The organism is Streptomyces sp. NPDC040405 (assembly GCF_055595765.1).
Genome location: NZ_JBVIVI010000017.1, coordinates 20,789 through 133,048 on the forward strand (window position 1 = coordinate 20,789; position 112,260 = coordinate 133,048).

Genomic DNA, 112,260 nt, shown 5'->3' on the forward strand with positions numbered 1-112,260 from the left:
GGGGGGGGGGGGGGGAGAGAGGAGGGGGGGGATGGGGGGGGGGGGGGGGGGGAGAGGGGGGGAAAAAGAGGGTTTGGGGCCCTGTCCCCTTTCTTTTTGCCCCCCCCCCGCGCCATGGAGTGGGGCTGGTCTGCGTATCCTCGTTCCGTGCTTCTCTCAGACAAGGACATCCGGACGGAGATCGACGCCGGACGGGTGCGGATCGATCCGTATGACCCGGCGATGGTGCAGCCGTCGAGCATCGACGTCAGGTTGGACCGGTTCTTCCGGGTGTTCGAGAACCACCGGTATCCGCATATCGATCCGGCGGTGGAGCAGCCGGATCTGACGCGGCTGGTGGAGCCGGAGGGGGACGAGGCGTTCATCCTGCATCCGGGGGAGTTCGTGCTCGCCTCCACGTACGAGGTTGTCACCCTGCCGGATGACCTCGCCTCGCGGCTGGAGGGGAAGTCGAGCCTGGGGCGGCTGGGGCTGCTGACGCATTCGACGGCCGGGTTCATCGACCCGGGGTTCTCGGGGCATGTGACGCTTGAGCTGTCGAACGTCGCGACGCTGCCGATAAAGCTGTGGCCGGGGATGAAGATCGGGCAGCTGTGCATGTTCCGGCTGACCTCGCCCGCCGAGCATCCGTACGGCTCGGTGAAGTACGGCTCCCGCTACCAGGGGCAGCGTGGGCCGACGCCTTCGCGTTCGTTCCAGAACTTCCACCGGACGAAGGTGTGATCAGCCGTGGGTGAGGAACGCGAGAATCTCACGTACGAGCGGTTCGGCGCGGCGGTCCGCGAGCTGGCGCAGGCCATCGCGGACGACAGGTACGAGCCGGACATCGTGCTGTCCATAGCCCGCGGCGGGGTCTTCGTCGCGGGCGGGCTGGCGTACGCGCTGGACTGCAAGAACATCCACCTGGTCAACGTGGAGTTCTACACGGGGGTGGGGACCACTCTCGACATGCCGGTGATGCTCGCGCCCGTGCCCAACGCGATCGACTTCTCCGACAAGAAGGTGCTGATCGCCGACGATGTCGCGGACACCGGCAAGACGCTGAAGCTGGTGCGCGACTTCTGCCTCGAGACCGTCGCCGAGGTGCGCAGTGCCGTGATCTACGAGAAGTCGCAGTCGCTGGTGCGGTGCGAGTACGTGTGGAAGCGCACCGAGCAGTGGATCAACTTCCCCTGGAGCGTCGAGCCGCCCGTCGTACGGCGTGACGGGCAGGTCCTCGACGCGTAGGTAGAAGGGGGTCAGGGGGCCCTTGCGGGCCCCTTGCCTACAGGGTTCCCAGCTTCAGCAGCGACAGCAGCGCGATCAGCTGGATCGCCGACGCCCCCAGCGCCTTCTGCCACGGCAGGTCGTGCGACTTGCTGACCATGGACGTGAACAGCGCGCCCGACGCCAGCCAGGTCGCCCAGCCCAGCACCTGCACCAGGGGGCTGTCGCCGCCCAGGAAGAGCGCGAACAGCAGCCGCGGCGCGTCGGTGATCGACATGATCAGCATCGAGAGGCCGATCGTCGGTCCCCAGGTGCCGTCGCCGCCCAGCTGGCGGGCGAGGGTGTGGGTGACCGCGCCGAGCACCAGGGAGCTGATGACGACCGCGACGCCCGCGCTGAGGATCCACGGGATGCTGTTGCCCAGCGGAGCGTTCAGGACGTCCTGGCGGGCGTCGTCGAAGCCGAAGACCGCCAGCAGGCCGTAGACGAAGGTCACGATGAGGGCGGGGCCCCACACCGTGTAGTCGCGCATCTGCCAGAAGGTGGGCGCCGGGCGCAGCACGATGCCGCTCAGCAGCTGCTTCCAGTGCAGCCGGGGACCGGCGGGCGGGGCGGTGGAGGAGCCGGCGCGGTAGGTGCCGCCGTCGTCGTACGAACCGGGGCCCTGGTCGTACGGGTCGTACGCGTCGGGCGCCTCGCCCACGCTGAACGCCTGCGTATGCCCGGAGTTGTTGTCGGCGTACGCGCCGGGGCCCCCGGGGCCCGGTCTGTACGCGCCGCCCTGCCCGCCCTGGCCATAGCCCGGGTCCGGGCCGGGGCCCGGCCCGCCGCCGGGGCCGTAGTGCGGGTCCTGGCTGCCGAAGTACTCCGGCTCTCCCTGGGTAGCGGGCTGCTGCCACTGCGGCTGCGTCCGGCCGTACGGGTCGTGCTGCCCGTGCGGCGGCTGCTGCGGTCGCTGCTGTTGCTGCCCTTGTTGCGCGGAGTGGGAGTCCCGTCCGCGTCCGATCCTGAATCCAGCCACCATTCGAACGTACCCGGTCGCGGAGGGTGGGGAGCCGGAGCGAGGGGACAGGCCCGGCATTGCTGCCGAGCTGTGACATCCCTTAGGGGGACCCTGGGGGGTCAACCCCCCGCGAGGACTCCGGTTGGCACTAACGGGCCGCCGCGAAGGGCCTGCTGGAGAAGGTGATCTTGTCGGAGGCCCCGTTCGTGATCCACCACCGCTCGGGCCGCTCGCCGTACAGGGAGAACGCGACGCCGGGGCCCCAGGCGAGCACGATCTCGTCCTTGCCGTCGTGATCGAAGTCCGCCGCGCCGTAGAGCCGGGCGGCGCGCTCGTCCTCGCGTACGGCCTTGCCGTCCACCCGGGCCGGGACGGCGCGGGTGAGGGTGTGGCGGACGGTGGCGGTACGGCCGGGGCGGGGGGCCAGCAGCCGGGCGCCGCCGGAGCCGAGCGGGACGGCCAGCTCGTCGGCGCCGTCGCCGTCGGTGTCGGCGGCCACCATCGTCCCGGACATGCCCGGCACCGGGAGGGAGGGGGAGGAGCGGGCGTAGCGGCCCGTGGCGGTGCCGTAGTAGACGCTCACCGTGCGGCCGATGTCCGGCTTCTCGGTCGCGTCGCCGCCCTCGTCGGAGCGGGTGCCGCTGGCGCCGACCGCGACATCGCGGCGGCCGTCCCCGTCGAAGTCGCCGAAGGTGATCGAGTTGCCCTTGCGCAGCGGGCGCCCGGTGTGGCGCAGCCCGTGCGGGCCCGCGGTCAGGAGGGCGGAGCCGGACTGGGCGGCGGCGCTGATGCCGTGCACGATCAGGTCGGTGGGGCGGTCGCCGCGGATCCGGTCGGCGACGAGGTCGCCGATCTCGGCGCCGCCGCCGTGGAACGGGCTGTCGTACGGCACGGTCCTGGCGGCCCGGCCCGCACGGTTGAACGGCCCGTACAGGACGAGGAACGAGTGGCGGTTCGCGCGGACCACCGCCAGGTCGTGGTGGCCGTCGCCGTTGAAGTCGCCGACGGTCGGGCGCTGCGGGTCGACGGAGTCGGCGGGGCCGCGGAGCTGCACGCGGGCGGCGGAGCGGGCGTGCGGCGGGCCGCCCGGGCTGCCCCAGGCGATGTACGGGGCGGTCCGGACCGTGGCATGGGTGCGCTTGGCCTCGGCGGCGCTCAGCCGCTCGCCGCCGGTGGTGGTCACGTCGGCGTAGCCGTCGCCGTCGAGGTCGGCGGTGGCCACCTCGGTCGCGCCCGCGACGGCGACGTCGTCGTCGGGCAGGCCCAGGTCCGCCCGCCGGAGGACGGTGCGGGTGGCGGGGTGGAGGCCGTCCTTCGAGCCGTGCACGAACGCGATCCGGCTGGGCAGGCCCCGCTTGCGGGGCGGGACCGGAAGCTGGAGGTCCGGGTAGCTGTCGCCGTTGACGTCGTCGGGCAGCTTGCTGCCCTTGCCGCGCGGGACGGGGGCGGTCGCGGGGGAACCGGCGCCCGGGGAGGCGCCTCCGCCGGACGCGGACGCTCCGGCGGCGCCCGCTGCCGACGACGACGCGCGCGGGTCCCGCGGCCCGTCGCCGGAGTCACCCGCGCCGCATCCGGTGAGCAGGGCGAGCACACCGGCCCAGACCGCGCAGGTGGTGAGGGCGGTGCGGCCGAGGGGTCTCGTGGGGCGAGGCGCGCGCGTCATCGGTCACCCCTAACCCATGCGGCACGGTGACGGCAACCGAGGGGGTTACGGAGGTTCTGGGAGTGATCAGTCCGCTTGACTGTAAAGATGACCTTTGGAGCACAAGGGCCGTCCAGGACATTTACCTACCCATGGGTGGGGCATGATCCTGTGAGGATCCACAGGGATCCACAACCTTGTTGTGAGAAGGGATACTTCACGGCCAGGATCGGTACATGTTCGAAGCGGGCGAGCGGGGGCAGCCATGTGCGTATCGCACGATGCATCAGTGACGGGTGAGGCACCGAGACCCACGGAGGGTGCGAGCGGGGTGTAGGCGCGATGTCGGACGGGAGTGGCCGGCCGGCAGCGGCGAATGCCGCTCGCCCGCCACAGCGCGAGGGTGCTAGAAATAACGATATGGCCGGACTTTTCGGTCGTTCGCGGGTCCCTTTGTCCCGGACCGTGACCGATTGGCGGAATCAGCGCGGCCATGAGGGCCCCCGCCGTCAGCGGGATGCCCGCGAGCGGATCGGGCACGACCTCACGGTGCACGAGACCGAGGGGCACCAGACGAACCAGGCTCAGCAGGCACACCGGACGCACGGGCGGTACGAGGGGCACGGCCCCGGGAGCCGCCGTGGCGGGGGACCGCGCCGCCGCCCGGGGCGTGGGGTGCGTACGGTCGCGGGCCAGGTGTTCGTTCTCCAGGTCGGCGTCGTGCTGCTGCTCGTCGTCGCCGCCGTGGTGGCGCTCGTCCTGCAGTCCCGGTACGACAGCGAGCGCGAGGCCCGCAACCGCTCGATGGCCGTCGCCGAGAGCTTCGCGAACGCCCCGGGCATCGCCGCCGCGATGCGCGGCGCCGATCCGACCGCCGCGCTGCAGCCGCTCGCCGAGCGGGCCCGCAAGGGCTCGGGCGTCGACTTCGTCGTGGCCATGTCGCCGCACGGGATCCGCTACACCCACCCCAATCCGAACCGGATCGGGAAGCACTTCATGGGCAGCATCGACGGCGCGGTGCGGGGCCGTACGGTCACGGAGACCTTCACCGGCACGCTCGGCCTCTCCGTGCGGTCCGTGGTGCCCGTCTTCGACGACCGGGGGAACGGTCATCGGAAGGTCGTGGGCTTGGTCTCGGCCGGGATCACGATCAAGAAGGTGAGCGGCGCGGCCAACCACCAGCTGCCGCTGCTGGTCGTCGCCGCCGTGGCCGCGCTCGCCCTGGCCACCGGCGGCACCGCCATGGTCAGCAGGCGGCTGCGGCGCCAGACCCACGGTCTCGACCCGGCCGAGATGACCCGGATGTACGAGCACCACGACGCGGTGCTGCACGCCGTGCGGGAGGGCGTGCTGATCGTCAGTGGCGACGGCCGCCTGGTGCTGGCCAACGACGAGGCGCGCCGCCTCTTCGCCCTGCCGCCGGACGCGGAGGGCCGTCTCGTCGCCGAGCTGGGCTTCGACCCGCACACGACCGAGCTGCTGGTCTCGGGGCGCCCGGCCACCGACGAGGTGCACACGGCGGGGGAGCGGCTGCTGTCGGTCAGCCACCGCCCCACCGACCGCAACGGCGGCCCGCCCGGCAGCGTCGCGACCCTGCGCGACACCACCGAGCTACGCGCGCTGACCGGCAAGGTCGATCTGGCGCGCAACCGCCTGAAGCTGCTGTACGACGCGGGCGTGTCCATCGGCACCTCGCTGGACGTGGTGCGCACCGCGCAGGAGCTGGCGGAGTACGCGGTGGCCCGTTTCGCCGACTACGTCTCCGTCGACCTCGCGGACTCGGTCCTGCGCGGCGAGGAGCCGCACGAGGGCCCCGCCGGTACGACGGGCGGCGGGGGGAGCGCGGACGGCCGCCCCACGCCCCTGCGGCGTACGGCGCTCAGCGGCATCCGCGACGACGTGCCGCTCTACCCGCTCGGCCAGCTGATCCGGTTCACTCCGAACGCGCCTCAGGCCCGCGGGTTCCGCACCGGCGCCGTCACGGTCGTACCGGTGCTGAGCGACCACGGGGGCTGGCAGGAGCAGGATCCCGACCAGGCTCAGAAGATCGTCGAATCCGGCATCCACTCGATGATCACGGTCCCGCTGCGGGCCCGGGGCGTGGTGCTTGGCGTGGCCAGTTTCCTGCGCGCGGAGAAGCCCGAGCCGTTCGAGGAGGACGACATCTCGCTGGCGGAGGAGCTGGTCACCCGGGCCGCCGTCAGCATCGACAACGCCCGGCGCTACACCCGCGAGCACACCATGGCGGTGACGCTCCAGCGCAGTCTGCTGCCGCGGGTGCTGCCCGAGCAGAACGCGCTGGATGTGGCGTACCGCTATCTGCCCGCCGAATCCGGGGTCGGCGGCGACTGGTTCGACGTCATCCCGCTGCCGGGCGCCCGGGTGGCGCTGGTGGTGGGCGACGTGGTCGGCCATGGGCTGCACGCGGCGGCCACGATGGGGCGGCTGCGCACCGCGGTGCACAACTTCTCCACCCTCGATCTGCCGCCGGACGAGATCCTGTCCCATCTGGACGATCTGATCGCCCGCATCGACCAGGACGAGGGCCACAGCGCCCTGGCGGACGGCGGCGGCGGCGAGGTGATCATCGGGGCCACCTGTCTGTACGCGATCTACGACCCGGTGACGCGGCGCTGCACCATGGCCCGGGCCGGGCATCCGCCGCCCGCAGTGGTAAGCCCGGACGGCTCGGTGGAGCTGCTGAACGACCTGCCCGTGGGCCCGCCGCTGGGCCTGGGCGGGCTGCCGTTCGAGACGGCCGAGCTGGAGCTGCCCGAGGGCAGCCATCTGGTGCTCTACACGGACGGGCTGATCGAGAAGCGCGACCGGGACATCGAGACGGGCATGGAGATGCTGGGCGACGCCCTGTCCCACCCCGGGCGCACCCCGGAGCAGACCTGTACGGCGGTGCTGGACGCGCTGCTGCCCGAGCGCCCCAGCGATGACATCGCGCTGATCGTCGCCCGTACGAGGGTGCTGGAGCCGGACCGGATCGCCGACTGGAAGGTGCCGTCCGACCCGGCCCAGGTCTCCGAGATGCGGGCGGCGGTGGCGGGGAAGCTCGCGGAGTGGGACCTGGGGGACGTGGCGTTCACGACCGAGCTGATCCTCAGCGAGCTGATCACCAACGCGATCCGCTACGCCACCGGCCCGATCCGGGTGCGGCTGCTGTGCGACCGCAGCCTGATCTGCGAGGTGTCCGACACCAGCAGCACGTCACCGCATCTGCGGTACGCGGCGACGACGGACGAGGGCGGCCGCGGGCTGTTCCTGGTCTCCCAGTTCGCCGACCGGTGGGGGACGCGGTACACGGCGGAGGGCAAGGTCATCTGGACGGAGCAGACGCTGCCGCTGCCCAAGAACGGCAAGCCGAGGCTGTAGGGCGGCTACGACGAGGGCCCGCCCGCGCAGTGCGCGGACGGGCCCTCGTCGTGGTTTCGCGGGTTACTTCACCGGCGCGGGCTCCGGGGCCTCGGCCGACTCGCCGTCGCCCTCCGGCTCGGCGGGGGTCTTCACCGAGTCGAGAAGCAGTTGCGCCACGTCCACGACCTGGAGCGCCTCGCTGACCTTGCCATCGTTCTTCTTGCCGTTGACCGAGTCGGTGAGCATGACCAGGCAGAACGGGCAGGCGGTGGAGACGATGTCGGGGTTGAGCGACAGGGCCTCGTCCACGCGCTCGTTGTTGATGCGCTTGCCGATCCGCTCCTCCATCCACATGCGGGCGCCACCGGCGCCGCAGCAGAAGCCGCGCTCCTTGTGGCGGTGCATCTCCTCGTTCCGCAGGCCCGGCACCTTGGCGATGATCTCGCGCGGCGGGGTGTAGACCTTGTTGTGGCGGCCCAGGTAGCAGGGGTCGTGGTAGGTGATCAGACCCTCGACCGGGGTGACGGGGACGAGCTTGCCCTCGTCGATGAGGTGCTGCAGCAGCTGCGTGTGGTGGATGACCTCGAAGTGGCCGCCCAGCTGCGGGTATTCGTTGGCGATGGTGTTGAAGCAGTGGGGGCAGGTCGCGACGATCTTCTTCTTCGCCTTCTCGACCACGACGCCCTCGTCAGCATCCTCGCCGAAGGCCATGTTCAGCATCTCGACGTTCTGCTGACCGAGCTGCTGGAACAGGAACTCGTTGCCGAGGCGGCGGGCCGAGTCACCGGTGCACGCCTCGTCGCCGCCCATGATCGCGAACTTGACGCCCGCGATGTCCAGCAGCTCCGCGAAGGCCTTGGTGGTCTTCTTCGCCCGGTCCTCCAGGGCACCCGCGCAGCCGACCCAGTACAGGTAGTCGACCTCGGTCAGGTCCTCGATGTCCTTGCCGACGACCGGGACCTCGAAGTCGACCTCCTTGGTCCATGCCAGGCGCTGCTTCTTCGCCAGCCCCCAGGGGTTGCCCTTCTTCTCCAGGTTCTTCAGCATCGTCCCGGCCTCGCTGGGGAAGGACGACTCGATCATGACCTGGTAGCGGCGCATGTCGACGATGTGGTCGATGTGCTCGATGTCGACCGGGCACTGCTCGACGCAGGCGCCGCAGGTGGTGCAGGACCACAGCACGTCGGGGTCGATGACCCCGTTCTCTTCGGCCGTACCGATCAGCGGGCGCTCGGCCTCGTCCAGCGCGGACTGCGGGACCCCGGCGAGCTGCTCAGCGGTCGCCTTCTCCTCGCCCTCGGCGTCCTTGCCGCCACCGGCCAGCAGATACGGGGCCTTGGCGTGCGCGTGGTCGCGCAGCGACATGACCAGCAGCTTCGGCGAGAGCGGCTTGCCGGTGTTCCAGGCGGGGCACTGCGACTGGCAGCGGCCGCACTCGGTGCAGGTGGAGAAGTCGAGGATGCCCTTCCAGGAGAAGTGCTCGATCTGCGAGACGCCGAACTGGGCGTCCTCGTCCGGGTCCTCGAAGTCGATGGGCTCGCCCTCGGAGGTCATCGGCTGGAGCGCGCCGAGCGCCACGTCCCCGTCGGCCTCGCGCTTGAACCAGATGTTCGGGAAGGCCAGGAAGCGGTGCCAGGCCACACCCATGTCGGTCTTGAGGGAGACCACGATCATCCAGATGAAGGATGTCGCGATCTTGATCATGGCGACGAGGTAGGTGAGGTTCTGAATGGTGGTGAGGCTCAGCCCCTTGAGGGCGGCGATCAGCGGGTACGAGGCGAAGAAGCCGATCTCGTAGTGGTCGACGCCGTGCTGGACGCCCTCCAGGGCCCGCAGCGTCATGATCGACATGCCGACGATGAGGATGACGGCCTCGACGAAGTACGCCTGGCCGATGTTGGAGCCGCTGAAGCGGGACTTGCGGCCCGCGCCGTCGGGCCGGTTCAGCTGCCGGATGACGATCAGGGTGAGGATGCCGAGCGTCGTCATCAGGCCGATGGCCTCGGTGAAGATCTCCCACGGCAGCCAGTCGCCGATCACCGGCAGCAGCCAGTCGGACTGGAAGAGCTGGCCGATGGCGTTGACGATCGTCAGCAGCAGGGAGAAGAAGCCCACGGCCACGAACCAGTGCGCCACACCGACGATGCCCCAGCGGTTCATCCGGGTGTGTCCGAGGAACTCCTTGACCACCGTGACCGTACGCCCGGCCGGGTCATCCGTACGGGTGCCCGCCGGGACTGGCTGGCCGAGTCGTACGAAGCGGTAGATCTGCAGGATGGCACGGCCGAACAGGGCGACGCCGACCGCGATGAGGACCAGCGACACGATGATCGCGGCGAGTTGCATAAGGGCTCCTCGAACCTGCGAGAGCGGAATTACTAAGCAGTAACTTAATTTGTCTTGACCGAGATTACCCGTCCGGGTGCACACCCATGTAGTCGACCGGCCGGTGATATGCGTCGCTCGACGGTCGCCCGCGGCCCCCTTCGCGCATGCCCTCGGGGGTGTCGGGCACCCTCCTTGGGTGTAAGGCTCATATAAAAGTTGAGTCGCGACGACTCAGGTCTGTTGACAGCGAAAAGTCGATCATGCACGCTTGAGTCTGTTCCACTCAATGCTGTAGCTGGAGGATCCCGAAATGGCACGTGCGGTCGGCATCGACCTGGGTACGACGAACTCCGTCGTCAGTGTTCTCGAAGGCGGTGAGCCCACCGTCATCACCAACGCCGAGGGCGCCAGGACCACGCCTTCCGTCGTCGCCTTCGCGAAGAACGGCGAGGTGTTGGTCGGCGAGGTCGCCAAGCGCCAGGCGGTGACCAACGTGGACCGGACCATCCGGTCGGTCAAGCGCCACATGGGCACCGACTGGAAGGTCAACCTCGACGGGAAAGACTTCAACCCGCAGCAGATGAGCGCCTTCATCCTGCAGAAGCTCAAGCGGGATGCGGAGTCGTACCTCGGCGAGAAGGTCGCGGACGCGGTCATCACCGTCCCGGCGTACTTCAACGACGCCGAGCGCCAGGCGACCAAGGAAGCCGGTGAGATCGCGGGCCTCAACGTCCTGCGTATCGTCAACGAGCCTACTGCTGCCGCGCTCGCCTACGGGCTGGAGAAGGACGACCAGACCATCCTGGTCTTCGACCTCGGTGGCGGCACCTTCGACGTCTCGCTGCTGGAGATCGGCGACGGCGTGGTGGAGGTCAAGGCCACCAACGGTGACAACCACCTCGGTGGTGACGACTGGGACCAGCGCGTCGTCGACTACCTGGTGAAGCAGTTCAACAACGCCAACGGCGTCGACCTGGCCAAGGACAAGATGGCCCTCCAGCGCCTCCGCGAGGCCGCTGAGAAGGCGAAGATCGAGCTGTCCAGCTCGACCGAGACCACCATCAACCTGCCCTACATCACGGCCTCCGCCGAGGGCCCGCTGCACCTCGACGAGAAGCTCAGCCGCTCGCAGTTCCAGCAGCTGACCTCGGACCTGCTGGAGCGCTGCAAGACCCCGTTCCACAACGTCATCAAGGACGCGGGCATCTCGCTGTCCGAGATCGACCACGTGGTCCTGGTCGGCGGCTCGACCCGGATGCCCGCCGTCGCCGAGCTCGTCAAGGAGCTGACCGGCGGCAAGGACGCCAACAAGGGCGTCAACCCGGACGAGGTCGTCGCCATCGGCGCGTCCCTCCAGGCCGGTGTCCTCAAGGGTGAGGTCAAGGACGTCCTCCTGCTGGACGTCACCCCGCTGTCCCTCGGTATCGAGACCAAGGGCGGCATCATGACCAAGCTGATCGAGCGCAACACGACCATTCCGACCAAGCGCTCGGAGATCTTCACGACGGCCGAGGACAACCAGCCGTCCGTGCAGATCCAGGTCTACCAGGGCGAGCGCGAGATCGCCGCGTACAACAAGAAGCTCGGGATGTTCGAGCTGACCGGCCTGCCCCCCGCCCCGCGCGGTGTGCCGCAGATCGAGGTCACCTTCGACATCGACGCCAACGGCATCATGCACGTCGCCGCGAAGGACCTGGGCACGGGCAAGGAGCAGAAGATGACCGTCACCGGCGGCTCCGCGCTGCCGAAGGACGACATCGACCGCATGATGCGCGAGGCCGAGCAGTACGCGGAGGAGGACCACAAGCGCCGCGAGGCCGCCGAGACCCGCAACCAGGCCGAGCAGCTGGTCTACCAGACCGAGAAGTTCCTCAAGGACAACGAGGACAAGGTCCCGGGCGAGGTCAAGACCGAGGTCGAGGAAGCGGTCACCGACCTCAAGGAGAAGCTCAAGGGCGAGGACACCGCCGAGATCCGCACCGCGACCGAGAAGGTCGCCGCGGTCAGCCAGAAGCTCGGCCAGGCGATGTACGCCAACACCGGCGCCGAGGGCGCGGGCGAGGCCGGAGCCGCCGGTGAGGCCGGTGCCGAGGGTGCCCAGGCCAAGGCCGACGACGACGTGGTGGACGCCGAGATCGTCGATGACGAGAAGGCCGAAAAGGGTAAGGGTGGTGCCGCGTGACGGAGGAGACCCCGGGCTTCGAGGAGCAGCCCGACGTCCCCTCCGAAGCCGCGCAGACCCCCGACGACGCGGCGAAGGGCGCCGGGTCCGCCGATAAGGCGGGCCCGGGCGCCCCGGCCGGGGACCTCGAACAGGTAGCCATTCAGGCGCAGCTGGACCAGGTGCGTACCGCCCTCAATGAGCGGACCCTCGACCTCCAGCGACTTCAGGCCGAGTACCAGAACTACCGGCGCCGGGTCGAGCGGGACCGGGTGCAGGTCAAGGAGGTCGCCGTGGCGAACCTCCTGACCGAGCTGCTTCCGGTGCTCGACGACATCGGCCGGGCGCGTGAGCACGGCGAGCTCGTCGGCGGCTTCAAGTCCGTCGCCGAATCGCTGGAGACGGTGGCGGCGAAGCTGGGCCTGCAGCAGTTCGGCAAGGAGGGCGAGCCCTTCGACCCGCTGGTGCACGAGGCGCTCATGCACTCGTACGCGCCGGACGTCACCGAGACGACGTGCGTGCAGATTCTCCAGCCGGGGTATCGAATCGGCGAACGAACGATCCGCCCGGCGCGGGTCGCGGTCGCCGAGCCCCAGCCGGGTGCCTCGCCCAAGGGCCCGGGCGAAGGCGACGGCACGGCGCCGGACGAGGAGAGCGGTGGCCCGGAAGAGGGCTGACGCGACGGTGACGGCAGGCATACGAGGAGAGGAGGGACGTCGGGGATGAGCACCAAGGACTTCGTCGAGAAGGACTACTACAAGGTTCTCGGCGTCCCCAAGGACGCGACCGAGGCGGAGATCAAGAAGGCGTACCGGAAGCTCGCCCGCGAGTTCCACCCGGACGCCAACAAGGGCGACGCCAAGGCCGAGGAGCGCTTCAAGGAGATCTCCGAGGCGAACGACGTCCTCGGCGACCCCAAGCGGCGCAAGGAGTACGACGAGGCCCGCTCCCTGTTCGGCAACGGGGGCTTCCGCCCCGGGCCGGGCGGGACGGGCTCCACCGGAAGCTTCAACTTCGACCTGGGCGACCTCTTCGGCGGCGCCCAGGGCGGCCCCGCCGGTGCGGGCGGCTTCGGTGGCGGGCTCGGCGACGTGTTCGGCGGGCTCTTCAACCGCGGCGGGCCCACCCGTACGCAGCCGCGGCGCGGCCAGGACGTCGAGTCCGAGGTGACGCTCAGCTTCACCGAGGCGGTCGAAGGGGCCACCGTTCCGCTGCGGATGTCCAGCCAGGCCCCGTGCAAGACGTGCTCCGGCACCGGCGACAAGAACGGCACCCCGCGGGTCTGCCCGACCTGCGTCGGTACCGGGCAGGTCAGCCGGGGCGGCGGGGGCGGCTTCTCGCTCACCGACCCGTGCGTGGAGTGCCGGGGCCGCGGTCTGATCGCCCAGGACCCGTGCGAGACCTGCAAGGGCAGCGGACGGGCCCGTTCCGCCCGCACCATGCAGGTCCGTATCCCCGCGGGCGTCAGCGACGGCCAGCGGATCCGGCTGCGCGGCAAGGGCGCCCCGGGCGAGACCGGCGGTCCGGCCGGTGACCTCTACGTCATCGTCCATGTGGATCCGCATCCGGTCTTCGGCCGCCGCGGCGACAACCTGACCGTCACCGTCCCCGTCACCCTTCCGGAGGCGGCGCTCGGCGGCGAGATCAAGGTCCCGACGCTGGGCGGCCCGGCGGTCACCCTGAAGCTGCCGGCCGGCACGCCGGGCGGCCGGACGATGCGCGCCCGCGGCAAGGGCGCGGTGCGCAAGGACGGCACCCGCGGCGACCTGCTGGTCACCGTCGAGGTGACGGTGCCGAAGGACCTCAGCGACTCGGCTCGCGAGGCGCTGGAGTCCTACCGGGAGGCGACCGCGGGCGAGGACCCGCGGGCGGAGCTGTTCCAGGCCGCGAAGGGAGCATGACCCCATGGAGACGCACGGCCGAGGTGGCCTCGGAGGCAGGGGAACCGGCCGATCCCGCAACCCGTACGAGCTGACCGACGAGTCGCCGGTGTACGTCATCTCGGTCGCCGCTCAGCTCTCCGGCCTGCATCCGCAGACCCTGCGTCAGTACGACCGCCTCGGTCTGGTCTCCCCGGACCGCACCCCCGGCCGCGGCCGGCGGTACTCCGCGCGCGACATCGAGCTGCTGCGCCAGGTGCAGCAGCTGTCCCAGGACGAGGGCATCAACCTCGCCGGGATCAAGCGCATCATCGAACTGGAGAACCAGGTGACCGCGCTCCAGCAGCGCGTCGCCGAGCTGCAGTCGGCCGTCGAGGGCGCGGCCGCCGCGATGCAGCAGCGCGAGGCCCAGGTCCACGCCTCGTACCGCCGCGACCTGGTCCCCTACCAGGACGTCCACCAGGGCAGTGCCCTGGTCGTCTGGCGTCCCAAGCCCAAGCGCAGGGACTAGCGTCTCCACCCCTTCGCGTGACAGGCCCGACGACCTCCCAGGTCGCCGGGCCTCGTTCATGTGGCGCGTCCCGGGCGCACCATGGAGGCGGAGCCTCAGCCGCGGCCCATCGCACGGGTGAGCGTGATCTCGATCAGGACGCGGTGCGGGTTGGGGCGGGGGGTGCGCTCGTAGCGTTCGGTGTAGCGGCGCTCGGCGTCGGCGATCAGCTCGGGTTCGGTGCGTACCCTCGCGACGCCCTCCAGCGTGGCCCACCGCTTGCCCGCCAGCTGGCAGACGGCGACCCGCGCGCCGTCCGCCGAGTCGCCCGCCGCCCGGACGTGGGCGACCTTGTGGCTGTGGCCGCTCGCGATGACGCGGGCGAGTCCGGCGTCGGGGTCGTAGGTGACGCCGACCGGGACGACGTGCGGGGTGCCGTCGGGGCGGAGGGTGGTGAGGGTGCAGATGTGGCGTTCGCGCCAGAAGGCGAGGTACGCGGGGTCCGGATTGCGTGGATCGAGGGCCATGGACGGGAACCTATGGCCAGAACGCTGGCGGAGACACAGTTGAGTGGAATAGACTCAACTTTACGCATGTTGTGCAGGGCAGGATTGTGGGCGCCGCCGCGCGACGAGGAGGAGCACAGGACGTGGACGCCGAGCTGACCAACAAGAGCCGGGCGGCGCTGAGCGCGGCCAACGACCGGGCGGTGTCCGTCGGGCACGCCGATCTGACCCCGGCCCATCTGCTGCTCGCCCTTCTGCGGGGGCGGGATGACAGCAATGCGAACGTGATGGATCTGCTGGCCGCCGTCGACACCGACGCGGCCTTCGTGCGGAACGGGGCCGAGCGGCTGCTCGCCGCCCTGCCCAGCGTGCAGGGCTCCACCGTGGCCCCGCCGCAGGCCAGCCGCGAACTGCAGGCCGTCCTCGTGGACGCAGCGCAGCGCGCGAAGGACCTCGGCGACGACTACATCTCCACCGAGCACCTTCTGATCGGCATCGCCGCCAAGGGCGGCCAGGCCGGGGAGCTGCTCGACCAGCAGGGGGCGAGTGCCAAGGTGCTGCTCGCCGCGTTCGAGAAGGCCAGGGGTGGACAGCGGGTGACGACTCCCGATCCGGAGGGCACGTACAAGGCGCTGGAGAAGTTCGGCACCGACTTCACCGCCGCCGCCCGCGAGGGCAAGCTCGACCCGGTCATCGGCCGGGACCAGGAGATCCGGCGCGTGGTGCAGGTGCTCTCGCGCCGTACGAAGAACAACCCGGTGCTGATCGGCGACCCGGGCGTCGGCAAGACCGCCGTGGTGGAGGGGCTGGCCCAGCGCATCGTCAAGGGCGATGTGCCGGAGAGCCTGCGCGACAAGCGGCTGGTCGCCCTCGACCTCGGCGCGATGGTGGCGGGCGCGAAGTACCGCGGCGAGTTCGAGGAGCGGCTGAAGACCGTCCTCGCCGAGATCAAGTCCAGCGACGGCCAGATCATCACCTTCATCGACGAGCTGCACACCGTGGTCGGCGCGGGCGCCGGGGGCGACTCGTCCATGGACGCGGGGAACATGCTGAAGCCCATGCTGGCCCGCGGTGAGCTGCGCATGGTCGGCGCCACCACACTGGACGAGTACCGCGAGCGGATCGAGAAGGACGCCGCGCTGGAGCGCCGCTTCCAGCAGGTGCTGGTGGCCGAGCCGACCGTCGAGGACACCGTGGCGATCCTCCGCGGGCTCAAGGGCCGGTACGAGGCGCACCACAAGGTGCAGATCGCGGACGGCGCGCTGGTGGCCGCCGCGACCCTCTCCGACCGGTACATCACCTCCCGCTTCCTCCCCGACAAGGCCATCGACCTGGTGGACGAGGCGGCCTCCCGGCTCCGCATGGAGATCGACTCCTCACCCGTGGAGATCGACGAGCTCCAGCGCTCCGTCGACCGGATGAAGATGGAGGAGATGGCCCTCGCCAAGGAGACCGACGAGGCCAGCAAGCTGCGGCTGGAGAAGCTGCGCCGCGACCTCGCCGACAAGGAGGAGGAGCTGCGCGGCCTCACCGCCCGCTGGGAGAAGGAGAAGCAGGGCCTCAACCGGGTCGGTGAGCTGAAGGAGAAGCTGGACGAGCTGCGCGGCCAGGCCGAGCGCGCCCAGCGCGACGGCGACTTCGGCACCGCCTCCAAGCTGCTGTACGGGGAGATCCCGGCCCTGGAGCGCGAGCTGGCCGAGGCATCCGAGGCCGAGGAGGAGGTGCAGCGGGAGGACCGCGGCACCATGGTCAAGGAGGAGGTCGGCCCGGACGACGTGGCCGACGTGGTCGCCTCCTGGACCGGCATCCCGGCCGGGCGGCTGCTGGAGGGCGAGACCCAGAAGCTGCTGCGCATGGAGGACGAGCTGGGCAGGCGGCTGATCGGCCAGACCGAGGCCGTACGGGCCGTCTCCGACGCCGTGCGCCGCACCCGGGCCGGGATCGCCGACCCGGACCGGCCCACCGGCTCCTTCCTCTTCCTCGGCCCCACCGGCGTCGGCAAGACCGAGCTGGCCAAGGCGCTCGCCGACTTCCTCTTCGACGACGAGCGGGCCATGGTCCGCATCGACATGAGCGAGTACGGCGAGAAGCACAGCGTCGCCCGGCTGGTCGGCGCCCCGCCCGGCTACGTCGGCTACGAGGAGGGCGGCCAGCTCACCGAGGCGGTGCGCCGCCGCCCGTACAGCGTGGTGCTGCTGGACGAGGTGGAGAAGGCCCACCCCGAGGTCTTCGACATCCTGTTGCAGGTGCTGGACGACGGGCGCCTCACCGACGGCCAGGGCCGGACGGTGGACTTCCGCAACACCATCCTGGTCCTCACCTCCAACCTGGGCAGCCAGTACCTGATGGACCCGCTGCTCGGCGAGGAGGAGAAGAAGCAGAGCGTCCTGGAGACGGTCCGCACCTCCTTCAAGCCGGAGTTCCTGAACCGGCTGGACGACCTGGTGGTCTTCTCCGCGCTCAGCCAGGACGAGCTGACCCGCATCGCCGAGCTGCAGATCGCCGCGCTCGCCCGGCGCCTCGCCGAGCGGCGGCTGACCCTGGAGGTCACCCCGGAGGCACTGGCCTGGCTCGCCGAAGAGGGCAACGACCCGGCCTACGGGGCGCGCCCGCTGCGCCGCCTGGTGCAGACCGCGATCGGCGACCGGCTGGCCAGGGAGATCCTCTCCGGCGAGGTACGGGACGGCGACACGGTCCGGGTCGACCGGACCGACGACGGCCTTCGGGTGGGCCCGGCACGGTAAGGCTCCCGGCCCGGTGTTGATCGCGCCAAGGTGCGGCCAGGGTTGCACGGCGGGGGCGGGTGTGAGGGAGGATGGCGGTATCCATACGAAGGGAAATCCACGGTGAGCATCGACCCGTCCTCGATTCCGAATTTCGGGGGCCAGCCCGAGCCCGAACCGGCGGGTCCGAGTGGCCCCGTGCTGCCCGACCAGGACCTGGTCAAGCAGTTGCTGGAGCAGATGGAGCTGAAGTACGTCGTCGACGAGGAGGGGGACCTCGCCGCGCCGTGGGAGCAGTTCCGCACCTACTTCATGTTCCGCGGTGAGGAGGAGCAGCAGGTCTTCTCCGTCCGGACGTTCTACGACCGGCCGCACGCGATCGAAGAGAAGCCGCAGCTGCTGGAGGTGATGGACGACTGGAACCGTCGCACCCTGTGGCCCAAGGTCTACAGCCACACCAATGACGACGGCACGGTCCGGCTGATCGGCGAAGCGCAGATGCTGATCGGCACCGGCGTGAGCCTGGAGCACTTCGTCTCCAGCACGGTCAGCTGGGTGCGTGCTTCGATCGAGTTCGACCGCTGGCTGGTCGAGCAGCTCGGTCTGGAGGCCGACATCGAGTCCGGCGACGACGAGAAGCCGGGCGACGACGAGGCCTGAGCCGAAGAGTCCCCGAGCCCGGTCGGCGCGCCGCCCCCTGAGGGGCGACGGCGCGCGGCCGGGCTCTTGTCATGGTTTCAGCGCCCAGGAGGCGTCAGGGCGCCAGGCTCTTCAGCCGGGCCGCGGCCTCCTTCAGGACGTCCTCGCGCTTGCAGAAGGCGAAGCGTACGAAGGGGGCGCCCTGGGACTGGTGGTCGTAGAAGACGGCGTTGGGGACGGCCACGACGCCGCAGCGCTCGGGGAGGGCGCGGCAGAAGGCGAAGCCGTCGGTTTCGCCGAGGGGGCGGATGTCGGTGGTGATGAAGTACGTGCCCGAGGGGCGGAAGACCGTGAAGCCCGCTTCGGTGAGGCCGTCGGCCAGCAGGTCGCGCTTGGTGCGCAGGTCCTCGCGGAGGGTGTGGAAGTAGGTGTCGGGGAGGCGGAGGGCCTCGGCGACGGCGTACTGGAAGGGGCCCGCGGAGACGTACGTGAGGTATTGCTTGGCGGAGCGGACCGCGGTGATCAGCTCCGGGGTGGCGGTCACCCAGCCGACCTTCCAGCCGGTGAAGGAGTAGGTCTTGCCCGCGCTGCTGATGGTGACGGTGCGCTCGCGCATGCCGGGGAAGTCCGCGAGCGGGGTGTGGGCGGTGCCGAAGACGAGGTGTTCGTAGACCTCGTCCGTGATCACCAGCAGATCGCGCTCGACGGCGAGGGCGGCGACGGCGGCCAGCTCGTCGTGGGTGAGGACGGTGCCGGTGGGGTTGTGGGGGGTGTTGAGCAGGATGAGGCGGGTGCGGTCGGTGACCGCGGCGCGCAGCTCGTCCAGGTCGAGGCGGAAGGCGCCGTCGTGCGGGCGGAGGGTGACCGGGACGCGGGTGCCGCCCGCCATCGCGATGCACGCCGCGTACGAGTCGTAGTACGGCTCCAGCGCGATCACCTCGTCGCCCGGCTCCAGCAGGGCCAGCAGCGAGGCGGCGATGGCCTCGGTGGCACCCGCGGTGACCAGCACCTCGGCGTCGGGGTCGTAGGACAGCCCGTAGAAGCGCTGCTGGTGCTCGGCGACGGCGGTGCGCAGCTCGGGGATGCCGGGCCCGGGCGGATACTGGTTGCCGCGGCCGTCGCGCAGGGCGCGCACCGCGGCTTCGCGCACCTCTTCGGGGCCGTCGGTGTCGGGGAATCCCTGGCCCAGGTTGATGGCACCGGTGCGCACGGCGAGGGCGGACATCTCGGCGAAGATCGTGGTGCCGAATGCGGCCAGCCGGCGGTTGAGCAGCGGTCGTCCCATGGGCCCATCCTCCGTCGAACCTCTGGACTTCCTCAACTCCGCTTTTGAGGGGGACGAAGTCGGGCAGGAGCCGGGCAGACACGACAGAGCGGTACCTCGCTACGGGGGCTCGCTACGGGGGATGGAAGGAGTGAGGACCCCATGGGTTTCATCATCGTGTTCGTCATCGTGGTCTTCGCGGTCGCGGCGGTGGCGGCGCTGAGCGCCGGTAAGGCCAGGAAGCGGTACGGCGGTCGCAGGGGGGCGTACGGGGCGGGGTCGTCCGGCGGAGCGGCCGGTGGTGGCTGGTGGCTCGGCAGTGGTGGTTCGAGCGGCGGTGGCTGCGGTGGTGGCGGGGGCCATCACGGCGGACACGGCTGCGGTGGCGGCAGCAGCTGCGGCGGCGGAGGTGGCTGCGGCGGCGGTGGCGGTGGCGGCGGAGGTGGCTGCGGGGGAGGCGCCTGAGCCGCCCCTCGGGGAACCGCGGAGTGGCCCCTCGGGCGATCGGCCCGTGAATCGCGCCCGGCGTGCCAACGTGCGCCGGGCGCACGTGTGTTGAACACTTGAGCTGGGGACCGCCCTACGGGGTGGAAACCCGGCGAAGGTGGGTAAAAACGATGTGCCGCCGACCATTTCATGATTCCGTATACCACCGCCCTACGGACCCCACGTGGGCACGAGCCGGCGTATCCGCATACCCCTGGACCATCCGCGGGGCGAGCCGGTCCACCTTTCCCCTGCGTGCTTGCGGAGCCGACCCATGCTCACGACCCTCACGACTGCCTACACCGACACCCGCGCCGACGATCTGGCCTGGTCCCTGGGGCGGGAACCGCTTCCGGCGCTGGCCGTGCTCGACCTCCGACTTCACGGTTTCGCAGTGCAGCTGAGGCTTCTCGGGGCCTCGCACCAAGTCCTCCTCGAAGCGGAGGACGGGCGCTGTTCGGAGACCGTGGCCTGCATGTCCGGCAGCAGCACCCCGCTCCCGCTGGGGGTTTCCACCCTCGTCGACGGCCGTGAGTACGAATTCGCGGCGCGCGTCGAGGAGTTGTCGCAGGGCTCGTTCGCCGGGCGGGCACAGGAGTTACTCGCCCTGGTCGCCGACCATCCGCACGGCCTGGCCGGGACGTTCCCCGGCAGCCCGCACGCGTTCACCGCGCTGCTCGCGCAGTGGCACGAGGGCACCGTGGGGTGGCGCACCTGGCACGCCTACCCGCAGGAGGGGCGGTTGGTCACCACCCGTACCTGCCTGGGGGTGACGTCCATACCGATGCCGCTCCGGCCTCCCGTGGATCCGCCACCCGCCGATCTGGTGTCCGGATGATGCGGTGTACGGATGAGCGGCAATCAGTGCACCCTTGTGGGTGACCAAGCGTGGGTGATTTGTGACGTAGCGTTCCGACGTGACCGAATCCCCGATGCTCGCGCCGGAGTCTGAGAGTCCGGTGCGGCTGCCCGTACGGGCCGGGTTCGGACGCTTCCTCATCCTTGTCACCGTCTTCGTCTGCGCCGCCTGCGGACTCGTCTACGAGCTCGAACTCGTCGCCCTCGCCTCCTACTTGGTGGGGGACTCGGTCACCCAGGCGTCCGTCGTCCTGTCGGTGATGGTCTTCGCCATGGGCGTCGGCTCCCTGCTCGCCAAGCGGCTGCGCTGCCGCGCCGCGGTCGGCTTCGGCGCCGTCGAAGCGGTGCTGGCGCTTCTCGGCGGCTGTTCGGCGATGGCCCTGTACGCGTGCTTCGCCTGGTACGGGCAGTCGCGCTCCGCGCTGGTCGGCTTCTCGTTCGCGATCGGCGTGCTGATCGGCGCCGAGGTGCCGCTGCTGATGACGCTCATCCAGCGGGTGCGGCGGCAGGATCCGGGCGGCGCGGTCGCCGATCTGTTCGCCGCCGACTATGTGGGCGCGCTGGTCGGCGGGCTCGCCTTCCCGTTTCTGCTGCTGCCCGCGTTCGGCCAGCTGACCGGCGCGCTGGTGACGGGCGCGGTCAACGCGGTCGCGGGCGGGGCGCTGGTGCTGTGGCTGTTCCGGCGCGATCTGAGCGCACGGTCCCGGTGGGCGCTGATCGTCGTCAACGCGCTGGTGCTCGCCCTGCTGGCCGCGGGCGCCGTGCTCACGCCCTCGTTCGAACGGGCCGCGCGGCAGGCCGTGTACGGGCCGGAGGTGCGCGTCGCGGTGCGCACCGGGGTCCAGGAGGTCGTGCTGACCGGCGGCCGGACCCGGGGGCGCCCGCTGTCGCTGTTCCTCGACGGGCGACTGGAGGTCAGCGGGCACGACGAGGTGCGCTACCACGAGGCGCTGATCCACCCGGCGATGGCGGCCGGACCGCACCGCCGGGTCCTGGTGCTGGGCGGCGGCGACGGGCTCGCGGCGCGCGAGGTCCTGCGGTACGACGGGGTCCGGTCGGTGACCGTCGTCGAGCGCGACCCCGGGGTGGTGCGGCTGGCCCGCCGCGACCCCGGGCTGTCCGCCCTCAACGCGGGCGCCTACCGCGATCCGCGGGTGCGGGTGATCACCGCGGACGCCTTCGACTGGCTGCGGCGGAGCGCGGCGTACGACGTGGTGGTGTGCGATCTGCCCGACCCCGGCCTCACCCCGAGCACCAAGCTGTACTCGCAGGAGTTCTACGGCCTGGCGGAACGGGTGCTGGCCCCCGGCGGCCGGCTCGCCGTGCACGCGGGGGAGGTGGGCCCGCGGCCCCGCGCGTACTGGACGGTGGACGCGACGATGCGGTCGGTGGGGCTGCGGACGGTGCCGTACGTGGTGGCGGCGCGCCCGACGGGCGAGGGACCGACCGGCGACGGGCCGCGCGACTGGGGGTTCCTGCTCGCGGCCCGCGCCCCGGTCCCGCTGGCCCTCGCCCCGCACGGCCCCCGCCCGCGCTCGCTCACCCCGGCCGGTCTGGACGCCGCGCGGCGCGCGGCCGAACGGAGCCGGGAGCCGCGTCTGCCGCCGTCGACCCTCATGCACCCCCGCTACGGGGACTGATACGTCGAGGGCGAAAGTTGCGTGGGAACGGGTCTCAGCCAACGCGTGATGGGTAGTGTCTTGAGCTATGGAGCATGAGGTGTTCGTTCCGTTTCCCGTCGACACCGTCCGGCAGGCGCTCTCGGATCCCGACCGCATCGCCCGTTGCGTCCCCGGGCTCCAACAGGACGCCGACGAGGACGCGGGTCCGCTCGCCGGGCGGCTGCGGCTGCGCATCGGCGGATCCACCATCACCTACCGCGGTGCGCTGCGCGTCACCGAGCGCGGCGATGGCGTCGAGGTCGAGGGCGAGGGGACCGAGGCGCGGGGCGGCGGCTCCGTGAAGCTTGCGCTGACCCTGACGCCGCGGGCCGTGGACGGCGGCGGTACGGGGCTGCTCTGCTCCGGGACCGTGCGCAGCGAGGGGCGGCTGGCCGAGTTCGACGCCCACGCGACCGAGACGGTGGCCCGTCGGCTGCTGGACCGCTTCGGGTCGGCGCTGGCGTCCGGGCTGGAGGCGTCCCCGATCACCCCGCCCGCCGGCCACGACCCGCTCGCCGAGGCGGACCTGCCGCTGCGCGCCGACGACGCCGACGAGGACGGCCGGGCCGGGGGCGGCGAGGAGGCCGAGGACGTCGACGTGGACGACATCGGCGACCTGGACGACGTCGATCAGGTGGCGGACGCCGGCGCCCTGGCCGACCTGGGCGGGCTCGACGACGAGCCCCCGGCCGAGGCCGCGCACGCCCGCCGCACCATGATCGGCCGCTCGACCGAGGAGGTCGACCACGCCCCGCCCCGCGGCCGCTACGCCCCCGTACCGGCGCCCGAGGGCGGGTCCACCGGCGCCGCGCTGCGCTGGGCCGCGCCCGCCGCGGCCGTGGTGATCGCGTCGGCCGTCGTCGTCGGACGGCGCGTCCTGCGCCGCCGCCGGTGAGGTCATCTCCGTGAGCGGTCGCCGCCGTTGAGCGGCTGCGCATAGGGTCGGTGCGTGACCGAAGAGACAACGCAGACCACGGGCGTCCGGCTGACCGCCGGGGACGCCGAGCTGACCGTTTCGCCCGACAACGGCTGCCGTATCGGCTCGCTGCGCATCGGCGGCACGGAGCTGCTGCGGCAGGGCCCGCGGTACGGGTCCTTCCCGATGGTGCCCTGGTGCGGCCGGGTCGACCTGGGACGGTTCCGCAACGGCGGCCGGAGCCATCAGCTGCCCGTCAACTCCCCGCCCCACGCGATCCACGGCACCGGCCGGGACCTCGCCTGGAGCACGGTCCGCACCGAGCCGGACAGCGCGGCCTTCACGTACGACCTCGCCGACCCCTGGCCGTACGAGGGCCGGGTCACCCAGAGCTTCGACCTGGCGGCGGACGCGCTGACCGTCACCATGAGCGTGGAGACGGCGGGCGACTCCTTCCCGGCGCAGGCCGGGTGGCACCCTTGGTTCCTGCGCAACCTGGGCGAGGGCGGCGCCGATGTCGAGCTGTCCTTCGCCGCCGAATGGCAGGAGGAGCGCGGCGAGAACCACCTCCCCACCGGCCACCGCGTCCAGCCAGGACCCGGCCCGTGGGACGACTGCTTCGGCATGCCGGACGGCGTGGACGTCACGCTGACCTGGCCGGGGCGGCTCGAACTCAAGGTCACCAGCCGCAGCCAATGGGCCGTGATCTACGACGAGCAGCCCGAGGCGGTGTGCGTCGAGCCGCAGTCCGGGCCGCCGAATGGTCTGAACACCCTTCCCCGGCTGGTCACGCCCATCGACCCGGTGGAGATCTCGATGACGTGGAGCTGGCGGGAACTGGCGTAGGGGCCCGTGGGGGCAGGTGCGGACACCGCCTAAGCTCGTCCGCATGAGCGAAGCGCGTGACGCCCTGCTGCAGCAGATCAAGGACAAGGCCGTGGTCCACGGCAAGGTGACCCTCTCCTCCGGCAAGGAGGCCGACTACTACATCGACCTGCGCCGGATCACCCTGGACGCCGAGGCCGCGCCCCTGGTCGGGCAGGTCATGCTCGACGCCACGGCCGACCTGGACTACGACGCGGTGGGCGGGCTGACCCTGGGCGCCGACCCGGTGGCGACGTCCATGCTGCACGCGGCCGCCGCGGGGGGCCGCAGGCTCGATGCCTTCGTCGTCCGCAAGGCGCAGAAGACCCACGGTCTGCAGCGGCGGATCGAGGGCCCGGACATCACGGGCCGACGGGTGCTGGTGGTCGAGGACACCTCCACCACCGGCGGCTCGCCGCTCACCGCCGTCGAGGCGGCGCGTGAGGCGGGCGCCGAGGTCGTCGCGGTCGCCACGATCGTCGAGCGCGGCGCCGCACCGGCGATCGCGGAGGCCGGGCTGCGTTACGTACACGCGTACTCGCTCGCCGATCTCGGCCTGAGCTGACCTGCGGTAACGCGGTGGGAGGTTTCACGTGAAACCTCCCGACCCCCGTCCGTGTGGTCCCCGCGTGCGCCGGGTGGAGCAATCGGCGGAGTCTGGGAAGATGGCCCCGACGATGACGTCGCCGCAGGATTTCCGCACGACATTTCCCTAGGTCAGGGCCCAAGAACCTCTCACCCGCACATCCCAAGGAGCGGACAGATGCCCATCGCATCCCCTGAGATCTACAACGAGATGCTCGACCGGGCGAAGGCAGGCAAGTTCGCCTACCCGGCGATCAACGTGACCTCGACGCAGACGCTGCACGCCGCGCTGCGGGGCTTCGCCGATGCGGAGAGCGACGGCATCGTCCAGATCTCCACCGGTGGTGCCGAGTTCCTGGGCGGCCAGTACAGCAAGGACATGGTGTCCGGTGCGGTCGCGCTCGCGGAGTTCGCGCACGTCGTCGCCAAGAAGTACCCGGTCAACATCGCGCTGCACACCGACCACTGCCCGAAGGACAAGCTGGACGGCTATGTGCGTCCGCTGCTCGCGGTCTCCCAGGAGCGCGTCGCGAGCGGCCAGAACCCGCTGTTCCAGTCCCACATGTGGGACGGCTCCGCCGAGACGCTCGACGACAACCTGCGCATCGCGCAGGAGCTGCTGGCCGAGGCGGTCAAGGCCAAGATCATCCTTGAGGTCGAGATCACCCCGACCGGCGGCGAGGAGGACGGCGTCACGCACGAGATCAACGACGAGCTGTACACCACCGTCTCGGACGTCGAGCGCACGGCCGAGGCGCTGGGCCTGGGCGAGAAGGGCCGCTACCTGCTGGCCGCCTCCTTCGGCAACGTCCACGGCGTCTACAAGCCGGGCAACGTCGTGCTGCGCCCGGAGCTGCTGCGTCAGCTGCAGGACGGCATCGCCGCGAAGTCCGGCCAGACCGACCCGTTCGACTTCGTCTTCCACGGCGGCTCCGGCTCCACGGAGCAGGAGATCCTCACGGCGCTGGAGAACGGCGTGGTGAAGATGAACCTCGACACCGACACCCAGTACGCCTTCACCCGGCCGATCGCGGACCACATGTTCCGCAACTACGACGGTGTGCTGAAGGTCGACGGCGAGGTCGGCAACAAGAAGACCTACGACCCGCGCAGCTGGGGCAAGGTGGCCGAGAAGAGCATGGCCGAGCGCGTCACCCTGGCCTGCGGGAACCTGCGCTCCACCGGCACCAAGCTGAAGTAACCGGCGCCGTTCCGTTCCGGGCCCGGGGCCTCGTCGCGATGGCGAGGGTCCGGGCCCGCGCGGTTTCCGCGCCCGGCCGTACCCCGGCCGCATCTTGGCCCGCGCGCTTCCGTACGCGCGCTTCCGTACGCGCGCTTCCGTACGCGGGCTGGCCGCGCGGGGGCGACGCGGGGATGATCCAGGTATGGGCGACAACGAACCCGCCACCGTGGTGCGGCTCTCCACGGCCGCCGGGCGGTGGGTCGTGCTCACCACCGTGCTGGGCTCCGCGATGGCGCTCCTCGACAGCACCGTCGTCAACGTCGCCCTGCCCCGCATCGGCCTCGACCTCGGCGCCGATCTGGCCGTCCTGCAGTGGACCGTCAACGCCTACATGCTCACCCTCGCCGGGCTCATCCTCCTCGGCGGGGCGCTCGGCGACCGTTACGGGCGGCGGCGGGTGTTCATCGTCGGCGTCGTGTGGTTCGCGCTCGCGTCGCTGCTGTGCGGGATGGCGCCGAGCGCCGGGGTGCTCATCGCCGCCCGCGCGCTCCAGGGCATCGGCGGGGCGCTGCTCACCCCTGGCTCGCTGGCGCTGATCCAGTCGGTCATCCACCCCGACGACCGGGCCCGTGCGGTCGGGCTGTGGTCCGGGTTCGGCGGGGTGGGGGCGGCGATCGGGCCGTTCCTCGGGGGCTGGCTGGTGGATGGTCCGGGCTGGCGCTGGGTGTTCTTCCTCAATGTGCCGCTGGCGGCCGTATGCGTACCGGTCGCGCTGCGGCACGTACCGGAGTCGCGGAATCCGCGGGCGCAGGGGCGGTTCGACGTCCTGGGCGCGGTGCTCGGGGCGCTCGCGCTCGGCCTGGTGACGTACGCGCTGATCGCCGCGCCGCAGCGGGGCGCGGGGCTCTCCGTGGTGCTCCCGGCCGTGGCCGGGCTGCTGGCGGGGGTGGCCTTCGTCTACACGGAGCGGGTCCGCCCTGAGCCGATGCTGCCGCTCACCCTGTTCTCCTCGCGCCAGTTCACCGCCGTGAACGCGGTGACGCTGTGCGTCTACGCGGCCTTCGGCGGCTTCTTCTTCCTGGTCGTGCTGAACCTCCAAGTGGTCGTCGGCTACTCCGCGCTGGCGGCCGGGACCGCGCTGCTGCCGACGACCGTGCTGATGCTGCTGCTGTCGGCCCGTTCCGGCGAGCTGGGCAAGCGCATCGGCCCGCGGATCCCGCTGACCGTCGGCCCGCTGCTGTGCGCGGCGGGCATGCTGCTGATGACCCGGGCCGGGGTGGGGGCCGTCTACTGGCGGGACGTGCTGCCCGCGCTGGTGGTGATGGGGCTGGGCATGGTGGTGCTCGTCGCCCCGCTCACCGCGACCGTCCTGGCCTCGGTGGACGTCGGACGGGCGGGCCTGGCCAGCGGCATCAACAACGCCGCGGCGCGGGCGGCGGGCCTGGTCGCGGTGGCCGCGCTGCCGCTGCTGGCGGGCATGGGCTCGGAGGCGTACCGGTCGGCGGACCAGTTCTCGGCGTCCTTCCGGCGGGCGATGCCGATCTGCGCGGCGGTGCTGGTGGTGGGCGCGCTGATCGCCTGGCGCTCGGTACGGGCGGACGCGCTGGAGCGGGTCGGGGGCGCGGAGGCCGTGGCGGAGACCGAGGAGGGGGCGCGGGCGGTGGACGAGCGCCCCTGCCGTCCCGAGTGCGCGTACCACTGCGGGGTGGGCGCCCCGCCCCTGGACCCGGGCGAGCGGCCGCGACGCCGCGGCGGCCCCGGCGGTCCTGGCCGCCCTGGCAGTCCCGATCGCCCCGGCAGTCCCGACCGCCCCGGGAGTCCCGACAGCCCACCCGCCTGACCTGGGGCGGGCCGGGGCGGGCACCGGCGGGCTCCATGGGGCGTGGCCGGAGCCGGGTGTGGGGCGGCGCGCGGGGTGGGTGGTCCGGCAGACTGGAACCCATGGCCATTCACGAGAACCTGCTCGGGGGACCGCCCCCGACCCATCTGCCCGACGACCCCGAGCCGCGGGAACTGCTCGCGTCCGGCGCGGCTCCCACCGAGGTCGCCGCGAAGTACCCGGCCTCCTCGCTCGCCTGGGCCCAGCTCGCCGACGAGGCGTTCGAGAACGGCCGGGTGGTCGAGTCGTACGCGTACGCCCGCACCGGCTACCACCGCGGACTGGACGCACTGCGGCGCAGCGGCTGGAAGGGCCACGGCCCGGTGCCCTTCGAGCACGAGCCGAACCGCGGCTTCCTGCGTGCCCTGCACGCGCTCGCCCGCGCCGCGCAGTCCATCGGTGAGCAGGAGGAGTACGAGCGCTGCGCGACGTTCCTGCGCGACAGCTCCCCGACCGCGGCGGACACGCTTTCCTGACCTCTGGTGAGGCGTGGGCCTGCCGGGGCGATTCGCACCGGCAGGCCCTTTTCGCGTCGCCGTGAACGTGCCGCACGCACTTGCGAGCGGCGCGCGCGGCACGCATGATGCGGGCAGGGACCACACATGTGGCCTCTGAGGGGACCGGGGCTCCGAGACCGAAGGGATGGGGCGGACCGCTACCCGGTGGCGAGCAGTACTCAGGAGATGCGATGTCGCAGCAGCCTGCCCCGAAATCCGCCCCCGACGAAGCCGTCCGCGAGGGCTTCGTCCCGTCCGATGGCGAGCCGGACGCGCCCCATCTGGACTTCCAGGGCACGACCCCGTACGAGGACTACGTCCGGGCGTCCGTCCTCACCCGCCTTCAGCACCCGCTCTCCGACGACCCCGGCGAGATGGTCTTCCTGGTCACCACCCAGGTCATGGAGCTGTGGTTCACCGTCATCGTCCACGAGTGGCACACCGCCGCGCAGGCGCTGCGCGAGGACGACCTGCCCACCGCGCTGGAGGCGCTGCGGCGCTCCACGTACGAGCTGGAGTCCCTGAACGCGTCCTGGCAGCCGCTCGCGCACCTCACGCCCGGCCAGTTCAACGCGTACCGCTCCGCGCTCGGTGACGGCTCCGGCTTCCAGTCCGCGATGTACCGGCGGCTGGAGTTCCTGCTCGGCGAGAAGTCGGCGTCCATGCTGGTCCCGCACCGGGGCGCGCCGCGCGAGTACGCGGAGCTGGAGAAGGCGCTGACCGAGCCCAGCCTGTACGACGAGGTGCTGCGCTTCCTGTCCCGCCGCGGCCATGCCGTACCCGCCGCCGTACTGGACCGCGACCCCGCCCGCCGGTACGAACCGGACCCCGGGGTGGAGCGGGTGTGGCAGGAGATCTACTCCGGCCCGCGCGAGGGCGAGCTGACCCGGCTCGGCGAGGCGCTGACCGAGGTCGCCGAGCTGGTGTGGCGCTGGCGCAACGACCATCTGGTGGCCACCCGGCGAGCGATGGGAGCCAAGACCGGAACCGGCGGCTCCGCCGGGGTCGCCTGGCTGGAGAAGCGCGCCACGAAGAACGTCTTCCCCGAGCTGTGGACGGCGCGCAGCCATGTCTGACGCGACGCTCGTGACCGAGCTGACGGACGAGGCAGCGGCCCTCGACGCCGCCGACGCGCTCCGCGCCAAGCGCGACGCCTTCACCCTCGACGAGGTCGTGTACCTCGACGGCAATTCGCTGGGCGCGCTGCCCCGCGCCGTCCCCGCCCGGCTGGCCGATGTCGTGGCCCGCGAATGGGGACAGCTGCGCATCCGCTCCTGGGAGGAGAGCGGCTGGTGGACCGCCCCCGAGCGGATCGGCGACCGCGTGGGACGGATCGTCGGGGCCGCCCCGGGACAGGTGGTGGTCTCCGACTCGACCAGCGTGAACGTCTTCAAGGCGGTCGTCGCGGCGGTACGCATCGCGCAGGAGCGCGGCGCCCACCGCGACCAGATCGTGGTGGACGAGGCCACCTTCCCCACCGACGGCTACATCGCCGAATCCGCCGCCCGCATGACCGGCTGCACCGTGCGGGCCGTGGCGGCGGGCGACGTGCGGACCGCGGTAGGGCCGCGCACCGCCGTCGCGCTCGTCAACCACGTCGACTACCGGACCGGCCGCCTCCACGACCTGCCCGGCACGACGGCCGCCGTGCACGCGGCCGGGGCCCTCGTCGTGTGGGACCTGTGCCACAGCGCCGGGGCGCTGCCGGTGGGGCTCGACGCGCACGGGGTCGACCTGGCCGTCGGCTGCACGTACAAGTACCTCAACGGGGGGCCCGGTTCGCCCGCCTATCTGTACGTGGCGCGGGAGCACCAGCCGCGCTTCGACTCCCCGCTCCCCGGCTGGAACTCCCACGCCGACCCGTTCGGCATGGACCCCGCCTACGCCCCCGCCGACGGCGCGGCCCGCGGCCGCGTCGGCACCCCCGACATCCTCTCCATGCTCGCGCTGGAGGCCGCGCTGGAGGTGTGGGACGACGTACCCGTCGAGGCCGTACGGGCGAAGAGCCTGGCCCTGACGGACTTCTTCCTGCGGTGCGTCGAGCGGTACGTACCGGCCGGCCGCGTCCGGTCCGTCACCCCGGCCGCCCACGCGGAACGCGGCAGCCAGGTCGCGCTGCGCTGCGCGGACGCGGGCCCGGCGATGGCCGAACTGGTCCGGCGCGGAGTCGTCGGCGACTTCCGCCGCCCCGACGTGCTGCGCTTCGGCTTCACCCCGCTGTATACGGGCTTCGCCGAGGTGGAGCGGGCGGCGCGGGTGCTGGCCGACGTGCTGGACGAGGTACGGGACGAGGTGGGCTGACCGATGCGCCTCGACGCGGCCGCCGAGGAGGCGTCCCTGTTCGGCCACGCCCCGGTGGCGCCCGATGCGACGGCCGCGTACGGCGAACACCCGGACCAGGTGGTGGACTTCCACCTCCCCCGCTACCCGGCGGCCCCCGCCCCGCTGGTCGTCCTCTTCCACGGCGGCGCCTGGCGCGCCCCGTACGACCGCCACCACGTCTCCCCTTTCGCGGCCTACCTGGCGAGTCGCGGCCTGGCGGTGGCGTTGGCGGAATACCGCCGGGGCGGGGCGGACCGCGACCCCTCGTCGGGGGCGCGACCCCTGGCGGGGCGCTGGCCGGAGACGTTCGACGACATCGCCGCCGTGGTGGACCGGGTGCCGAAGCTGGTGCGGGAGTCGGGGCTCGGCGGGGTCGACACCAAGCGGGTCGTGCTCGCCGGGCACTCCGCGGGCGGGCACGCCGCGCTGTGGGCGGCGGCCCGGCACCGCCTGCCGCCGGGCACCCGGTGGCAGCTGCCCACGGCTCCTCCGGTGTGCGGCGTCGTCGCGCTCGCCCCGATCGCGGATCTCGCCGCCGCCCGCGCGCTGCGGGTGTGCTCGGACGCCGTCGATGAACTGCTCGGCGACCGGCTCGCGGCGCGGCTGCCGCTCGCCGATCCCGCCGCGCTGCTGCCCACCGGCGTGCCCACCGTCCTGGTGCAGGGCGGCACGGACGTCGACGTTCCGCCGCAGGTCGCGGACTCCTTCGCGGCGGCCGGGGCGGTCGCCGGGCAGCCGCCGCGGGTGGTGCGCATCGCCGCCGCCGGGCACTTTCCGCTGATCGACCCGGCCACCACCGCCGCGCGCACGGTCGCCGACGAGATCGCCCGGCTCGCCGCGCGGGCCTCACTCTCGTAGTACTTGAGAGGGACGCCGGACAATCACTATTGCTGGGGACGACGCGGGCCCGCCCGCTCCCTACCGTATGACGTGTGACCCAGACGATCCCGCGGACCGAACTCCGCATCGCCCGCAGTGCGTTGTCCGAACTGCGGCAGGACTTGATCAAGGATGCGTTCACCCTCCGCCCGCTGCCGCCGCTGATCCCCGGGCATCCGCTGATGCGCCGGGCCCCGGAGCGGGCGCGGCGATACGTGGGCTGGCTGCCGCATGCCGCGCTCTCGGCCTGCGCGTTCTATGTCATGGCGCAGTCGGTCTTCATGGTGGACGACGATATGAGCCTGGTCCTGGCCCTGCTCTGCGGGGTGCCGCTGCTGCTGACGCTGTTCCGGCCGGTCGGCGCCTGGTGGCTGTCGTTCGGGGCGAGCGCCGTAGCGGGTCTGAACTTGTTGGGTCTGGAGTGGGGGTCGGTGGGCTGGCCGTGGCCCGTTCCGCTGGCCATCTCCCATGTCCTGGTGATGGTGATGGTCGCGGCCCGGTCGCGCCCCCGGGCGGCCGTCGAGATATGGCTGCTCACGGCCCTTCTCGCAACTGCCGTCGAGTACTTCCAGGACATCCCCCTGTACATCTCCCCGGACACCGTCCCGGTGCTGTTGGTCTCCGGGCTGCTGCTCTGCGCCGTCGTCACCGGGCGCAGTCTGCGCGAGAGCAAGCAGGCCATCGCGGTGCAGGAGTCGGCCACCGTCGAGGAGCGTTCCCGCCGCACCACGCTGGAGGAGCGCGCGACCATCGCGCGGGAGCTGCACGACGTCGTCGCCCATCACATGTCCGTCATCGCCATTCAGGCGGAGGCGGCCCCGTACCGGGTGGAGAACCCACCCGAGGAGCTGACCAGGAGCTTCGCGACCATCCGGGAGAACGCGGTGATCGCCCTCACCGAGCTGCGCCGGGTCCTCGGGGTGGTGCGGGCCGATGACATCGACACGGACACCGACCCGGAGGCGCCCCAGCCCACGCTGGCCGCGCTCGACGGCCTCTTCGCGGGAGTACGGGCGGCGGGCCTGGCCGTCGACCACGTCGCGACCGGCGCGGTGCGCCCGCTGCCGCAGGGCGTGGAGCTGTCCGCGTACCGCATCGTGCAGGAGGCGCTGAGCAACGCGCTGCGCCACGCCCCGGGTTCCACCGCGCGCGTCGAGGTGGCGTATGTGCTCGGCGGTCTCGGGCTGCGCATCGTCAACGGGCCGCCCACCAAGGCGGTGCCGCCTTCGCCGGGCATGGGGCACGGGCTGCTCGGCATGCGGGAGCGGGTCACGATGCTGGACGGGGAGATACGGGCGGGGGCGAGGGAGGAGGACGGCGGCTACGAGGTCACCGTCTTCATCCCGGCCCCCGAGGCGGCGGTGCCGGAGGCGGCGGCTCCGGAGAAGGTGATGGAGCCGGACGCATGACGAACATCCGCGTGCTGATCGTCGACGACCAGATGATGGTCCGCGAGGGCTTCTCCGTGCTGCTGGGCGCCCAGCCGGACATCGAGGTCGTCGGCGAGGCGGTCGACGGCCGGGAGGCGATCGCCCAGGTCACGGCGTTGCGCCCGGATGTGGTCCTGATGGACATCCGGATGCCCGTGCTGAACGGGCTGGAGGCGACGCGGGAGATCGTGGCGGCCGACGCCGACGCCAAGGTCCTGGTGCTGACCACCTTCGACCTGGACGAGTACGTCTACCAGGCGCTCCGCGCCGGGGCGAGCGGCTTTCTGCTCAAGGACGCCTCGGCCAGTCAGCTCGGCGAGGCGGTGCGGGTGGTGGCGGCGGGGGAGGCCCTGCTGGCGCCCACCGTCACCAAGCGGCTCATCGCGACGTTCTCGCAGCCCGGCGAGTCCACCCTGCTGGGCGCGCCGCGGCCGGGCCCGCAGGAGCGGCTGGACGAGCTGACCGAGCGGGAGAACGAGGTGCTGGTGCTGGTCGCGAAGGGCCGGTCCAACGCGGAGATCGCGGAGCATCTGGTGGTGGCCGAGTCGACGGTGAAGACGCATGTGAGCCGGATCCTGGTGAAGCTCGGTCTGCGCGACCGCACCCAGGCCGCGGTCTTCGCGTACGAGGCGCGGCTCGTGAGCCCGGGAGGCTGACCGCGGGGCCCGGCCGCCTCCCGACCGCCTTCCGGCCAGGGACAACGGACCGAAGCCCTCTGGAGGACGGGCCGGTCCGGCGATACGGTCCGGTCATGACCAGCGCAGCCCCTGCTTTCGACCCATGGCAGCCGTCGTTCGTCGCCGACCCCTACCCGGCCTATGCCAGCCTGCGCGAGCACGGCAGGGCGCACTGGTTCGCGCCCTCCCGCCAGTGGCTGATCCCGCACTTCGAGGATGTGCGCGCCCTGCTGACCGACCGGCGGCTGGGCCGTACGTATCTGCACCGCTTCACCCACGAGGAGTTCGGCCGCACCGCCCCGCCGCCCGAGCACGAGCCGTTCCACACCCTCAACGGCAACGGCATGCTGGATCTGGAGGCCCCGGATCACACCCGGCTGCGGCGGCTCGTCTCCAAGGCGTTCACCCCGCGCACCGTCCAGGGCATGGTGCCGACGATCCGGCGGCTGGCGGCCGGGCTCGCGGACTCGTTCGTCGCCTCCGGCGGCGGCGATCTCATCGCGGCGGTCGCCGAGCCGCTGCCGGTCGAGGTCATCGCCGAGATGCTGGGCATTCCGCCCGCCGACCGTCCGGCGCTGCGCCCCTGGTCGGCGGACATCTGCGGGATGTTCGAGCTGAACCCGGGCGAGGAGACGGCGCGCCGCGCGGTGCGGGCGTCGCTGGAGTTCTCGGAGTATCTGCGCGGCCTGATCGCCGCCCGCCGCAAGCACCCGGGCGAGGATCTGATCAGCGCCCTGATCGCCGCGTACGACGAGGGGGACCGGCTGTCCGAGCAGGAGATGGTGTCCACCTGTGTGCTGCTGCTGAACGCGGGCCACGAGGCCACCGTCAACACCACCGGCAACGGCTGGTGGACGCTCTTCCGCCACCCCGACCAGCTGGCCCGGCTGCGGGAGTCCCCGGACACGCTGCTGTCCACCGCTGTGGACGAACTGCTGCGCTACGACACCCCGCTCCAGCTGTTCGAGCGCTGGGTCCTGGAGGACATCCGGGTCGGCGACACCCTCATCCCGCGCGGCAGCGAGGTCGCCCTGCTCTTCGGCTCGGCCAACCGCGACCCGGCCCGCTTCGAGCGGCCCGGCACGCTCGACCTCGCCCGCGCCGACAACCCCCACCTCAGCTTCGGCGCCGGTATCCACTACTGCCTGGGCGCGCCGCTGGCCCGTATCGAACTCGCCGCGTCCTTCGGCGCGCTGCTGCGCGCCGCGCCGGAACTGCGGCTGACGCGGGAGCCGGAGTGGCAGCCCGGGTATGTGATCCGCGGACTGACGGAGCTGCTGGTCGAGGTCTGACCCGGTGGCGGCCGCGCAGACTACTCGGCGCCGGACCCGCCACAGGGGGTGGGCGGGTCCGGCGCCGAGGTGCGGGGAGGCCGACGGGGGTGGTCAGCCTCCGATGTCGCGGCGGCGCAGGGCCACCAGCCCTCCGGCGGTCAGGACGGCCGAGAGCAGCACCATCCACGCGAACGGCGCCGCGGTGACGTGCTCCCCGGGCAGCTTGGGCAGATGGCTGAACGGCGAGGTGTTCATCACCGACTGCGACACCTTCAGCGCCGGGCCCATCCAGCCGAGGGCGACCACCCAGCCGACCAGGCCCCAGGCGGCGGCCGAGTACTTCGGCAGCACCCCGATGAGCAGCACCGTCAGGCTGGTGATCAGCCACACCGCGGGGGTCTGGGCGAGCGCGGCGCCCAGGACGCGCGGCACCGAGCCGCTCACATCGCCCGCCGCCAGCCCGTAGCCGAGGCCCAGCGCGAGACCGCCGACGGCGAGCACGGCGACCGGGCCGAGGTAGGCGATGACCAGGTGGCTGGCGGCCCAGCGCAGCCGGCTGACCGCGTTGGACAGCAGCGGTTCGGCCCGCTGGTCGGTCTCCTCGCTGCGCAGTCGCAGCACGGAACTGGCGGTGTAGACGGTGAGGATGGTGCCGAGCACGCCGACCATGGAGGCCAGGAAGGCGTCGTTGAGCCCCTGGGCCCCGCCCATGCGCTCGATGATCTCGCGGGTCTGGTCGCTGTCGCCGAGGAACTGGTCGGCGCCGTCCGAGATGGCGCCGAAGATGGCGCCCGCGAAGACGAACCCGGCGACCCAACCGGCCAGGGCGCCGCGCTGGAGGCGCCAGGCCAGGCCGAAGACGCCCTTCAGGAACGGCCCCGCGGCGGGCGGGCCGGGGCGGGTCGCGTAGAAGCTGGCGCCGACGTCGCGGCGGCCCGCCAGGGAGTACGCGACGGAGATGGACGCGGCGGCCAGCACCGCGATCAGCAGCAGGGGCCACCAGCGCTCGGCCGCGAACGGCCGGGCGTACTCGGCCCAGCCCAGCGGCGAGAGCCACGTCAGCACATGACCGGAGCCCTTGGAGCCGTCCTCGGCGGCGTCGCCCGCCATGCGCAGCACGAACGCCACGCCGACGGCGGCCGCGGAGAGCCCCCGGGCGAGCCGGGCGCTCTCGGTGAGCTGGGCGGCGACAGCGGCCAGACCGCCGAAGGCCATCCCGGACAGGCCGACGGCCAGCCCCAGGGCGACCGCCCCGCTGCCGCCCTGACCGGCGAGACCGCCCGCGACGAGCAGGGTGACGGCGCCGTTGGCGATGGCCACGGTGAGCAGGGCCGAGGTGAGGCCCGCGCGGCGGCCGACCACGCACGAGGACAGCGCCTCCTGGCGGCCGGTCTCCTCCTCCTCACGGGTGTGCCGGATGACGATGAGCAGGCTCATGATCGCGGCGAACACGCCGAGGAAGGCGCCCACCCGCCACACGGTGAGCGCGCCGAGCGAGTCGCCGAAGGCGGTGCCGAACAGCGCGCGGGTCGCCCCGTTGCTGTTCATGTCCTGGACGAGCTGGGCGCGCCTGGCGGGGGTGTCGTACGCGCTGTCGAGGCGGCTGACGGTGCTGGAGGCGGTCAGCCCGAGGCACAGCACCCACACCGGCATCATGATCCGGTCGCGGCGCAGCGCGAGCCGCAGCAGTGTGCCGGTGCCGGTCAGGTCGCGGGACGAGCCGCGGGCCCGGCCGGTGACCCGCGCGTCGGCTACGGCGGTCATCGGGCGATCGCCTCTTCGGTGTCGGTGCCGGACTCGGCGCCGGTGGGGGCGATGTCGTCCTGGTAGTGGCGCAGGAACAGCTCTTCCAGGGTGGGCGGGGTGGAGGTGAGGCTGCGCACGCCCGCCTCGGTGAGCCGCCGCAGCACGGCGTCCAGCTTGTCGGAGTCGACTTGGAGCTTGACGTGCCGGTCCTGGACGTCGAGGCCGTGGACCCCGGGCAGCCCGGACAGCCCGCTGGGCGGGGCGGCCAGCTCGGCGGTCACCGACGTACGGGTCAGATGGCGCAGCTCGGCGAGCGAGCCGGACTCGACCCGCCTGCCCTTGCGGATGATGCTGATCCGGCCGCACAGCGCCTCGACCTCGCTGAGGATGTGGCTGGAGAGCAGCACGGTGCGGCCGCGGTCGCGCTCCTCGGCCACGCACTCGCGGAAGATCTCCTCCATCAGCGGGTCGAGCCCCGAGGTCGGCTCGTCGAGGATCAGCAGCTCGACCTCGGAGGCGAAGGCGGCGACCAGCGCGACCTTCTGGCGGTTGCCCTTGGAGTAGGTGTGGCCCTTCTTGGTCGGGTCCAGCTCGAACCGCTCCAGCAACTGCTTGCGCCGGGTCTGGTCAAGACCGCCGCGGAGCCGCCCGTACAGGTCGATGACCTCGCCGCCGCTCAGGCTGCGCCACAGGGTGACGTCTCCGGGGACGTACGCGATGTGCTGATGGAGGTCGACCGCATCGTGCCAGGGGTCCTTGCCGAGGAGCTGGACCGCACCGGAGTCGGCGCGCAGCAGTCCGAGCAGGACCCGGATGCTGGTGGACTTCCCGGCGCCGTTGGGGCCGAGGAAGCCATGAACCTCACCTGCCTCGACTTCGAGGTCGAGGCCGTCCAACGCGTGGGTCCGGCCGAAGGACTTGTGCAGGCCGGACGCGGAGATTGCCGTCTTCATGGTGGCGAAGCTACGCTACTTTCACAAATTTGTGAAGTTAAGGAACCGTATAAACTTATGATGATGTGACGAAGAGAGGAGATGATGAGCCGGTGAGGGAGATGATCGAATCGGACCGCGCGCACGACACGGCGCCAGCACACGACACACACGACACGGCGCCAGAAGCAGTCCACGACGAAAAGGCACATGACGTACGCGACGACGAGGCGGTGTCCCGGTTCGTCGAGCGGTTCGCCGCCGACCTCGTCGAGGCCGGGATGCAGCGGATGGGCGCCCGCGTCCTCGCCGCGCTGCTCGCCTCCGACGACGGTGCGCTCACCTCCGCCGAACTCGCCGAGCAGCTTCAGATCAGCCCGGCCGCGGTCTCCGGCGCGATCCGCTATCTGGCCCAGGTCGACCTGGTCGCGCGGGAGCGCGAACCGGGCTCCCGGCGCGAGCGCTACCGGCTCTACAACGAGGTCTGGTACGAGACGATGACCCGCCGCGACCAGGTGCTCACCCGCTGGGAGTCCACCATGCGGGACGGCGTGGAGATCCTCGGCCCCGCCACCCCGGCCGGGCAGCGGGCCTCCGAGACCGCCGAGTTCTTCGAGTTCATGCAGGGCGAGCTGCACACGATGCTGGAGCGCTGGCGCGCCCACCAGGCGGCGCGCGGCACGGTGGCGCGCGGCACCGCCGGGGAGCGGTAACCGGTCACCGGCGGTGCGGCAGGGTCAGGCTCCACGCCCCGGCCAGCACCGTCCAGGTCCGGCTGCGCACCGGGCCGCGGACCAGCGCGTCCGAGTGGTAGCGGAAGTCCTGGCCGGAGACGGTCACGGCGCGGGCCCGGGCCCGTACCGGCCCGTCGGCGCCCTCGCCCGCGTGCGGATGCACCACCACGTCGGCCAGCCCGCCGCCCGGCGCGGCCGTCGACACCGAGACGCCCTCGACCTGCCGGTCCAGATCGGTCAGCAGCACTCCGTCCGCCTCGACCCGCAGCCGCTGCGGCGGCTGCGCCCGGCGCCCCCGGCCACTCCCGCCGAGCCCCGTGACCGGCAGCGACAGCAGGCTCAGCGCCGTGCGCGCGGTGCGTGCCGCCGGGGTCCACCAGGGGTGGTGGCCGCCGGTGGCACAGCCGCCCGCGCCCGGTGGCCCGGCCGCGCCGCCGGGTCCGGCCCCGGACCCCGGCCCGGCCGCGCCGGGGTCCACGGCGTACGGATCGCATCCGCAGTCGCAGCCGTCCACCACCGCGCCGCTCGCGGGGCCGGGCACGCCGCCGTCCGCGGCGCCCGGCCCCGTACGGGCGGGTCCGCCAGGGCCCGGTGGCGCCGTACCGGCCGCGCCGTCGCCGGGGATGCGCAGGCCGCCGAGGACCACCCCGCCGCTCTCGTCCACCAGCAGATCACGCGGGCGGGCGGCCCCGTCGAGCACCGTGCGCGCCGCCGCGACCGCGTCCGTCGGCACGCCGAGGGCGTGCGCGAGGGCGACCGTGGCCGCCCCGCCCACGGGGACGACCGACAGCGCCGCGTCCGCCAGCTCGCGCTGCCGGTGCAGCATCTCCACGACCCGCAGCAGGGCCCGGTCGTCGCCCACCACGACCGGTCTGCGGCCACCGCGCCGGGCCAGTGCGCGCTCGAATTCCTCGGGGCCGTCCGGCAGGCAGATTTTCGTTTGCGCGCCCGCACACAGCACATCCTTCGCGATCCGCACCGACTCCCCGTCCGTTCGCCGGGCGGTGGGGTCGATGACCATGAGCAGGCGGCGCCCCCGGACGGTGTCCGGCGGAGAGTGCCAGGGGTCTGGAGCCGACACCTCGGTCCTTCCTCAGGTAATCTCTCGGTGCAAGAGCCCCTGTCGCTGTTGCGCCAGGGGCTTCGTCTATCCGGGGCACCGGTTCGACGGCTCTTGTGGTGACGCACGCCACCACGCACGTTGGACATGCCCCGCCCGGAAGGGGTGTACGCCTGTGCCCGCACTTGTGCTGCTCGGTGCTCAGTGGGGTGACGAGGGCAAGGGAAAGGCCACCGACCTGCTCGGTGGCTCGGTCGACTATGTGGTCCGCTACCAGGGCGGCAACAACGCGGGCCATACGGTGGTGGTCGGCGACCAGAAGTACGCCCTGCACCTGCTCCCGTCCGGCATCCTCTCGCCCGGATGTACCCCCGTCATCGGTAACGGCGTCGTCGTCGACCCCGCGGTCCTGCTCTCCGAGCTGAGCGGGCTGAACGAGCGCGGCGTCGACACGTCCAAGCTGCTGATCAGCGGTAACGCGCACCTGATCACGCCGTATCACACGACCATCGACAAGGTGACGGAACGCTTCCTCGGGAAGCGGAAGATCGGCACCACCGGGCGCGGCATCGGCCCGTCGTACGCCGACAAGATCAACCGTGTCGGCATCCGGGTCCAGGACATCTTCGACGAGTCGATCCTGCGGCAGAAGGTCGAGGCCGCGCTCGACTTCAAGAACCAGGTGCTCGCCAAGCTCTACAACCGCCGCGCCATCGCCGTGGACCAGGTGGTCGAGGAGCTGCTCGGGTACGCGGACCAGCTCGGCGGCTTCGTCGCCGACACCACCCTGATCCTCAACAACGCCGTCGACCAAGGCCAGGTCGTGCTCTTCGAGGGCGGCCAGGGCACCCTGCTCGACGTCGACCACGGGACGTACCCCTTCGTCACCTCCTCCAACCCGACCGCGGGCGGCGCCTGCACCGGGACCGGCGTCGGCCCGACGAAGATCAACCGGGTGATCGGGATCCTGAAGGCGTACACCACGCGCGTCGGCGCGGGCCCGTTCCCGACCGAGCTGCTCGACGAGGACGGCGAGAAGCTGCGCACCATCGGCGGCGAGCGCGGTGTGACCACCGGCCGCGACCGGCGCTGCGGCTGGTTCGACGCGGTCATCGCGCGCTACGCGACCCGGGTCAACGGGCTCACCGACTTCTTCCTCACCAAGCTCGACGTGCTCACCGGCTGGGAGCGGATCCCGGTGTGCGTGGCGTACGAGATCGACGGGAAGCGGGTCGAGGAACTGCCGTACAGCCAGACCGACTTCCACCACGCCAAGCCGATCTACGAGACGCTGCCGGGCTGGTCGGAGGACATCACCCGGGCCAAGACCTTCGACGACCTGCCGAAGAACGCGCAGAAGTACGTGCAGGCGCTGGAGGACATGTCCGGCGCGCCGATCTCGGCGATCGGCGTCGGCCCGGGCCGGGACGAGACGATCCAGATCAACTCGTTCCTCTGAGCCACGGCCCGGCCGGGTTTGCCGCGGCCCGCACGACGGCGTCACCACGCCGCGTGCGGGCCGTCGTGCGTCACGCCGTCAGCTCACGGGCGGGCCGAAGACCCCGGCGGGTACGGGCGGTTGTTGCTGCTGCTGCCGCTGCGCCGCCCGCCGCCGCTCCTGCATCCCGGTCAGCTTGACCACCACGACGATGGCCAGGACCGCGGCCAGCAGCGAGATGCCGTCGTCCGCGATATGACCGGCGACCCCGACCCGCTCGTCCAGGGTCCTGCTGCCGTCGGTGACCACTTCCAGGATCCCGGCGGACGGGGCGGAGAAGCACATCAGCACGAACGCCGTCCACCACCAGTGCAGCGCCGCGCGGGGCACCCGTGCGGCGCCCGGGCGGGCGCTGGCGGTCCAGACGTCGTTCGCGATCTGCTTGGGGATCCACAGCTGGGCGACCGGGATGAACCACGCCCCGACGGCGTAGCCGCTGCCGAACCGCAGCCGGCCGGGCGACAGGACCGTGGCGTTGGTGTACGTACGCCGGAACCACACCAGCCACAGCACGACCAGCGCCACCACGCACATGCCCAGGGCGCCGTCCAGCGAGGAGATCGCCTCCGTCCTGCGGCTGACCGCGGCGGAGGACCCCTCGTCGTCGGCCAGGTCGCGGAGCGCGCCGAACTGCGACATCCGCAGGTACAGGTCGCTGATCGTCAGCAGCATCCACAGGCTGAACACGGCCACCAGGGCGTTCCCCAGCGCGCGCACCGAGCGCACCTTCCGCTCCCCGGTCGCGGGGCCGGACGGGGTCTGGTACCCGCCGCCCGCTTGCGGCCACGGGCTGCCCGGCTGCTGCTGCCCCATGGGCCCCGCGGGCCCGCCCACCGGGTACCCGTACGCCGCCGGGGCGCTCGGAGCGCCGTACGCCGACGGGGGGTGGGGCGTCGAGGGCCCGGACGCCGCGGCGGCCGCGCCCGCGCTCGGACTGGCGTACGCGCTCTGCGGCGGGGTGGGCGCCGGAGCCACCGCCTGCTGATGCGGGTTCTCGGCCTCCAGCAGCTGGAGCGCGTCCCGGCCGAGCCGGGCCAGCAGCCCGCCCGGCAGCCAGGGCTCGGCGGCATCGGGCGCGGCCGCCTCGGTGTAGGCGATCAGGTCCGGCACCGACGGCCGCTGCGCCGGGTCCTTGCTCAGACAGGCGGTCACCAGGCCGAGCAGCCCCTCGGGCAGCCCTTCCAGATCGGGTTCTTCCTGGGCTATTCGGTACATCAGGGCGTGTATGCCGCTGTCCACCCGGCCGAACGGCTGCCGCCCGGTGGCCGCGAACGCGAGCACCGAACCCAGGCAGAACACATCGCTCGCGACGGTCACGGTCTCGCCGCGCACCTGCTCCGGCGACATGAACCCCGGCGAGCCGACGACGGCACCCGTCACCGTCAGATTGCTGTTGCCGCCGCCCACCGCGTCCAGGGCGCGGGCGATGCCGAAGTCGATGACCCGCGGGCCGTCGATCGTGATCAGGATGTTGGACGGCTTGAGGTCGCGGTGGATCAGCCCCGCGCCGTGGATGTCGCGCAGCGCCAGCGACAGGCCGTGCGCCAGCACGTGCACCGACTGCTCGGGCAGCGCCCCGAAGCCCTCGGCCACCACCTCGTGCAGGGACGGTCCGCCGATGTACCCCGTGGCCACCCAGGGCACGGCGGCCTCGGTGTCGGCGTCGAGCACCGGCGCGGTCCACTGACCTCCGACCCGTGTCGCCGCCTCCACCTCTCGCTTGAAGCGGCCCCGGAAATCCGGCTGCCGGGCGAGTTCGGCCTGTACCAGCTTCACGGCGACGGTACGGCCACGGGCCGAACGGGCGAGGTACACCTTGCCCATTCCGCCCTCGCCGAGCTTGCCGAGCAGTTGGTATTCGCCGATCCACCGCGGGTCCTGGGCCCCGAGGTTTTGCATCGCGGTGTGGCTCCTGTCCCTGTGCCGATGGTCCCCGTACGCCGATCGGCCGATCAGTTCAGACGGGTGAAGGTCTGGGTCATCGTCTCATCGCTGAAGCTGTCCGGGTCTTCATAGACGACGCGCAGCTTGTCCTTTCCAGACGCGGTGAAAGTGAGCGAGGTTCCCGTCTCGCACAGATCCTCCGGTGTGGCCTTCGTGACCTTGACGGGGCTCAGTACCAGGCCCTTCTCGACCGAGGCCAGCATCCGCTTGCCCTCGCAGTGGTACTTGTTGCTGTCGCCGATCTCCTCGGCAACCGCGGTGCCGATCGCCCCCTGGCTGATCGTCAGCTTCCGGGTGGCGCCGGTCTCCCCGAACGCGTCCTTGGCCAGCCAGGTGCCCTCGTAGGCGGCCGGTACGACCGTGTCCCCGGTCTTGGAGGGGCGCAGCGTCGCCTCCGCCGAGCCGTCCGTGGTGCTCCACGCGAGCGAGCCGTCGTCTCCCAGCCGCAGGGTCTGCTCCCCGACGGCGCCGCACGCCTCGTCGGGCACGCTGACCGACGCCTCGTCGTCCTCGATCACCAGCAGGCTGTCCGCCGACTTGAGGGTCGCCGAACTCCGGCAGAACTTGTCCGGCTCGGACATCATCGTGTCCGCCACCGCCGCGCCGACCGCGCCCTGCGAGAGGACGATCCGGCGGATCTTGCCGGTGGCGTCGCCGTCCTGCTCGATCTCGCCCTCCCAGGCCCCCAGATAGCTCTGCGGCACATCCCCGGTCGCGCCCAGCTTGGTGGACGACGGCCCCGGCGACCCCGAACCCCCGCCGGGCGCCTTCGACTTCCCGGACCCCGTGCTCGGCGGGGTGTGGGTCGCCTTGTCGTAGTCGGTGGCCTGCTCGCTCCTGCCGCCGTCGTCGCCGTTGGACTTGATGACGGCGAAGGCCGCGGCCCCGGCGACGAGCAGCGTGGCAAGGGCGGCCGAGGCGACGACGAGCGCCTTGCGCCGCCCCCGCTGAGGCTTCTGCGCCCCGGGCCCGCCCGGCCCCTGGGGCCCGCTGGGCGGAGTCGGCGGCCCGAACGACGTGACCGCGGGCGGCCCGAACGCCTGCGGCGCGGCGTGCGGTGGTGTGGCGCCGGGCGATCCGGCGGGGTCCTGCGATCCGGCGGTGGCCTGCGGCGCGGCCGCCGGGGCCGGTTCCTCGGCGGGGCGGTCCGCGGGGCGTGGCCCCTCGGCGGGGGCGCTCGGGGGCGGCGTCTCGGCATCCGGCGCGGTGGTCCGCGGCGCCTCCTCCCGCTGGGCCGCCGCTTTCGGCGGCTCGGCCGGGGGCGGCGGGGGCGTGGCCCCCGGGGGAGGGGTGCTCGGCGGCGGGGTGCTGGGCGGCGGCGGGGCCAGAGGGTACGACGTGGCCGACGGCGGGGCCGCGGGCGGTGGCGGGACGGCGCCCGCCGTGGGCGGAAGCGGCGGCGGGGCGGGCACCGAGGGCCGTATCGGGGACGCGGGCGTCTCCACGTCGAGCAGCTGCACCGCGTGGCGGCCGAGTTGGGCGACGAGGCCGCCCGGCAGCCAGGGTTCGGCGTCCGCGCCCGCCTCGTCCTCCGGGCCCGCCGTGCGCTCCAGCAGCTCGTCCAGGGCGGGGCGTTCCTCCGGGGTCTTCCGCAGGCAGTCGGTGACCAGGTCGCGCAGCCCGTCCGGCAGCCCGGTCAGGTCGGGCTCCTCCTGGGCGATGCGGTACATCACCGCGTGCACGCCGCTGTCGGCGGTGCCGAAGGGCTGGCGGCCGGTGGCGGCGAAGGCGAGCACCGAGCCGAGGCAGAAGACGTCGCTGGCGGGCGTGACGCGTTCGCCGCGCACCTGCTCGGGCGACATGAAGCCCGGGGAGCCGACGACGGCGCCGCTGCGGGTGAGGATGCCGTCGGTGACGGTCTCCAGGGCGCGGGCGATGCCGAAGTCGATGACGCGCGGGCCGTCGATGGTGACGAGGATGTTGGACGGCTTGAGGTCGCGGTGGACGAGACCGGCGCCGTGGATGGACCGCAGGGCCTGGGTGAGGCCGTTGCCCAGGATGCGCACGGTCCGCTCGGGCAGGGGACCGGACCCGGCGACGATGGCGTGCAGCGAGGGTCCGGCGATGTAGCCGGTGGCGACCCACGGGGTGGCGGCCTCGGTGTCGGCGTCCAGGACCGGGGCGGTCCATTCGCCGCCCACCCGCTGCGCGGCCCGCACTTCCTGGGTGAAGCGCCGCCGGAATTCCGTTTGCTGCGCGAGTTCGGTCTGTACGAGCTTCACCGCGACCGTACGGCCCCGCGCCGAGTACGCCAGGAACACCCGGCCCATGCCGCCCGCGCCCAGCCGCTTGAGCAGTCGGTACTCGCCGATCCAGCGTGGGTCTTCCGCCCCCAGGTCTTCCATGCTGACGAACGTCCCTTCCCTGATCCCCCTGATCAGCCCCCTGGAGAGAATAAAGGCGGCCGTGAGCGAAGTGGACGACGCGGGCGATCCGTTATCGGTTCCGTATACGCGGGTCCGGACGCGCGGGTCCGGACGCGCGGGTCGGGACGCGCCGCCCGGCCACCCACCCCGCGCCCCGACACAGTGCCGGGTCACGCCGCCGATGCCGTACACCTTGGCGGTGTGCGGCCGGTCCGGCGGCTCCGTACGCTGGGGGTCGCCCCAGACCCGCGAGCGATCCGAGGTAGCGAACGTGTCCGTGCAGCCCACGCACCCCAGCCCCGATGCCGCCGCCGGCGCCGCCGTCAAGGCTGCCGACCGCGCTCACGTATTCCACTCCTGGTCCGCGCAGGGGCTGATCGACCCGCTCGCGGTCGCGGGCGCCGAAGGCTCGTACTTCTGGGACTACGACGGCAACCGCTACCTCGACTTCAGCTGCCAGCTGGTGAACACCAACATCGGCCACCAGCACCCCAAGGTCGTCGCCGCCATCCAGGAGCAGGCGGCGAAGATGTGCACGATCGCGCCGGGCTTCGCGGTGGACGTACGGTCCGAGGCGGCGCGGCTGATCGCCGAGCGCACCCCTGGCGACCTGAACAAGATCTTCTTCACCAACGGCGGCGCCGAGGCGGTCGAGAACGCGGTCCGCATGGCCCGGCTGCACACCGGCCGCACCAAGGTGCTCTCCGCCTACCGCTCGTACCACGGCGCCACCGCCGCCGCGATCAACCTGACCGGTGACCCGCGCCGCTGGCCCTCCGACACGGCCTCGGCCGGTGTGGTCCACTTCTGGGCGCCGTTCCTCTACCGCTCGCCGTTCCACGCCGAGAACGAGGCGCAGGAGTGCGAGCGCGCGCTGCGCCACCTCGAAGACACCATCGCCTACGAGGGCCCGGCCGGGATCGCCGCGATCATCCTGGAGACCATCCCCGGCACCGCCGGGATCATGGTGCCGCCGCCCGGCTATCTGGCCGGGGTCCGGGAGATCTGCGACCGGTACGGGATCGTGTTCATCCTGGACGAGGTCATGGCGGGCTTCGGCCGCACCGGCCACTGGTTCGCGGCCGACCACTTCGGTGTCACCCCGGACCTTCTGACCTTCGCCAAGGGCGTCAACTCCGGCTATGTGCCGCTCGGCGGCGTGGCCATCTCCGCCGAGATCGCCGCCACCTTCGACCAGCGGCCCTACCCCGGCGGCCTCACCTACTCCGGCCATCCGCTCGCCTGCGCCTCCGCCGTGGCCACGCTCAACGCGATGGCGGAGGAGGGCATCGTAGAGAACGCGGCCGCGATCGGGGAGAACGTGATCGGCCCGGCCCTGAAGGAGATCGCCGAGCGCCATCCTTCGGTCGGCGAGGTGCGCGGTCTGGGCGTCTTCTGGGCGCTCGATCTGGTCAAGAACAAGGAGACGCGCGAACCGCTCGTCCCGTACAACGCGAGCGGTCCCGCCAATCAGCCCCTGGCCGACTTCGCGGCCGCCTGCAAGCGCGGCGGGCTGTGGCCGTTCGTGAACATGAACCGCACGCACGTCGTGCCGCCGTGCACGGTCACCGAGTCCGAGGCCAAGGAGGGTCTGGCCATTCTCGACGAGGCGCTGAGCGCGGCGGACGCGCACACCGTGTAGCGGTTCCCTCACCGTGGCGTCACGTCCTCTTCACGCCTCATAGCCACATATAGCCGTCCGGTGTAGACCACCACCTGACTCTGCGTACTTTGCGCAACGGCCCTCGCATATCGTGATGCGAGGGCCGTCCGCTTACGGATGACATGACACGACGGCCGCGGAAGGAGACGGTCCTCGATGCCCGTGCCCGGCACCAGCCCGGTCAAGCGGAACACCCTGCGGCAGCAGATCGCCGACGCGCTGTGTGACGAGGTGCTCGCGGGCAGACTGCCGGTGGGGCGGCAGTTCACCGTCAAGGAGATGGCCGACCACTACGGCGTCTCCGCCACCCCGGTCCGCGAGGCCCTGCTCGACCTGTGCTCGCAGGGGCTGCTGGACGTCGAGGAGCACCGTGGCTTCAAGGTCCACGAGTTCACCATCAAGGACTTCCGGCACATGGTCGACGCCCGCAACATGGTCGTCGAGGGGCTGTTCCGGCACGCCGTCGAGCAGACGCTGTCCGCCATGAACCCGCAGTCCCTGGCCTCGGTGCGGCGCCGGGCCGAGGCCGCCGAGCGGGCCGCCCGCGGCGGTGACCTCGACATCTTCATCGGCTACGACCTGCGCTTCTGGCGCGAGATCTGCGGGCTGGTCGGCAACCCCTACATCACCGACTTCCTCCAGCGGCTGCGCATGCAGACCTGGGTGTTCACCGTGCCGTATCTGCGCCGGGTCGCCGATCTGCGCGGCGAGCTGTGGGCGGGCCACTGCGAGCTGACCGCAGCCGTCACCCGCCGTGATCCCACGGCCTCCGAGCGGCTCATATCGGCGTACAACGCGCACTTCCGTGCGCTGATCGAGCGCTTGGTGACCGACGCTCCGTGAGGACGCCCGCGCGGGCGCCGCGTGCGGGGGACGGCTGCTGTCTGCGCTCTTCGCCCCGCGTACCCGGGGCACTACGCTGAAGCGACCAGCGACCATACGGATACGAGAGTGAGATCGCGTGGCCTGTGACCTCTGGCTGGTCCCCCTTGTCGACGTGCTGTGCCACAGCCCCGACAACCCCTTCGCCGACGAGATCGCAACCTACGACAAGGCCCTCGGTGAGGCCGGTCTGCCGCCGGTTCCCGTCCTCGGCTACATGCCGGGCCTGTCCGGGGACGTCGCCCCGGTAGCCGGATTCGACTACGACGCACTCCACTTCCTGCGCCGCGCCTACCTCCTGCAGCTGTGCGGGCTCGAGGTCGCCCCGGTCGACGAACTTGGCGGGGACTACGAGCAGTTGCTCGAAATGTTCGAGTCGACGGCCAAGCAGTCGCACCTGGTGTGGCACTACGACCACGCGGGCGCCTACGTCCCCGTCGACTTCCCGGGCCCGCTGTCCAACGACGAACTCATGGAGGGCGGCGGCCCCCTGGGATCCAGTCATGGGCTGCTGCGCGAACTGGAGGCGGTCGCCCCGGCGCTCGGCATCGACCCGTCCAACCCCCCGGCCGCCCCCGCGCCCCCCGCCCGGCCGACCAGCCTGGAGGAACCGGCCGCGCCCGGGCCGTACGAGGACAGCCCGTTCGCCCGCGAACGCCATGTCTGGCTGGGCCTGCACGCGGCCGCGACGCGCAGCCTGGGCCAGGGATCGATGATCCTCTTCAGCTGAGCCCGAGCTGAGCCGAGCCGAGCCGATCTGAGCCGAGCCGCTCGGCTGCCCCGCGGCCGCGCCGCGCGGCTCAGCGGGGCGGCTCGGGAGGACGCTGCCGCGGCATATTGGGCCGGGTGCTGCCCGGCGGCAGCGGAAAGCGGTGCGCGGGGCTCCCGCTGTCCGGGCGGGAGCCCTGGGCCACCAGTGACTGGGTGAACGGCGAATGGGTGAACATCGGCGCCGACCCCGAGCCGAAGTCCACCATCCAGCCCGCGGTCTCCGTCCGCACCAGCTCCGACACGTCCTCGCAGAACCGCCGCAGCACCGCCAGACACCGCTCCACGGCCTCGGACGCGGTGCCCTCCGTCGGGCCCAGCACCTCCCGGACGCTCTCCGACGCCCAGTCGAACTGGAGCGACTCCAGCCGCCGCTGCACCGCCTGCGCCGTGGCCACATCCCGCATCCAGCCGGACGTCAGGCCGAAGTACCGGTCGCAGCCCACGCACGCGACGGCCAGCAGCAGCGCCAGCGCGCCCCAGCCGGCCCCGCCGCCCAGCACCCCGGTCAGCTCCAGCAGCGGCAGCACGGCCCCCGCCACCGCCCCCGCCGCGGCCCCCGCCCGCAGCGCCCGGGCGGCCCGCCGCTTCCACATCCGGTCGGCCAGGTACCAGGCGCCCACCCGCAGCGCGCCCTCCTCGACCCACTGGTACAGCTCGTCGAGGCGCTCGGCGGGCTCCCCCCAGTCGCCGTGCGGGAAAGGCCGGCCGAGCACGTCCTCCCGCGTCCTCGCCCCCTCCTGCCGAGGGAGTTCCTCGGGCTGCATCTCCGGCTGACTCACCCGTGCAACTCCCTCTGCGGCGGTGTATCTCCTGGCGCGCGGCTGATGCGCGACGACCATTCCTACCGCCGAACGGCTGGCCACGAGGCCACGATCCCGGGTATTCCGCCCATAAGTGGTGGACATCGGATATAGGGTCCCGTCCCCGCTCACCCGAAAGAGTGGCCGCCCGCCCCGTCCCGCGCCCTGACCCGGCCGGGCCGTCCGCACCGGGGAGGCCGTAGGGTGCCTACCGTGAAGGTCCTTGTCATCGGCGGCGGCGCCCGCGAACACGCCCTGTGCCGTTCCCTCTCCCTCGATCCCGACGTCACCGCACTGCACTGCGCGCCCGGCAACGCCGGTATCGCGGAGGTCGCCGAGCTGCACGCCGTCGACGCCCTCGACGGCGCCGCCGTCGCCGACCTGGCCGCCGCGCTGGAAGCCGAGCTGGTGGTCGTCGGCCCGGAGGCGCCGCTCGTCGCGGGCGTCGCCGACGCCGTGCGCGCCCGGGGGATCCCGGCCTTCGGGCCGTCCGCCGAGGCGGCGCGGCTGGAGGGGTCGAAGGCGTTCGCGAAGGACGTCATGGCCACGGCGAACGTGCCCACCGCCCGCGCGTACGTGTGCACCACCCCCGCCGAGGTCGACGAGGCCCTCGACGCCTTCGGCCCGCCGTACGTGGTCAAGGACGACGGCCTCGCCGCGGGCAAGGGCGTCGTCGTGACCGGCGACCTGGCGGCCGCCCGCGAGCACGCGCTGGCCTGCGGCCGCGTGGTGATCGAAGAGTTCCTCGACGGGCCCGAGGTGTCGCTGTTCGCGGTGACCGACGGCGAGACCGTGGTGCCGCTCCAGCCCGCGCAGGACTTCAAGCGGGCGTACGACGGCGACGAGGGCCCGAACACCGGCGGCATGGGCGCCTACTCCCCGCTGCCCTGGGCCGACCCCGCCCTGGTGGACGAGATCGTGGCCACGGTCTGCCAGCCCACCGTCGACGAGCTGCGCCGCCGCGGCACGCCCTTCTCCGGGCTGCTGTACGCGGGGCTCGCGATCACCTCGCGCGGCGTGCGGGTCATCGAGTTCAACGCGCGCTTCGGCGACCCGGAGACCCAGGTCGTGCTGGCCCGGCTGAAGACCCCGCTGTCCGGCCTGCTGAAGGCCGCCGCGACCGGTGCGCTGGCCGCCGAGCCGCCGCTGCGCTGGAGCGACGGCGCCGCGGTGACCGTCGTGATCGCCTCGCACAACTACCCCGGCACCCCGCGCACCGGCGACCCGATCACCGGGCTGGACGAGGTGGCCGCGGAGGACGGGCCCAAGGCGTACGTGCTGCACGCGGGCACCAAGCGGGACGGCGCGTCCGGCGAGGTGGTGAGCGCGGGGGGCAGGGTGCTGTCCGTCACCGCGTCCGGCTCCGACCTGACCAAAGCCCGGGAGCGGGCGTACCGGGCGGTGTCCCGGATCGGGCTCGACGGCTCCCACCACCGGACCGACATCGCGGCGAAGGCGGCCACGGACGGCGCGGGCGGCGCCTGACAGCGCCCCTGACCCGCCCGGGTCGCGGGGATTCCACCCGGACTCCACCAGGTTCCCGGTTCTGCCCAAGGCCATTCCATCGGGTGAGGGCTTCCGTATCCTGCTGACGCACGCCCTGCCTCCAACTACTGTGCCGCTCAGGCGAGGTGCGGCAACTGGCCCATCGGCATTGCGGAGCGGGCGGCCGGTGCCACAGTGGGGGGAAGACAACGCCGCCGTCGTCCGCTGTTCAACCACCGGCCGGACAGTAGGGGGTGATGAGAACCGTGGCAGGTCCGGAAGCAGGTGCACTGGCGGCACGCGCCCGTGCCCTCGCCGTACTGCGTATCCGGGGCGCCGCGCTCGCGGTCGCCCTCCTTCCGGCCGCCGTGGCGGTCGTGCTGCTCGCGGGCAGCGCCACCGGGCGCATCGGCGGCGGCTCGCACGACGAGGGCTGGACCGCGCTGCGCTGGGCGGTGATCGGCGGTGCCCTGCTGGTCCTGCTGCTGGCGGCGGGCGTGGCCGCCGTGGTCGTCCGGGCGAAACCGGCGCTGACGCCCACGGTGCCCATCGCCGAGGAGACGGCCCCCGATCTGTACCGGCTGGTCCGCGACCTGGCGGAGCGGCTGGAGGTGCCCGCGCCGTCCGCGATAGCGCTCACCCCGGACTGCGACAGCTGGCTGGAGGACCGTGCGCATCCGGCGCACGGCGGTGACGGTGGCGGTGGCGGCAAGGACCGGCATCCGCCCGAGGAGTCCCGCGCGGTGCACACCGTGGGACCGCCGGACACCGGCCACGCGGACCGTCTCCGGGGCGGCCGCTCCCGGGCGCCCCGGGAGGAGCGCCGCGCTCCCCGGGCCCCGGTCCTGGTGATCGGATCGCCGTTCCTGTGGTGGATGCGGGTCGCCGAGCTGCGCGCGCTGCTGGCGCCCGTGGTCGCGGGCACGGGCCCCTCCGTCCACCCGGACATAGCCGCCGCCCGCCGCTTCGTGCGCGGGCTGGACGCCGCCGTGGCGGTCGCGGCCTCCCGCGACGACGACCCCGCGAGCGGCGGTAGCGGCACCGGCGGCCCGCTCGGCCGGGCCGTCCGCCGCCCCGCCCTCGCCTTCGTCGGCTGGATCTCCCGGATGCTGCTGCGCGGCTGCCGGGACCACGCCGCCCAGATGGAGCGCGCGGTCGCCGCGGCCGCCTCCGAGCGGGCCCAGGCGGTCGACTACGGGCTGCGGATCGTCGCCCAGGAGCAGGTGGGCCTCGCCTACGCGGGCTGGGACCGGCTGCTGACCCGGGTCGCGCTGCCCGCCTGGCGGATGGGCCGCTGGCCCTCCCGGCTGGACGCGGGCGTGGTGTCGGCGCTGACCGAGCTGTCCCGCCGGGACCGGCTCGCCGAGGGGTTCGCCTCCCGGCTCAGCGAGCGGCCCGCCTGCGATCTGCTGGAGGAGCCCGGCCTGATCGACGAGGCCACGTCGCTGCTGGCCGCGCGGCTCTTCCACGGCGGCCCCCCGGAGCCGGGCCCGGACTGGTGCCCGGTCGACTGGGGGCAGTATCCGGAAGAGGTCGTGGACCGCAAATGGCGCCAGGAGGCGGCCCGCCTCCACCGGGTCCTCGACGAGCGCACGGCCCCGGGCGGTCCGCCGCCGACCCCCGCGAGCACCCCCGTTCCGCCGACCCTGGCCCGGGTCATGGACCGGCTCACCGCCACCGGCCCCGAGGGCACCGGCGCCGACGGCCTCGGGGAGGACCTGGCGGCCCGGCTCACCGTGGAGCTGGCCCGCGAGGAGGCCGCCGCCCACCGGGCCACCGCACAGGCCCAGCAGGCCCGTACGGCGGAGGGCGCGGGCGGCGACCCCTGGATCGACGGTTTCGCGCCGCTGCTCCCGCTCCAGCCGCCCCGTACCGGCCGTGAGCTGCTGGCCGACCATGTGACGGCGATGGTCTGCTGCGCCGCCGTGGACACCGCGGGCGCGGCTCCCGGCCTGGACTGGCTGGACGGCCCGGTGCTCCTGGTGGCCGGTCGCCGCCGCTCCGATCTGTCCCATCCGGTGCTCACCCTGGTGGAGGACGGCGACGCGGCCCCGCTGCGCAGCTGGCTCGCCGAGGTCGGCGTTCGCCCCGAGAAGCCGGTGCGGCTCGTCTGATTCGTCCGGCCCACCGTCACATCGCGGCTTACGGATGGTTTCCGATTGAAGAATTAGCGACGATCGGTGACGGAGCGGGTGCGTAATGTGATGTGCTGGGACTGGTCGCTGCCACCCGGCCCAGCGGACCGGGCTACCAGCCCGGTTCACCGACCGGCCCCGCGGACCCGGGCCCACAAGGCCCGGACCTGCGGGACGGGGAACGCACGGCAGCGAGGCGACGAGACGCCGCCGGGGCACGCAGGGAGGGGAACGAGGATGGGGACGGACCAGATCCGGCGCTGGGAGTCCGGGGCGATGGCCCACGCGGTGACGGATCCTTTCGGCCAGGGTCCGCTGCCCTGGCTGCGCACCAGCGAGAACTACTTCGACGACACGGGCCATGTGGTCCCCTGGTACGTGGACCGTGCCCACGCCCCCGGGACCACGGTGAGGATTCCCGGCCCGCGCACCGCCGACGATGTGCGCCGCCAGATCAAGGGCTTCACCTCGACCTCCGCCGCCGCCCCCGGCGAGGCCATCGACTTCCGCATCACGGTCGACCCGCCGCAGCAGTTCGGCGTGGACATCTACCGCATCGGCCACTACGGGGGCGACGGCGCGTCGAAGATCACCACCAGCCCGCGGCTGTCCGGCATCGTGCAGCCGCCGCCGCTCACCGCCGACCGCACCGTCTCCTGCCACCACTGGTGGCTGTCCTGGCGGCTGCAGATCCCCTCGTACTGGAAGCTCGGCGCGTATGTGGCCGTGCTCACCACGGTGGACGGCTACCGCAGCCACATCCCGTTCACGGTCCGCGACACCCGCCCCGCCGATCTGCTCCTGGTCCTGCCCGACTTCACCTGGCAGGCGTACAACCTCTACCCGGAGGACGGCCGCACCGGCGCCAGCCTCTACCACGCCTGGGACGAGCAGGGGAAGCTGCTCGGCGAGTCGGAGGCGGCCGTCACGGTCTCCTTCGACCGGCCGTACGCGGGCGCGGGGCTGCCGCTGCACGTGGGCCACGCGTACGACTTCATCCGCTGGGCCGAGCGCTACGGCTACGACCTCGCCTATGCCGAGACCCGCGATCTGCACGCGGGCAGCGTCGACCCCACCCGCTACCGCGGGCTGGTCTTCCCCGGCCACGACGAGTACTGGTCGGCCGCGCTCCGGCGCACCGTCGAGCGGGCCCGGGACAGCGGCACCTCGCTGGTCTTCCTCTCCGCCAACACCATGTACTGGCAGGTCGAGCTGGCCCCCTCGCCCTCCGGCCCGGACCGCCTGCTGACCTGCCGCAAGCGGCGCGGCCCCGGCCGCGCCGCGCTGTGGCGCGAGGCGGCACCCGAGCAGCAGCTGATGGGCATCCAGTACGCGGGCCGGGTGCCCGAACCGCGGCCGCTGATCGTGCGCAACGGCGGCCACTGGCTCTGGGAGGCCACCGGGGCGGCCGAGGGCGACGAGCTGCCCGGCCTGGTCGCGGGCGAGGCCGACCGCTACTTCCCGCGCACCCCGCTGCCCGACCATCTGCGCCGGATCCTGCTCGCCCACTCCCCGTACGAGGACGGCGAGGGCGCCACCCGCCACCAGGACACCTCCCTCTACCGAGCCCCCAGCGGTGCCCTGGTGTTCGCCTCGGGCACCTTCGCGTGGTCTCCGGCGCTGGACCGGCCGGGGCACCGGGACGAGCGGGTGCAGCGTGCCACGGCGAACCTGCTGGACCGCATCTGCAAGCGGGCGTGAGGGAGGGGCGGGCGGGGTTGGCGGCACCGGCGGGAGGACGTGGGGCAGAATCGTGGTGGCTTGGACAGAACCACCAGGAGGAAGCGTGTCCGGATTCGTCGAAAAGCCCGAACCGGTGCAGGTTCCGGGGCTTGAGCACCTGCACACCGGCAAGGTGCGTGACCTCTACCGGACCGAGCAGGGCGACCTCGTCATGGTCGCCAGCGACCGGATGTCCGCGTACGACTGGGTGCTGCCCACCGAGATCCCCGACAAGGGCCGGGTCCTCACCCAGCTCTCCCTGTGGTGGTTCGACCTGCTCGCCGACCTGGTCCCGCACCACGTCCTGTCCACCGAGCTGCCCCCCAGTGCCCCCGCCGACTGGCAGGGCCGCACCCTGGTGTGCCGGTCGCTGCGGATGATCCCGGTCGAGGCCGTGGCCCGCGGCTACCTCACCGGCTCGGGCCTCGCCGAGTACGAGCGCGACCGCACGGTCTGCGGCCTCGCCCTGCCCGAGGGGCTGACCGACGGCTCCGAGCTGCCCACCCCGATCTTCACCCCGGCGACCAAGGCCGAGGTCGGCGAGCACGACGAGAACGTGAGTTACGAGGAGGTCGCCCGCCGGATCGGGGCCGAGCCCGCCGCCCATCTGCGGCAGACCACCCTCGCGGTGTACGCCCGGGCCCGTGACATCGCCCGGGAGCGGGGCATCATCCTGGCCGACACCAAGTTCGAGTTCGGCTACGCGGCGGCGACCGCGGACGCGGAGGGCGCCGAGCTGGTCCTCGCCGACGAGGTGCTGACCCCCGACTCGTCCCGCTTCTGGCCCTCCGACACCTGGCAGCCGGGCCGCGCCCAGCCGTCCTTCGACAAGCAGTACGTCCGCGACTGGCTGACCTCCCCGGCCTCCGGCTGGGACCGGCGCGGCGAGCAGCCCCCGCCGCCGCTCCCGGCGGAGGTCGTGGAGCGGACGCGGGCGAAGTACGTGGAGGCGTACGAGCGGCTGACCGGCATCAGCTGGTAGCCACGGCGCACGGCACGACGAAGGCCCCGGTCGCATCGACCGGGGCCTTCGATATGGAGCGGACGACGAGGCTCGAACTCGCGACCTCAACCTTGGCAAGGTTGCGCTCTACCAACTGAGCTACGTCCGCACGCGCCGCCGGTTTCCCGGTTGGCGCGCCTCTACTATAACCAAACCTCGTCCCGCCGCCACCACCGTCGGGACAAACCCCGGCAAACTCCCGCTACAGCCAGCCCCGCTCGCGCGCGCTGCGCACCGCCGCGTGGCGGTTCTCGGCGTGCAGCTTCGCCGCCGCCGCGGACAGATAGTTCCGTACCGTCCCCGGGGACAGCGCCGCCCGCCGGGCGATCTCCGCGACGGACGCCCCGTCCGCCGCCAGATCCAGCAGCTCCGTCTCGCGCGCGGTGAGCGGGGAGTCGCCCGCGCTGATCGCGTCGGCGGCCAGGTCGGGGTCCACGTACCGGCTGCCGCCGTGCACCGCCCGGATGATCTCGGCGAGCCGCTGCGCCGAGGCGGTCTTCGGTACGAACCCCCGCGCCCCCGCCTCCAGCGCCCGCTTGAGGTGGCCCGGCTTCCCATGGCTGGTCACGATCATGGTGCGGCAGTCCGGCAGTTCGGACCGGAGCGCCGCCGCGACCCCGACCCCGTCCGTGACCGGCATCTGGAGGTCCAGCACCGCCACATCGGGCCGGTGCGCCCGCGCCATCGCCAGCGCCTCAGGGCCGGAGGCGGCCTCGGCGACCACCAGCAGGTCCTCCTCCAGGGCCAGCAGCGCGGCGAGCGCGCCGCGGATCAGATGCTCGTCGTCGGCGAGCAGCACCCGGATCACCCGGCCGTCGTTCATGCGGCGCCCTCCAGCGGGAGTTCGGCCCGCAGCCGGTACGTCCCGACGCCGTCGCCGGGACCGGACTCCAGCGTGCCGCCGAGCGCCGCGAGCCTCTCCCGCAGCCCCTTGAGCCCGCTGCCCTCCCCGGTTCCGGTCCCGGCTTCCGTCCCGGTACCGGCCCCCGTTCCGGCCCGAGTCTCCGTGGGCACCCCGTCGTTGTCCATCTCCAGCACCGCCGTCCCCGCGTGCACCCGGACCCGGAGCGTGCAGCGCCCGGCGTCCGCGTGCCGCAGCACGTTCGTCGTCCCCTCCCGGACCACCCATCCCAGCGCGGACCGCACCGCCTCGGGCAGCGGCGCCCCGCCGCCGTCCTCGGCCGGGGCGTCGATGCGGCAGTCGACCCGGGCCGCCCGCAGCACCGAGCGCGCCCCCGCCAGCTCCACCTGGAGGTCCGCTTCCCGGTAGCCGCGCACCACGCCCCGGACCTCCATCTGGGTCTCGTGCGCGATCCGCTGCACCTCCACCATCTGCGTCACGGCCTCGGGCCGCTCCCGCCGGGCCAGTTGCACCGCCAGCTCGCTCTTGAGGGCGATCACCGCCAGGTTCCGTCCCATCACATCGTGCAGATCCCGGCCGAAGCGCAGCCGTTCCTCCGCGACCGCCAGCCGCGCCTGCACCTCCCGGTTGGCGTCCACTTCGTACATCACTTGCACCATCCACCCCGAACAGCGGACCGTGAACAGACACAGCGCCCCGGTCCCGGCGACCCCGAGGACGGCCCCCAGCGGGGCGGCGAGCCCCGGCCGGACCACCGCCTCCGCCACGGCCAGCGCCGCCGCGATCCCCGTGTGCACGGCGGCGAAGGTGCGCATCGGCAGCAGCAGTGCGAACGGGGTGGCGAGCGGCAGCAGGGTGAGCGTGACGGTACGGGCGGCCGCCCCCGGCTGGTGCAGCCCGCCCATCGCCTGGAGCACCAGCCCGACCCCCAGCCCCGCCGCGGCCAGTGCGGCGGCGAACCCGGGCAGCCGGCGGTCCACCGGGCGACCGTGCAGATAGTGGTCGAGCCCGCGCCGCAACAGCGGGAGGGCGAGCGCGCTCTGCACCATGGACAGGCCCAGCAGCGACCACTTCAGCGTGGGGGCCGTGTGCCGTAGCCCCTCCACCAGCGGTCCACACATCGTGAGTTGGTAGAACCACGGCAGCGTGTACAGCATCCACCGGGTGAACAGCTCCACCCGCGTCAGCCGCGCCGCCCCGCGCCATCGCCCAATCACGAACCCGCACCCCTCTGCCCTGTCAGCGCCGCGGTTCCCAGCGGAACCGCTTGTGTACGGCCCACCCTGCCAGCACCGTCCAGGCCAGCGCCGTCGCGAGGGTGCCCAGGGCGTCGACCACGCCGATGTCCCCGGTCCAGCCGGCCCGAGCGAGGTCGACCACCGGGGTCAGCGGCAACAGCTCGCACACCGACGCGACCTGGTCCGGCATCACGTCCAGCGGCACGAACAGACCGGAGCCGACCATCGACAGCATCATCATCGGCACCGGTGTCAGCTGGGCGGACTCCGCGGTCTTGGTGAACGCGGCGGTCGCGGCGGCCAGCATCACCATCTGCACCACGCCGACCGCGACCGCGACGACGGCCAGATGCGGGGCCTTCGGCGCGGACACGTCGAGCGCGACGCTCACCCCGCCCACCAGCAGCACGCATTGGACGAGCCCGAGCAGGACGGCGGGGAGCGCGGACCCGGACAGGATCTCCGGATCAGTCAGCTCCCCGGCGCGCAGCCGCTTCAGGACCAGGCCCTCGCGGCGGATCACATAGACGCCGACGAGGTTCATGTAGACGGCCAGCACCAGGGCCATGCCGATCGAACCGGGCAGCAGCAGCGTGCCCAGGTCCAGCCCGGTGCCCTTGAGGTCGACGCCCTCGACGGCCGTCTTCATGGTGTACGTGAGCATGCCGGGCAGCACCAGCGCGTACGTCAGCGCGGCCTTGTTGCGGGCCAGCAGGGTCAGTTCGCCGCGGGCCAGCGCGAACACCCGCCCCCGGGCGGCGGTCGGTGCCATCGTGGTCGTGCCGCTCACTGTGCCGCCCCCTGTGCCGTCGGTGCCGTCGGTGCCGTCGGTGCCGTCGGTGCCGTCTCGACGGTGCTCGCGATGTGCAGGAACGCCTCTTCCAGCGAGGCCGACCGGGCGTCGAGCCCGCTCAGCACGATCCGCCGCTCCCGCGCCCACAGCAGCACCTCGGTCGCGGTGCCCTGGAGGTCGCGGGTGCGCAGCACTACGGCCCGGCCCACCGAGTCCCGTTCCATGGCGCCCAGCGCGGCGGGCGGCGGCAGATCGTCGGTGGAGATGCCGTGCGGCAGGGTGAAGGAGAGGCGCGACGGCCGGGCGGCCACGATGTCCGCGACCCGGCCGGAGGTGGCGATCTGGCCCGCGTGCATGATCGCGAGCCGGTCGGCCAGCGCCTCGGCCTCCTCCAGGTAATGCGTGGTCAGCAGCACCGTGGTGCCCTGGTCGCGCAGCGACCGCACCAGCTCCCAGGTGTCCCGTCGGCCCTCCGCGTCCAGACCGGTGGTCGGCTCGTCGAGGAACAGCACCTCGGGGCGGCCCAGCAGGGCGAGGGCCAGGTCCAGCCGGCGCCGCTCACCGCCGGAGAGCACCTTGACCCGTACGTTCGCCCGCTTGGCCAGCCCGACCAGCTCCAGGCCCTCCCTGACGGGCCGGGCCCCGCTGGTGCAGCCCGCCCACATCCGCGCGGTCTCGGCGACCGTCAGCTCGGGCGGGAGGCCGCCTTCCTGGAGCATCATCCCGATCCGGGGCCGCACCTTCCGCCGCTCCCGGAACGGGTCGTGGCCGAGGATCCGTACCGTGCCGCCGGTCGGGGCCGCGAGTCCTTCCAGCACCTCGAGGGTGGAGGTCTTGCCCGCGCCATTCGTGCCCAGCAGCGCGAACAGCTCACCGCGCGCCACCGAGAACGAGATGCCCCGTACCGCGTCGAACCCCCCGGCCCCGCCCGGCCCGTATCGGCGCCGCAGCTCGTCGACCGCGATCGCGCTCTCTCCTATATCCATGACTCAAGGCTTTCGCCGCCCCGGAGGACTCGGTAGTGCGCGCTGTCATGGGCCCCGATGACAAATGTCATCGGGCGGCGGGCAAGGGGAGCCGCGCAACAAAAAAGTCTGAGGCGCCGGTCGCTTCGACCGGCGCCTCAGACCTGTGTGGAGCGGACGACGAGGCTCGAACTCGCGACCTCAACCTTGGCAAGGTTGCGCTCTACCAACTGAGCTACGTCCGCATGCCTCCGACCGGCTTTCACCGATCGGCGCGCGCATCACTCTACTCGATCTCCCGAAGGTGAACGAGGAGTGATGAGAGCGGGTGACAGGGATCGCACACTGCGCCTCCCCCTTGGAAAGGGGGCGCTCTACTACTGAGCTACACCCGCATGGTGTGTTCCTCGGGGTTTTGGCGTTTCGGCCTCGCCCCTCGGCGTGCTCCAGACTCTAGCGGACCACCCGGGGTGTTGTGCAACTCGGCTGAACGCCGCCTGAACGAGCGGTTCAGCGAGACTCGTTGAAGGCTTCGTAGACCTTCTTGGGGATGCGCCCGCGGGGCGGCACCTCCATGCCGTTCGACCGGGCCCAGGCGCGCACCGCGGCCGGGTCCGGGGCCACGGAGGTGCGGCGGTAGGTCTTGCCGGAGCGGGCCCGCTTGCGGCCCGCCTCCACAAACGGGGCGAGTGCGTCGCGAAGTTTCGATGCATTGGCGGCGGTGAGGTCGATCTCGTACGACTTGCCGTCCAGTCCGAACGTGACCGTCTCCTCCGCTTCCCCTCCGTCGAGGTCGTCGGCGAGCGTGACTACTACGCGCTGTGCCACGGATATCGGTCCTTTCGGGCTGCATCGTTGCGTTGACGTGCAAAGATGTCAGCTGTCCAGTTGTTAGCGAACAATGCTTTTTCATTTGTACAGCGACCGGCATTGCATTGTGAAGCCCCGGTAATTCCGTCAGCGTGTCACACCACAATCCGGACGATGCGTTTTTGCTGGATCTTTCCCTGGTGGTTGTCGACGATGATGCGGGAGCGTGACCTCGAAGCGATATCTACCCGCGTAGATTTTTGCTCGGGGTAGGCTTGCGCCACCGCCTTACGCACCAGCACCACACCATCGGGAGTGCCAGTGGCACGCGTCGTAGTCGACGTCATGCTCAAGCCGGAGATCCTCGACCCCCAGGGCCAGGCGGTGCAGCGCGCACTGCCCCGCCTCGGTTTCGAGGGCATCGCCGACGTCCGCCAGGGCAAGCGCTTTGAACTCGAAGTGGAGGGCCCGGTCGACGACGCCGCCCTCGCCCGTATCCATGAGATCGCCGAAACCTTCCTCGCGAACACCGTGATCGAGGACTTCGATGTGAAGGTCGAGGCCGCCGAGGCCGGCACCGCCGCAAAGGCGGAGTCGTGACCGCACGCGTCGGAGTCGTCACTTTCCCGGGAACCCTCGACGACCGCGACACCCAGCGCGCGGTCCGTACCGCCGGTCTCGAAGCCGTACCGCTGTGGCACCGCGACAAGGACCTCAAGCAGGTCGACGCGGTGATCCTGCCGGGCGGCTTCTCCTACGGCGACTATCTGCGAGCCGGAGCGATCTCCCGCTTCTCCCCGGTAATGGAGTCCGTCATCGCCCAGGCGAAGGCGGGTATGCCGGTGCTTGGCATCTGCAATGGGTTCCAGGTTCTCACCGAGACCCATCTGCTCCCCGGTGCGATGCTGCGCAACAACCATCTGCACTTCATCTGCCGCGACCAGAAGTTGCGAGTGGAAAACGCGGAGACGGCCTGGACGCGCTCGTATGAGCAGGGCCAGGAGATCGACATCCCGCTGAAGAACATCGACGGCCGCTATGTCGCCGACGAGCGCGTCCTCGATGAACTCGAAGCCGAGGGGCGCGTCGTCTTCCGCTATGAGGAGCTGAACCCCAACGGCTCGCTGCGCGACATCGCCGGGATCTCCAATGCGGAGGGCAATGTCGTCGGCCTCATGCCGCACCCCGAGCACGCCGTCGAGCCGCTGATCGGCACCGGTCGTACCGATGGGCTCGGCTTCTTCACCTCGATCCTCAAGAGGCTGGTCAGCGCATGACCCTGGACACCACCAAGCACGCCGCCCAGAGCCCGGACACCGCGCAGCCCTGGGCCGAGCTGGGACTGAAGCAGGACGAGTACGAGCGCATCCGCGCCATCCTGGGCCGCCGGCCCACCGGCGCCGAGCTGGCCATGTACTCCGTCATGTGGTCCGAGCACTGCTCGTACAAGTCGAGCAAGGTCCATCTGCGGCAGTTCGGCGAGAAGGCCCCCGAGACCGACGCCCTGCTCGTCGGCATCGGCGAGAACGCGGGCGTGGTCGACGTCGGCCAGGGGTACGCGGTCACCTTCAAGGTCGAGTCGCACAACCACCCCTCGTACGTCGAGCCCTACCAGGGCGCGGCCACCGGCGTCGGCGGCATCGTCCGCGACATCCTCGCCATGGGCGCCCGCCCGGTCGCCGTGATGGACCCGCTGCGGTTCGGCGCCGCCGACCACCCCGACACCAAGCGGGTGCTGCCCGGTGTCGTCGCGGGCATCGGCGGCTACGGCAACTGCCTGGGCCTGCCCAACATCGGCGGCGAGGTCGTCTTCGACCCCTGCTACCAGGGGAACCCGCTGGTCAACGCCCTGTGCGTGGGTGTCATGAAGCACGAGGACATCCACCTGGCCAAGGCGTCCGGCACGGGCAACAAGGTCATCCTCTACGGCGCCCGCACCGGCGGCGACGGCATCGGCGGCGTCTCCGTGCTGGCCTCCGAGACCTTCGACGACAGCAAGCCCACCAAGCGCCCCGCCGTCCAGGTCGGCGACCCGTTCCAGGAGAAGCTGCTCATCGAGTGCACCCTGGAGATCTTCAAGGAAGACCTGGTCGAGGGCATTCAGGACCTCGGCGGCGCCGGTCTGTCCTGCGCCACCAGCGAGCTGGCCAGCGCCGGCTCCGGCGGCATGCGCGTCGAGCTCGACACCGTGCCGCTGCGCGACTCCTCGCTCTCCCCCGAGGAGATCCTGATGAGCGAGTCGCAGGAGCGCATGTGCGCGATCGTGACGCCGGAGAAGGCCGACCGCTTCCTGGAGATCTGCGAGAAGTGGGACGTCATCGCCACCGTGATCGGTGAGGTCACCGACGGCGAGCGGCTGGAGATCTTCTGGCACGGCGAGCAGATCGTGGACGTGCCGCCGCGCACCGTCGCCCACGAGGGCCCGGTGTACGAGCGCCCCTACGCCCGCCCCGACTGGCAGGACACCCTCCAGGCCGACGACGCGGGCAAGCTGCCCCGCCCGGCCACCGGGGACGAGCTGCGCGCGCAGGTGCTGCGCGTGATCTCCTCCCCGAACCAGGCGTCCAAGTCCTGGGTCACCGACCAGTACGACCGCTTCGTGCAGGGCAACACGGTGCTCGCCCAGCCCGAGGACTCCGGCATGGTCCGGGTCGACGAGGAGACCGGGCTCGGCGTCGCCGTCGCCACGGACGGCAACGGCCGCTACGCCAAGCTCGACCCGTACGCGGGCGCGCAGCTCGCCCTCGCCGAGTCCTACCGCAACGTCGCCGCGTCCGGCGCCAAGCCGCTCGCGATCTCCAACTGCCTCAACTTCGGCTCGCCGGAGGACCCCGCGGTCATGTGGCAGTTCGCGGAGGCCACCCGCGGCCTGGCGGACGGCTGCCAGACCCTGGGCACCCCGGTCACCGGCGGCAATGTCTCCCTCTACAACCAGACCGGGGAGACCGCCATCCACCCGACGCCGGTCGTCGCCGTCCTCGGCGTGATCGACGACGTCGCGCGGCGCACGCCGATGGCGTTCGCCGAGGAGGGCCAGCTGCTGTACCTGCTCGGCGACACCGCCGAGGAGCTGAGCGGCTCGGCCTGGTCGCAGGTGATCCACGACCACCTCGGCGGGCTGCCGCCGAAGGTGGACCTGGAGCGCGAGCGGCTGCTCGCCGAGATCCTGATCTCGGCCTCCCGCGACGGCATGGTGGACGCGGCCCACGACCTGTCCGACGGCGGCCTGATCCAGGCCGTGACCGAGTCGTGCCTGCGCGGCGGCAAGGGCGCCCGGCTCGTCGTGCCCGACGGCGTGGACCCCTTCGTGCTGCTGTTCTCCGAGTCCGCGGGCCGGGCCGTCGTGTCCGTCCCGCGCAGCGAGGAGATCCGCTTCAACGACATGTGCGGGGCGCGCGGGCTTCCCGCGACCCGGATCGGTGTCGTGGACGGCGAGACGATCGACGTCCAGGGTCAGTTCTCGATCCCGCTGGCGGAGCTGCGGGAGCCCTACGAGGCGACCATCCCGGGCCTGCTGGCCTGAGCCGCGCTCGTCGTGTGGCCCCGCCCCGGTGGCGGGGCCACACGACGTGCTCCGGGGTCACTTCCCCCAGAAGGCGTTGGCGGCGTCGATGTCCTCGACGCACTGATCGATGTCGGTGATCTTTCCGCCGACGATGGTGAAGAACAGCCCGGTCTTCATGTCCATCGTGCGGTTGCCGCGCTCGGCGCGGCAGCGATGGCCGGAGATCACATGCCCGCGCCCGTCGGGCATCACCGTCTCGATGTCGACCCGCAGCGTGCCGCCGGTCTCCTCGTATTCGGTGCGCCACAGCTGCATGCACGCGTCGCGGCCCTTGTGGTGTCCGGCGAGCATGTTGTCACCGGGCACATGCTGGACGACGTCCGCCGTCACCAGTGTGGAGAGGGTGTCCAGGTCGCCCTGCTGGAACGCGGTGCACGCGCGGCGCACCACCGCGGCATCGGGGTGCTCGCCCATGGTCATTCACACCTTCCATGTCTATAGATACGGATAGATACCTCTCTGTCCCCTTTACTCCATACTCCGTCGGCCCCACCGGCCTGTCGATAGGGTCGGCGCCATGCCGCCCCGTGCCCGCCCCCGCGCCCGTACGTACGACCCCGCCAAGACCCGCGCCGCCGTGGCCGCGCAGCTGGAGCACGTCCGGGAGGCGGTGCGGGGGCTGGACGAGGAGCGGCTCGGCGCGCCCACCCGGGCCGACGGCCGGACGGTCCGCGAGCTGATCGCGCAGCTGTCGTCGGCGGGTGACCAGGGCGACGCGGACGACGCCCTGGTCACCCGCTGCGTCGAGCTGGTCGTCCACAGCGACGACCTGGCGGCGGCCACGGGTCTGGACGTGCGCTACGACCGCCAGGCGCTGGCCACCGCCGTCCGGATGCTGGCCGACGGCCTCGCGGCGAAGGCGCCCGGCGGGTCGGTCGAGCTGCGCATCCCGCCGTTCGCCGTCGTGCAGTGCGTGGAGGGGCCCCGGCACACCCGCGGCACGCCGCCGAACGTGGTCGAGACCGACCCGCTGACCTGGGTCCGGCTGGCCACCGGCCGGACCGGCTGGTCCGAGGCGCTGGAGGCAGGTGAGGTGACGGCGAGCGGCGAGCGCGCGGACCTCGCCGCACACCTCCCCGTGCTCGGCGGAAGCGGCGGCGACACGGCGCCGCGCCAGGTGTGATCCTTGCCCCAGCCATGCATGTCCGCGACCCGCCGGATGCCGCCGTACGCAGGCCCGATCCGGGGTCGGGGGAGGCCGGGAGCGGGCGTCCGCACATGTGACATACGCCCCCCATCGGGTCCCTCGTTCGGACGCACAGCGGAACTGGCCTAGACTCGATGCCGTGCCACGTGGTGACGGACGACTCAGCCACGACCTGCTCCCCGGCGAGAAGGGCCCCCAGGACGCTTGCGGCGTCTTCGGAGTCTGGGCGCCGGGCGAAGAGGTCGCCAAACTCACCTATTTCGGGCTGTATGCGCTGCAGCACCGCGGTCAGGAGTCCGCGGGCATCGCAGTGAGCAACGGCTCCCAGATCCTCGTCTTCAAGGACATGGGCCTGGTCTCACAAGTCTTCGACGAGACCTCCCTCGGCTCCCTGCTGGGCCACATCGCGGTCGGTCATGCCCGCTACTCCACCACCGGAGCCTCGGTGTGGGAGAACGCGCAGCCGACGTTCCGGGCGACCGCCCACGGCTCGATCGCGCTGGGCCACAACGGGAATCTGGTCAACACCGCCGAGCTGGCGGAGCTGGTCGAGGCTCTGCCCAGAGACAAGGGCCGGGCCACCCAGGTCGCGGCCACCAACGACACCGACCTGGTCACCGCCCTGCTCGCGGGGCAGGTCGACGAGGACGGCAAGGCGCTGACGGTCGAGCAGGCCGCTCCGATCGTGCTGCCGAAAGTCAAGGGCGCTTTCAGCCTCTGCTTCATGGACGAGCACACGCTGTACGCCGCCCGGGACCCCCAGGGCATCCGCCCGCTGGTGCTCGGCCGCCTGGAGCGCGGCTGGGTGGTGGCGTCGGAGACGGCGGCCCTCGACATCGTGGGCGCGTCCTTCATCCGGGAGATCGAGCCCGGCGAGATGGTCGCGATCGACGAGAACGGCCTGCGCTCCACGACGTTCTCCCAGGCCCGGCCCAAGGGCTGTGTCTTCGAGTACGTGTACCTGGCGCGCCCGGACACCGACATCGCGGGCCGCAACGTCTACCTCTCCCGCGTGGAGATGGGCCGCAAGCTGGCCAAGGAGGCCCCGGCCGACGCGGACCTCGTCATAGCGACGCCGGAGTCCGGCACCCCGGCCGCCGTCGGGTACGCCGAGGCGAGCGGGATTCCGTACGGCTCCGGGCTGGTCAAGAACGCCTACGTCGGCCGGACCTTCATCCAGCCCTCGCAGACCATCCGGCAGCTCGGCATCCGGCTGAAGCTGAACCCCCTCAAGGAGGTCATCCGGGGCAAGCGGCTGGTGGTCGTGGACGACTCGATCGTCCGCGGCAACACCCAGCGGGCCCTGGTGCGGATGCTCCGCGAGGCCGGTGCGCTGGAAGTACACATCCGGATCAGCAGCCCGCCCATCAAGTGGCCCTGCTTCTTCGGCATCGACTTCGCGACCCGCGCCGAGCTGATCGCCAACGGTCTGTCGACCGAGGAGATCGGCAAGTCGCTGGGCGCCGACTCGCTCTCGTACATCTCCACGGACGGCATGATCGAGGCGACCACGATCGCCAAGCCGAATCTGTGCCGCGCCTGCTTCGACGGCGAGTACCCGATGGATCTGCCGGACCCGGAGCTGATGGGCAAGCATCTGCTGGAGTCGGAGACGCAGGGCCGGAGCAGCGCCGACGCCGATGGCGTGCGGACGCTGACCGCCGGTGTCGGCGGCGCCGACGCGCTCCGCCGCCCGTAGGTCCCGGCCCTCGTCACGCGCATTTCCGAAACGAAAGAACTCAAGGTCATGTCTGAGTCCACTGGTGCCAGCTACGCCGCCGCGGGCGTCGACATCGAGGCGGGCGACCACGCCGTCGAGCTGATGAAGGAGTGGGTCAAGAAGGCGACCCGGCCCGAGGTCGTGGGCGGCCTCGGCGGCTTCGCCGGCCTCTTCGACGCCTCCGCGCTCGCCCGCTACCGCCGCCCGCTGCTGGCGTCCGCGACCGACGGCGTGGGCACCAAGGTGGACATCGCGCGGCGGATGGGCGTGTACGACACGGTCGGCCACGACCTGGTCGGCATGGTCGTGGACGACCTGGTCGTGTGCGGCGCCGAGCCGCTGTTCATGACCGACTACATCTGCGTCGGCAAGGTCCACCCGGAGCGGGTCGCCGCCCTCGTGAAGGGCATCGCCGAGGGCTGTGCCCTCGCGGGCTGCGCCCTGGTGGGCGGCGAGACCGCCGAGCACCCGGGGCTGCTGGGCGCCGATGATTTCGACGTCGCCGGGGCCGGTACGGGCGTGGTCGAGGCGGACGCGGTGCTGGGCGCGGATCGCATCCGTACGGGGGACGTGGTGATCGCCATGGCCTCGTCCGGACTTCACTCGAACGGGTACTCACTGGTCCGCCATGTGCTCTTCGACCGGGCCGGCTGGGCGCTGGACCGCGAGGTGCCGGAGCTGGGCCGGACGCTGGGGGAGGAGCTGCTGGAGCCGACCCGGATCTACTCGCTGGACTGCCTCGCCCTCACCCGGACCACCGAGGTGCACGCCTTCTCGCACATCACCGGCGGCGGGCTCGCCAACAACCTGGCCCGGGTCATCCCGGAGGACTTGCGCGCGGTGGTGGACCGCTCGGCCTGGACCCCCGACGCGATCTTCGACCTGGTGGGGCGGCTCGGCTCGGTCGAGCGGCTGGAGCTGGAGAAGACCCTGAACATGGGCGTCGGCATGATGGCCGTCGTGCCGGGCGAGTCGGTGGACGTCGCGCTCGCGACCCTGGCGGACCGCGGGGTGGACGCCTGGGTCAGCGGCGAGATCACCGACCGCACGGCCGGTGACACGGAAGCGGTGACGCTGACCGGTGACTACGCGAGCTGAGGCCCGCCGCGCCCGGTGCGTCCGGCGCGCGGACAGCACAGAAGCCGGTCCGAGGCGGGTGCCCCGGACCGGCGGAGGTGCGGCGAAAGCCGAGCGCCTGGAACGTGGATCATCCCCGCGGGATGCGGGGATGCACGTTCAGGCGCGGCGACGCTGCGCGGACGGGTCCGACCGTTCGTCGTCCTCGTCGTCATCGTCGTTGTACAGATCCGCGTACTGTGCGTACGGGTCATCGTCCAGCTCATCGTCATCCTCGAACGGCTCGCCATTCGGCGGCTGGTTCGATGTCGGCGATGCGCCCAGCTCCTCGGCCAGGCGTGAGAGGTCCGTCCCGCCGCTGTTGTACTTCAGCTGGCGGGCGACCTTCGTCTGCTTGGCCTTGGCCCGGCCGCGCCCCATGGCTCGACCCCCTCAACGACGGGGCTCGACGGCCCCAGAGTCTTGACACGCGTTCACGTTCATGAATTGGAGCGGACTCCCCAAAGAGAGACCGGTCCGTAGGGCTTCAACGGTACCTGCTTCTGTGGCCGTACGGTACGTCGCCCGCACGACGTGCCACGAGGCAGAACCCGCGGGGCGCCCCGTCCCCGCTGGTCAGCTGCGATTTTAACCTGTCTCGTGGGCCGACCCGCCGACGGGTGGTGAGGGATGTCTCGCCGAGGGGTCTTTCACCGCCCGATCCGGCCCCGTTCCGAAGGCCGTTCCCGGCTCCCCGTACGGCCTGTCGCGGCGGCCACGGCGGTGGGTCCAGCACCGATCACGTCACGCCCGGGCGACGCCCGAGTGTCCCCCGGGCGGCGCTCAGGCGGTGCTCAGGCGACACTCACGTGGCGCCGTGGCCCTCCGCCATACGGTGTTCGGCGAGCCGGTCGGCGGCGGCCGCTGGCGGAATGCCATCGGTCCGGGCCCGATCAAAAATGGCCAAAGTCGTGTCAAAGATCTTTGACGCCTTGGCCTTGGCCCGCTCGAAGTCGAACCCGTGCAGTTCGTCCGCGACCTGGATCACACCGCCCGCGTTCACCACGTAGTCCGGTGCGTAGAGGATCCCGCGGTCGGCGAGGTCCTTCTCGACGCCCGGGTGGGCGAGCTGGTTGTTGGCCGCGCCGCACACCACCTTCGCGGTGAGGGCGGGCACCGTGTCGTCGTCCAGCGCGCCGCCGAGCGCGCAGGGCGCGTAGACGTCGAGATCGGCGCGGATCAGCGCACCGGTGTCCCGGACCGCCTCGATCCGGGGGTGGCGGGCCAGTACCCGGTCGACCGACTCGGCGCGCACATCGGTGACGACGACCTCGGCGCCGTCCTCCAGCAGATGCTCCACCAGGTGGTGGCCGACCTTGCCGACGCCCGCGATGCCGACCCGGCGGCCGCGCAGCGTGGGCGTGCCCCAGGAGGCGCGGGCGCTGGCCCGCATGCCCTGGAAGACGCCGTAGGCGGTCAGCACCGAGGAGTCCCCGGCGCCGCCGTTCTCGGGGGAGCGGCCGGTGGTCCAGGGGCACTCGCGGGCGACGACGTCCATGTCGGCGACGTAGGTGCCCACGTCGCAGGCGGTGACGTAGCGGCCGCCCAGGGAGGCCACGAAACGGCCGTAGGCGAGCAGCAGCGCTTCGGTCTTGATCTCTTCGGGATCGCCGAGGATCACGGCCTTGCCGCCGCCGTGGTCGAGCCCGGCAAGCGCGTTCTTGTAGGACATGCCGCGGGCGAGGTTGAGCGCGTCGACGACCGCCGCTTCCTCGGGGTGCTCCTCGGCGCTGTACGCGTGGAACCGGGTGCCGCCGAGCGCGGGGCCCAGGGCGGTCGAGTGGATCGCGACGACAGCCTTCAGGCCGCTCTCCCGGTCTTGGCAGAGCAGGACCTGCTCATGGCCGCCGAGATCGCTGCGGAACAGTATCGACAGGGGTGAGAGAGGGTGGTTCGGCACGCGACTCTCCGTCGGACCGTCGACGCTGACGGTGTGACGTACGTCGGTCACGGTGGTGACTCCCATAGGTCGGGTAAGGCCCTCCGTGCTGGTGGGGAGGGCCGGTGGCCACGAGCGTAAGCCCTGGAGGGGCGCGGGAGCGGCCATGTCCCCGCCGAGTCCGGATGGTGGTCATGGGACGATGCGGAGAGCAGGGGGTAGGCAACTCCTGGCGGTGGTATCGGCCTTGAGGGAGCGCGTGTGACCTTGGCGTCTTCGGTGATTGTCCCGTATGCGGCGTATCTCCGTGTCTATGAGCCGCTGGCCGCTTTTCCCGAACCGGAGCGCACGCACTGGGCGACCTACGCCAAGCGCGACGACCTTCCCGGCTCACAGGACGAGCTGCGGCGCTCGCTCGCCGACCTGCTGCCGGTGCCTCCGGTGCCGGTTCCGGTGCACGAGAGCGCGGACGCCTTTGTGGCGGTCGTGGACGGCGTCACATGCGTCTGTCCGTGGCGGACGCGGCTGCGCGGCTGGTTGGCCCTGGAAGAGCTGCCCGAGCGCCTTCCCGGCCCCCTCCTGGATGCCGCGCTGCCCCCCGTGGTGCGTCGGCAGGCCGCCTCGGACTACGAGCAGTGGCTGGAGCGCAACCCGGACGCCCGCCCGTGGATCCGCTCGGCGACCTGGCATGTCCCGGTCCGCTGGTTCGTGCTCTTCGCCGACGAGGAGCGCGAGTACACCAAGGGTGACGAGGGCCTCATCTTGCGTTACCGCACCCCGATGGTCCAGGCCAGGCGGCGGGTCGCGCGCGGGCTTAAGGTGCTCAAGGAGGCTCTCGGCGAGGGGCCGCTGATCGACGGCCTGGTCGACGTGGGCCGCTGGCTGGAGGAATTCCATCCGCGGTCGCTGGTCGAACTGGACTACGGCGGTCTGGTGCACGTGATGCCCGCCGGACAGCTGGAGGACGACCGCTCGGCGGCGGATGTGGCGGAAGGGCTTGCGGCACTGAAGGACGGGGACGGGGAGCGTGCGGGCAGCGCATATGAGCGGCTGACTGATCGGTGGAGCGAGATCCGGGGCCGGCAGAACGCCAGCTGAGGCTGATCGGATCCGGGGAAAACGGATCCATCGGGCGGTCGGGTACGTCAGAGCCGGAGTGGGGGACGTAGGTCCCGATCCGGGCCATTACGTCAATCGTGATCTAAAGCACTGACTGCGGGCCTTGCGGCAATCCCCCATCCTCGTGTCAAAATAGGACAAGGAGTCCGGGAAGTTCTCCTTCCGCCCAAGTCTGGGCGGATTCATCGGTATTGCACTCTTTGGCGGATCTGATACCTCTGATCCTGTTGTGACTGATCGTCACGGTCGTGTGACTGTCCGTTATGGCATGGTCCATCGGCTTCCGTCGAGGTTGGACACCTGAGAGGGCAATTCCATCGGTTTGGCCGACGCGGCTGGACAGATGGTGTAGTTGTAGTGCCGAGGACAAGCCGTTCGTCCTATAACCGACTCGGCCCGCGTCCGCCATTTCGGGCAACGCGGGTCAAGGTGCAGAATTTAGAGGAAAGAACCGTGATGGTTCGGTTCTCCCGAGGAGGCCGCTCATGACCGCTCGCACCCCTGATGCCGAGCCGCTGCTGACCCCGGCTGAGGTTGCCACCATGTTCCGTGTGGACCCGAAGACGGTCACGCGCTGGGCCAAGGCAGGCAAGCTCACGTCCATCCGCACGCTTGGAGGGCACCGGCGCTACCGCGAAGCGGAGGTCCGTGCACTTCTCGCGGGCATCCCGCAGCAGCGCAGCGAGGCCTGAACAACCGCATAACCGGGCATATCCGGGCCCCCCAGCCCGGCTTTCGCCTGTATGGCTCCACCACGACGGGTGCCTGCCCCAACAGGCCATCACCGCTCGACATGGGTGCGTCGTAGATCGCGCTGGACTCCGCCGGGTCCAGCGCGATCTTTTTTATGCCCGCGTGGCGGCGGTCCGCGGCCGGTCCACAGGCGGTTCACAGGTGATCCGGGCTGGTTCCGGACGGGGCTGGGGAGCTTCTTGACGGCCCGCGAGGGGTAGGGGACAGGGGGCGACGAGGGGGACGGGGAATGGCTCGGACAGAGGGTGCAATTGCACATATTAAATTGACCTGTTGTGAGACGGGTGTAAGTTCCCCCACTCTCGGATCGCGTCCGGTGACTCCCGTCACACAGTTCAACGCTTGTCGATTTCCGCGGAACTGCGGTAATGGCTTACCGAGTTGATGATCCGTCGGAGCGTGCCGGTGAAGCCTCCTCGGCCGACGGCCCGGCAGGCGTCGGCTCCACAGGCTCCACGAGCTCCACGGGCTCCACAGGCGGCGCGGGCGGCGCGGGCTCCATCGCCAGCCGCAGCAGCCGATGGCAGACCGGGCAGTGCCGGGTGAAGTGGCGGTAGCCCGCGGCGGCCGCCAGATGGGCCCGCAGAAGCGCCCGGATCTCATGTTTCGCGGTCGTCGTCATGTGCCCGCACCTCCCGGCCACTTCCCCGCCACCTTTAAGCCTGGGTACCGCCGGGTGCGGGCCGCCGTCAAGACGACCGAAGGCCCGGATCCTTGTGCGGATCCGGGCCTTCGGTGTGTTGTGCGGTCCTGACGGGATTTGAACCCGCGGCCTCCACCTTGACAGGGTGGCGAGCACTCCAAACTGCTCCACAGGACCATCAGTGACGCTCCACAGCCTTTTCGCTGTGTGCTTCGCTGTGGTGCGTCACAGACTCTACAGCAGGTCAGGGGGTGCGGTCGAACTCGCGCCCGCCCGGCCCGTCGGGCGGCGCCGGAGGCCGGGGAACGGCTACGGCGCCACCGCGTCGATGGCCTTCACGATGCGCTTGTCGGAGACCGGATAGGCCGTGCCCAGGGCATGCGCGAAGTAGCTGACCCGCAGCTCCTCGATCATCCAGCGGATCTCCAGCGCCTCCGCGGGCACCGGGCGGCCCGCCGGGAACTGCTCCAGCAGCCAGGCGTACTCGTCCCGCATCTCCTTGACCTTCGCCATCCGGGTGCGGTCCCGCTCGGCGTGGGTGGGGAGCTGCTGGAGCCGGCGGTCCACGGCCACCAGATAGCGCATGAGGTCCGGGAGGCGGCGTACCCCGTGCGCGGTCACGAAGCCCGGTTTCATCAGCTCCGAGAGCTGTTCCCGGACGTCCGCGAGGGACGGCAGCAGCACCGGGCTCTTGATGCCCTTCAGCCGGCGCTCACACGCCTGCCAGGCCGCCAGCACCTCCTGCACCTTCCGGACGGTGTCCAGCGTGGCGTCCGCGATGTCGGCCCGTACCGCGTCGAAGAGCTTGCGGAACGATTCCTCGTCCCACGCCGGGCCGCCGCGGGCGGCGATGAGCCGGTCGGCGGCGGCGGACACGCAGTCCTCGAAGAGCGCCGCGATGCTGCCGTGCGGGCTGCTGGAGAGCGCCAGCTTGGCCTGGTTGGTCAGCTGCCCTTGCGCGAACTTCGCCGGGTTGGACGGCAGCTGGAGCAGGATCAGCCGCCGGACGCCCCGCCACATCGCCTGCCGCTGCTCCGGCTCGGTGTCGAAGAGCCGCAGCGCCACCGACGCGCCCTCGTCCACCAGCGCCGGATACGCCTTGACCGGCTGGCCGCCGCGGCGGGTCTCGAAGGTGCGCGGGAGCGTGCCGACCGTCCATGAGGTCAGCCCGCCGCGCTGCTCGATGCCGGCGCCCTCCTCCGAGGACTCGAACGCCTTGGAGATCGCGGCCCGGGTCTTCGGCCGCAGCCGCTGCTTGAGCGCCTCCAGGTCCTTGTCCTCGGCGAGCTTGCGGCGCCGCTCGTCGACCACCCGGAAGGTGATCTTCAGATGGTCGGGGACCTTGGCCGGGTCCCAGTCCTCCGGCTCGATCCGCACCCCCACCATCCGGTGCAGCTCGCGGCCCAGCGCGGCCGTCAGCGGCTCCTGGAGAGGCACGGTCCCGTCCAGGAAGCGCTGGGCGTAGTTCGGCGCCGGGACGTAGTGGCGGCGCACCGGCTTGGGCAGCGACCGGATCAGCTCGGTGACCAGGTCCTCGCGCAGCCCGGGGATCTGCCAGTCGAAGCCGTCCGGGGTGACCTGGTTGAGCACCTGGAGCGGGATGTGGACGGTCACGCCGTCCGCGTCCGCCCCCGGCTCGAACTGGTACGTCACCTTGAACTTGAGCTTCCCCTGACGCCAGGAGTCCGGATACGCGTCCTTGGTGACGCCCTGCGCCCGTTCGTTGATGAGCATCGACTTCTCGAAGTTGAGAAGCTCCGGCTCGTCCCGGCGCTTGTGCTTCCACCAGGAGTCGAAGTGCGCCCCGGACACCACATGTTCCGGGAGCCGCTGGTCGTAGAAGTCGAACAGCGTCTCGTCGTCCACCAGGATGTCGCGGCGCCGGGCCCGGTGCTCCAGCTCCTCCACCTCGCCCAGCAGCTTCCGGTTGTCCTGGAAGAACTGGTGGTGGGTACGCCAGTCGCCCTCGACCAGGGCGTTGCGGATGAACAGGTCGCGGCTGGTCTCCGGGTCGATCCGGCCGTAGTTGACCTTCCGCTGGGCGACGATCGGGACGCCGTACAGCGTGACCCGCTCGTACGCCATCACCGCCGCCTGCTTCTGCTCCCAGTGCGGCTCGCTGTAGGTGCGCTTGACCAGGTGCTGGGCCAGCGGCTCGATCCACTCCGGCTCGATCTTCGCGTTGACCCGCGCCCACAGCCGGGACGTCTCGACCAGCTCCGCCGACATCACCCAGCGCGGCGGCTTCTTGAACAGCGCCGAACCGGGGAACACGGCGAACTTGGCGCTGCGCGCGCCCACGTAGTCGTTCTTCTCGGTGTCCTTCAGACCCACGTGGGACAGCAGCCCGGACAGCAGCGAGGTGTGGATGTGGTCCGGCGCCGCGTCCTGCTCGGACAGCTGGATGTCCATGGTCTTGGTGACCGTGCGCAGCTGGCTGTAGATGTCCTGCCACTCGCGTATGCGCAGATAGTTCAGGTACTCGTTGCGGCACATGCGGCGGAACGCGGACGAGGACAGCTCCTTCTGCCGCTCCCGGATGTACTTCCACAGGTTGAGGAAGGCCAGGAAGTCGCTCGACTCGTCCTTGAAGCGGGCGTGCTGCTGATCCGCCTGCTGCTGCTTGTCGGAGGGGCGCTCGCGCGGGTCCTGGATGGACAGCGCCGCCGCGATCACCATGACCTCGCGGACGCAGCCGTTGCGCTCCGCCTCCAGCACCATCCGGGCCAGCCGCGGGTCCACCGGCAGCTGGGCCAGCTTCCGCCCCGTCTGGGTGAGCCGCTTGCGCGGGTCCTTCTGCTTGCCGTCCAGCGCGTGCAGCTCCTCCAGGAGCTGGACGCCGTCCTTGATGTTGCGCCGGTCGGGCGGGTCGATGAACGGGAACTTCTCGATGTCGCCGAGGCCCGCCGCGGTCATCTGGAGGATGACGGAGGCCAGGTTGGTACGGAGGATCTCGGCGTCCGTGAACTCCGGGCGGGTGAGGAAGTCGTCCTCGGAGTACAGCCGGACGCAGATGCCGTCGCTGGTCCGGCCGCAGCGGCCCTTGCGCTGGTTGGCGCTGGCCTGCGAGACCGGCTCGATGGGCAGCCGCTGGACCTTGGTGCGGTGGCTGTAGCGGGAGATCCTGGCCGTGCCCGGGTCGATCACGTACCGGATACCGGGGACGGTCAGCGAGGTCTCCGCGACGTTCGTGGCGAGGACGATCCGGCGGCCGGTGTGTCTCTGGAAGACCCGGTGCTGCTCGGCGTGCGACAGCCGTGCGTACAGCGGCAGCACCTCGGTGGACTTCAGCTGCTTCTTGTTCAGCGCGTCGGCCGTGTCCCGGATCTCCCGCTCGCCGGAGAGGAAGACGAGGATGTCGCCCGGCCCCTCGGCCTGCAGCTCGTCCACCGCGTCGCAGATCGCGGTGATCTGGTCCCGGTCGCTGTCCTCGCCGCCCTCCTCCAGCAGCGGCCGGTAGCGCACCTCGACCGGATACGTGCGCCCGCTGACCTCGACGATCGGCGCGTCGCCGAAATGGCGGGAGAAGCGCTCCGGGTCGATGGTCGCGGAGGTGATCACGACCTTGAGGTCGGGGCGGCGGGGGAGGAGCTGGGCCAGATAGCCGAGCAGGAAGTCGATGTTGAGGCTGCGCTCATGGGCCTCGTCGATGATGATCGTGTCGTACTGGCGCAGCTCGCGGTCGGTCTGGATCTCGGCCAGCAGGATGCCGTCCGTCATCAGCTTGATGTGGGTGTCCTGGCTCACCTGATCGGTGAAGCGGACCTTCCAGCCGACCGATTCGCCGAGCGGCGTCCCGATCTCGTCCGCGATGCGCTCGGCGACCGTGCGGGCCGCGATCCGGCGGGGCTGGGTATGGCCGATCAGCCCTTTGACGCCACGGCCCAGCTCCATACAGATCTTGGGGATCTGCGTCGTCTTCCCGGAGCCGGTCTCGCCCGCGACGATCACCACCTGGTGATCGCGGACGGCCGCGAGGATGTCGTCCCTCTTCTGGCTGACCGGCAGTTCTTCCGGATAGGTGATGTCCGGCACGGCGGCGCGGCGGTTCGCGACCCGCGCCTCCGCCCGCTCGACGTCCTCGGCGATCTCGCCGAGGACGGCCGCTCGGGCCTCGGGCTTGCGGATCCGGCGGGCGCCGTCGAGGCGGCGCCCCAGCCGCTGCTGGTCGCGCAGCATCAGCTCGGGGAGCCGCTCCAGGAGGGCGGGCAGGGCGGGGGCAGGAGTCGTGGACATACGGATCCCAGGATCTCACCTCGGCAAAACGACTGGCGAACCATTTCCGCCGGGTGTTGTCCGGGCCACGTCGTGCGCTATGCCGGGATTGTCCGTTCTAGCGTGGGCGCATGGCGGACGACGACTCCCCGGGGGCCCGGTCCCCGTGGGCCCGGTTCAAGCGCACCCCGTTCTTCCCGGCCACGGTCATCGTGCTGATCATCTCGGCGGGTGCGGGGCTCTTCGCGGGCTCGTACACCTTCGCCTTCGCGAACCCCACCCCGCGCCAGATCGCCGTCGCCGTCGTGAGCACCCCGCAGGGCGCCGCCCCGCCCCGGCGCTTCGTCGCCGGGATGGAGAAGGCGCTGAACGCCTCGCTGCGGCTGCGCCGGGAACCCTCGTACGGCCGCGCCCGCTGGGCCGTCGAGGAGCAGCAGGTCTTCGGGATCCTGCGGATGCGCGGCCGGGGCGTCGAACTGGGCCTGTCCTCCGCCGCGGGCGCCAGCGTCGCCCAGGTGCTCGCCTCGGCCGGTACGAAGGTGGGCCGGGCGGTGGGCGTGCCCGTCGCCGTACGGGACCTGAAGCCGCTCCAGCCGGGCGATCCGCGGGGCCTCGCGGTCTTCTACATCTCGCTGGCCGCGGTGATCATGGGCTTCCTCGGCGCCGTCCAGCTGAGCGTCAACGCGGCCGGCCTGAACCCGGCCGAGCGGATCGCCTTCACCGTCGCGTACGCCCTGCTCGGCGCCTTCGTCATCGCCGCGATCGTCGACTGGGGGCTCGGCGCGCTGACCCTCCCCTTCGCCGGGTCCTGGGGGATCCTCGCCCTGACCATGTTCACCTCGGGGGTGGTCTTCTCCATGTTCAACGTCCTGTTCGGACGGTGGGCGCTCATCCCCACCTGGGGGCTGATGGTCCTCCTGGGCAACCCCTCCTCGGGCGGCGCGGTCTCCTGGCCGCTGCTCCCGTCCCTGCTCGGCCTCGTCGGCCGCTGGCTTCCGCCGGGCGCCTCGGTCAACGCCCAGCACACTGCCGTCTACTTCGGCGAGCACCAGCACGCCTTTCCGTTCCTGGTGCTGGCGGGCTGGTCGCTCGTCTCCGTCGTGGTCTTCTGGACCTGGCGCCACCGCCACCCGGGCGGCCGCCCGGACCGGGCCACGCCGGATTCCTGAACGCGGGCAGACGCGGGAAGACATGGGCAGACGTGGACAGACGCGGTCAGACGAAAAGATCCCCCTCCTGGAACCAGGAGGGGGATCTTTCATGGAGCGCCGAGCAGGCCTTGCACCTACATCCCTCGTTTGGAGACGAGTATCTTTCCTTAGACGACCGACGCATCAACCTCCGCCCGTCAGGGCGGCGTTGCAAGATCTACTTTACCCCATCCGGCTCCTGGTTGACGCGCCTGGCCTCTTCGAGCTGATCTTCCAGAGCGACGATGCGGCACGCGGCGTCGATCGGGGTGCCCTGATCGACCAGCTCGCGGGCGCGGGCGGCGATGCGCAGCTGGTGGCGCGAGTAGCGGCGGTGGCCGCCCTCCGAGCGCAACGGCGTGATGAGACCGGCTTCGCCGATGGCTCGCAGAAAGGTCGGGGTGGTGCCGAGCAGATCGGCGGCACGGCCCATGGTGTAGGCGGGGTAATCGTCATCGTCCAGGCGGCTGTGCTGCCTGCCTTCGGCCATTGACTCCTCATCTTCATGTCGTCGGTCGCGCGTCGAGGGGCCCTGGCGCCGTATCGGCTCCAGGGCCCCGAGGGGTTCAACACCATTGTCCGCGTACCCGTCTGAGACGACAGGTGTGCGGGGATCGCGGATATCTGACCGGGGACCACCTTCCCTTCCGGGGCGTGCGGTACCCGAGCGGACTCAACTCTTCGCCCGGGCGATCCTGATGGTGTCCGCCTCCTTGTCGTCGGTGTCTGCCGCGCCTCGCGGGCGCCGTGACTACGACAGGGAATCTAACTCTCGCGATCCGCTCATGTCTACCGTCTCCACGACAGATTTTCTCCGGCAGGGAAGATCGAAGAACTGGGGTGTGTGCGGCAGTCAAGCGTGCGGCGCGGCAGAGCGGGCACACGAGCCTCTGCAAAGCGGCATATCCGATCCGACCAGGGGTGTACGCGTATGAACGGCACGAAGACCGCCAACGCTCGGCCCACGGCCTCGACCGTGGTGCGGGGCGACAGTCCTGGCGGCATACATCGCACCCGCGCCGTCACCCGGGCCTTCACCAGGGGTCTCACCCCGGCCCCGCACTCGGACGCGGCCGACGCCATCCTCCTGGTGGTGTCCGAACTCGCCACCAACGCGCTGCGCCATGGCGGCGGCCGGTACACCCTCGAACTCTCCGCCGGTCCCGACACGGTGACCGTCGCCGTCAGCGACCCGAACCCGGCGGCTCCCCGGGCTCGTCCGCCCGACCTGATGACCGGCACCGGCGGCTTCGGCTGGCACATGGTCCGCCGGCTGTCCCGGGAGGTGACCATCGCCCGCGGCCGCGGCAAGACGATCTACGCAAGCCTTCCCCGCTGAGCCCGTCGAGGCCGCTGAGCCCGCCGGCCGCGCATGGCCCCGCACATGCGAAAAATCCCTCCCCTGGCATCAGGAGAGGGATCTTTCATGGAGCGCCGAGCAGGCCTTGCACCTACATCCCTCGTTTGGAGACGAGTATCTTGCCTTAGACGACCGACGCATCAACTTCCGCCCCTCGGGGCGGCGTTGCAAGATCTACTCTACCCCATCGCGGCGCCCGCGCCCTCACCCCGCGGCCTTCGCCGCCCGCGCCAGCCGTAACGGGGCGAGGTCCCCGTCCGCCGCGCGATGGTCCTCCACCGCCTCCCGCAGGGCCGTGAGCATCGCCTCCACCGCGGGGACCCGTGTCGTCTCCGCGCGCAGCAGGGCGTGCACGCGGCGCGGCGGCCAGTCGCGGAGGGGGCGGGCCACCACCCGCGGGTCGGGGTGCGGCGGCAGGGCCAGGCCCTCCGCGACGGCCGCGCCCACGCCGTGGGCGACCAGGTCATGGGCGGTGGCGGGGTCGTTGGTGAGGGCGACGGTGCGCGGTTCGAAGCCCGCCCTGGCGCAGGCGGCGGTGAACTCGTCGCGGTCCTCGTCCAGCACCCAGGACTCGTCGGCCAGCGCACTGAGGGGGATTGTCCGCAGGTCGGCCAGTGGGTGGTCGACCGGGAGCAGCACACAGCGCGGATCGCTGATCAGCGGGAGGTCCACCCACTCGGCCTCGGGGTCATCGCTCTGTTCGTCGGGCTGTTCGTCGGGCTGTTCGTCGGGGCGGGAGCCGTCGCGGACGCTCACCAGGGCCACGTCGGTCGTCCCCTCCCGCAGCGAGCGGTACGCGTCCGGGGAGGTGGCCCGCTCCAGGACGATCTGCACATCGGGCCGGGCGGACCGCAGCCGGGCCACCGCGCCGGGCAGCAGCGAGGCGCAGGCGCTGTGGATCGCGGACACCCGCACCGTGCCGCGCGCGTGGGCGGCGTACGTACGGAATTCGTCCTCGACGGCCCCCAGGGCGGACAGCACCACCTCGGCGTGCTGGGCCAGTCGGTGGCCCGCCGGGGTGAGCCGTACCCCGCGCCCCGACCGGACGGCGAGCTGGACGCCGATGGTGCGTTCCAGCGCGCGCATTCGGTAACTGACGGCGGGCTGGGTGTAACCCAGCAATTCGGCGGCGGCGGTGTAGGAACCCGCGCGCGCCACGCCTGCTATGACCGCTAACTGGTGGATGTCGAGCACATGAACACTGTAAAAGGTGTTTATGGATGCCGGGAAGATCCTTATTGGACGTATGGTCCCGGCGCCCTCCACACTCAGGGAGGCGGCCGAGTGACGGCCGCTGGTCTACAGGTTCGATAGCCGCGACTGCCGAACGGACCGCGCGCGACGGCGCGTTGTGGCGTTCACCTCGGGATCGCCCCGCGATGCGAGTGCGCTGGGCCCGCCGAGCTTATTTTCGTATTCACCGCCGCCTCCACCACCGACCACCCCCATCATTCGGTGTGCTGCCGATCCAAACCTTGCGGGATTTCCCTAGAATTTCCGCGGATTGGAATGGAACATGTCTGACAAAGACGGCTGGAACAGAATGCAACCGGTGCTCGCACAGGGCGCCGTGCAACATCAGATGTCGCTGAACGAGACCTCCCATCCACCCCTTCCCTCCGTCTTGCGGGCCGTTTCGGAAACCGCCGCCGAAGCCCATCGCACCCTGGACGCGCTGGGATTCGGCCTGTCCCGGACCATCGCCGAGCACCTGGGGGTGGCGCCCGGGGACGTCGCCGTCGGGCCCGGCTCCGGCGCGCTGCTGCAGCTGCTGTTCTCCGGCCACACCGGGCCGGACACCCACACCGTGCATGCCTGGCCGTCCTGGGAGGCGTACCCGATGATGGCGGCCAACGCCGCCTCCGGCACCGTGCGGGTGCCGCTGCGGGACGAGACGCACGACCTGGAGGCGCTGGCGGCGGCCGTCACCGACGAGACGCGCCTGGTCATCGTCTGCAACCCCAACAACCCCACCGGCACCGCCGTCGGCGAGGCGGCGCTGCGGAGCTTCCTGGGCCTGCTCCCCGCCCATGTCACCGTGGTGATCGACGAGGCGTACATCGACTTCGCCGACCCGGACGCCGCCTCCGTCGCCCACGGCATCGAGCTGTACCGGGAGGACGAGCGGGTGTGCGTGGTGCGCACCTTCTCCAAGTCGTACGGCCTGCTCAGCCTGCGCGTCGGCTACCTCGTGGGGCACGAGCGCGCCCTCGCGCCGCTGCGTGGCGCCCTGATGTTCCACCGGGTGGGCGCCGCCGCCCAGGCCGCGGCCGTCGCGGCGCTCGCCGAGTCCGCCGCGATCCGCCGCCAGTGCGAGGAGACCGCCCGCGAGCGGGAGCGGCTGTACGGGGTCCTGACCGAACAGGGCTGGCAGGTGACGCCCAGCCAGGCCAACTTCCTGTGGCTGCCGATGGAGTCAGGGGTCGAGCGCTTCACCCAGTTCTGCGCGGACCACGGCGTGCTGGTGTGCGGCAAGCCGGGCGAGGGCGTACGGGTGACCATCGCCGAGCCCGCGGCGAACGACGCGTTCGCGCTGCTGGCCGCGAAACTGCGCGATGCGGAGGGGCGCGGCGCGGAAGGGCACACCGGAGGGGCGGCCCAGGCCGACGAGGAGGCGCCGTGAGCGCCGCCCCGCACCCCGCGGTGACCGCCCCGGCGGATCCGCTCTCCGCCGCCCACCCGACCCTCGCCCGGCTGCTGCGCGACCTCGAATCCCGCTGGCCGTCCGGCGGCGAGCGGGTCCACCGGATATCCCGCTACGCCCTGCTGCCCGCGGGCAAACTGCTGCGCCCGCTGCTGCTCGTGGAGTCGGCCAGGGCCGTGGGCGGCGGCTACGAGGAGACCCTGCCCGCCGCGCTCGGCGTCGAGTATCTGCACGCCGGGTCGCTGGTCCACGACGACGTCATCGACGGTGACGCGCTGCGCCGCGGCCGCCCCACGGTCGTGGCACGGTACGGCGTCGCGGACGCCGTCGTCACCGGCGACGCCCTGATCATGGGCATGTTCGCCGCCGTCGCCGAGTGCGCCGACCAGGGCCTGCCCGCGGACCGGCTGCTGGAAGCCGTACGGCTCCTGGCCCACGCGGGGGTCGATCTGTGCCGCGGCCAGGCGATGGAGACCGAGCTGTGCGGGGACGCGGCGTGCGGGCTCGACCGCTACCTCACGATGATCTCACTCAAGACCGGTGCGCTCTTCCGCGGCGCCTGCCACGCCGGGGCCCTGCTCGGCGGCGGCGACGCCACCGCGCAGCGGGCCCTCACCGGCTACGCCGAACACCTCGGGCTCGCCTTCCAGATGCACGACGACCTGCTGCCGTACACCAGCGAAACGGCCGCCACCGGCAAGTCCGGCTTGAGCGACACCGCCAACGGACGCCCCACCTTCCCCGTGCTCATGGCGTACGAGCGGGCCGGCGCCGCCGACCGCGAAGCCCTGCGGACCGCGCTGCGGGGGACGCTGCCCGCGCCGGACGCCTTCGACTCCGTACGCCGCGTCCTGGACTCCACCGACGCGCTGCGGGCCGCGCGCGAGCGCACCCGTGCGGAGGTCGCCCGCGCCAAGGACTGCCTCGCGGAACTCCCGCCGACCGAGGGCTCCGCCGTGCTCGCCGCCCTCGCGGACTTCTCCGCCGACCGGGAGCGGTGACCGTGCCCGGGGCGCTCGCCACCGCGCTCGCCACCGGCTGCGGGGCCCATCTGCAGACCTGGCGGCTGTACACCCTGTCGTACCCCGGCCTGGTCGGCCTGGCCGGTGCCGCGCTGGCCGACGGCTCACCCTCGTCGGCGCATCTGTGGGCCGCCTGGGCCGCACCGACCCTGAGCTGGATCGCCGGGCACTACCTCGGCGACTACTTCGACCGCGACCTGGACGCCACGGCCAAGCCCCAGCGCCCGATCCCCTCGGGGCGGCTGAGCCCCCGCGCGGCCGTGGCGTCCGGCCTGGTGTGCGCCCTCGCCGCCGCCGTCGTCACCGCGCTGGCCGCCTGGAGCGCGCTGCTGCTGGTCGCGGCGGGCATGGCGGGCATCGTCGCGTACAGCAAGGTGTTCAAGGGCCGCGGGCTGTCCGGCAACGCGGTGCGGGGCGCGCTGACGGCACTCACCGTCGTCTTCGGCGCGCTGACGGCCGGAACGGAGCCCCGGTGGCCCGCGGTGCTGCTCGCCGCCCTCGCCTTCTGGGCCCACGACACGGCGTCCAACCTGGTCGGCACCCTGCGCGACGTCGAAGGCGACCGCGGCGGCGGCTACCGCACGCTCCCCGTCCTCCGCGGCGTCCGCTACGCGGCGCGCACCGCCGCCCTGCTGTACGCGGCCGCCGTCGTCACCGCCGCGGCCTGCGTACCGCTGGCCGCCCCAGGCGGGCGGACCGCCTTCGGCGCCCTCCTGCTGACCGCGGCGGCCTGCGGCATCAGCGCCTTCACCCCGCTGCTGCGCGGCGCGGCCCCGCTGACCCCCGTACGGGCGTTACGGGCCCACGAGGTGCTGGTCGCCGAGCGGCTGATCCTGGCGGGCGCGGTGCTGTCCGGCGGCTGGGGCCCGGCCCCGGCCCTGGCGGTGCTGGTCCCGCTGCTGGTCCTCAGCGTCCTGACCCAGTCCAGGATGCGCGCCCGCCACGAGTTCCCGCCGGACGACGGGGAGGCGGAGTCGCACCCCGCCACCGCCAACGCGGCCCCCCGCCCGGCCCCCGCCGAGGGGGCGGGCCCCCGCCTGGGCACCGGCACCCGCACGGGGCGGCGTGCGGAGTCGGGCCCGCGTCCGGATCCGGATCCGGACGCCCCGGACGTGGGCCCGGACCCGCATCCGGACCGGCGTCCCGATCCGCGCCAGACCCTCCGCGCCGCACTACGGAAGGACCGTCCGAGCCCATGGTGACCTCACCCTCCACCGACCGGATCGACGCCGCCGTCACGGCCGGTGCCGAGGCGCTCTTCGCCCGGCGGCGCCCGGACGGGGTGTTCGCCCCCGACGCGACGGAAGACCGGTTCTCCCCGGCGAACACTGCCCTCGCCCTCATCGCCCTCCGCCTCGCGGACCCCGGGGCGGACGGCGACGCGCTCCTCACCCGCGGCGTCGACCGGCTCGTCAAGGCGCAGCGCGACAGCGGCGGGTGGGCCATGCGCGGGGTGCCCGACGAGGTGCTGACCACCGCCGTCGTCACCGACGCGCTCGACCTGGTCGCCCCGCGCCACGCGGCCCCCGCCGTACGCGCCGGGCGGCAGCGGCTGGCGCAACTGGGCGGCCCCGAGGCGCTGCCTGAGCCGGTGATGGCGGGGCTGATCCGGCAGTTCGGCGCCCTCGCGGGGCGGCTGGACGAGTCGGTGCTGCCCCGCCTCCCGCTGGAGTTGCTGCTGCTCCGCGGGCCCGCGCGGCGGCTGCTCAGCCTGCGGCTGCCGATCCTCGCGAGCATGGCGCTCGGCCAGGCCACGGTGCGCCGCCGCACCCAGGGGCTGGTGCGGCGACGGCTCAACGCCCTGGCCCGGCCCGCCGCGCTGGCCGTCGTCCGCGAGGCGTACGAACGGGAGGGCGCGAGCGGGGCGTTCAGCACCGACCCCTGGCTGACCGGCCTCATCTGCGTCGGCACCACCCGCTCCGGCCTCGCCCCGGACATCGTGCGGGACGCCACCGCGTGGCTGCGGTCGGCGGCCGACGCGGACGGCGGGTGGGAGCTGATGCCGCTGGACGTCACCTGGTCGAGCTTCGCCGCCTCCGCCCTCCTGGAGGCGGGGTACGCACAGGACCCCCGGCTGACGGAGACCCGCGCGATGTTCCAGGCGCGCCAGCAGAACACCCCGTTCGCCGCCCTCGGCTGCCCGCCCGGCTACTGGGGCTTCTCCAGCGCGCACAGCTGGCCCATGGCGCTGGAGACCGCCGAGATCAGCTCGGTGCTGCTCCGCCTCCCCGGCGGCGGCAACGACTCGCACGTACGGCGCGGCATCGACTGGCTGACCCGGACGCAGGACTCCGCGGGCTCCTGGAGCCTGGCCGTACGGAACAGCAAGCCGGGCGGGTTCGGCCCCTGCCCGCAGATGACGGCCAAGGCGGTCCGCGCGCTGCTGGACCACGGCGCGGGCGCCGACGACCGGCGCGTGGTGAAGGCCGTGCGCTGGCTCGTGGCGCGGCAGCGGGCGGACGGTTCGTACGAGGCCCTGTGGTACCGGGGCCGTACGGCGGGCACGTCGGTGGTGCTGGAAACCCTGTGCCGCACGGTGGGCGCCGGGCATCCGGCGGCCGTCCGGGCGGCCGCGTGGCTGCTGAGCGTCCAGCACGACGACGGCTCCTGGGGCGGCGCCTCCGCGGGCGAGGACGGCGCCGCGCCGGGCACCGTGGAGGACACGGCCTGGGCGCTGTACGCGCTGCTCGCCGCGGGCCACGACGCCGGGTCGCGGCCCGTGACGGCCGCCGCGCGCCATCTGACGGACGCCCAGCGGCCGGACGGCGGCTGGGCCGGATCGCCGGTGAACGAGTACATCCGCTTCTGCTACCGCTACGCCGACGACGTGATCGCCTCCGGGCTCGCCCTCCGCGCCCTGGCCAGGCTGCGCACGGCCACCTCGTCCCCGGGGGGCTCCGCATGAGCGAGCGGAACACACCGTACGACGCCGTCGTATGCGGCGCGGGCGCCGGAGGGCTCGCCTCCGCGCGCGCCCTGGGGGAGCTGGGCCTGCGCGTCCTCGTCGTCGACAAGCAGCGCGAGCCGCGTCCGGTCGCCAAGGGCGAGGTGCTCCAGCCCGGCGCGCTGCGCGTGCTGCGCCGCTGGGGGACCGAACGGCTGCTGGAGCGGCGGGCCGGGGTGCGGATGGGCCGCCTGGTGGTCCGGGCGCCGGCCGGGACGCCGCTGATGGCGCTGGACTACGGCCGCCTCCCCGAGGGCGACCGGTGGCTGCTCTCCCACGACCACCTCACCATCCTGGACGCGCTGGCCGAGGGGATCGGCCCGACCGTGGAGGTGCGCCGGGGAGCCCTGGTCGAGGAGGCCCTGCACGACGGCTCGGGACGCGTCCGCGGCGTGGCGATCACCGAGGGCGGACGGCGGTACGAGGTCCGCGCGCCGCTGACGGTCGCCGCGGACGGCATCTCGTCCCGGCTGCGCCGCGCGGCGGGCATCGACGCCCGGCGCGTGGACTACCCGCACCGCCTGGTGTCGTTCGACCTCGCGGGCGCGCCCCGCCCGGACGACTTCTCGGCGTACCTCAGCGCGCGCGGGCTGCGGCTGGTGTACGCGCTGCCCGGCGACCGGGTGCGGCTGTACGTACAGGCCGCGCCCGACGAACTGCGCGGCGGCCGCGACCGGGCGGCCCTGGCCGCCTGGGCCGAGGGGGTGGTGGCGGAGGTGCCCGCGCTGGAGCCGCTGTCCGGGCCGCTGCTGGCAGGTCTGGACAGCAGACAGCTGCTGCCGGTGTCCCGCTTCCTCTCACCCCGGCTGGCCGTCCCCGGGATGGCCTTCGTCGGCGAGGCCGCGTACGCCGTGCACCCGATGGCCGCCCAGGGCATGAACACCGCGATCACCTGCGCCGCCTCCCTCGCCGACCGGCTCGCCGACCATCTCGACGGAGCCGCGCCCACCGCCACCACCGTGGACGCGGCGCTGCGCGCCTACGAGGCCGAGCGGCGGCCGATCCTCGCTCAGGCCGCCACCACCAGCGACAACGCGGCCCGCATGGTCACCGACCTGACCTGGCGCGGCCGGGTCGTGGGGCGGCGGGCGGTCCGGTTCACCGGGCGCAATCCCCGGCTGCTGCACACCGTCACGTACAACATGTCCGGCCTGGGCCCCCGCCCGATGACGTTCCTGGACCGCCTCCACCAGCTCGGCGTCCTGCCCGACCCCCGCGCCCACCGCGTCCCCCAGACCTGAAAGGACGGCACTTATGCCGAAACAGGAAGCAGTCGTACGCCCGGTGTCCGGCGCCCTCGGCGCGGAGATCTTCGGGATGGATCTGACGAACGTCGACGACGCCGACTTCGAGCGGATCCGTGAGCTGCTGCTGCGCTACCTGGTGATCTTCTTCCCGGACCAGTCCCACCTGACCCCGGAGGCCCACATCGCCCTCGGCAAGCGCTTCGGCGAGGTGGAGACGCATCCGTTCCTGCCGAAGGTCGAGGGGTATCCGGAGCTGGCGCTGATCGAGTCCGACAAGGGCGGCAAGGCCGACGAGTGGCACATCGACGTCACCTTCAGCCCCAACCCGCCGGTCGCCTCGATCCTGCACCTGGTCACCTGCCCGGAGTCCGGCGGCGACACGATGTGGAGCAACCAGTACCTGGCGTACGAGACGCTGTCCGAGCCGTACCGCGAGATGCTCGACGGGCTGACCGCCGTCCACGTCCTCAAGGCGCCCGAGGTCGGCGAGATGAAGGCCGAGCACCCGGTGGTGCGGATCCACCCGGAGACCGGGCGCCGCTCGCTGTACGTCACCCGCATGTGGTCGTCGCACATTCCGCAGCTCAGCAGGCACGAGAGCGACGCCGTCCTGCAGTTCCTCTTCGAGCACTCCGAGCAGCCGATCTTCAACTGCCGCTACCGCTGGCAGCCCGGCGCGGTGGCCATGTGGGACAACAGGGCGACCCAGCACCTGGCCATCAACGACTACTCCGCCTACCGCAAGGGCCAGCGGGTCACCATCCTCGGCGACCACCCGACCGGCGACGCCCCGCGCTGGAAGAACTACGAGCGGCGCGGCGACGAGCGCTACTACCCGCGCCGCGTCAACGCCAAGGCGGGCTACTGACGATGCCGCCCCTGTACGGCCCCGCGCCCGGGGCCGTACAGCGAGGCGCGTCCGCGAGGTGCACCTACGAGGCGCCCTATGCCCCCAGCGCCCGCTCCCCCGCCGCGACGCTCTCCCGCAGCGCGGCCCGCTCCTCCTCCGGCAGCCGCTCGGCGCTGCCGCGCCGCCCGCCGTCCAGCAGCACGCGCGCCCCGGCCAGCCACCCGGACAGCGGCTCGACGCCGAGGTGCGCCGCCAGGCGGGTGAGTTCGGCGTCGGGGGCGTCGAGCAGCGCCTCGTACGACAGCGGCAGCACCAGCCCCTCGGGCAGCGCGTCGAGGTGTCCCCTCCCCTCGATCACGGTGTCCGACCACAGCCGCCCGAACTCGGCGAGCGGCACGGGCCGCGTCAACAGGGGCTTGACCTCGGCGCTTTCGTCGCTCATCAGCGCGGCCAGCTCGCCCGGAACGTCGCCGCCCTCCCGCATCAGCTGGATCATCCGGAAGCCGGGGTGGCGGCTCATCGACAGCGCGCAGTCGGCCCCGTCCCGGTACAGATGGACGAACCGCGCCTCGGGGAACGCCTCCCGCAGCCGGGGCACCAGCCGCAGCGAGTACCCGGACCGCTCCACCACGGCCCGGCTGCCGAACCGCTCGGCCAGCGCGTCGAACAGCGCCCGGTGATGCTCCGCCACCGGCCCCCGGGGCCGCCCGCACAGCACCGGCCGCAGCGCGTCGAACAGCGCGTCCGGGTCGTCGCTCAGATGCGGCAGCGTCGTCAGCGACACCGCCGGAATCCCGTCCCCCGCCGCAGAGAACCGCCCTCCCGAGCCGGGATACGTGTGCTCCGGCAGCCCGAAGCCCTCCCGGATGAGCCGGTTGGCGAACGCCGGGGGAGTGGCGAGGATGTTCCAGAACTCCTCCCCGGTCAGCGGCCCATCGGGAAGCGCGCTCGGCTCCAGGGAGGCCATCAGCTCGCTCAGGCTGAGGACGTGGGGGTGCAGACGCAGCACCTCCGACAGGGCGGTGGAGCCACACCGTCCGGTTCCGACGACGAAGGTCAACGGCCGTGCTGCCATGTCTCTCCCGGGGCGTTGGGGGAACGCCGGAACCGCACCATGACCGGCCCCGGACTCCTGAGCGCCGCCTACCCACCCGGCTCGCCCGTACCCCTGCGCCCGTCCCTTACCAGGGGCATCACCACATCGGCGGGTTGAGCCGGGCGAAGGCTTCCTGCCGCTGGTAGGGAAAGTAGGGATAGGGGGCCGTCCGGTCGCTCGCCGCGTCGAGTCTCGCCATCTGGTCGGGCGTGAGCGCCCAGCCGAGGGCGCCGAGATTCTGGCGGAGCTGTTTCTCGTCGCGGGCGCCGATGATGACGGAGGCGACGGTCGGCCGCCGCAGCAGCCAGTTGAGGGCGATCTGCGGTACGGCCTTGCCGGTCTCCTCCGCGATCTCGTCCAGGGCGTCGACCACGCGGTAGAGGTGTTCGTCCTCGACCGGCGGGCCGAAGTCGGCGGTCTGATGCAGTCGGCTGTGCGCCGGTAGCGGTGTGCCGCGCCGGACCTTGCCGGTGAGCCGCCCCCAGCCCAACGGGCTCCACACGAGCGCCCCCAGCCCCTGGTCGAGCCCGAGCGGCATCAGCTCCCATTCGTAGTCGCGGCCGAGGAGGGAGTAGTAGACCTGGTGGGCCACATAGCGGCGATGGCCGCGCTCGTCGGCGATGGCGAGGGACTTCATGGTCTGCCAGCCGGAGAAGTTGGAGATTCCGGTGTAGCGGACCTTCCCCGCCCGTACGAGGTCGTCCAGCGTGGCCAGGACTTCCTCGATGGGCGTCCCCGCGTCGAAGGCGTGGAGCTGGAACAGGTCGAGGTAGTCGGTGCCGAGGCGGCGCAGGGCGTTCTCGCAGGCGGTGATCAGACGCGCGCGGGAGGTACCGGCGTCCCCCGGTCCTTCCCCTGTCGGCAGGCCGGTCTTGGTGGACACGATCACCTGATCCCGGCGGCCCTTGATCGCCGCTCCGAGCACCTCTTCGGAGGCGCCGTCGGAGTACACGTCGGCGGTGTCGAACATCGTGATCCCCGCGTCGAGGCAGATGTCCACGAGCCGTCGCGCCTCAGCCGCGTCGGTGGTTCCCCAGGCGCCGAACAGCGGCCCCCGGCCACCGAAGGTGCCGGTCCCGAAGCTCAGCACGGGGACCTTGAGCCCGGATGCGCCCAGCCGTCTGTATTCCATGACCCGCTCCTCTAATGGTTCTGCTGTCCCATTAATCTGAACGTAGCAGGCGCGGACGGCTAACGGAACAGGAGTCCCGTTATGGATGATGGTCAGGCGGACCCGGGAACGCTCCGCCCGGGCGGACGCACGGCCAGGGTCAGGGCGGCGGTGCTGCGGGCGGCCGGGGACACCCTGGCGGAGCAGGGCTTCGCCCACCTGGATCTCGTGGAGGTCGCGCGGCGTGCCGAGGTGGGCAGGACGACCGTCTACCGCCGCTGGTCCACCGTGACCGGCCTGGTGGCCGACCTGCTGATGGACATGGCCGAGCAGTCGCTCCCGCGCACCGAGACCGGCTCGCTGCTCGGCGACCTGACGGCCAATGCCCGGCTCGTACGGCGGACCCTGGCCGATCCGCGGCAGGGAGCCCTGTTCAAGGCGGTGATCGCTGCCGCCACCTGCGACCCGAAGGCGGCCGAGGCCCTGCACCGCTTCTACGAGATCCGGGTCGAGGAGTGGGCGCCCTGCGTGCGCCAGGCCATCGACCGCGGGGAAGTCCCCGAGGGCACTGATGTGTACGAAGTGATCCGGGCCGTCTCCGCGCCCCTCTACTACCGCCTGCTGACCAGCGGCCTCCCGCTGGACGAAGCAGCCGCGGACCGTGCCGCCGAGGCCACCGCGGCGGCGGCCTCGGCGGGGGCGTACGTGGGTCAGACGGCCTGACTCTCCGCCGCCTCGGCCTCCCGCGGCGGGGCCTCGCGGTCCCTTCGCACATGGGGGTTGGTCTCGGGAGCGGCCGCCACCGCGATCACGGTGATCACGCCCATGCCGATCAGGAACAGCGCGATCGGCCAGGACGCCCCCGACCACGCCAGCAGCGCGGTGGCGACGATCGGGGAGAACCCGCCCACGATCATCGACGCCAGCTCGTGCCCGAGGGCGAGGCCGCTGTAGGCGACCCGGCTGGCGAAGAGTTCGGTGAAGAACGCGGGCTGGGTGCCGATCATCGCCCCGTGGCCGATCACGACCGCCACGAAGATGGCCACGAAGATCAGCACCGGGTCGCGCGAGTCGAACATCGCGAAGAACGGATACGCCCACACGATCACCGCGACCGCGCCCCCGATGTACACCGGGCGGCGCCCGATCCGGTCGGACAGCGCCCCGAACATGGGCATCGCGAACGACTCGGCCAGCATCCCCACCACGACCGCGGCCAGCACCACTCCGTTGCCCACGCCGATCTTGGCCGCGTAGGACAGGCTGAAGGTGAGGAAGAGATAGCTCGCGCCGGTCTCGGCGACCCGCGCGCCGAAGGCGATCAGCACGGACCTGGGGTGGGTACGGAGGACATCGAGGATCGGCGGCGCGGACTTCTCCGGCTTCGCCGCCGCCTCCTCCCGGAACGCGGGCGTCTCCATGATCCGCATCCGGATCAGCAGCCCGACGGCGGTGAGCAGGATGCCGACCATGAACGGAATCCGCCATCCCCAGGCGAGGAAGGACTCCTCGGTGGTCACCCCCTGGGCCAGCGCGAAGACGGAGGCGGAGAGGACGAACCCGAGCCCCACGCCGGTCTGGCTCCAGGCCGAGTAGTAGCCGCGGCGGTGGCTCGGCGCGTGTTCGCTGACGATCAGCACGCCCCCGCCCCACTCGCCGCCGACCGCGATGCCCTGCACGATCCGCAGCACGATCAGCAGCACCGGCGCCCAGACGCCGATGGCGGCGTAGGTCGGCAGCAGGCCGATCAGGAACGTCGCGACGCCCATGATCACCAGGGTGATGACCAGCATCGACTTACGGCCAAGCCGGTCACCGAAGTGCCCGAAGACGATGCCGCCGAGCGGCCGGGCGAGGAAGCCGACCGCGTTGGTGCCGAAGGCGGCGATCGTGCCCACGAGGGGGTCGAAGGTGGGGAAGAACAGGGTGTTGAACACGAGCGCGGCGGCCGTGCCGTAGAGGAAGAAGTCGTACCACTCCAACGCACTACCGAACAGGCTTGCGATCGCTGCCTTGCGTACTTCGCGCGGGGCGCCCGTCTCATCTGCCATGCCGACTCTCCAATGTCGCGGCTCGGCTTTGGACGGAGATTGTTCGCCGTGGCTTCCGCGGCGGGAACGAAGGCGTTCCGGTCACCGGGACGAGGTGCCCTCCGGGTCAGGTCCGCGTCGTGGCGACCTTGACCCCGAACCCGATCAGGACCACACCGGTCACCCGGTCCAAGGCGCGCCGCACGGCGGGCCGTTCGAAGAAGCCGCGGGCCTTGGCCAGCAGCATCACATAGCCGCTGAGATAGACGGCGGTGATCGTCGCGTGCAGCAGCACCAGGAGCGCCATCCCCAGGTGGGGAGAGACCCCGGCGGGCGCGAGCGTCGGCAGAAGACCGGTATAGAACACGGCGATCTTCGGATTGAACACATTGCTGACCAGGCCGGTCCGCCAGGGATTCCCCGCCGGAGCGGCCGCCTCCGCCGCCGGGGCGTCGGCACGTCCACGACGGCCCGCCACATGGCCGCGCACCCGCATGTTGTCGTCCAAGATCCGTACGACGCCACCCACCGGGGCATCCGGTTCCGCCGTGCACCCGTATGCTCCGTACGCTTCCCTCATTAGTAGTATTTGCACACTTTTCTGCCTTACTTTCCCCTCCACCCGGTCACGTCTTCTCACGGCGTCGGTCTCGTCCAGGGACCCGCGACGAAAGGAAGACAGACATGCGTGGAAGGCTCGTCATCGCCGCCGGTGCATTGGCCATGGCCCTGACGCCAGGCGTCGCGTGGGCGGCACACGACGGCGGTGCCCAGGAGTCCGGTTCCTACGGCGCCGAGGCGTCCGTTTCCCACGGAGACCCCCGCCCCGGCGAGGGCGTGCCCGGATACGAGCTGGTCACCCTGCCCAATGAGAACGTCCCCAACTTCCAGCGCCGCACGGTGTACTGCCCCCACGGCAAGAAGGTCCTCGGCGGCGGCGCCGAGGCCCGCGGCAACACCGCCATCCTCGTCGGCAGCTTCCCCACCGACGACGGAACCGGCTGGATCGGCCTGGGCCGGCAGACCGACACCGACAACGTGGGCATCAGCGTCTTCGCCATCTGCGCCGACGCCTGACCGACGCGCACGCAAAGGCCCCGCCGGACAACCCCGTCAGGGCCTGTCGCCGTCCGACAGCAGGTGGAACGGTTCGGTATCCGCGTGCGTCGTCCCTCTCCGGGGCACGGTGGCCGTGTCCCGGAAATGGGGAGACCGGGTGTATACGGGCGGCTTCGCCAAGTGGACAAGGCGGTTCGAGGAGGAGCGCGCGTACCGGGACGCCCAGGGCGATCCGGACTGGGGGCAAGGCGCGACACCGCATCCAGCGGTCTGGGCCAGCATCCAGCGCTTCCAGGTCGGCGAGGACGGCGACGGAGCCAACCTCATAGGCAAGGCGGACCAGGCGGGCGACGCCGACTACGGGCAGGCGGTCCGGCTCTTCATCGCCGAGGAACAGAATCACGCGCGTCTACTTGCCCGCCTGCTGGCCGCGGGGGGCCAACCGACCCTGCCCGGCCACTGGAGCGACGCGCTCTTCGTACGGCTGCGGCGTCTCTTGGGCCTACGCATGGAACTGCTGGTGCTGATGGTCGCGGAAGTGGTGGCCCTGCGCTATTACCGGGCCCTGCGCGACGGCACCGACGACCCGCTCACCGCGGATGTGGCGGGGCGGATCCTGTCCGACGAGCAGCGCCATGTCCCGTTCCACTGCGAGCGACTGCACGCCTCCCTGGCGGAACTGCCCCGCGCCACGCGCCGCCCGGTGATGGCCCTCTGGCGACTCCTTCTGCTCGCCACCTCCCTAGCCGTCGCCGCCGACCACGGCCCGGCCCTGCGGCGACTCGACATCGGACGCCTGCGATTCGTGGCCGACGTCATGACCTCGTCCCACCCGGTGGTCTCCGCAGTGCTGGCGCCCCGCCCAGACGCATGGACGAGCGCGGGCTGACACCACACGGAGGCAGCGTCGGCGGATGACGTCGAGAGCGGTTGACGCGGGATGGCCGTCCTCGGCCCGGGAGTGAACGGCCTCACATGACAAGGGGCTTGCCCCATACCCTGGCAGCGACGAGCTGGACAGAGAGGGGCAAGGTCATGCCATCTGATGTCACTCCGGACCCGATGGGCCACCCGCTGGTCTTCGGCCAGCGCATGCAGGTCCTCCGTACACGTCGAGGGATGAGCCGTACGGTCCTCGCGGGGCTGCTCGGCAAGTCTCCGAGCTGGGTGAAGCAGGTGGAGAACGGCACGCTTCACACGCCGGGGTTGCCCATGATCTTGCGCGTCGCCGAGGTGCTGCGCGTTCGCAACCTCGGTGAACTCACGGGCGATCAGACCATGCCCGTCGACCTCTTCATCGGCCCCGGTCACACCAAGCTGCCTGCCGTGCGGGACGCGATCGACGCGTTCCCCTTCGACACCGACCGCGAGGCGCCTTCGGCCGAGCACTTGAGGGCTCGCCTCGCACGTGCCTGGTCCGCCCGCCATTCCGCGCCCAACCACCGCGAGGTGATCGGCGGTCTCCTGCCGGGCCTCATCCGGGATGCGCAGCTCGCCGTCCGCCAGGCCGACCGTGCGCCCGAACGGCGAGCGGCACAGGCGGTGCTCGCCGAGGTCTACAGCCTGAGCCAGTTCTTCATCGCCTACCAGCCGGACTCCGCCCTGCTGTGGCGCGTGGCCGAGCGTGGCATGGTCGCCGCCCAGGAGAGCGGGGACCCGCACGCGATCGGCGTCGCCGCCTGGCTCACCGCTCAGGCCCACCGCGACAGCGGGCCCGGCCACTTCGACGCGGCCGACGCGGTCACCCTCAAGACGCTGCGCCACCTGACCCCGCTGCTGCCGGACGCGTCGGACGACGTACGTGCCATCGCCGGTGCCCTGCAGTTCGAGGCCGGGTACACCGCCGCCCGCCGCGGGGACACCGGCACCGCCTGGAGCTACTGGGACACAGCCCGCAAGATGGCCAAGCGGCTGCCCGCCGACTACTACCACCCGGCGACGTCGTTCTCCCGGGCCGTCATGGGCGCGCACGCGGTCACGGTCGCCGTCGAGCTGCACGCGGGCGGGGAATCCGTACGGCAGGCTGCGAAGGCGGATGCCGGGACGATTCCGTCGCGGCCGCGCCGAGCCCGGCACCGGATCGAGGAGGCCAGGGGCTTTCAGCTGGACGGGCAGCCCGAGACCGCTCTGGCGACGCTGGACAAGGCGTACGAGGCCGCGCCGGAGACCATCCGCTACAACGGCTACGCCCGCCGCATCATCCTGGAAGAGACCGAGTCGAAGTCCCCGGTGCAACGCCATCGCGCTGCCGAACTCGCGGTGAAGGTCGGCGTATTGGCCGCCTGAACGTTCGAGGGGCAGAAACCCTGCCCCTTCCCCGCTCCCGGCGCTCCTACGGTCGGTCATCACCTGACCGCCGATGACGCCGGGAGACCCCGTGCATGCCCAACCCACAACACCCGCCCCATGGACGCCGCCGCGCGGCAGTGACGTCGCGATGGTCAAGGTCGGCCCTCACTGGGACGTCCTGCGCGCGCCCGCTGAGGTCGGCGAACGGGCGTTGAGGTTACTCGGTGACGCGTCCGGCGCCGTCATCGCCGACTACGGCCTGATGTACTGGCTCATCCCGGCGGGCGGTGCCCAGGACTGGCAAGGCTTGCAGCAGGTACAGGCCCTGGGCGCGCACGGCGCCGAGGTCACGTACGTCGGCGTACCGCCCGCGCACTGGAGGGATGGCCCGCGCCTGCACTGGCGCGTCCCGGTGGGGCCGGACCGGTACCTCACCGACCCCGGTCGGCTTCGCGAGGCCCTGGTGCGGGCGATCGCCACCGAGGGGACGACGGCCCGGTGAGCGTCCAGGTCTGCGCCCGATGCCAAACGACCACCCGACAGCCGGTCGTGGTCGCGATCGAGTACAGCGCGAGCGACCCGCGGAGCGCGGTCGATGAACGCACACCAGACTCGTGGCCGCCGTCTTGATCCGTCGGAGGACAGGCAGACATCGATGTCAGTCGCGCTGCCCCGTCCGGCGCTCGTAGTCGGCGAACCCGTCCTCGACCGTCGGCAGCACCAATTCGACCCGGAAGTAGGGCACGCTCCACAGCGGACTGTCGCGAAGACCTTCGAAGAGGTCGGACCAGGCTGTCAGGTCGCCTGTCGTCGCGACCAGGACATCGGACGGAGCGGCCGCCCATGCCTCGGCGTCGAACCACCGGACTTGGACGGCCGGGTGCTCGTCCAGCAGCGGCTGTACGTGCTCAGCGATGATCCGCTGACGCTGCGGCCTGTCGAGGGCGAGCCACGTGGGCAGGGCCGTCAGGTGAACGAATATGGTGAACCGAGTTTGTGCTGAGTCGTCGCTCATGCGCACATTGTGGATCAACGGCCGAGTTGCCGTTACCCCCTTTGGGCGGGTGCTCCGCGCCCAGGTTGGCCGCAGGTGGCCTCGGCAACGAAGAAGCCCCCTCCAGGCGAACCAGGAGGGGGCTGCCGGGGCCGGGCAAAGGAATCTGCCTAGCAGCGGGCGACGGTCTTGGCGCTCTCGGCCTCGTCGTTGAAGACCACGCCGTACTTCAGGTTGTTGTTGGACGTGTGCGGCTTGACGCAGATCGAGTAGCCCGAGTAGTCGTCGTTGTCGTAGATCCGGACGTTGTAGCCGGTGTTGTTGATCAGCGACGTGATCTCGTTGTCACCGTTCCAACCGTCTATCTGGTACTTCTGGTTGGTGCCGGTGGGCTTCCAATTGACGTACTTGCTGCCGGTGTAGCTGGCGTCCTCGTACATGCACATGCGCCCGGAGTCGCAGCTCCAGCCCTGGGCTTCGACAGCGGTGCCCTCCTGCGCGTACGCCGGGACGGTTCCGAGGGCGACGATCGCGGTCGTCGCGGCGAACCCGATGGCCGCGCCGCGACCGAGGCGGCCCACGAGGGCCTTCGTCTTCGAACCTGACATGCCTTGTTCCCCCAACTTTCTCATGAGGCACTTGTCGTACCCCTGGCGCCGCGTTGCCGGGCGGCTCCGGGCGGAGCCGCGGCCGATGGGCGCGGAGCTCCTGGATCGGGCCACCTTCGGAAGCGACTTAAGTTGCGCATGGTCTGACCGAAGGGGACCGGTTAGGTACTTTAAAAAGTCGGTCTGTATCTGATCAACCGATTTTCCGAGTCGTCGTCCGAGGGCCGCTCGACTACTGGCTGGGACCCGCGACGCCGCCGCCTCGCTGGACGGGCAGCGGAAGGCGCTCGGGAGCCTCGGAGGCAGGTTCTCCCGAGGCCGTTGGCGTACTGAGCACGAAAAAGCCCCCTCCGGGCGAACCGGGAGGGGGCTTTCGGCGGTGGCTGGGGCCGGGGTCGAACCGGCGACCTTCCGCTTTTCAGGCGGACGCTCGTACCAACTGAGCTACCCAGCCGCAGCGGTCCTGACGGGATTTGAACCCGCGGCCTCCACCTTGACAGGGTGGCGAGCACTCCAAACTGCTCCACAGGACCTTGCGTGTGTGCGAGAACGAGTCTCGCACAGGGCGGCGTACGGTCCTAACGAGTTTCCGTTGGGGGGTCGTACTGCCTGCGATCTTCTTGGCGGAAGTTTTTGCTTTCCCCCGCGTCGATGTCGCTGGATCAGCGTATCAGACCTCTGGCCCTGTCCTGACCGCGTCGAGGGCCGTGCGGATGGCGGTCAGGCGAGCCGGGGAGGCGAGGCCCGCGTGGTAGAGGTGCAGCTCGTCCGCGCCTGCTGCCAAGCAGGTGGTCCACTCGGTGGCCAGGGCTGATGGGTCCGCCGGGCGGGGCGGGAGGGCCGGGACGTAGGCGGCGAGGCGGGTGGCCGGGGCGGCCAGGGGGCGGAGGGCGGTGAGGTTGGCGACGCCCTGGTCGGCGCTGGTCCAGGCGGAGGCGACGAGGGTGTCGACGGGTGGGGCGGGGGCGTCGGCGATGGTCGCGAAGGGGCCCGTGGCCCAGGGGTCCGCGCTCGCGTGCAGGGTCAGGGGGAGGGGGCCGGAGGCGGCCGCCAGCACCTCGCGGCGCAGGTCCGCGGTCAGGGCGGTGCGGATCTCGCGCAGGGTCGACATCAGGGTGGGGGAGAGGGGCGTGCCCTCGTCCACGGCCTGTCTGACCTGGTGGCGGAGGCGGGACGGGGGCAGGCCGGCCGCCTCGTAGCGAGGCAGGCAGGCGGCGCAGAAGCACCAGGACAGGAGGCGGTCCGCGAGGGCGTCCCAGTCCGCGCCCTCGGTCTTCTCGTGGTGGCCACCGTGCCCCAGGCCCAGCGGCCCGCACGCCTCCAGGACCAGGCCGTCCGGCTCGCCCAGCGCCGCGACCTCGCGCACCAGGGTGGTGCAGTACGCCCGGACCTCGGCGGACGAGGGGCACAGGGCGTACGGGTACGGGTCGCCGAAGGCGTTCCGTACGGCCAGATCGGGGTGGGCGTGGCCGAGGCGGGTGTTGTGGGTGAGGACCGTCCAGGCGTGGACCGGGAGGCCCACGGCGCGCAGGGCGTCGCGGGCCTCCAGGAAGGCGTCCGGCCCCGGCATCCAGCCAGGGGTGCCCGGGACCAGGCGGGACCCGGCCCAGGCCGCGTCCCGCACCGGGAGGTACAGCGCGGCGTGGTGCGCGTCGACCACCCGGTGCGCGGGGTGGAACGGGGTGGCGGCCCGTACGGAGTGGTACGCGGCGGCCAGGGCCACCGCGTCCACCCCCAGGGCCGCGATCCGCTCGGCGGCGGACGGGTCGCCGACCACGTCCCAGGGGTACAGATACGCCGTCGCCGTCACCACCGGGGGAGGCCCGCCTTGAAGTCCGGGTTCACCCGCCGCATGTACCCCGTGTCGTCCCGCTTGCGCAGCCCGCAGGTCAGGTAGTTCTCGTGCAGCCGGGCGAGGACGTCCTCGTCCAGCTCGACGCCGAGACCCGGGCCTGTGGGGACCGGGATCGCGCCGTCCACGAAGGTCAGCGCGCCCGGGCGCACCACGTCGTCCCTAGCGCTCCACGGGTAGTGGGTGTCGCACGCGTACGTCAGGTTGGGGGTCGCGGCGGCGAGGTGGGTCATGGCGGCGAGGCTGATGCCCAGGTGGGAGTTGGAGTGCATGGACATGCCGAGGCCGAAGGTGTCGCAGAGAGTGCCCAGGTGGCGGGTGCGGGTGAGCCCGCCCCAGTAGTGGTGGTCGCCGAGGACGACCTGCACCGCGCCCTGCGCGACGGCCGGGGGGATGTGGCCGAAGGCGACCACGCACATGTTGGTGGCCAGCGGGAGCGGGGATTCGGCGGCGACCCGCGCCATGCCGGGGATGCCGCCGGTGGGGTCCTCCAGGTATTCGAGGACGCCGTCCAGGGCCCGGGCGACGTCAAGGGAGGTCTCGTGCGTCCACGCGGTGTTCGGGTCGAGCCGCAGCGGGTGGTCGGGGAACGCCTCGCGGAGCGCGTGGATGGCGGCGATCTCCTGGTCGGGCGGGAAGACGCCGCCCTTGAGCTTGATCGAGCCGAAGCCGTAGAGGTCGATCATGCGGCGGGCCTGCGCCACGACGCCCTCGGGGTCGAGCGCCGCGCCCCACTCGTCGGGTTCCGCGTCCGGATGTCCGGCCCACTTGTAGAAGAGGTACGCGCTGTACGGGACGGAGTCCCGGACCGCGCCGCCGAGCAGGTCGCTCACCGGGCGGTCGGCCAGCTTGCCCTGGACGTCGAGACAGGCGACCTCGACGGCCGCGTGCACCCGGCCGAGGTCGAAGGAGGAGATCTTGCCGCCCGCGTGGTCGAAGAGGACCGCCGCCTTCTCGTACAGCTCGCCCAGCCCGTACACGCTCAGGCCCGCCAGATGGGGACGCAGCGCCGCGAGCCGTTCCAGATGCAGGGTGTCGCCGAACGTCTCGCCGAGGCCCGTCACCCCGTCCTCCGTCACCAGCCGCACGATGCTGCGCAGCGCCCATGGCTCATGGACGCCGTCCGCGTTGAGCAGAGGGGGGTCACGGAAGGCGATCGGGGTGATCACCAGGTCCTTGATGCGCATACGTGTGGTCACACCTGTCCCAGTCCGGAGTCGATGATCTTTTGGAGTTCGGCGAGGTGTTCCCCGCTCGGGTCCACCAGCGGCGGTCGTACCCCGCCCACGTCCAGCCCACGCAGCCGCACCGCGGCCTTGATCAAAGACATGGAGTATCCGGGGACCTTGTCCCGCAGGGCGACCAGGGGCTGGAAGAACTCGGCCAGCAGCCGTTCCGCGGTCGCCGTGTCGCCGGAGCCGACCGCTTTGTGGAAGGCGAGGGAGACCTCGGGGGCGAAGCAGAAGACCGCGGAGGAGTAGAGGTCCACGCCGACGGCCCGGTAGGCGGGCACGGTCATCTCGGCGGTGGGCATGCCGTTGAAGAACTGGAAGTCCTCGCCGACCGCGGAGCGCACGGTGAGCACGATGCGCTGCATCAGGTCGAGATCGCCGATGCCGTCCTTGAAGCCGGTCACCCCGGGGATGGACGCGATACGGGCGGCGGTCTCCGGGGTGAAGACGGCGTTGCCGCGCTGGTAGACGATCAGGGGCAGCCGGGTGGTGGCGGTGACCTGTTCGACGTACCGGACCATGCCCTCGGGCGGGAAGGTGACCAGGTACGGGGGCAGCAGGAGCAGCCCGTCCGCCCCGGCCCGCTCGGCGGCGCGCGCGAACTGGGCGGCCAGCGTGACCGGCCCGCCCGCACCCGCGTAGACGGGGGCGCGCCCGGCGGTGACCTCGACGGCGACGCGGACGACGCGTTCGTACTCGCCGGGCTCCAGGCTGTGGAACTCACCGGTGCCGCAGGCGATGAACACCCCGCCCGGTCCGGCGGCGACGCCCTGCTCGATATGGGTGGCGAGGGTCTTCTCGTCGACGGTGCCGTCCGCGGCGAAGGGCGTGACGGGGAAGAAGAGCACTCCGGTGAGTCTCGGATGGGAAGGAGAGGACATGCGGCACCTCATCGGTAGTGGTGGGGGGGCGGGCATCAGCCCTTCAGCGCTCCCGCCGTCATGCCGCGGATCAGCGACCGCTGGAGCAGCAGATAGACGATCAGGCTCGGGATGAGCGCGAGCAGTGAACCGGCCAGCACCAGCCCCGGACCGATCGTGTCGCTGCGCATCGTGGAGAGGGCGACGGACAGGGTGTAGTCCGACGGGTCGTTGGCGACGATCAGCGGCAGCAGGTACTGGTCCCAGATCATGATGAAGCCGAAGACGGTGATCACGCCGAGCGCCGGGCGGCACAGCGGCAGCACGACCTGGGAGAAGATGCGCCACTCCCCGGCGCCGTCGATCTTGGCGGCCTCCTCCAGCTCCGCGGGCAGCTCCTTCATGAACTCGGTCATCACGAAGATCGAGAATCCCCAGGCGCCGAGCGGCAGGATCATGCCGAGCAGCGTGCCCTTGAGGCTCAGATGGACGACCGGGAGGTCGCCGAGGACGAGCGAGAGCGGGATCGCGATGACTTCCTCGGGCAGCATCATCGTCGTCAGGAAGAGCAGCGACAGGATGGCCCGCCCCCGGAACCGCTTGCGGGCCAGGGCGTACGCGGCGAAGACGCTGACGCTGACCTGGAGCAGCAGCGCGCCGCCCGCGACGATCAGCGAGTTGGAGAGGTAGTGCCAGACGTCCCGTTCGCCCGCGACCTTGAAGTTCTCCAGGGTCGGGGAGTTGGGGATCAGGTTCAGCTTCGTCGGGTCGGGGTTGTTGTCGAACGCGCCGGAGAACAGCACGATCAGCGGCCCGGCGAAGAGGGCGAGCGCGAGCAGGCACAGCAGGGCCCGGAGCGCCATGCTCAGCAGATGGCTGCGGCCGGTGCGCCAGCCGAGCGCGGTCTCGACGCTCTGCGAGACGCCGACGCCGGGGCGCCGCTTGGAAGCACGGGAAGTACGGGAAGTAAGGGAGAGCGTCACGGCCGGGCCTCCTTCCGTCGCTGGTACCACTGCATCGAGACCGTCAGGCACACCGTGACCAGGAACAGCAGGGTGGCGGCGGCGGAGGCGACGCCTATCTCGTTGCGGGTGAATCCGAGCTGGTAGATCCGGGTCATCCAGACGTCGGTGGATCCGGCGGGTCCGCCTCCGGTGAGGACGTAGACCTCGGTGAAGGTGCGGAAGCCGCGGATGGCGGCGAGGGTGAGCAGGATCGTGACGACGGGGCGCAGCGCGGGCAGGGTGATGTGGCGCAGCCGCTGCCAGGTGTTGGCGCCGTCGAGGGCGGCCGCCTCGTAGAGCCCGCGGTCGACCTGGGTGAGCCCGGCGAGGACGATCACCATGTTGTACGGGCCGCCGGTCCAGATGGCGACGGCCATGACGGACCAGAGGGCGGAGCTGGTGTGGTCGAGGTAGTGCAGCGGGCCGATGCCGAGGAAGCCGAGGACGGTGTTGAGGAATCCGGCGCTGGTCGGGTAGTAGAGCAGCCGCCAGATCTCGCCGACGACGGCCGTGGCGGTGACGACCGGCAGGAAGACGGCGGAGCGCATGAACCACAGGGAGCGCGCCGGGCCTTCGAGGAGCAGGGCGAGGACGAAGCCGACGATGACGGAGCCGATGGTTCCGCCGACCGCCAGCACCACGGTGTGGCCCAGCGCGGCCTGGAACTGCGGATCGCCGAAGACCGACCGGTAGTTGGCCAGGCCCACCCACAGATTGCCGAGGAACGGCCGTACGTCGTAGAAGCTCAGCTGGACGCCCTTGGCCATGGGCAGGTACTTGAAGACGACGAAGAGGAGCAGGGCGGGGGCCACGAACAGCCAGGGGACCCATGCCGACGGGGTGAAGCGGCGGCCGTGCGGGCGCCGCTTCACCGTCCCGGCGGGTTCACCACGGGCGGTGGCCCGGCGTCGCCCGCCGGGCCGCGGCTCGGTGGCCGCCGTTGTGGAGGCGGCCACCGTGGTCCCCGAGTGGCCCAGGGGCTGGGTCACTTGGCCACTCCCTGGGACTTCAGCTCCTGCTGAAGGGTGGAGTTCAGCTCGCTCAGCCCGCCCTTGACACTGGAGCCGCAGTTGGCGAAGAGCTTGTTCAGCGACTCGGCGGTGTCCTGGCGGACGGGCTGGTAGTTGATCGCGGACGGGAAGGGCTTGGAGTCGTTCGCGTACGCGTCCGAGAAGATCTTCCACCGCGGGTCGTTGTAGACCTTGCCGGTGTCCACCTTGGTGTTGACCGACAGCCGGACGACGGGGGCGTCGGGGGCGGTCATGCCGAGCTTCTGCGCCTCGGGGCTGATCAGGAACTCGGCGAGCTTGCGCTGCTGCTCGGACTTCTTGGAGCCGGCCATCAGATAGACGTTCTCGCCCTCGGCCAGCACGGTGTTGCCGTCCGGGCCCTTGGGGGCGGGGATGACCTCCAGCTTGTCCTTGCCTGGCGTCTTGTCGAACAGCGGGAACTCGTACGGGCCGGTGAGGGAGATGCCGACCTTGCCCTGGGTGAAGAAGGGGTACGAGTCGCCGGTGGTCATCGTGAGCGAGCCGGGCTGGGTGACCTTGCTGGAGCAGTACAGGCCCTTGAGCCAGTTGACGGTCTTGACGTTCGCGGGGGAGTCGGCGACCGCTTCGTACTTGCCGCCGCCGCGCGAGGCGACGATGTCGCCGCCGCCCTGCCAGATGAAGTTGGAGGCGAACCAGGCGAGGTAGCCGTTGTTGGTGGAGCCGGGGACGAGGAGGCCGTAGGTGTCGTTCTTGCCGTTGCCGTCCGGGTCCTTGTCCGTGAACGCCTTCGCGACGTCGAGCAGTTCGGCCCACGTCTTCGGCGCCTTCTTGCCGACCTTCGCCAGCCAGTCCTTGCGGATGAACATCCCCTGGGCCTGGCGGGAGAACGGAATGCCGTAGGTCTTGCCGTCGGTGCCGACCGCGCCGGACCAGGCGGTGCCGGTGATGTCGGAGGTGCCCTTGAGCGCCTTCTTGTCGATGGGCTGGAGCAGTCCCTGGGACTGGTAGTTCCCCAGGCTTCCCATGTCGTTGACGGTGACGTCGGGCAGGTTCTTGGAGGCGGCGCGCTGCTGGAGGAGCTTGTCGAAGTCGACGACGGGCTTGTAGTCGACCTTGATGCCGGTTTTCTTGGTGAAGGCGGCGAATATCCTGTTGTATGCCTTCGCGTCCACGGCGTCGCTGCGGGTCCACACCTCCAGGGGGCCCTTGGCGCTGCCGCTGCCGCTGCCGCTGGTGCTCGCGCCGCACCCGGCGACGAGGGAACCGGCGAGTGCCACGCATGCCAGAGGCGCCAGTCGCCTCGTCGTGGCTGAGTGTCTGAACATGGCCACCGCTCGTTCGCATAGATGAACACTGGTTATATTCGCGAACCAGATGGCGGGACGCTAGAGCGCCTCGGGGTGGCTGTCAATACTTGTTTCGCCCTGTGCGGTGTTGTTTGCTAAGTCGGAACCATCGCTTCCGTATCCCTGTCTGAACAGGGCATCTCTCCTTCCGGCGGAAGGCATTCCCACAATGATCAACACGCGTCGACGCTCAAATCGAGCCATGACCGCGTACTACGAGGACCTCTCGCCCGGCGCCGGAGCACTCGCGCCCCGCGCCGCTTTCCGGTCCGACGCGCGCACCCTGTCCCTGAACGGCGAGTGGGACTTCCGGCTCTTCCCCACCGTGGCCCACGCGGAGGCGGCAGAGGCGGCGGAAGCGGCGGCGGAAGAGGCGGAAGGGGGCGCCTGGGAGAAGCTCCCCGTCCCCTCCCACTGGGCCCTGCACGGCCATGGCGCCCCGCAGTACACCAACATCCGCTACCCCTTCCCGGTCGACCCGCCCCGTGTCCCCACCGAGAACCCGACCGGCGACCACCGCCTCGTCTTCGACCTCCCCGACGACTGGCCGGAGCCGGGCGACGGCCGCACCCTGCTGCGCTTCGACGGCGTGGAGTCCTGCTACCGGGTCCGCCTCAACGGCCGGGAGCTGGGCACGGCCAAGGGCAGCCGGCTGCCGCACGAGTTCGACACCGGCACCCATCTGCTGCGCCGCGGCAATGTGCTGTCCGTACGTGTCCACCAGTGGTCCTCCGGCGCTTACGTCGAGGACCAGGACATGTGGTGGCTGGCCGGGATCTTCCGCGGGGTGGCGCTCCTCCACCGGCCCGAGGCCGCCGTCGAGGACGTCTTCGTGCACGCCGGATACGACCACCGCACCGGCCACGGCACCCTGCGCGTGGACGCCGAGCCGGGCGGCCGCGTCACCGTCCCCGAGCTGGGCCTGACGCTCGCGACGGGCGAGACCGTGACCGTCCCCGGCGTCCGGCCCTGGTCCGCCGAGGCGCCCCGGCTGTACGACGCGGAGCTGGCGACCGGCGGCGAAGCAACCGGCGGCGAGGCGACCGGCGGCGAGCGCGTCCCGCTGCGCCTCGGCTTCCGCACGGTCGCCGTCGAGGACGGGATGATCACGGTCAACGGGTGGCCGCTGCTGCTGCGCGGCGTCAACCGCCACGAGTTCCACCCCGACCACGGCCGCGCCGTCCCGTACGCCACCATGCGCGAGGACGTGGCTCTGATGAAGCGGCACAACATCAACGCCGTCCGCACCAGCCACTACCCGCCGGACACCGCCTTCCTCGACCTGTGCGACGAGTTCGGGCTGTGGGTGATCGACGAGGCCGATCTGGAGACCCACGGCTTCACGTACGACGACTGGCGCGGCAACCCCGCCGACGAGCCGGACTGGGAGGAGGCCCTGGTCGACCGGGCCGCCCGGATGGTCGAGCGGGACAAGAACCACCCCAGCGTGATCATGTGGTCGCTGGGCAACGAGTCCGGGACCGGCCGCAATCTGGCCGCCATGTCCCGCTGGATCCGGGACCGCGACCCGCACCGGCTGATCCACTACGAGGGCGACTGGTCCTGCGCGCACACCGACGTCTACAGCCGGATGTACGCCTCCCACGAGGAGGTCGAGGCGATCGGCCGCCGCGCCGAGAAGCCGCTGGAGGACCCCCGGCTGGACGCCCGCCGCCGCGCCATGCCGTTCATCCAGTGCGAGTACGCGCACGCGATGGGCAACGGACCGGGCGGCCTCACCGAGTACCAGCGGCTGTTCGAGACGTACGAGCGGCTTCAGGGCGGCTTCGTCTGGGAGTGGATCGACCACGGGCTGCGGACCCGGGACGCCGCCGGGCGGCCGTACTTCGCGTACGGCGGCGACTTCGGTGAGCCGCTGCACGACGGCAACTTCTGCGCGGACGGCCTGCTCTTCCCCGACCGGACGCCGTCCCCGGGGCTGCTGGAGTACAAGAAGGTGGTCGAGCCGGTCGGGATCTGCGTGGACGCGGCCGCCCGCACCGTCCGCGTCACCAACAAGTACGACGTCATCGACCTGGCGGGGCTCTCCTTCGGCTGGTCGCGCGAGGTGGAGGGGCGCCGGGTGGCCGAGGGCGCCCTCGACGTGCCGCCGCTCGCCCCGGGGGAGTCCGCCGAGGTGGCGCTGCCGGAGGCGGAGGACGCCGCCGAGGGCGAGGAGTGGTGGACCGTACGGGCCGTCCTGGCGGCCGACACCGCCTGGGCGTCCGCGGGCCACGAGGTGGCGTGGGGCCAGGCGCGCGCCCGGGGACCCGCGGTCACACGTACGCCCGGGGCGCGCATCACCCCCGTACGCGCCCCCGGGGCCCGAGGACCCCTGACCCTGGGCCCGGGCACCTTCGACCCCCTCGACGGCAGCCTCCGCACCCTCCACGGCCTGCCCATCGCCGTCCCGCCCCGGCTGAAGATCTGGCGCGCCACCACCGACAACGACCGCGGCCCGGACGACGCGAAGTCCCTCGCCACGCAGTGGCGCGGCCACGCCCTGGACCGGATGGAGCACCGCTGCGACGGCGTCACCGTGGACGGCGAGTCGCTGGTGGTCAGCGCGCGGGTGGCGCCGCCCGGCGGCTTCTTCGGCCTCTTGGTCAGCTACCGCTGGACCAGCGAGCGGACCGGCGACGGCACCCGGCTCGACCTCGCCGTCGACATCACCCCGGACGGCGAGTGGCCCTGCCCGCTGCCGCGGCTCGGGCTGGCCATGGGCGTACGGGCGCCGCTCGACCGGATCGAGTGGTACGGCGGCGGCCCCGGCGAGTCGTACCCCGACACCCGGCGCGCGGCCCGGACCGGCCGCTGGGCGACGACCGTGGACGGGTTCCAGACGCCGTACGTCTTCCCGCAGGAGAACGGCAGCCGCGGCGACGTCCGCTGGGCCGAGCTGCGCGGCCCGGACGGCGGCGGGCTGCGCATCGAGGGCCGCCCCGCCTTCGCGCTCACCGCGCGCCGCTGGACCACCGAGCAACTGGAGGCCGCCCGGCACCCGGCCGACCTGACCCCGGGCGAGGTGCTCCACCTCGACCTGGACGCGGCCCACCACGGCATCGGCACCGCGTCCTGCGGCCCGGGCGTCCTCGCCCCGTACGAGCTGCGGGCTGCCCGGACGCGGTTCGGCGTGGGCTTCACCCTGCCGCGCTGAGCGCGGCACACAGCACGAAGGCCGCGTCTCGCTGAACGAGACGCGGCCTTCGCACCAAAACGATGTGGGTGCCCCCAACGGGATTCGAACCCGTGCTACCGCCTTGAAAGGGCGGCGTCCTGGGCCACTAGACGATGAGGGCCGATGGCCCACCTGGGCGCCTCACGGCGCTTTCGGGGACGCGAGAAGCATATGGGATGCCGGTGGGGTTCGCCAAAACGGTTTACGGAGCGGTCGGCGCCGGGGTCGCGCCGGGCCGGTTCTCGGCCGCCAGATGACGGCTGACCTCGGCCTTGGCCAGCCCGAGCCCGCCCAGATCTATCTCGTCCCAGGCTTGCAGCCGACGGGTGTCGCGGTCCAGGTAGAGGACCGACGCCTGCACCGTGTCGGGCTGGGCGTCGTCCACCGCGCGCAGCCCGCTGCCGCCCGTCGAGCCCTCCGTCATCAGCCGGGTGCCGCCGGGCAGCACCTCCGTCCGGCGGTGGTGGACATGACCGGTGAGGGCCAGGGGGACGGTTCCGTCGGTCTCCCTGGCGGCGAGCGGGTTGTGGGCGACGGCGATGTCCACGGGCGCGCCCGCCGCCTTCCGGGCCCTGATCGCCCGGGCCAGGGAGCGGCCCGCCCGGTGCTCGTCGGCGTCCCCGGCCACGGCGGCGGAGCGGTCCGGGGTGAACTGCGGGTCGCCGATGCCCGCGATTCGCAGGCCCCCGACGGTCACCGTCCGGCCGCCGTCGACGACGTGGACGCCCTTGCGGCCGGAGAGGTGGCGCTGCGTCGTCGTCGAGTCGTGATTGCCGCGTACCCAGACATAGGGGGCGCCGAGGTCGGAGACCGGTTCGAGGAAGCCGTTCTCGGCGGCGGTGCCGTGGTCCATCGTGTCGCCTGTGTCGATGATCACGTCGATCTTGTACTGCTCGACCAGCGACTGGACGATGTGCCAGGCGGCCGGGTTGAGGTGGATGTCCGATACGTGGAGTACGCGCATCGTCGTCGGGTCGGGCCGGTAGGCGGGCAGGGTCGAGGTCGCCTCGTACAGCCGCGTGACGTTGGTCACCAGCCGGGCCAGCTCCTGCTGGTACACGTCGAAGTCGGTGACGATGCTGCGCGCGTTGCCGACCACCGACGGGGCGCTGGACAGCAGCCCCGAATAGCGCGGCTCCAGCACCGACTTGGGGTTCCAGGTGGCGTACGCGGCGCCGCCGGAGGCGGCCAGCAGCCCGAGCGCGAGGCCGCCCGCGGCCAGCGCCCGGCGCGGGCGGCGGTAGACGGCCAGGCCCAGCGCGGTGGCGCCGAAGACGACGGCCGCGCAGGAGCGCACCGCCAGGTCCCGGGTGCCCCGGACGACGTCGCCCGCCACCTCCTCCTGCAGCCCGGACAGCCGCTCGGGGTGGTCGACCAGCGCCGCCGACCGGAGAGGGTCGAGCCGGTCCACGTCGACGTCGAGGCGGAGCGGGGCGTGGTGGCTGCGGAGTTCGAGGGCGCCGAGCGGCGAGACGTTGATCTTGGTGCCGCCGGTGAGGGACGGCCTGAGCGTCATCCGGGTGTCCATCGGGCCGACCGAGGCGTGGACGCTCCCGACGACCAGCAGCCCCATCCAGGCCCCGAGGACGGTCACCGCCGCCAGCCCGATGGCCCGGACGACCGGCCGCGGCCGCTCGGCGGCGGAGGCGAGGGGGAGCGGGTCGCGGGCCATTGGTCCCGTATGCCCGGGCCCTGCGCCCGCCATTCCCGGGCCCACGGCCCGGTATTCCCGGGCGCGGACCGTCCCGTTCCGGCCCCGGCTGTCCGACAATGGCCACGTGCTGGAGATGACGCGCGAGGAGTTCGAGGAACTGGTGGCCGAGGCGCTGGACCGGATCCCGCCGGAGCTGACGCGGCTGATGGACAACGTCGCGGTGTTCGTGGAGGACGAGCCGCCGTCTGACGACCCCGAGCTGCTGGGGCTCTACGAGGGGACGCCGCTCACCGACCGCGGCGAGTGGTACGCGGGCGTCCTGCCCGACCGGATCACCGTCTACCGGGGGCCGACGCTGCGCATGAGCGAGACCCGCGAGGACGTGGTCCGGGAGACCGAGGTGACCGTGGTCCACGAGATCGCGCACCACTTCGGCATCGACGACGAGCGGCTGCACGCGCTCGGCTACGGGTGATACGCGCCGGTCGTCTGCGCACGGGTTACGCCGCACGCGTGTCCTAAGGGGGGCGGGGCCAGTTGGGCACTGCGTCACAGCCCCGGCCTGGAGGTGTCCCACGCATGTCTGGAACCCCCGCTCCACGCACCGACCGTTCCCCCCGGACCGACGCGCCCCGCGCCTCGCGCGCGCCCCGCGTCTCGGCGCGGAGCGCCGTGGTGGTGACCCTGGTGGCCGGGGCCCTGGCCCTGGGCGGCTGCATGAGCATCTCCGACGACTCCGGAAAGCCGGACCGGCACCGCGGTGGCTCCGACAAGCGCGGCGGGGCGGCGGAGCCAGGCGGCGGCGTGGTGGTGCGTACGGACGGCCGGGGGCATACGTACACGGTGGCGCCGCGGGACGCCAAGGGCCACAAGCGCAAGGGCGGCGAGCGCCGTTCGCCGTCGGCGTCCGCCGCCGCGGAGCCCGGCGCCGAGCCCTCGCCGTCGGCCGGGAAGCACGGCTCCGGGGCGCACCGCCCGGCGCCCTCCCCGCCGCCGGAGCCCGGCGCGCCCGCGCCCTCCGAGGCCGCCCCGGAGCCGCGTCCGTCGAGCCCGCCGCCGAGCGCGCCGGACCCCAAGCCCACCCCGTCGGAACCGGCGTCCCCGCCCGCTTCGGCGCCCGCCGAGCCCGCGGGGTAGCGGGGGCGAACGCGCGGTGTGACGGGCGGCATGATGCGGGGCGCAGGGGGCAGGGATTCTCGGTTGGCGGAGCGAATTTGCTCTCGGGGGGTGGGGGTGCGTATGGTGGTAGATCGTTTGATCCCATTTGCCCGGCGCCTCCTCGAAGTGCGCCGTGAGGCGCGTTCCTTGCCATCCCGTGGCTGACCGCATAGAGGCGGTCGTTTGCGAAAACACGGAGTTTGGGCGCGTGCCGAGACTCCGGAAGGTTTCGCATTTCGCATGTCCGTTTCCACTGATCACGCCGTCATGCCCGCCACCGACGAGCAGGGCGACCACGGGGACCAGCCCCAGCCGGTCGAGCAGCTCCAGCAGGCCGAGCGCGCCGAGCCCACCACTGCCCCCGCCGAGCCCGGCGCCGACGTCTCCGCGGTCGACACGGTCGACGCGCCTGACGCCGACGACGCCGAGCAGAGCACCCCCGAGACTTCCAAGGGCCCCGAAATCACCTTCGCTGACCTCGGCCTCCCCGAGCAGATCGTCCGCAAGCTCGCGCAGAACGGCGTCACGACGCCCTTCCCGATCCAGGCCGCGACCATCCCCGACGCCATGGCCGGGAAGGACATCCTCGGCCGCGGCCGTACCGGCTCCGGCAAGACGCTCTCCTTCGGTCTTCCGCTGCTGACCACGCTGGCCGGCGGCAAGACCGAGAAGAAGCGCCCCCGGGGTCTGATCCTGACCCCGACCCGCGAGCTGGCGATGCAGGTGAGCGACGCGCTGCAGCCGTACGGCGACGTCCTCGGCCTCAAGCTGAAGGTGGTCTGCGGCGGTACCTCGATGGGCAATCAGATCTACGCCCTGGAGCGGGGCGTGGACATCCTGGTCGCCACCCCGGGCCGCCTGCGCGACATCATCGACCGCGGCGCCGCGACCCTCGACAAGGTCCAGGTCGCCGTCCTCGACGAGGCCGACCAGATGGCCGACATGGGCTTCCTGCCCGAGGTCACCGAGATCCTGGACCTGGTGCCGAGTGGCGGCCAGCGGCTGCTGTTCTCCGCGACGCTGGAGAACGAGATCGACAGCCTGGTCAAGCGCTACCTGGTCGACCCGGTCACCCACGAGGTCGACTCCGCACAGGGCGCGGTCACCACGATGACCCACCACGTGCTCGTGGTGAAGCCGAAGGACAAGGCCCCGGTCACCGCCGCCATCGCCGCCCGTAAGGGCCGCACCATCATCTTCGTCCGCACCCAGCTGGGCTGCGACCGCGTCGCCGAGCAGCTGTGCGACGCGGGTGTGCGCGCCGACGCGCTGCACGGCGGTATGACGCAGGGCGCCCGCACCCGGACCCTGGCCGACTTCAAGGACGGGTACGTCAACGTCCTCGTCGCCACCGACGTCGCCGCCCGCGGTATCCACGTCGACGGCATCGACCTGGTCCTCAACGTGGACCCGGCCGGTGACCACAAGGACTACCTGCACCGCTCCGGCCGTACGGCGCGGGCGGGCAAGAGCGGCACCGTCGTGTCGCTGGCCCTGCCGCACCAGCGGCGGCAGATCTTCCGGCTGATGGAGGACGCGGGCGTCGACGCCTCCCGTCACATCGTCGGCGGCGCGGGCGTCTTCGACGAGGACGTGGCCCTGATCACCGGCGCCCGTTCGCTCACCGAGGTGCAGGCCGAGGCGGCCTCGAACTCCGCCAAGCAGGCCGAGCGCGAGGCGCAGGACCTCACCCGGGAGCTGGAGAAGGCGCAGCGGCGCGCGACCGAGCTGCGCGAGGAGGCCGACCGGCTGGCGGCCCGTGCGGCGCGCGAGCGCGGCGAGACCTTCACCCCGGGCGCCGAGGCCACGGCCGGTGCCGAGGCATCGGGCGCGGCGGAGGGCGAGACCGCCGGGGACGCCGTTCCGTTCGTGCCCGCGCAGCGCTCGGCCGAGTCCACCGCTCCGGCCGGTGACCGCCGGGACGACCGGGGCAACTTCGACCGCCGGGACCGTCGGGACAACGACCGTGGCGGCCGTTCGTTCGAGCGTCGGGATGACCGTGGCGGCTTCAACCGGGACCGTCGTGACGACCGTCCGTCGGGTGGCCGGGACCGCCGGGACGACCGGGGTGGCTTCAACCGGGACCGTCGGGACGACCGTCCGTCCGGTGGCCGTTCGTTCGAGCGCCGTGACGACCGCGGTGGCTTCAACCGGGACCGCCGCGACGACCGTCCGTCGGGTGGCCGGGACCGCCGGGACGACCGGGGTGGCTTCAACCGGGACCGTCGGGACGACCGTCCGTCCGGTGGCCGTTCGTT

The 112,260-nt window shown here is 71.9% G+C and carries 94 protein-coding genes, 9 tRNA genes and 1 pseudogene; 58 read left to right on the forward strand and 46 right to left on the reverse strand.

The genetic code is table 11. From position 1 onward, the window contains the following. Positions 1-147: 147 nt before the first annotated feature. Both dcd and ACZ59A_RS40215 read left to right on the forward strand, forming a co-directional pair. Positions 148-723 carry a dCTP deaminase gene (gene dcd / locus ACZ59A_RS40210; protein WP_468042782.1) on the forward strand — a complete coding sequence of 192 codons (576 nt, stop codon included), beginning with the start codon at positions 148-150 and terminating at the stop codon, positions 721-723. Positions 724-729: 6 nt separating this feature from the next. Next, positions 730-1,227 (forward strand): phosphoribosyltransferase, encoded by a 498-nt coding sequence (locus tag ACZ59A_RS40215; RefSeq protein ID WP_470969547.1) that lies wholly within the window; start codon positions 730-732, stop codon positions 1,225-1,227. 37 nt (positions 1,228-1,264) lie between these two features. Here the strand turns inward: ACZ59A_RS40215 and ACZ59A_RS40220 are convergent, their stop codons facing one another. Both ACZ59A_RS40220 and ACZ59A_RS40225 read right to left on the reverse strand, forming a co-directional pair. After that, positions 1,265-2,230 (reverse strand): Yip1 family protein, encoded by a 966-nt coding sequence (locus tag ACZ59A_RS40220; protein WP_470969550.1) that lies wholly within the window; start codon positions 2,228-2,230, stop codon positions 1,265-1,267. A gap of 127 nt (positions 2,231-2,357) precedes the next feature. Further along, positions 2,358-3,872 carry an FG-GAP-like repeat-containing protein gene (locus tag ACZ59A_RS40225; protein WP_470969552.1) on the reverse strand — a complete coding sequence of 505 codons (1,515 nt, stop codon included), beginning with the start codon at positions 3,870-3,872 and terminating at the stop codon, positions 2,358-2,360. Positions 3,873-4,400: 528 nt separating this feature from the next. On the opposite strand from ACZ59A_RS40225, the gene ACZ59A_RS40230 reads away from it, so the two are divergent. Beyond that, a complete protein-coding gene (locus ACZ59A_RS40230; RefSeq protein WP_470969835.1) occupies positions 4,401-7,232 on the forward strand; it encodes a SpoIIE family protein phosphatase in 2,832 nt (943 codons plus the stop codon). A 63-nt stretch (positions 7,233-7,295) separates the two neighbouring features. Here the strand turns inward: ACZ59A_RS40230 and ACZ59A_RS40235 are convergent, their stop codons facing one another. Continuing rightward, on the reverse strand, positions 7,296-9,560 hold the full coding sequence (locus ACZ59A_RS40235; protein WP_470969556.1) for a (Fe-S)-binding protein: 2,265 nt from the start codon (positions 9,558-9,560) through the stop codon (positions 7,296-7,298). A 292-nt stretch (positions 9,561-9,852) separates the two neighbouring features. Between ACZ59A_RS40235 and dnaK the strand changes: the two genes are divergently transcribed. Genes dnaK through ACZ59A_RS40255 form a run of 4 tightly spaced genes read left to right on the forward strand, consistent with a single transcriptional unit; the run spans position 9,853 to position 14,094 of the window. Further along, entirely contained in the window at positions 9,853-11,724 is a 1,872-nt protein-coding gene (gene dnaK, locus ACZ59A_RS40240) for a molecular chaperone DnaK (RefSeq protein WP_470969560.1), read from the forward strand. Continuing rightward, complete coding sequence (gene grpE / locus ACZ59A_RS40245) at positions 11,721-12,380, forward strand: nucleotide exchange factor GrpE (protein ID WP_470969564.1); 660 nt, start codon at positions 11,721-11,723, stop codon at positions 12,378-12,380. Before dnaK ends, grpE begins: the two co-directional genes overlap by 4 nt. A gap of 45 nt (positions 12,381-12,425) precedes the next feature. Next, positions 12,426-13,604, forward strand: a complete 1,179-nt coding sequence (dnaJ, locus tag ACZ59A_RS40250) for a molecular chaperone DnaJ (RefSeq protein WP_470969567.1) — start codon at positions 12,426-12,428, stop codon at positions 13,602-13,604. Between the two features lie 4 nt (positions 13,605-13,608). Continuing rightward, a complete protein-coding gene (locus tag ACZ59A_RS40255) occupies positions 13,609-14,094 on the forward strand; it encodes a heat shock protein transcriptional repressor HspR (protein ID WP_468042764.1) in 486 nt (161 codons plus the stop codon). 95 nt (positions 14,095-14,189) lie between these two features. Here ACZ59A_RS40255 and ACZ59A_RS40260 read toward each other — a convergent pair whose 3' ends face one another. Then, on the reverse strand, positions 14,190-14,600 hold the full coding sequence (locus ACZ59A_RS40260) for a pyridoxamine 5'-phosphate oxidase family protein (RefSeq protein WP_470969571.1): 411 nt from the start codon (positions 14,598-14,600) through the stop codon (positions 14,190-14,192). Between the two features lie 122 nt (positions 14,601-14,722). On the opposite strand from ACZ59A_RS40260, the gene clpB reads away from it, so the two are divergent. Together clpB and ACZ59A_RS40270 are read left to right on the forward strand one after the other, a co-directional pair. After that, on the forward strand, positions 14,723-17,323 hold the full coding sequence (gene clpB, locus ACZ59A_RS40265) for an ATP-dependent chaperone ClpB (RefSeq protein WP_470969576.1): 2,601 nt from the start codon (positions 14,723-14,725) through the stop codon (positions 17,321-17,323). 102 nt (positions 17,324-17,425) lie between these two features. Continuing rightward, the gene (locus ACZ59A_RS40270; protein ID WP_468042759.1) at positions 17,426-17,962 is read left to right on the forward strand and encodes a type III secretion system chaperone family protein; all 537 of its coding nucleotides are present in this window, start codon (positions 17,426-17,428) and stop codon (positions 17,960-17,962) included. Between the two features lie 94 nt (positions 17,963-18,056). Here the strand turns inward: ACZ59A_RS40270 and ACZ59A_RS40275 are convergent, their stop codons facing one another. Continuing rightward, positions 18,057-19,226, reverse strand: coding sequence for a pyridoxal phosphate-dependent aminotransferase (locus tag ACZ59A_RS40275; RefSeq protein ID WP_470969580.1), 1,170 nt, complete (start codon positions 19,224-19,226; stop codon positions 18,057-18,059). Between the two features lie 141 nt (positions 19,227-19,367). Between ACZ59A_RS40275 and ACZ59A_RS40280 the strand changes: the two genes are divergently transcribed. The 15 genes from ACZ59A_RS40280 to ACZ59A_RS40350 all read left to right on the forward strand — a co-directional run bounded on the left by ACZ59A_RS40280 (position 19,368) and on the right by ACZ59A_RS40350 (position 34,734). Next, positions 19,368-19,670, forward strand: a complete 303-nt coding sequence (locus tag ACZ59A_RS40280; protein ID WP_470969583.1) for a hypothetical protein — start codon at positions 19,368-19,370, stop codon at positions 19,668-19,670. Between the two features lie 295 nt (positions 19,671-19,965). Then, the gene (locus tag ACZ59A_RS40285) at positions 19,966-20,529 is read left to right on the forward strand and encodes a DUF2617 family protein (protein WP_470969585.1); all 564 of its coding nucleotides are present in this window, start codon (positions 19,966-19,968) and stop codon (positions 20,527-20,529) included. Between the two features lie 94 nt (positions 20,530-20,623). After that, positions 20,624-22,189 (forward strand): polyamine aminopropyltransferase, encoded by a 1,566-nt coding sequence (locus tag ACZ59A_RS40290; protein WP_470969838.1) that lies wholly within the window; start codon positions 20,624-20,626, stop codon positions 22,187-22,189. A 67-nt stretch (positions 22,190-22,256) separates the two neighbouring features. Continuing rightward, positions 22,257-23,105 (forward strand): SRPBCC domain-containing protein, encoded by an 849-nt coding sequence (locus ACZ59A_RS40295; RefSeq protein WP_470969587.1) that lies wholly within the window; start codon positions 22,257-22,259, stop codon positions 23,103-23,105. A 54-nt stretch (positions 23,106-23,159) separates the two neighbouring features. Beyond that, a complete protein-coding gene (locus ACZ59A_RS40300; RefSeq protein ID WP_470969590.1) occupies positions 23,160-23,972 on the forward strand; it encodes an aldose epimerase family protein in 813 nt (270 codons plus the stop codon). A gap of 43 nt (positions 23,973-24,015) precedes the next feature. Beyond that, entirely contained in the window at positions 24,016-24,555 is a 540-nt protein-coding gene (gene pyrE / locus ACZ59A_RS40305; RefSeq protein WP_470969593.1) for an orotate phosphoribosyltransferase, read from the forward strand. A 198-nt stretch (positions 24,556-24,753) separates the two neighbouring features. Further along, complete coding sequence (gene fbaA / locus ACZ59A_RS40310; RefSeq protein ID WP_470969596.1) at positions 24,754-25,776, forward strand: class II fructose-bisphosphate aldolase; 1,023 nt, start codon at positions 24,754-24,756, stop codon at positions 25,774-25,776. A gap of 184 nt (positions 25,777-25,960) precedes the next feature. After that, entirely contained in the window at positions 25,961-27,598 is a 1,638-nt protein-coding gene (locus ACZ59A_RS40315) for an MFS transporter (protein ID WP_470969599.1), read from the forward strand. A 101-nt stretch (positions 27,599-27,699) separates the two neighbouring features. Then, on the forward strand, positions 27,700-28,113 hold the full coding sequence (locus ACZ59A_RS40320) for a DUF3151 domain-containing protein (RefSeq protein WP_468042741.1): 414 nt from the start codon (positions 27,700-27,702) through the stop codon (positions 28,111-28,113). 212 nt (positions 28,114-28,325) lie between these two features. Further along, the gene (locus tag ACZ59A_RS40325; protein WP_470969606.1) at positions 28,326-29,210 is read left to right on the forward strand and encodes a tryptophan 2,3-dioxygenase family protein; all 885 of its coding nucleotides are present in this window, start codon (positions 28,326-28,328) and stop codon (positions 29,208-29,210) included. Next, complete coding sequence (gene kynU / locus ACZ59A_RS40330; protein ID WP_470969608.1) at positions 29,203-30,435, forward strand: kynureninase; 1,233 nt, start codon at positions 29,203-29,205, stop codon at positions 30,433-30,435. Before ACZ59A_RS40325 ends, kynU begins: the two co-directional genes overlap by 8 nt. A 3-nt stretch (positions 30,436-30,438) precedes the next feature. Continuing rightward, positions 30,439-31,314, forward strand: coding sequence for an alpha/beta hydrolase (locus tag ACZ59A_RS40335; RefSeq protein ID WP_470969612.1), 876 nt, complete (start codon positions 30,439-30,441; stop codon positions 31,312-31,314). 74 nt (positions 31,315-31,388) lie between these two features. Continuing rightward, positions 31,389-32,744 carry a sensor histidine kinase gene (locus ACZ59A_RS40340; protein ID WP_470969615.1) on the forward strand — a complete coding sequence of 452 codons (1,356 nt, stop codon included), beginning with the start codon at positions 31,389-31,391 and terminating at the stop codon, positions 32,742-32,744. Beyond that, positions 32,741-33,421, forward strand: coding sequence for a response regulator (locus tag ACZ59A_RS40345; protein ID WP_470969619.1), 681 nt, complete (start codon positions 32,741-32,743; stop codon positions 33,419-33,421). Before ACZ59A_RS40340 ends, ACZ59A_RS40345 begins: the two co-directional genes overlap by 4 nt. Before the next feature lie 95 nt (positions 33,422-33,516). Next, entirely contained in the window at positions 33,517-34,734 is a 1,218-nt protein-coding gene (locus tag ACZ59A_RS40350; RefSeq protein ID WP_470969621.1) for a cytochrome P450, read from the forward strand. Between the two features lie 93 nt (positions 34,735-34,827). Here the strand turns inward: ACZ59A_RS40350 and ACZ59A_RS40355 are convergent, their stop codons facing one another. Beyond that, on the reverse strand, positions 34,828-36,480 hold the full coding sequence (locus ACZ59A_RS40355) for an ABC transporter permease (protein WP_470969623.1): 1,653 nt from the start codon (positions 36,478-36,480) through the stop codon (positions 34,828-34,830). Beyond that, on the reverse strand, positions 36,477-37,415 hold the full coding sequence (locus tag ACZ59A_RS40360; RefSeq protein WP_470969626.1) for an ABC transporter ATP-binding protein: 939 nt from the start codon (positions 37,413-37,415) through the stop codon (positions 36,477-36,479). Before ACZ59A_RS40360 ends, ACZ59A_RS40355 begins: the two co-directional genes overlap by 4 nt. 101 nt (positions 37,416-37,516) lie before the next feature. On the opposite strand from ACZ59A_RS40360, the gene ACZ59A_RS40365 reads away from it, so the two are divergent. Further along, positions 37,517-38,107, forward strand: a complete 591-nt coding sequence (locus ACZ59A_RS40365) for a GbsR/MarR family transcriptional regulator (RefSeq protein ID WP_470969841.1) — start codon at positions 37,517-37,519, stop codon at positions 38,105-38,107. A 4-nt stretch (positions 38,108-38,111) separates the two neighbouring features. On the opposite strand, the gene ACZ59A_RS40370 is transcribed toward ACZ59A_RS40365, so the two are convergent. Further along, on the reverse strand, positions 38,112-39,149 hold the full coding sequence (locus ACZ59A_RS40370; protein ID WP_470969843.1) for a hypothetical protein: 1,038 nt from the start codon (positions 39,147-39,149) through the stop codon (positions 38,112-38,114). 214 nt (positions 39,150-39,363) lie between these two features. On the opposite strand from ACZ59A_RS40370, the gene ACZ59A_RS40375 reads away from it, so the two are divergent. Then, positions 39,364-40,647, forward strand: coding sequence for an adenylosuccinate synthase (locus ACZ59A_RS40375; protein ID WP_468042723.1), 1,284 nt, complete (start codon positions 39,364-39,366; stop codon positions 40,645-40,647). A 78-nt stretch (positions 40,648-40,725) separates the two neighbouring features. On the opposite strand, the gene ACZ59A_RS40380 is transcribed toward ACZ59A_RS40375, so the two are convergent. Both ACZ59A_RS40380 and ACZ59A_RS40385 read right to left on the reverse strand, forming a co-directional pair. Further along, positions 40,726-42,585, reverse strand: a complete 1,860-nt coding sequence (locus tag ACZ59A_RS40380; RefSeq protein WP_470969630.1) for a protein kinase domain-containing protein — start codon at positions 42,583-42,585, stop codon at positions 40,726-40,728. Between the two features lie 53 nt (positions 42,586-42,638). Then, positions 42,639-44,975 carry a serine/threonine protein kinase gene (locus ACZ59A_RS40385; protein ID WP_470969633.1) on the reverse strand — a complete coding sequence of 779 codons (2,337 nt, stop codon included), beginning with the start codon at positions 44,973-44,975 and terminating at the stop codon, positions 42,639-42,641. Between the two features lie 292 nt (positions 44,976-45,267). Here ACZ59A_RS40385 and ACZ59A_RS40390 point away from each other — a divergent pair, with 292 nt between their 5' ends. From ACZ59A_RS40390 to ACZ59A_RS40400, 3 genes are all read left to right on the forward strand, one after another. Beyond that, positions 45,268-46,638: an aminotransferase class III-fold pyridoxal phosphate-dependent enzyme gene (locus ACZ59A_RS40390; protein WP_470969636.1), complete on the forward strand. Its 1,371-nt coding sequence runs from the start codon at positions 45,268-45,270 to the stop codon at positions 46,636-46,638. Positions 46,639-46,815: 177 nt separating this feature from the next. Continuing rightward, a complete protein-coding gene (locus ACZ59A_RS40395) occupies positions 46,816-47,502 on the forward strand; it encodes a GntR family transcriptional regulator (RefSeq protein WP_470969639.1) in 687 nt (228 codons plus the stop codon). A gap of 118 nt (positions 47,503-47,620) precedes the next feature. Next, complete coding sequence (locus tag ACZ59A_RS40400) at positions 47,621-48,271, forward strand: hypothetical protein (RefSeq protein ID WP_470969643.1); 651 nt, start codon at positions 47,621-47,623, stop codon at positions 48,269-48,271. A gap of 70 nt (positions 48,272-48,341) precedes the next feature. Here ACZ59A_RS40400 and ACZ59A_RS40405 read toward each other — a convergent pair whose 3' ends face one another. Further along, positions 48,342-49,091 (reverse strand): SLATT domain-containing protein, encoded by a 750-nt coding sequence (locus ACZ59A_RS40405; protein ID WP_470969646.1) that lies wholly within the window; start codon positions 49,089-49,091, stop codon positions 48,342-48,344. Positions 49,092-49,325: 234 nt separating this feature from the next. Here ACZ59A_RS40405 and purD point away from each other — a divergent pair, with 234 nt between their 5' ends. From purD to ACZ59A_RS40425, 4 genes are all read left to right on the forward strand, one after another. After that, complete coding sequence (purD, locus tag ACZ59A_RS40410; protein WP_468042712.1) at positions 49,326-50,597, forward strand: phosphoribosylamine--glycine ligase; 1,272 nt, start codon at positions 49,326-49,328, stop codon at positions 50,595-50,597. 257 nt (positions 50,598-50,854) lie between these two features. Next, positions 50,855-52,711, forward strand: coding sequence for a hypothetical protein (locus ACZ59A_RS40415; protein ID WP_470969648.1), 1,857 nt, complete (start codon positions 50,855-50,857; stop codon positions 52,709-52,711). A 258-nt stretch (positions 52,712-52,969) separates the two neighbouring features. After that, on the forward strand, positions 52,970-54,433 hold the full coding sequence (locus tag ACZ59A_RS40420; RefSeq protein ID WP_470969651.1) for a N,N-dimethylformamidase beta subunit family domain-containing protein: 1,464 nt from the start codon (positions 52,970-52,972) through the stop codon (positions 54,431-54,433). Between the two features lie 85 nt (positions 54,434-54,518). Continuing rightward, on the forward strand, positions 54,519-55,436 hold the full coding sequence (locus ACZ59A_RS40425; RefSeq protein ID WP_470969654.1) for a phosphoribosylaminoimidazolesuccinocarboxamide synthase: 918 nt from the start codon (positions 54,519-54,521) through the stop codon (positions 55,434-55,436). 54 nt (positions 55,437-55,490) lie between these two features. Here ACZ59A_RS40425 and ACZ59A_RS40430 read toward each other — a convergent pair. The 9 genes from ACZ59A_RS40430 to ACZ59A_RS40470 form a co-directional block, all read right to left on the reverse strand. Continuing rightward, a tRNA-Gly gene (locus ACZ59A_RS40430) sits at positions 55,491-55,566 on the reverse strand. A gap of 93 nt (positions 55,567-55,659) precedes the next feature. Continuing rightward, entirely contained in the window at positions 55,660-56,280 is a 621-nt protein-coding gene (locus ACZ59A_RS40435; protein ID WP_470969656.1) for a response regulator, read from the reverse strand. Next, on the reverse strand, positions 56,277-57,536 hold the full coding sequence (locus tag ACZ59A_RS40440; RefSeq protein WP_470969658.1) for a sensor histidine kinase: 1,260 nt from the start codon (positions 57,534-57,536) through the stop codon (positions 56,277-56,279). Before ACZ59A_RS40440 ends, ACZ59A_RS40435 begins: the two co-directional genes overlap by 4 nt. 22 nt (positions 57,537-57,558) lie before the next feature. Next, positions 57,559-58,329 (reverse strand): ABC transporter permease, encoded by a 771-nt coding sequence (locus ACZ59A_RS40445; RefSeq protein ID WP_470969846.1) that lies wholly within the window; start codon positions 58,327-58,329, stop codon positions 57,559-57,561. Positions 58,330-58,343: 14 nt separating this feature from the next. Beyond that, a complete protein-coding gene (locus ACZ59A_RS40450) occupies positions 58,344-59,336 on the reverse strand; it encodes an ABC transporter ATP-binding protein (RefSeq protein ID WP_470969661.1) in 993 nt (330 codons plus the stop codon). Between the two features lie 148 nt (positions 59,337-59,484). Continuing rightward, positions 59,485-59,560: transfer RNA gene (locus ACZ59A_RS40455), tRNA-Gly, on the reverse strand. Positions 59,561-59,638: 78 nt separating this feature from the next. Next, a tRNA-Gly gene (locus tag ACZ59A_RS40460) sits at positions 59,639-59,710 on the reverse strand. Positions 59,711-59,825: 115 nt separating this feature from the next. Next, the gene (locus tag ACZ59A_RS40465; protein ID WP_470969663.1) at positions 59,826-60,143 is read right to left on the reverse strand and encodes a histone-like nucleoid-structuring protein Lsr2; all 318 of its coding nucleotides are present in this window, start codon (positions 60,141-60,143) and stop codon (positions 59,826-59,828) included. Positions 60,144-60,280: 137 nt separating this feature from the next. Further along, the gene (locus ACZ59A_RS40470; protein WP_470969665.1) at positions 60,281-60,430 is read right to left on the reverse strand and encodes a hypothetical protein; all 150 of its coding nucleotides are present in this window, start codon (positions 60,428-60,430) and stop codon (positions 60,281-60,283) included. Between the two features lie 16 nt (positions 60,431-60,446). Here ACZ59A_RS40470 and purS point away from each other — a divergent pair, with 16 nt between their 5' ends. The 3 genes from purS to purL are packed head-to-tail and all read left to right on the forward strand — an operon-like array spanning position 60,447 to position 63,648. Beyond that, positions 60,447-60,725, forward strand: a complete 279-nt coding sequence (gene purS, locus ACZ59A_RS40475) for a phosphoribosylformylglycinamidine synthase subunit PurS (protein ID WP_470969667.1) — start codon at positions 60,447-60,449, stop codon at positions 60,723-60,725. Next, a complete protein-coding gene (gene purQ / locus ACZ59A_RS40480; protein ID WP_470969669.1) occupies positions 60,722-61,402 on the forward strand; it encodes a phosphoribosylformylglycinamidine synthase subunit PurQ in 681 nt (226 codons plus the stop codon). The genes purS and purQ overlap by 4 nt, the downstream gene beginning before the upstream one ends. After that, positions 61,399-63,648 carry a phosphoribosylformylglycinamidine synthase subunit PurL gene (purL, locus tag ACZ59A_RS40485; RefSeq protein ID WP_470969672.1) on the forward strand — a complete coding sequence of 750 codons (2,250 nt, stop codon included), beginning with the start codon at positions 61,399-61,401 and terminating at the stop codon, positions 63,646-63,648. The genes purQ and purL overlap by 4 nt, the downstream gene beginning before the upstream one ends. 57 nt (positions 63,649-63,705) lie before the next feature. Here purL and ACZ59A_RS40490 read toward each other — a convergent pair whose 3' ends face one another. Next, complete coding sequence (locus tag ACZ59A_RS40490; RefSeq protein WP_470969675.1) at positions 63,706-64,104, reverse strand: nuclear transport factor 2 family protein; 399 nt, start codon at positions 64,102-64,104, stop codon at positions 63,706-63,708. Between the two features lie 103 nt (positions 64,105-64,207). On the opposite strand from ACZ59A_RS40490, the gene ACZ59A_RS40495 reads away from it, so the two are divergent. The 3 genes from ACZ59A_RS40495 (at position 64,208) to purM (ending at position 67,655) form a co-directional block, all read left to right on the forward strand. After that, positions 64,208-64,813 (forward strand): sterol carrier family protein, encoded by a 606-nt coding sequence (locus ACZ59A_RS40495; RefSeq protein ID WP_470969678.1) that lies wholly within the window; start codon positions 64,208-64,210, stop codon positions 64,811-64,813. A 163-nt stretch (positions 64,814-64,976) separates the two neighbouring features. Next, positions 64,977-66,536 (forward strand): amidophosphoribosyltransferase, encoded by a 1,560-nt coding sequence (gene purF / locus ACZ59A_RS40500; RefSeq protein WP_470969680.1) that lies wholly within the window; start codon positions 64,977-64,979, stop codon positions 66,534-66,536. A gap of 48 nt (positions 66,537-66,584) precedes the next feature. Then, complete coding sequence (gene purM, locus ACZ59A_RS40505) at positions 66,585-67,655, forward strand: phosphoribosylformylglycinamidine cyclo-ligase (RefSeq protein ID WP_470969683.1); 1,071 nt, start codon at positions 66,585-66,587, stop codon at positions 67,653-67,655. Positions 67,656-67,793: 138 nt separating this feature from the next. On the opposite strand, the gene ACZ59A_RS40510 is transcribed toward purM, so the two are convergent. Together ACZ59A_RS40510 and ACZ59A_RS40515 are read right to left on the reverse strand one after the other, a co-directional pair. Then, positions 67,794-68,054, reverse strand: coding sequence for a DUF3073 domain-containing protein (locus ACZ59A_RS40510; RefSeq protein WP_468941469.1), 261 nt, complete (start codon positions 68,052-68,054; stop codon positions 67,794-67,796). Between the two features lie 424 nt (positions 68,055-68,478). After that, positions 68,479-69,639, reverse strand: coding sequence for a Leu/Phe/Val dehydrogenase (locus tag ACZ59A_RS40515; RefSeq protein ID WP_470969686.1), 1,161 nt, complete (start codon positions 69,637-69,639; stop codon positions 68,479-68,481). Positions 69,640-69,813: 174 nt separating this feature from the next. Between ACZ59A_RS40515 and ACZ59A_RS40520 the strand changes: the two genes are divergently transcribed. Together ACZ59A_RS40520 and bldC are read left to right on the forward strand one after the other, a co-directional pair. After that, entirely contained in the window at positions 69,814-70,650 is an 837-nt protein-coding gene (locus ACZ59A_RS40520; protein WP_468042675.1) for a DUF8083 family protein, read from the forward strand. Positions 70,651-71,156: 506 nt separating this feature from the next. Beyond that, positions 71,157-71,363, forward strand: a complete 207-nt coding sequence (gene bldC, locus ACZ59A_RS40525) for a developmental transcriptional regulator BldC (RefSeq protein ID WP_003949541.1) — start codon at positions 71,157-71,159, stop codon at positions 71,361-71,363. 434 nt (positions 71,364-71,797) lie between these two features. Here the strand turns inward: bldC and ACZ59A_RS40530 are convergent, their stop codons facing one another. The 3 genes from ACZ59A_RS40530 to hrpA all read right to left on the reverse strand — a co-directional run bounded on the left by ACZ59A_RS40530 (position 71,798) and on the right by hrpA (position 76,303). Continuing rightward, positions 71,798-72,046, reverse strand: coding sequence for a DUF6274 family protein (locus tag ACZ59A_RS40530; protein WP_470969690.1), 249 nt, complete (start codon positions 72,044-72,046; stop codon positions 71,798-71,800). 123 nt (positions 72,047-72,169) lie between these two features. Beyond that, positions 72,170-72,244: transfer RNA gene (locus ACZ59A_RS40535), tRNA-Asp, on the reverse strand. A 132-nt stretch (positions 72,245-72,376) separates the two neighbouring features. Beyond that, a complete protein-coding gene (gene hrpA, locus ACZ59A_RS40540) occupies positions 72,377-76,303 on the reverse strand; it encodes an ATP-dependent RNA helicase HrpA (protein ID WP_470969693.1) in 3,927 nt (1,308 codons plus the stop codon). A gap of 110 nt (positions 76,304-76,413) precedes the next feature. On the opposite strand from hrpA, the gene ACZ59A_RS40545 reads away from it, so the two are divergent. Beyond that, positions 76,414-77,451: an ABC-2 transporter permease gene (locus ACZ59A_RS40545; protein ID WP_470969695.1), complete on the forward strand. Its 1,038-nt coding sequence runs from the start codon at positions 76,414-76,416 to the stop codon at positions 77,449-77,451. Between the two features lie 92 nt (positions 77,452-77,543). Here ACZ59A_RS40545 and ACZ59A_RS40550 read toward each other — a convergent pair. Together ACZ59A_RS40550 and ACZ59A_RS40555 are read right to left on the reverse strand one after the other, a co-directional pair. Continuing rightward, positions 77,544-77,615 (reverse strand) — tRNA-OTHER (locus ACZ59A_RS40550). 35 nt (positions 77,616-77,650) lie between these two features. Continuing rightward, on the reverse strand, positions 77,651-77,962 hold the full coding sequence (locus tag ACZ59A_RS40555; protein WP_470969698.1) for a helix-turn-helix domain-containing protein: 312 nt from the start codon (positions 77,960-77,962) through the stop codon (positions 77,651-77,653). A gap of 441 nt (positions 77,963-78,403) precedes the next feature. On the opposite strand from ACZ59A_RS40555, the gene ACZ59A_RS40560 reads away from it, so the two are divergent. Then, entirely contained in the window at positions 78,404-78,811 is a 408-nt protein-coding gene (locus tag ACZ59A_RS40560) for an ATP-binding protein (protein ID WP_470969700.1), read from the forward strand. 88 nt (positions 78,812-78,899) lie between these two features. On the opposite strand, the gene ACZ59A_RS40565 is transcribed toward ACZ59A_RS40560, so the two are convergent. After that, positions 78,900-78,971, reverse strand: a tRNA-OTHER gene (locus tag ACZ59A_RS40565). Positions 78,972-79,036: 65 nt separating this feature from the next. Next, complete coding sequence (locus ACZ59A_RS40570) at positions 79,037-80,026, reverse strand: LysR family transcriptional regulator (RefSeq protein WP_470969703.1); 990 nt, start codon at positions 80,024-80,026, stop codon at positions 79,037-79,039. Positions 80,027-80,348: 322 nt separating this feature from the next. Between ACZ59A_RS40570 and ACZ59A_RS40575 the strand changes: the two genes are divergently transcribed. The 6 genes from ACZ59A_RS40575 to ACZ59A_RS40600 are packed head-to-tail and all read left to right on the forward strand — an operon-like array spanning position 80,349 to position 87,557. Then, positions 80,349-81,455: an aminotransferase class I/II-fold pyridoxal phosphate-dependent enzyme gene (locus ACZ59A_RS40575; RefSeq protein ID WP_470969706.1), complete on the forward strand. Its 1,107-nt coding sequence runs from the start codon at positions 80,349-80,351 to the stop codon at positions 81,453-81,455. Beyond that, on the forward strand, positions 81,452-82,477 hold the full coding sequence (locus tag ACZ59A_RS40580) for a polyprenyl synthetase family protein (RefSeq protein WP_470969709.1): 1,026 nt from the start codon (positions 81,452-81,454) through the stop codon (positions 82,475-82,477). The genes ACZ59A_RS40575 and ACZ59A_RS40580 overlap by 4 nt, the downstream gene beginning before the upstream one ends. Continuing rightward, the gene (locus ACZ59A_RS40585; RefSeq protein WP_470969711.1) at positions 82,474-83,700 is read left to right on the forward strand and encodes a UbiA family prenyltransferase; all 1,227 of its coding nucleotides are present in this window, start codon (positions 82,474-82,476) and stop codon (positions 83,698-83,700) included. The genes ACZ59A_RS40580 and ACZ59A_RS40585 overlap by 4 nt, the downstream gene beginning before the upstream one ends. Then, positions 83,694-85,403 carry a prenyltransferase/squalene oxidase repeat-containing protein gene (locus ACZ59A_RS40590; protein ID WP_470969714.1) on the forward strand — a complete coding sequence of 570 codons (1,710 nt, stop codon included), beginning with the start codon at positions 83,694-83,696 and terminating at the stop codon, positions 85,401-85,403. Before ACZ59A_RS40585 ends, ACZ59A_RS40590 begins: the two co-directional genes overlap by 7 nt. Then, complete coding sequence (locus tag ACZ59A_RS40595; RefSeq protein WP_470969717.1) at positions 85,400-86,683, forward strand: FAD-dependent oxidoreductase; 1,284 nt, start codon at positions 85,400-85,402, stop codon at positions 86,681-86,683. The genes ACZ59A_RS40590 and ACZ59A_RS40595 overlap by 4 nt, the downstream gene beginning before the upstream one ends. Positions 86,684-86,696: 13 nt before the next feature. Beyond that, positions 86,697-87,557, forward strand: a complete 861-nt coding sequence (locus ACZ59A_RS40600; protein WP_470969720.1) for a TauD/TfdA dioxygenase family protein — start codon at positions 86,697-86,699, stop codon at positions 87,555-87,557. Between the two features lie 76 nt (positions 87,558-87,633). Here the strand turns inward: ACZ59A_RS40600 and ACZ59A_RS40605 are convergent, their stop codons facing one another. Together ACZ59A_RS40605 and ACZ59A_RS40610 are read right to left on the reverse strand one after the other, a co-directional pair. Continuing rightward, a complete protein-coding gene (locus tag ACZ59A_RS40605) occupies positions 87,634-88,614 on the reverse strand; it encodes a sulfotransferase family protein (RefSeq protein ID WP_470969722.1) in 981 nt (326 codons plus the stop codon). Between the two features lie 118 nt (positions 88,615-88,732). Beyond that, positions 88,733-89,767, reverse strand: a complete 1,035-nt coding sequence (locus tag ACZ59A_RS40610) for an aldo/keto reductase (protein WP_470969725.1) — start codon at positions 89,765-89,767, stop codon at positions 88,733-88,735. A gap of 81 nt (positions 89,768-89,848) precedes the next feature. On the opposite strand from ACZ59A_RS40610, the gene ACZ59A_RS40615 reads away from it, so the two are divergent. Further along, complete coding sequence (locus tag ACZ59A_RS40615; protein ID WP_470969727.1) at positions 89,849-90,469, forward strand: TetR/AcrR family transcriptional regulator; 621 nt, start codon at positions 89,849-89,851, stop codon at positions 90,467-90,469. Here ACZ59A_RS40615 and ACZ59A_RS40620 read toward each other — a convergent pair. Further along, positions 90,457-91,797: an MFS transporter gene (locus tag ACZ59A_RS40620; protein WP_470969730.1), complete on the reverse strand. Its 1,341-nt coding sequence runs from the start codon at positions 91,795-91,797 to the stop codon at positions 90,457-90,459. The genes ACZ59A_RS40615 and ACZ59A_RS40620 overlap by 13 nt on opposite strands. A gap of 106 nt (positions 91,798-91,903) precedes the next feature. After that, positions 91,904-92,245, reverse strand: a pseudogene (locus ACZ59A_RS40625) (LysE family translocator); the annotation flags it as partial. Positions 92,246-92,460: 215 nt separating this feature from the next. Between ACZ59A_RS40625 and ACZ59A_RS40630 the strand changes: the two are divergent. The 4 genes from ACZ59A_RS40630 to ACZ59A_RS40645 all read left to right on the forward strand — a co-directional run bounded on the left by ACZ59A_RS40630 (position 92,461) and on the right by ACZ59A_RS40645 (position 95,626). Then, the gene (locus tag ACZ59A_RS40630) at positions 92,461-92,853 is read left to right on the forward strand and encodes a hypothetical protein (protein ID WP_470969732.1); all 393 of its coding nucleotides are present in this window, start codon (positions 92,461-92,463) and stop codon (positions 92,851-92,853) included. Positions 92,854-92,992: 139 nt separating this feature from the next. Beyond that, positions 92,993-93,724 carry a ferritin-like domain-containing protein gene (locus ACZ59A_RS40635; RefSeq protein ID WP_470969734.1) on the forward strand — a complete coding sequence of 244 codons (732 nt, stop codon included), beginning with the start codon at positions 92,993-92,995 and terminating at the stop codon, positions 93,722-93,724. A gap of 146 nt (positions 93,725-93,870) precedes the next feature. Next, positions 93,871-95,121: a helix-turn-helix domain-containing protein gene (locus ACZ59A_RS40640; protein WP_470969737.1), complete on the forward strand. Its 1,251-nt coding sequence runs from the start codon at positions 93,871-93,873 to the stop codon at positions 95,119-95,121. Positions 95,122-95,194: 73 nt separating this feature from the next. After that, positions 95,195-95,626, forward strand: a complete 432-nt coding sequence (locus ACZ59A_RS40645) for a hypothetical protein (protein ID WP_470969739.1) — start codon at positions 95,195-95,197, stop codon at positions 95,624-95,626. A 156-nt stretch (positions 95,627-95,782) separates the two neighbouring features. Here ACZ59A_RS40645 and ACZ59A_RS40650 read toward each other — a convergent pair whose 3' ends face one another. From ACZ59A_RS40650 to ACZ59A_RS40695, 10 genes are all read right to left on the reverse strand, one after another. After that, on the reverse strand, positions 95,783-96,139 hold the full coding sequence (locus tag ACZ59A_RS40650) for a darcynin family protein (protein ID WP_470969742.1): 357 nt from the start codon (positions 96,137-96,139) through the stop codon (positions 95,783-95,785). 149 nt (positions 96,140-96,288) lie between these two features. Beyond that, entirely contained in the window at positions 96,289-96,726 is a 438-nt protein-coding gene (locus ACZ59A_RS40655; RefSeq protein ID WP_470969745.1) for a peptidase inhibitor family I36 protein, read from the reverse strand. Positions 96,727-97,106: 380 nt separating this feature from the next. Continuing rightward, positions 97,107-97,180 (reverse strand) — tRNA-Phe (locus ACZ59A_RS40660). A 4-nt stretch (positions 97,181-97,184) separates the two neighbouring features. Next, positions 97,185-97,259: transfer RNA gene (locus tag ACZ59A_RS40665), tRNA-Asp, on the reverse strand. A gap of 137 nt (positions 97,260-97,396) precedes the next feature. Further along, entirely contained in the window at positions 97,397-98,539 is a 1,143-nt protein-coding gene (locus tag ACZ59A_RS40670; RefSeq protein ID WP_470969747.1) for a hypothetical protein, read from the reverse strand. Beyond that, positions 98,533-99,765 carry a glucarate dehydratase family protein gene (locus tag ACZ59A_RS40675; RefSeq protein WP_470969750.1) on the reverse strand — a complete coding sequence of 411 codons (1,233 nt, stop codon included), beginning with the start codon at positions 99,763-99,765 and terminating at the stop codon, positions 98,533-98,535. The genes ACZ59A_RS40670 and ACZ59A_RS40675 overlap by 7 nt, the downstream gene beginning before the upstream one ends. Before the next feature lie 8 nt (positions 99,766-99,773). Continuing rightward, positions 99,774-100,691, reverse strand: coding sequence for a 5-dehydro-4-deoxyglucarate dehydratase (locus ACZ59A_RS40680; RefSeq protein WP_470969752.1), 918 nt, complete (start codon positions 100,689-100,691; stop codon positions 99,774-99,776). Positions 100,692-100,726: 35 nt separating this feature from the next. Then, positions 100,727-101,653, reverse strand: a complete 927-nt coding sequence (locus ACZ59A_RS40685; RefSeq protein ID WP_470969755.1) for a carbohydrate ABC transporter permease — start codon at positions 101,651-101,653, stop codon at positions 100,727-100,729. Then, entirely contained in the window at positions 101,650-102,663 is a 1,014-nt protein-coding gene (locus ACZ59A_RS40690) for a carbohydrate ABC transporter permease (RefSeq protein ID WP_470969758.1), read from the reverse strand. Before ACZ59A_RS40690 ends, ACZ59A_RS40685 begins: the two co-directional genes overlap by 4 nt. Continuing rightward, positions 102,660-103,943, reverse strand: coding sequence for an ABC transporter substrate-binding protein (locus ACZ59A_RS40695; protein ID WP_470969760.1), 1,284 nt, complete (start codon positions 103,941-103,943; stop codon positions 102,660-102,662). Before ACZ59A_RS40695 ends, ACZ59A_RS40690 begins: the two co-directional genes overlap by 4 nt. 271 nt (positions 103,944-104,214) lie before the next feature. On the opposite strand from ACZ59A_RS40695, the gene ACZ59A_RS40700 reads away from it, so the two are divergent. Next, positions 104,215-107,169, forward strand: coding sequence for a glycoside hydrolase family 2 TIM barrel-domain containing protein (locus ACZ59A_RS40700; protein WP_470969763.1), 2,955 nt, complete (start codon positions 104,215-104,217; stop codon positions 107,167-107,169). A 69-nt stretch (positions 107,170-107,238) separates the two neighbouring features. Here the strand turns inward: ACZ59A_RS40700 and ACZ59A_RS40705 are convergent. Further along, positions 107,239-107,311: transfer RNA gene (locus ACZ59A_RS40705), tRNA-Glu, on the reverse strand. Positions 107,312-107,392: 81 nt separating this feature from the next. After that, positions 107,393-108,895 carry a metallophosphoesterase family protein gene (locus ACZ59A_RS40710; RefSeq protein ID WP_470969766.1) on the reverse strand — a complete coding sequence of 501 codons (1,503 nt, stop codon included), beginning with the start codon at positions 108,893-108,895 and terminating at the stop codon, positions 107,393-107,395. 73 nt (positions 108,896-108,968) lie between these two features. On the opposite strand from ACZ59A_RS40710, the gene ACZ59A_RS40715 reads away from it, so the two are divergent. The 3 genes from ACZ59A_RS40715 to ACZ59A_RS40725 form a co-directional block, all read left to right on the forward strand. After that, positions 108,969-109,319 (forward strand): metallopeptidase family protein, encoded by a 351-nt coding sequence (locus ACZ59A_RS40715; RefSeq protein WP_468042592.1) that lies wholly within the window; start codon positions 108,969-108,971, stop codon positions 109,317-109,319. 104 nt (positions 109,320-109,423) lie between these two features. Next, on the forward strand, positions 109,424-109,981 hold the full coding sequence (locus tag ACZ59A_RS40720) for a hypothetical protein (RefSeq protein WP_470969769.1): 558 nt from the start codon (positions 109,424-109,426) through the stop codon (positions 109,979-109,981). A gap of 261 nt (positions 109,982-110,242) precedes the next feature. Further along, positions 110,243-112,260, forward strand: a 2,018-nt coding sequence (locus tag ACZ59A_RS40725; protein ID WP_470969771.1) for a DEAD/DEAH box helicase, incomplete at its 3' end; no start/stop codon positions are given.

What these genes read in the sequence shown, in the direction of transcription:
- ACZ59A_RS40220 (WP_470969550.1), bottom strand. Translation starts at nt 2,230, where the DNA reads ATGGTGGCTGGATTCAGGATCGGACGCGGACGGGACTCCCACTCCGCG.
- ACZ59A_RS40225 (WP_470969552.1), bottom strand. Translation starts at nt 3,872, where the DNA reads ATGACGCGCGCGCCTCGCCCCACGAGACCCCTCGGCCGCACCGCCCTC.
- ACZ59A_RS40235 (WP_470969556.1), bottom strand. Translation starts at nt 9,560, where the DNA reads ATGCAACTCGCCGCGATCATCGTGTCGCTGGTCCTCATCGCGGTCGGC.
- dnaK (WP_470969560.1), top strand. Translation starts at nt 9,853, where the DNA reads ATGGCACGTGCGGTCGGCATCGACCTGGGTACGACGAACTCCGTCGTC.
- dnaJ (WP_470969567.1), top strand. Translation starts at nt 12,426, where the DNA reads ATGAGCACCAAGGACTTCGTCGAGAAGGACTACTACAAGGTTCTCGGC.
- ACZ59A_RS40255 (WP_468042764.1), top strand. Translation starts at nt 13,609, where the DNA reads ATGGAGACGCACGGCCGAGGTGGCCTCGGAGGCAGGGGAACCGGCCGA.
- ACZ59A_RS40260 (WP_470969571.1), bottom strand. Translation starts at nt 14,600, where the DNA reads ATGGCCCTCGATCCACGCAATCCGGACCCCGCGTACCTCGCCTTCTGG.
- ACZ59A_RS40275 (WP_470969580.1), bottom strand. Translation starts at nt 19,226, where the DNA reads ATGGGACGACCGCTGCTCAACCGCCGGCTGGCCGCATTCGGCACCACG.
- ACZ59A_RS40280 (WP_470969583.1), top strand. Translation starts at nt 19,368, where the DNA reads ATGGGTTTCATCATCGTGTTCGTCATCGTGGTCTTCGCGGTCGCGGCG.
- ACZ59A_RS40285 (WP_470969585.1), top strand. Translation starts at nt 19,966, where the DNA reads ATGCTCACGACCCTCACGACTGCCTACACCGACACCCGCGCCGACGAT.
- ACZ59A_RS40290 (WP_470969838.1), top strand. Translation starts at nt 20,624, where the DNA reads ATGCTCGCGCCGGAGTCTGAGAGTCCGGTGCGGCTGCCCGTACGGGCC.
- ACZ59A_RS40295 (WP_470969587.1), top strand. Translation starts at nt 22,257, where the DNA reads ATGGAGCATGAGGTGTTCGTTCCGTTTCCCGTCGACACCGTCCGGCAG.
- pyrE (WP_470969593.1), top strand. Translation starts at nt 24,016, where the DNA reads ATGAGCGAAGCGCGTGACGCCCTGCTGCAGCAGATCAAGGACAAGGCC.
- fbaA (WP_470969596.1), top strand. Translation starts at nt 24,754, where the DNA reads ATGCCCATCGCATCCCCTGAGATCTACAACGAGATGCTCGACCGGGCG.
- ACZ59A_RS40315 (WP_470969599.1), top strand. Translation starts at nt 25,961, where the DNA reads ATGGGCGACAACGAACCCGCCACCGTGGTGCGGCTCTCCACGGCCGCC.
- ACZ59A_RS40320 (WP_468042741.1), top strand. Translation starts at nt 27,700, where the DNA reads ATGGCCATTCACGAGAACCTGCTCGGGGGACCGCCCCCGACCCATCTG.
- ACZ59A_RS40325 (WP_470969606.1), top strand. Translation starts at nt 28,326, where the DNA reads ATGTCGCAGCAGCCTGCCCCGAAATCCGCCCCCGACGAAGCCGTCCGC.
- kynU (WP_470969608.1), top strand. Translation starts at nt 29,203, where the DNA reads ATGTCTGACGCGACGCTCGTGACCGAGCTGACGGACGAGGCAGCGGCC.
- ACZ59A_RS40335 (WP_470969612.1), top strand. Translation starts at nt 30,439, where the DNA reads ATGCGCCTCGACGCGGCCGCCGAGGAGGCGTCCCTGTTCGGCCACGCC.
- ACZ59A_RS40345 (WP_470969619.1), top strand. Translation starts at nt 32,741, where the DNA reads ATGACGAACATCCGCGTGCTGATCGTCGACGACCAGATGATGGTCCGC.
- ACZ59A_RS40350 (WP_470969621.1), top strand. Translation starts at nt 33,517, where the DNA reads ATGACCAGCGCAGCCCCTGCTTTCGACCCATGGCAGCCGTCGTTCGTC.
- ACZ59A_RS40355 (WP_470969623.1), bottom strand. Translation starts at nt 36,480, where the DNA reads ATGACCGCCGTAGCCGACGCGCGGGTCACCGGCCGGGCCCGCGGCTCG.
- ACZ59A_RS40360 (WP_470969626.1), bottom strand. Translation starts at nt 37,415, where the DNA reads ATGAAGACGGCAATCTCCGCGTCCGGCCTGCACAAGTCCTTCGGCCGG.
- ACZ59A_RS40365 (WP_470969841.1), top strand. Translation starts at nt 37,517, where the DNA reads ATGATCGAATCGGACCGCGCGCACGACACGGCGCCAGCACACGACACA.
- ACZ59A_RS40370 (WP_470969843.1), bottom strand. Translation starts at nt 39,149, where the DNA reads ATGGTCATCGACCCCACCGCCCGGCGAACGGACGGGGAGTCGGTGCGG.
- ACZ59A_RS40380 (WP_470969630.1), bottom strand. Translation starts at nt 42,585, where the DNA reads ATGCAAAACCTCGGGGCCCAGGACCCGCGGTGGATCGGCGAATACCAA.
- ACZ59A_RS40385 (WP_470969633.1), bottom strand. Translation starts at nt 44,975, where the DNA reads ATGGAAGACCTGGGGGCGGAAGACCCACGCTGGATCGGCGAGTACCGA.
- ACZ59A_RS40395 (WP_470969639.1), top strand. Translation starts at nt 46,816, where the DNA reads ATGCCCGTGCCCGGCACCAGCCCGGTCAAGCGGAACACCCTGCGGCAG.
- ACZ59A_RS40415 (WP_470969648.1), top strand. Translation starts at nt 50,855, where the DNA reads ATGAGAACCGTGGCAGGTCCGGAAGCAGGTGCACTGGCGGCACGCGCC.
- ACZ59A_RS40420 (WP_470969651.1), top strand. Translation starts at nt 52,970, where the DNA reads ATGGGGACGGACCAGATCCGGCGCTGGGAGTCCGGGGCGATGGCCCAC.
- ACZ59A_RS40435 (WP_470969656.1), bottom strand. Translation starts at nt 56,280, where the DNA reads ATGAACGACGGCCGGGTGATCCGGGTGCTGCTCGCCGACGACGAGCAT.
- ACZ59A_RS40445 (WP_470969846.1), bottom strand. Translation starts at nt 58,329, where the DNA reads ATGGCACCGACCGCCGCCCGGGGGCGGGTGTTCGCGCTGGCCCGCGGC.
- ACZ59A_RS40450 (WP_470969661.1), bottom strand. Translation starts at nt 59,336, where the DNA reads ATGGATATAGGAGAGAGCGCGATCGCGGTCGACGAGCTGCGGCGCCGA.
- purL (WP_470969672.1), top strand. Translation starts at nt 61,399, where the DNA reads ATGACCCTGGACACCACCAAGCACGCCGCCCAGAGCCCGGACACCGCG.
- ACZ59A_RS40490 (WP_470969675.1), bottom strand. Translation starts at nt 64,104, where the DNA reads ATGGGCGAGCACCCCGATGCCGCGGTGGTGCGCCGCGCGTGCACCGCG.
- ACZ59A_RS40495 (WP_470969678.1), top strand. Translation starts at nt 64,208, where the DNA reads ATGCCGCCCCGTGCCCGCCCCCGCGCCCGTACGTACGACCCCGCCAAG.
- purM (WP_470969683.1), top strand. Translation starts at nt 66,585, where the DNA reads ATGTCTGAGTCCACTGGTGCCAGCTACGCCGCCGCGGGCGTCGACATC.
- ACZ59A_RS40510 (WP_468941469.1), bottom strand. Translation starts at nt 68,054, where the DNA reads ATGGGGCGCGGCCGGGCCAAGGCCAAGCAGACGAAGGTCGCCCGCCAG.
- ACZ59A_RS40515 (WP_470969686.1), bottom strand. Translation starts at nt 69,639, where the DNA reads ATGGGAGTCACCACCGTGACCGACGTACGTCACACCGTCAGCGTCGAC.
- bldC (WP_003949541.1), top strand. Translation starts at nt 71,157, where the DNA reads ATGACCGCTCGCACCCCTGATGCCGAGCCGCTGCTGACCCCGGCTGAG.
- ACZ59A_RS40530 (WP_470969690.1), bottom strand. Translation starts at nt 72,046, where the DNA reads ATGACGACGACCGCGAAACATGAGATCCGGGCGCTTCTGCGGGCCCAT.
- hrpA (WP_470969693.1), bottom strand. Translation starts at nt 76,303, where the DNA reads ATGTCCACGACTCCTGCCCCCGCCCTGCCCGCCCTCCTGGAGCGGCTC.
- ACZ59A_RS40545 (WP_470969695.1), top strand. Translation starts at nt 76,414, where the DNA reads ATGGCGGACGACGACTCCCCGGGGGCCCGGTCCCCGTGGGCCCGGTTC.
- ACZ59A_RS40555 (WP_470969698.1), bottom strand. Translation starts at nt 77,962, where the DNA reads ATGGCCGAAGGCAGGCAGCACAGCCGCCTGGACGATGACGATTACCCC.
- ACZ59A_RS40560 (WP_470969700.1), top strand. Translation starts at nt 78,404, where the DNA reads ATGAACGGCACGAAGACCGCCAACGCTCGGCCCACGGCCTCGACCGTG.
- ACZ59A_RS40575 (WP_470969706.1), top strand. Translation starts at nt 80,349, where the DNA reads ATGTCTGACAAAGACGGCTGGAACAGAATGCAACCGGTGCTCGCACAG.
- ACZ59A_RS40590 (WP_470969714.1), top strand. Translation starts at nt 83,694, where the DNA reads ATGGTGACCTCACCCTCCACCGACCGGATCGACGCCGCCGTCACGGCC.
- ACZ59A_RS40595 (WP_470969717.1), top strand. Translation starts at nt 85,400, where the DNA reads ATGAGCGAGCGGAACACACCGTACGACGCCGTCGTATGCGGCGCGGGC.
- ACZ59A_RS40600 (WP_470969720.1), top strand. Translation starts at nt 86,697, where the DNA reads ATGCCGAAACAGGAAGCAGTCGTACGCCCGGTGTCCGGCGCCCTCGGC.
- ACZ59A_RS40605 (WP_470969722.1), bottom strand. Translation starts at nt 88,614, where the DNA reads ATGGCAGCACGGCCGTTGACCTTCGTCGTCGGAACCGGACGGTGTGGC.
- ACZ59A_RS40610 (WP_470969725.1), bottom strand. Translation starts at nt 89,767, where the DNA reads ATGGAATACAGACGGCTGGGCGCATCCGGGCTCAAGGTCCCCGTGCTG.
- ACZ59A_RS40615 (WP_470969727.1), top strand. Translation starts at nt 89,849, where the DNA reads ATGGATGATGGTCAGGCGGACCCGGGAACGCTCCGCCCGGGCGGACGC.
- ACZ59A_RS40620 (WP_470969730.1), bottom strand. Translation starts at nt 91,797, where the DNA reads ATGGCAGATGAGACGGGCGCCCCGCGCGAAGTACGCAAGGCAGCGATC.
- ACZ59A_RS40630 (WP_470969732.1), top strand. Translation starts at nt 92,461, where the DNA reads ATGCGTGGAAGGCTCGTCATCGCCGCCGGTGCATTGGCCATGGCCCTG.
- ACZ59A_RS40640 (WP_470969737.1), top strand. Translation starts at nt 93,871, where the DNA reads ATGCCATCTGATGTCACTCCGGACCCGATGGGCCACCCGCTGGTCTTC.
- ACZ59A_RS40645 (WP_470969739.1), top strand. Translation starts at nt 95,195, where the DNA reads ATGACGCCGGGAGACCCCGTGCATGCCCAACCCACAACACCCGCCCCA.
- ACZ59A_RS40650 (WP_470969742.1), bottom strand. Translation starts at nt 96,139, where the DNA reads ATGAGCGACGACTCAGCACAAACTCGGTTCACCATATTCGTTCACCTG.
- ACZ59A_RS40655 (WP_470969745.1), bottom strand. Translation starts at nt 96,726, where the DNA reads ATGTCAGGTTCGAAGACGAAGGCCCTCGTGGGCCGCCTCGGTCGCGGC.
- ACZ59A_RS40675 (WP_470969750.1), bottom strand. Translation starts at nt 99,765, where the DNA reads ATGCGCATCAAGGACCTGGTGATCACCCCGATCGCCTTCCGTGACCCC.
- ACZ59A_RS40680 (WP_470969752.1), bottom strand. Translation starts at nt 100,691, where the DNA reads ATGTCCTCTCCTTCCCATCCGAGACTCACCGGAGTGCTCTTCTTCCCC.
- ACZ59A_RS40700 (WP_470969763.1), top strand. Translation starts at nt 104,215, where the DNA reads ATGACCGCGTACTACGAGGACCTCTCGCCCGGCGCCGGAGCACTCGCG.
- ACZ59A_RS40710 (WP_470969766.1), bottom strand. Translation starts at nt 108,895, where the DNA reads ATGGCGGGCGCAGGGCCCGGGCATACGGGACCAATGGCCCGCGACCCG.
- ACZ59A_RS40720 (WP_470969769.1), top strand. Translation starts at nt 109,424, where the DNA reads ATGTCTGGAACCCCCGCTCCACGCACCGACCGTTCCCCCCGGACCGAC.